This window comes from uncultured Pigmentiphaga sp., assembly GCF_937950555.1.
Taxonomy (GTDB): domain Bacteria; phylum Pseudomonadota; class Gammaproteobacteria; order Burkholderiales; family Burkholderiaceae_B; genus Pigmentiphaga.
The window spans coordinates 1-88,261 of record NZ_CALFCW010000008.1; the positions used below are offsets into that span (position 1 = coordinate 1).

Sequence of the window (88,261 nt, forward strand, 5' to 3'; positions counted from 1 at the left end):
TGCTCTTCCGATCTAACTGCCGCTCCCAACGCGCCGCACGTAGGCGTGCCTTGGAAGCCTCGCAACGAATGCTCGGGCTGGATGGACATACCCACGCGAATGGCGACCTCATAACCCGCCAGCACCGCGGTCAGCAGTTCCCGGCCGCCGGCTTGCGCGACCTCGGCCGCCGCCAGCGCCGCAGGCCAGATGCACACGCCCGGATGGATGATGGCCGCGACATGGGAATCGTCCCAGTCCAGGCTGCCAGCAGCAGTGCCGTTGATGAACGCAGCCCGCGCAGCCTCGACTTTCCGGCCGGCGTACAAGAGGCTTGCCCGCTGTGGGCCTTCGATGCTACCGAAAGCCCCGAGCACGGCCCGGGTCCAGGGCTTGTCGCTCCCCACGGCCGCCGCGCGGAACATATCGATCATCAGTACTGGCATGAGCGCCCGTACATGCGGCGGCACCTGCTCCCAGTCGAGCGAGGCGGCGAACCGCGCGAGTTCGTCGGTTACGGCAATGGCAGCATCTGGGGGCGTCATCGCCGGGCTCCGGGCATGAAAGGGGATGGACGCGAAAAGTAGCCACTCATTCCGGCGCAATGCCGGCGGCCTTGACCACCTTGCCCCAGCGCTCGTAATCCGCGCGCAAATAAGCAGTCAGGTCTTCCGGGGTGCCGGTCAGCAACCCGACCCCTTCGGCATTAAAGCGCTGGACCGTGTCCGGATTGGACAAGATCTTGGTTACCGCGGCGTTGAGCTTGTCCACGATATCCCTGGGCAGCCCTGCCGGCCCCCACATGCCCCACCATTGATTCGCTTCGAACCCAGGCAATGCCGATTCGGCGATCGTCGGAAGCCCCGGCGCCAGCGGCGTCGGCTTCAAGCTCGTGATGGCTAGGCCGCGCAGCTTGCCCGTTTTGACCATCGGCGCCACGCTCGCGACATTGGCGAACAGCACGGAGACCTGCCCCGCGGCCGTATCCGCCACGGCCGGCGCCGCACCTTTGTACGGCACGTGCAGCATTTTCACTCCCGCCTGCTGCATGAACATCTCCCCCATCAGGTGGCTAAGCGTGCCGACGCCATTCGAGCCGAAAGCGATCTTTCCCGGCTCTGCCTTGGCGGCCGCGATCAAGTCCCCCACCGTCTTGTACGGAAGCGTCGCCGTCACCACCAATTCATTGGTGGCATAGCCGACGAGGGAAATTGGGGTAAAGCTCGTGAAAGGATCGTAGGGTCGCTTGGCCGTCAGATGTGGGTTGATCGACATCGTGCTGGAAGAGGTAACCAGCAACGTATAGCCGTCCGGCGTAGCCCGCGCCACGGAGCTGGTGCCAATGGCCCCGCCTGCTCCTGCCCGGTTGTCGACCACGAATGACTGGCCGAATTCCTTGCCCAGTTCCTGCGCCAGCATCCGAATCACGACGTCCGCCGCTCCGCCCGGCGGAAAGGGTGATACCAACGTGACCGCACGACTGGGGTAGGCCTGTGCAAAGGCGCTCGAACCCACGCCCAGCGCCACAGCGGTGAGCAAGGTCTTGACGATGTGAACGGAAGCTTTCAAGTGTGTCTCCTCCATGGCAAAGGGCCTGCAGCGCTCGCAGCCGTGGGTCTGTCGCCCCGGTTCTGTCACTTCTTCGATTCATGATTGCATATTTACGAATATAACTGCAATATTTTTCGGAACATGCGACTGCCGGGATCCCCCTTGGCAGAAGCCAGACCAAAGGAAAACCATGGGCGAGCCCACTGTTGTGCGAATCCCTGAAGACGAATTGCTGGCGCTGGCAACCCAGGCGCTCGTGCGCTGCGGCATGGCACAAGCCGCAGCGCGCGAAGCCGCCCGGATCCTGGTCTTGGCAGATTTGCTCGGGCTCGCCACCCACGGCGTCAGCCGCATCGAGTCGTACGGCGAGCGGCTCAAACTCGGCGGCATCGCAGCCCGTCCCGAAATCTCTCTCGAGCGGGTGGCGCAAACACTGGCGCGGCTGGACGGCGGCAACGGGGTCGGCCCGCTGGTGGGAATGCGGGCGCTGGAAGCCGCCATGCAGATGACGCGTGAAAACGGCGTCGGCATCGTTTTCGCACGCGGCAGCAATCACTTCGGCCCCATCGCGCCGTACGCCTACCTGGCAGCACAGGAAGGCTTCGCCAGCATGATTTGCAGCAACGCCACGCTGACCATCACCCCGTGGGGAGGACGCGAAGCGCGGCTGGGGAACAACCCGATCGGATTCGGCATTCCGAATCCTGCGGGGCAACCCGTCATCCTGGACATGGCCATCAGCGTCGCCGCCCGCGCCAAGATCCGCCAGGCGCTCCAGCGCGGCGAACCGATCCCTCCTACCTGGGCGACCGACGCGGACGGACGGCCCACCAGCGACCCCCGCGCCGCGCTAGCAGGTTTCCTGCTGCCCATGGGCGGACACAAGGGCTATGGACTGGCCCTGATCGTGGACTTGCTGGCGGGACTGCTGTCGGGCGCGGCCTATCTCACCCACGTCAAATCCTGGGTCGATGCTCCCGACTCGCCCCAGAACCTGGGTCACTTCTTCTTGTTATTCGACACTGCCAGGCTGGGCAGCCCGGAATGGCTCGCGCAGCGCATGACAGATTTCCGCGCCATATTGGTCGGTACACCGCCGGTGGATCCCGAACGCCCGGTGCTGCTCCCGGGCGACATCGAAATGGCCAAGCTGATGCACCAGCGCGAGCACGGCATCGAACTGCCTGCCGAAACCTATGAAATGGTGAAGCGGTACGCCGCGTAGCGCCCAAGCTCCGGTGCGGAAAAACGCTAACATCGTGCCTCAGCGACGCCCGAAGCGGCGCGCAGCCGCTTTCTCCGCACGCAGACCCGACCGGAACATGCCGACCGCCAAACGCCCGCGCCGCAAACGTCGCAAAGCCGTCGTTCCCGAATTAGCTGGCCGCATCCTCGTCCACATCAATACGGAAAATTTTCCGCCCGGCTCGCACCTGACTGCGCAGTCGTTGGCGGACCGCTTCGGCGCGTCGCGCTGGACCGTCAGCCAGGCGCTCGAAATCCTCGCCGGCAAAGGCGTGCTGCGTCACGAGGCCAACCGCGGCTATTTCGTTTCCGGCGCCCGTCCGTCCAGGCCCGAGCAGTTGGGGCTGAACGCGCAGCCGGAGCTCACGCGCGTCTATTTCCAGATTGCCGAAGATCGATTGCAAGGCCGGCTCGACGACCACGTCACGGAAACTTACCTGCGCCAGACCTACCATCTCACGCACCGCCAGCTGACCGAACTGCTGAGCAAGATTTCGCGCGAGGGGTGGGCCGAGCGCCGCATTGGCTACGGCTGGACCTTCTCGCCCATTCTGAAGACCCCCGAGTCGCTCACCCAAACCTACAGCGTGCGCGTTGCACTGGAACCCGCCGCGCTGTTGGAGCCGACCTTCCGCCTCGCGCCAGAAGCCGTCGCCAGGTTGCGCGAAATCGAGCACCACATCCTCTCCGGCGGCGCTAGAACCATGACGGCCGATGAACTCTACGAGCGCGCCGTCAACTTCCACGAAACGCTGGCCGAGGCGTCGCAGAACCCGTTTTTCATCGACGTGCTCCGGCGCATCAACAAAGTGCGGCGGCTATTGGTTTACCGTTCCATGGTTGACCGCGAGCGCTATTACCACCAGGCCGAAGAGCACCTGCACATTCTCGATTTGCTCGAAGCCGGCCGCAACCAGGAGGCTGCCGAAGCAATGCGCGGCCACCTGCTGGGAGTGATGGCCAAACTGCGCGCGGGCCCGGGTGCCGAGGACGCGCCTATAATCGGGAATCTGCATGCGGGCAACTAGCCCGTGTCCAATCCTCTTGCTTTCGCGTTGTCCGGCTTGAATTCGTCTCCGCCCTCACCCTCGACGCCCGCCCTGCGCATCTTCAGGGGTTTGCCGCCGCCCGCGCTGCGCCAGCCGTGCGCGCTCGCGATCGGCAACTTCGATGGCGTCCACCGGGGCCACCAGGCCATCCTCGCCCGGGTCAAGCAAGCCGCCGAAGAACGCGGGCTGGTGCCCACCGTCATGACTTTCGAGCCGCACCCGCGCGAATTTTTCGCCGAACTGCACAAGCGGCCGGAACTCGCTCCCACCCGCATTGCGGGGCTGCGCGACCAGCTTTGTGCGCTCGCCCGCTGCGGCATGCGGCACGTCGTGGTGGAAAAATTCAACGAGCGGCTGGCCGCCATGCCGGCGCAGGAATTCATCGACAAGCTGCTGGTGGACGGACTGCACGTGAAATGGCTGCTGGTCGGCGACGACTTCCGCTTCGGCGCCCACCGCACCGGCGACATCGCGCTCTTGCGCGCCAATGCCGCCCGCCATGGATTCGAAGTCGAGTCCATGGACTCGGTCACCGACCATGGCCAGCGCATCTCGAGCTCTGCCATCCGCACCGCGCTGGCGGTCGGCGACCTGGATCGCGCCGCCGGCCTGCTCGGTCACCCCTATACCGTCAGCGGCCACGTCATCCACGGCCAGAAACTGGGGCGCACGCTCGGGTTCCCTACGCTGAACTTGCGGGTCTCGCGGCGCTGCCCTGCCCTCTCGGGCATCTTCGTGGTGCAAGTGCGCGGGCTCGCGCCCCAGCCCCTTCCGGGCGTCGCGAGCCTGGGGGTGCGCCCGACGGTGGACGACAGCGGCCGGGTCCTGCTGGAAGTCCACGTCTTCGATTTCAGCGGCAACGCTTACGGTAAACTCGTGCAGGTGGAATTCCTGAAAAAACTGCGCGATGAAGAAAAATTCGTCGATCTGCCGACCCTGAAGGCGGCGATCGAGAACGACGCGCGCCAAGCTCGAGCCTATTTCGCGTCCAGCCATCTGGCCCAGGCAGACCTTGCCACGTCCGCGACGGATCGAATTTAGCGGGAAGCCCGCCCTCCCGCGGCCAACGGCCGCGCCCGTCGGGGGCGACGCCAGCGGACGATGCAACGGCGTCCGCCGCGTCCCGGGTCGAAAGCCCCCATGCCGAGCGACATTCCCAAGCTTGCCCGCCCCGCGAACGGGGCTGTTGTGCAAAACCGTGTGTTTCCATGGACTACAAGAAAACTCTCAATCTTCCCGACACCCCGTTCCCGATGCGCGGCGATCTCGCCAAGCGCGAGCCCGGCTGGGTCGCAGCCTGGGAAGAGAAGCGCGTCTACCAGGCCATACGCGCCGCGAGCGCGGGGCGCCCCCGCTTCGTGCTGCATGACGGGCCGCCCTATGCCAACGGCGACATCCACCTCGGACACGCGGTCAACAAGATTCTCAAGGACATCATCGTCAAGAGCCGCACGCTGGCTGGATTCGATGCGCCTTACGTGCCGGGCTGGGACTGCCACGGCATGCCCATCGAAATCCAGATCGAGAAGAAATACGGCAAGGGCCTGCCGGTGGAAGAAGTGCAGGCCAAGGCGCGCGCCTACGCCGCCGAGCAGATCGAGCGCCAGAAGAAAGACTTCAAGCGCCTCGGCGTGCTGGGCGACTGGGACAACCCGTACCTGACGATGAACCCGCGCAACGAAGCCGATGAGCTGCGCGCGCTGGGCGCCATCCTGAAAAAGGGGTTCGTCTTCCGGGGCCTCAAGCCCGTCAACTGGTGTTTCGATTGCGGCTCGGCCTTGGCCGAAGCGGAAGTCGAGTACGCGGACCGCACCGACCCGGCCATCGACGTGGCCTTCCCCTTCGCCGACAAACCGGCGCTCGCCAAGGCCTTCGGCCTGCCTTCGATCGAGGAAGACGGCGCCATCGTCATCTGGACCACCACGCCGTGGACCATTCCCTCCAACCAGGCGCTGAACGTCCACCCTGAAATCGAGTACGCGCTGGTGCGCGTCAACACCCCGCAGGCCTGGGGCACGCTGCTCATCATCGCCCGCGAGCGGGTCGAGGCATGCCTGCAGAGCTGGGACCTCGAAGGCGAAGTCGTTGCCACCTGCAAGGGGCAGGCACTCGACCACATTGCCTTCCGCCACCCCTTGGCACGCCAGGACGCGGGCTACGATCGGCTGTCTCCGGTCTACCTCGGCGACTACGTGACCCTGGACACCGGCACGGGCATCGTCCACTCCGCGCCCGCCTACGGGATCGAAGACTTTGTTTCCTGCAAGCAGAACGGCCTGCAGGACGCAGACATCATCAACCCCGTCATGGGCGACGGCCGCTATGCGTCGAGCCTGCCGCTGTTCGGCGGCCTCTCCATCTGGGACGCCAACCCGAAGATCGTGGCCGCGCTGGAAGAGGCTGGCACGCTGCTCAAGGTCGAGAAACTGCGCCACAGCTACATGCATTGCTGGCGCCACAAGACGCCCATCATTTACCGCGCCACTAGTCAATGGTTCGCCGGCATGGACATCGAACCTGCCGAAGGCGGCGGCACGCTGCGCGAGCGCGCCCTGGCAGGCATCGAAGCCACGCGCTTCTACCCCTCCTGGGGCAAGGCGCGGCTGCAGGCCATGATCGCCAACCGTCCTGACTGGACGCTCTCGCGCCAGCGCCAATGGGGCGTACCCATGGCCTTCTTCGTGCACAAAGAAACGGGCGAGCTCCATCCCCGTACGCCCGAGCTCATCGAGCAGGTGGCGCAACGCATCGAGCAAGGCGGCATCGAGGCATGGCAATCGCTGGATCCGCGCGAGCTGCTGGGCGACGAGGCCGACCAATACGAAAAGAACCGCGACACGCTGGACGTCTGGTTCGATTCGGGCACGACCCACCAGACCGTGCTGCGCGGCTCGCACGCGGCCGAGACGGCCTGGCCCGCAGACCTCTACCTGGAGGGCTCGGACCAGCACCGCGGTTGGTTCCACTCCTCGCTGCTGACCAGCTGCATGCTGAACGGCACGCCGCCCTACAAGGCCCTGCTCACTCACGGCTTCACCGTCGATGGCCAGGGCCGCAAGATGAGCAAGTCGCTCGGCAACACGCTGGCCCCGCAAAAGATCGCCGACACGCTGGGCGCCGAGATCCTGCGCCTGTGGATCGCCAGCACCGACTACTCGGGCGAGCTCTCGATCTCGGACGAAATCCTCAAGCGCGTGGTGGAATCGTATCGCCGCATCCGCAATACGCTGCGCTTCCTGCTGGCCAACCTGAGCGACTTCGACATCGCCACCCAGGCCGTTGCCGACGACCGCCTGTTCGAGATCGACCGCTATGCGCTCGCCATGACCGCGCGCATGCAGGAGGAGATCACGGCCTTCTACGACCGCTACGAATTCCACCCTGCAACCGCCCGGCTGCAGACGTTCTGCTCGGAAGACCTTGGCGCGTTCTATCTGGACATCCTGAAAGACCGCCTCTACACCACTGCCCCCGACAGCACGGCCCGCCGGTCGGCGCAGACGGCACTCTGGCACATTACCCAAGCCTTGCTCAAGCTGATGGCGCCCATTCTCTCGTTCACCGCGGAAGAGGCCTGGGCGCTAGTCCGGAAAGACTCCCCGAGCATCTTCACCGAAGTCTTCCACGTCCTCCCGGCGCCGGCCGACGCACAGGAACTGCTGCAAAAATGGAACCGTATCCGGGAGCTGCGCGGCGACGTGACCAAGAAGCTCGAGGAAGTCCGCGCTGCCGGCGGCATCGGCTCCTCGCTCCAAGCCGAGGTCGACATTTATGCGCCGGCGCCCGACTACGCGCTCCTCGCCAGCCTGGGCCAGGACTTGCGCTTCGTGCTGATCGTCTCGCGCGCGGACGTGCACGCGGCAGAAGGCACGCTGCGCATCGAGGTCACGCCGTCCAGCCACCACAAGTGCGAGCGCTGCTGGCACTGGCGCGAGGACGTGGGCGTGGACCCCGAACGGCCCGAGATCTGCGGCCGCTGCGTCGCCAACCTGGACGGCGCCGGCGAACCGCGCGAGTTCGCCTGATGACGGCCGCTTCGTCGCACGCCCGGCTGGGCGGCTGGCTCGCGGTCGCCGCGCTCGTCATCGTCGCCGACCAGGCCACCAAGATCGCGGTCGACCGGCTGTTCAGCTACGGCGAGCGGCTGCCGCTGCTGCCGATGCTCGACCTCACGCTGCTGTACAACCGTGGCGCGGCCTTCAGTTTCCTGGCCGGCGCCGACGGCTGGCAGCGCTGGTTCTTCACCGTCCTGGCGCTCGCCGTATCGGGCTTCATCGTCTGGATGCTGGCGCGCCACGGCAGCCAGCGCCTGTTCTCCTGGGCGCTGGCCCTCATCCTGGGCGGCGCGCTAGGCAACGTCATCGACCGCTTCATTCACGGACACGTCATCGACTTCGTGCTGGTCTATTACGGCGACTGGTTCTTTCCCGCCTTCAACCTGGCTGACTCCGCCATCACCGTCGGCGCGGCACTGCTGATCCTCGACGAAATCAGGAAAAAACCCCGCCGCCCGGCCTGACGGGCGACCGGCTCCCCGGCGCCGGCAAGGCGACCCGCCACCGCGACCCTGCCGGCCACCAATCGCCCGCGAACGCGCACAGGCCGGGCCGTATAATGGGCACATCCCATCCTCTTTGCCCGGCCCATGTCCGACCTCGCCAACAAGCGCATCGTCCTTGGTATGACCGGCGGCATCGCCTGCTACAAGATCTGCGAGCTGGTGCGCCGCATGACCGAGCGCGGCGCAACCGTGGACGTGGTCATGACCGAAGCCGCGACGCACTTCATCACGCCGGTCACGATGCAGGCGCTCTCCGGGCGCCCGGTCTTCGTCGATCAATGGGATCCGCGCGTGCCCAACAACATGGCGCACATCAACTTGACGCGCGGCGCCGATGCCATCCTGGTCGCCCCGGCCAGCACCGACTTCATGGCCAAGCTCGCGCACGGGCTGGCCGATGACCTGCTCGCCACGCTGTGCGTGGCCCGCGCCTGCCCCTTGCTCATCGTTCCGGCCATGAACCGCGAAATGTGGGCCAATCCTGCCACGCAACGCAATGCCGCCCAACTGCGAGCCGACGGCGTCACACTGCTCGGTCCGACCGAAGGCGACCAAGCCTGCGGCGAAGTGGGTTCGGGACGCATGCTCGAGCCGCACGAAATCCTCGAAGACCTCATTGCCTACTTCCAGCCCAAGGCGTTGGCCGGGAAACGCGTGCTGGTCACTGCCGGCCCCACTTCGGAACCCATCGATCCCGTGCGCGTGCTCACTAACGTATCGTCGGGCAAGATGGGCTACGCCATCGCGCGCGCGGCGCGCGAGGCCGGCGCCGAGGTAACGCTGGTCTCCGGCCCAACTGCGCTGGCTGCGCCGCGAGGCGTGCGCCGCATAGACGTCACGACGGCGCACGACATGCTCGATGCCGTCATGGGCCGGGCCGATTCGGCCGACATCTTCATCGCCGTGGCGGCCGTGGCCGACTGGCGGGTGAAAGAGGTCAGCGCGAGCAAGCTCAAGAAAACGGACGGCGGCGCGCCCCCTGTGCTGGAATTCGTGCAGAATCCCGACATCTTGGGCACGGTCGCCGCGCTACCGCGGCCGCCTTACTGCGTGGGCTTTGCGGCCGAAACCGAAGACCTCGCCCGCCATGCTGCGGAAAAGCGCGCGCGCAAGGGCGTGCCGCTCCTGGTCGGCAACCTGGCCCAGGAGGTGCTGGGGCGCGACGACACCACCTTGGTCCTGTACGACGATGCCGGCGAGCATCCGCTGCCGCGTAGCTCCAAGCTCGCGGCGGCCCGGCAGCTCGTCGCGGAAATCGCTCGACGCGTCGCTGCGTAAACGACGAGGAAACCCGCCATGCCTTTCGATTCGGAGCCGCCAGACGGCGATTACGCCGCCTACATCGACAAGCTAGTCAACCGCGGCACCGGAACGCCGGGGGCTCAGCGTCTACTCAAGACCAGCGCCAAAGGGTTCCGGTCCGCGCTGGGCCTGCCGCGAGGGCGACAAGATGCGCTCGGCCCCGGGCAACAATACGCGACCGGCACCGGCCTGCCCTCGGCGCCGACGGCACCCGTCTCGCGGGCCGAGGGCATGCCCGCCGGCATCAGCGAACCCGCCTCGCAGGCCACGCTCGCCCGGCAGGGCCGCGATGCCGTCGGCGGCACGGTGCAGACCCTGCTCGGCTTGTTGTTCGCCGTGCTCACCGCCGGCAGCATCGCCTCGGCACTCATGGACGAAGACCCACTGGAACCGGGCAACATCGTCCGCACCATCATCCTGCTCGTCCTCGCCCGGACTTTCTTCCGGCAGGGCAGCCGGAAGCTCCGCGGCGCCTCCGCGATGCCTCCCTCGCCCCTGCCCCCCTTCGTCCCGCCGGCGCGCTCGACGGGCCGCCCCCCACGCTCCCCCCACCGCAAGGCATGAAATCCGTAGACCTGAAGATTCTCGATGCGCGCATGCGCGACTACCTTCCCTCGTACGCAACCCCGGGCTCGGCGGGGCTGGACCTGCGCGCCTGCCTGGACACGCCGCTGACGGTCTCGCCCGGGCAAACCGTCCTGGTGCCGACCGGCTTGGCCATCCATATCGCAGACCCGGGCTATGCCGCCCTCATCCTGCCCAGGTCGGGCCTGGGGCACAAGCACGGCATCGTGCTGGGCAACCTGGTGGGATTGATCGATTCAGACTACCAGGGGCAACTGATGGTCTCGACCTGGAACCGCGGAAGCGAGCCTTTCGTGCTGCAGCCCATGGACAGGCTCGCCCAGATGGTCATCGTGCCCGTGGCGCAGGTAGGCTTCAACATCGTGGACGAGTTCGAAGAATCCGATCGCGGCGCAGGAGGCTTCGGCAGCACGGGCAAGCACTGACCGTATGGACACGGCCAAGACCAACGGGTTTGCCGCCGATACGCACCATGAGGCGGTGCGCATTTATGAAGCCCTGCGCAAGGGCATATTCCGTGGGGAAATCCTGCCTGGCGACGAGCTGAACCAGGTCCATATTTCCCAGCAGTACGGCGTCAGCCGCACGCCGGTGCGGGAAGCCTTGCGCATGCTCCAGGCGGATGGTCTGGCCGAGGCGCGGTTCAAGTACCGCATGACGGTCACCCAACTCACCGCCGAAGAAGTCGACCAGATCTACGGGCTGTGGATCGCCTGCCAGGCCATCGCCACTCAGGTATCCATGGGCCAGCTCAGCCGCGCGGAACTGGCAGCCTGCAAGAAGATCGTGGACAAAATGGCGCGCCAGTCGAGCGAACACTCGAGTCAATGGCGCGACCTGCACCTCGAGTTCCACCGCCGCCTGAACCGCCCAGCCGGGAAGATGTACATCGACAAAATAGACGAATACTGGCACAGGACGGAGCGCGCGCGCTATTCGCTCGAACAATCCTCGCCTTCGATCTTCGTCGACGACGGCGGCGACCATGCCGGCTTGCTCAAAGCCTACGAACGGGAAGACCTCGAAGCCGCGCAACGCATCCAAACCCTGCAGCTGGTACGTTCGGCCACGGCTTCGATGAAACTGATCGACCCCGACTACACCCCCATCTTCATGCAGAATGCAGTCGCGGTCTTGCGGGTGCGGCTGTAACCCCCGCGGAGGCTCAATCCATGAAGCGTCCGCCGGACATGTTCAGCGTTTCGCCGGTGATGTAGCCGGACATGCGCGACGCCAGGAACAAAGCCGCGCCCGCGGCCTCCTCCGAGCGTCCGACGCGGCCGACCGGAATGCCTTTCAGTACGTGTGCAAGATCCTCCCCGGTCTTGGTCACCTGCACGTCGAACAATGCGGTCGCAATCGCATTGACCGTCACGCCGTTCGCCGCCACTTCGGCCGCCAGCGAACGGGTAAAGGCGATCAGGCCGCCCTTGGCCGCGGCATAAGGACTCACCCCGGGATGAGCGCCGGTCTTGCCGGACATCGAGCAGAACGACAGCAGCCGGCCGAAGCCGCGCTGCGTCATGCGTGCAGCGGCCTCGCGCAGCAACAGCACGGGCAGGACCAGCTCCTCGCGCGCGACCTGCGCATACACCGCCGGGTCGAGCTCCAAGGCCTTGCCCACGGATACCGGCGGCGACACGAAGATCAATGCGTCGAGCGGGCCGTTGGTGGCCTCTGCCCGGTCGACCAATGCGCAGGCGGCGGCTGGATCCGCGCCCGGCGGCACACGTTCGCCAGGCACATCCGTGCCGCCTTCCTGCGTCAGGTAGCCGGCATAGACCTTGGCGCCATGGGCCAAGAAGCCGCGCACCACTGCAGGCCCCACGCCGCCCTCCGCCCCGACCACCAGCACCGACATGTCACGCACGTCGATGACGGCGGGAAATTGCTGCGCTCCAGCCTGCATCACCTCACTCCTCTGCCTTGATGTTGTACTTCGCGATTACTTCGCCGTAGCGCTTGAATTCGTTTTGAATGAATGCGCGCATTTCCTCGGTGGTGGACGGACGCATGGTCAGGCCGAACTTATCGAGCTGGCCGCGCACCGGGTCCTTGCTGACGACGGCGTGGATGTCGCGATAGAGTTTGTCCGCGATGGGAGCCGGCACTCCGGTCGGCAGCATGAAGCCATACCACGCCTCGGTCGAAAACTCCGTCACGCCCAATTCTGCGAACGAAGGAATATCAGGTGCATGCGAGTTGCGCTCTGGCGCCGCCACGCCCAATGCCTTCAGCTGTCCAGACGCCAGGTAGGGCTGGACGGTGTGCGTGGCGATGAAGAACGCCTCGACCTGCCCGCCGATGAGGTCCGTCACTGCGGGCGCCGTGCCCTTGTACGGCACATGCAGGAATTCGGTACCAGTCTTCTGCTGCAACTGGGCGAGGAAAATGTGCGACGGCGAGCCGATGCCGGCGCTCGCGAACGCAACCTTGCCGCGGTTCGCGCGAGCGTAGTCCAGGAACTCCGACAAGCTCTTGAAGCGCGATTTGCCCGACACCACCAGCGTCATGTCGCCATACCCCGCGATGATCAGCGGTTGCAGATCGCGCATGGGCACGAAGGTCTCCGACTTCATCAGATGGGCGGTCACGGAGATGTTGCTGCCCATGACGCCCACGGTGTAGCCGTCCGGCTGCGCTTGGGCAAGAACCTGCGCCCCGACGTGGCCTGACGCGCCCAGGCGGTTCTCCACGACCACGGGCACCTTCCAGACCTTGGACAATTCTTCTCCGGCCAGGCGGGCGATCCGGTCGGGCCCAGTGCCCTGGGAGTACGGCACGATGAACCTGATGGGCTTGGACGGAAAATCATCGGCCGCGGCAAGCGAGGCGGTCAGGGTACAGCACACTGCGAGCAGGCATTTCCAAATAGAACGGCTAAGCATGGCAAGGACCTCTTACAGAAGCACTACACAGCACATCTACCGCCAGGCGCGTCACCCGCGCGGCACTCGAAAACGCCGGCTTTCAAACCAACGTCTTATCCACCAGACTGCGAACGTCGGCGCGTGCGTCGAAATCCGCGATGGCCGAGATCAACGCCTCGGCCTGAGAGGCCCGGGCCGACCCCAGGTTCTCCTTGAATTTCTCGATCAGGATGTCGAACGGCATCGGCGCTCCGGCCGTACCCGGTGCGGCCTCGCGGCCCCCACTCCATCGATTGCCGGCCAGGTCTTCGATGACGACTTCGGACAACAGGTTGGAAGGAGACGCCGATGCAACCGGCACCACTTCGATACGCCCATCCAGCAGCCGGCGAACGTCGGACGAATCGCGCATGGAGGCATCGAAACTGGATGGATCGATGGCGCCTTGCACCAAGGCCGCCGCCACGATGTATGGGAGGGAATGGTCCGCAGCCTCGCGCGTGCGCGGCGCGAAAGGCTCGAGGCGAATTTCATACAGATGGCGGTAGACGCCCGGATCGGCGTGCACGGTCACCTTCTCGATGGATGCCAGAGCGTGTCCGCCCGCGAGCATCGCGGCACGCGCCCGCAAGGCCGATTGAATGGCGCTTTGTCCGCGCGACCCGACGGGCCAGCGCTTGAAGCTCCCGCGCGCAATGCCTTCGAAGCACGTGATGCCCTCCAGGCGCTGCAGGGCCTGCTCGGCCTCTTCGCCGCTCACCTGCAGCTTGGCGAGGAAGCCGAACTTCCCTTCGAACGGGCGTACCACGCCTTCGACGCCGCACTTGGCCAGATAGCATGAATACACCGAATGCCGCACGCCATCGCCGCCGTTGAAGCGCTTCCACATGGTCAGCTCGCCATGCGCATCGAACTCGGAAGACTCGACCTCGAGCGAGGGGTAATTGGCATTCACGGTAATCGAGAAGGCATGCCGGAACTGGGTATGGTCGAGCCCGAGCATGCTGCCGATCGCGGCAGTCGCGCCCATCGCAGTCAGGCACGGATAATCCAGGCCCGCCCGGTCGGGATCAACGTAGTCGCTCATCGCGATGATCAACTCGTAGCCGAGGCAGAGCGCCCGCGCCACCTCCTCGCCGCTCGCTCCCGTGGCTTCCGCCACCGCGATCACGCCGGTCAGTATGTCGCTGGGATGCGCGCCGCCCAGACGCCCCATGTAGAAATCGTTGAAGTCGTACGCGCGCAAGGGCGGACTGTTGAGCAACGAGGCGTGTTCGATGCTGACGCGCTCGCCTGTTCCCCACAGCCTCGCTCCGCCCGACGGCAGGGAAAAACACGCGGCGAACTCGCGAGCCCGGATGGCCGCGCGGTGATCAAGCGCCCCCAGCACCACGCCGAACGAGTCGAGAAGAATCTTCCTGACGGCGTCATAGCACGACGGGCCGATCTCGAAACGGCTCGCCCGAACGCAGAACGCCGCCAGGCGGTCGAGGAACACATCATTGGGAGAAATGGCAGGCATGCGAAGTCCCATGAAGAAAGGGATCGTGAATGATTATTTGGTGATGCGATATTTCTGGGCGCCGAGGCCGGAGATACCGAGCTCGACGAGTTCCCCGCCTTGTAGGAAGCGCGGAGGCTTCATGCCCAGCCCCACGCCTGCGGGCGTGCCCGTGATGACTAGGTCGCCAGGCTCCAAGGTCATGCATTGGCTCAGATAACTGACGATGGTCGGACAGCGGAAGATCATCTGGCCGGTATTGCTGTCCTGCACGCGCTCACCGTCCACGGACAGCCAGATGTCGAGCGCATGGACATCGGGCACTTCGTCCCGGCTGACGAGATAGGGACCGATAGGACAAAAGCGATCGAAACTCTTGCCCTTGTCCCACTGGCCGCCCCGTTCGAGCTGGAAGGCACGGTCGGACAAATCGTTGGCCAACACGTAGCCGAAGATGTTCTGCGCCGCCTCGTCCTCGGACACGTCCCGGCAGCGCTTGCCGATGACGATGCCGAGCTCCACTTCCCAGTCCATCTTCACCGCCTTCTCCGGCTTGGGAACGTCGTCATAGGGTCCCGACAACGTCGACGGCGACTTCATGAACACGACGGGTTCTGTCGGAATCGGCATGTTCGACTCTTTGGCGTGGTCGACGTAGTTCAATCCGATGGCGACGATTTTCCCCGGGCGCGCGAGCGGCGCCCCCAGCCGGGGCGACCCATCCACTTTCGGCAACCGCTGCGGGTCGATGGCGCCCAGGCTGTCCTGCAGGCCACGCGCCAGGGCTTGGGCATCGATGTCGTGCAACAGCCCGGATAGGTCCCGCAGGCCGCCCTGCCCGTCCAATACACCGGGCCGTTCGCTGCCTTCGGCGCCGTACCTGACCAACTTCATGACTCGTGCTCCCTCTGTTCAGTAAATAAAGGCGAGATTGCCTTGCCAGCTGCCTCGATCGAGCAGGTGGACGCGCTTCTCGCGGATCCGGAATCCCTGTTCCCCACGCCGCAGGAGATAGTCGACACGCGCAACGATCGCGCTCTTTTCCCCAAGCCCCACCTGCGTCCAGTCTCCATCGCGGATTTCATGGATCACTTGGTTGCTCGAGACGCGCCAGCCGTCACCGTCCGCATCGGCCACGACGTTGGAGACGATGTGCAGGGTCCGCGAAGGAGGCTGCTGTGCCGGGAACCAGTGATTGAGCATGTGGTAGACGCGCTCTTCCCGTGCGAGCTTGTCGTCATTGACGATGGCGGCCTGCCTGCCCGGTTGCCCGTTCTCGACCAGGGGCACGACATACCTGCCGTCGTCGTCGAACAGGCCGAGCCAGTCTTCGAATGCGCGATCGTCCAGAAAGCGGGCCTCGCGATAAATGAACTGAGTGATGTCTTGCAACATTGCGCTTTCCATACGGTTCCTGCCTTACGCCTGCGTCGATGCCCGCTGCATCATGTGCTTCCATGCGCGCCATAGGGCGCGCTGCGGCGCTTCGCTGGAGGGCAGCCCCCGGTAATCGCCGCTCTCGGTTTTCTCGTCGGTGTCCATGCCACGGTCGAACACCAACCATTCCACGCCGCTTGCCCGCAGCCCTTGCGTCACCCGGGCAAACATCTCTGCATCGTCGGTCATCCCATAGCCGGAAGGACCGTAAAAGCGCTCCTGGCTACGCAGCATGCCGACGTTGAAGGCTTCAGGTGCCCCCTCCAATTCATAGGGATAGATCAGGACTTCCGTCTCATCGACGGATATCGGCCTCCAGACACGGATTTGCTGATGGATCATGCCCATCGTCGGAAACACGGTAGACGTCGCCTTGGAGGTGATGCGCGAGAACGCCTCGTCTCCATGCCGCTCCAGTAGGTCCCGGTACATGTTTCCGAACTCGCCGTCGAACAGATAGCTCGTATCGGCCGCCGGCACGCGTGCGAAACCGTGGCCTTGCCGGCAGGACCACGTTTCGCCGCGAAAGCGCTGCTCGCGCATCTCGCGCGAACTGCGGCCCTTGTGCACGCCAAAATCCCCGGTGCTGTCGCCGTACTTTGCCTGCAACTTCACGAACGCTCCGTGCGTGTGCATGAAGTGATACGCATCGACGATGTTCTCCGTCTGCAGTTTCCAGTTGCCTTTGTATCGGCAGACGTAGGGTTTCGAGGCGATGACGATGCGACCCGTCGGCGCGAGGTCGAGCTTGGCATCAATGACGGACTTGAGCTCGCCGAGATAAGAAACAAGCGGTTCGATGCCGGCGTCGAGCGAGGCGAACAACAAGCCGCGATAGCTTTCCAGGCGCGGCACGGGAACGAGCCCTTCGGGCTCGATGAAATTACTCCCGTAGCCCCCCGGATCATTGCGGTCGGAAATGAGGCGCGTCTTGCCGGAAAGATCGAAGATCCAACCGTGGTAGGGACAGCGCATTTCCTGCAAGACCCCTTGCGCTTCCCGCACCACTGCCGCACCGCGATGCACGCATCGGTTGAGAAAGGCACCGATCTTGCCTTCCTTGTCGCGTACGACGACCACAGGCTGGCGTCCCACATACGCGGTCTTAAAGCTGCCCGCCGACGAGAATTCGCTCTCGTGCCCGACGTAGATCCAGGTGCGCTCGAAGATGTGCTTCATCTCCAGCTCGAAAATCTCTTCGTCCGTGTACGCCTCGGTGCGTACCAAGAACTGCTGGCCTGGTATCTCGCGGACGCAATCCGCAACATCGATCTGGTGTGCCCTGCTCATGCTTGCCCTTGACACTATCTCGGTCGTGAAAAAGTGGATACACTTTTAGTCTGTTGGCGGGCTGGATCTTTGTCAACACTTTTCCATTCAAATCCACGCTCCTGCGTACAAACCCCAATGAGAGGCAGTCATGTCGAGAACGCTGCGTAAGACCATGGCCGAGAAACAAACCGTCTTCGGCGGATGGTGCGCACTACCGAGTGCATTCGGCGCGGAGCTGTTGGCCGCCGAAGGATTGGATTACGTGTGTGTGGATCAGCAGCACGGCCTGATCGACTATGCCGACATCACGCCGATGTTCATGGCCATCGAGCGGGCGGGCAGTATTCCGGTGACGCGCGTACCTGCCCTGAACGATTGGCTGATCGCCAAGGCCCTCGACGCCGGAGCGCAAGCCGTCATCGTGCCCATGTGCGAAACACCGGAGCAGGCGGCTGCCGCCGTTGCGGCTTGCCGCTATCCCCCTACCGGCATACGTTCCTACGGCCCCATCCGTTCGGCATTGGTGCGCCGTGCCCGAGACACGGCCACGCTGGGCGACGACCCCATGTGCTTCGTCATGATCGAAAGCCGTCGCGGCCTTGCCAACCTGGAAGCCATCGTCTCCACGCCGGGACTGGACGGCATCTATGTCGGACCGGCCGACCTCGCGTTGGGATTGGGTCTGGAGCCGGACCTGGACAAGCCGGAAAAGGAGCATGCCGACGCCGTAGCGGCCATACTCGAAACCTGCCGCCGACACGGCCGCGTGGCAGGCATTCAGTGTTCAGGGGGCGCGTCGGGACGCAAATATGCGGACCAGGGGTTCGGGTTCATCACCGTCGCGAAGGACAGCGCGATCCTCCAAGCGGGTGCGCGGCAGGAACTGGCCCGCGCGCGTGGCGATGCGGCCAACCCTGCTGCCACGGGCTACACCTGATAGATCTGGCGCTTCGCGGAGGAGCGAAACACCCCGCCGTGGAAAAAACCGGGATGTCGAAGAAACGGGCCGCACATCGGCGCGGCCGTCACGGGACCTGCTCGCGCTGCAGCGCCTTGCGCCCGCAGCGCGCATCGTGCCGCCGGGCGCCGCGATGCGCCGGCGGCCTGGGCATTATTTGCCCTCGCCTTCGTAGGCGAACTTGCCGTCGCGCACGATGCCCATCACGCGCGAACGCTCGTCGAACCCTTGATGGTCGGTGGCGGAAATGTTGAGCACGCCGTTGGGCACCGTGAGGTTGGACGTCGACTCGATCGCGTCGCGCAGCGCTGCACGGAACTCGGGCGTGCCCGGCTTGGCGCCTTTCTGCAGGGCGCGGCGCACGGCATCGTCGAGCAGCATCCAGGCGCCCCAGGCATCGCCCGCGAACTGTGTCACGGAGCCCGGGCCGAACTTGGCCTCGTAGCGGTCGACGAACTCCACGGCGACTTTCTTGACCGGATGGGAGTCCGGCAGCCCGTGCGCCACCACGCCCGGACCGGTGGGAAACAGGGTGCCCTCGACGGTCTTGCCGCCCAGCCGCAGGAACTCGGGCGTTGCGATGCCGTGTGTCTGGTACATCTTGCCGCGGTAGCCGCGATCGACCAGCGTTTTCTGCGGCAAAAGCGCGGGAGTGGACGACGCCGCCACCAGCACGGCGTCCGGCTTGGCCATCATGATCTTGAGCACTTGGCCGGTCACGGAGGTATCGGTGCGGTTGTAGCGCTCATTGGCGACGACTTTGATGCCGGCCTTGGCAGCGAGCGGGGAAAACTCGTTCCACCAGCTCTCGCCGTAGGAATCGTTGAAGCCGATGAATCCGACGGACTTGACGCCGGCGCGGGCCATGTGGCCGACGATGGCGCTCGCCATCAACGAGTCGTTCTGCGGCATCTTGAAGGCCCATTTCCGCTTGGGGTCGGTATGCGGCTCGATGATGGAAGCATTGGCCGCGAGCGCCACCATGGGCGTCTTGCTTTCGGCGATCACGTCCAGCACGGCGAGTGCAGCCGGCGTGGTGTTGGGCCCGACCAGCACGTCGATCTTTTGCTCGGAGGTGAGCTTGCGCACGTTGGTCACCGTGTTGGTGGGATCCGACCCGTCATCGAGGATGACGTAGTGGGCCTTCTGCCCGCCCAAAGTCTGCGGCCACATCATGACCACGTTCTTGGTAGGTATTCCGATCGCGGCCGCAGGACCGGTCGTGGCGATATCGACACCCACCGTGATGTCCGCCCGCGCGGCGGACGCCAGCACCAAGCCGGCCAGCAGGAACCCGCGCAATGCGCAAGATTTCATTGGTAACCCCCAAATATCCGAATCGGGCCGGCAACAACGCTGTCGTCAGGCGAGACGAAACCGGCCAGGCTGTAGTTTACGCCGGCCGGGCAACCCCAAGGGGCCACTAGTCCGGTAAATCCGCGCCGAGCTCTCCCGACGCCACGCGCAAGTCCACTTCGGCGTGCAGCACGGCTTCGGCCAGGTCGAGATAGGTGTTTTTCTTTTCGGCCACGACCTGTACCGCATCGACTAGATCCAGGATGGAGCCGCGGCCCAAGGTATAGGCATCCTGCGCCATCTGCCGCAGCCGGGGAATCATGGCCAAGCCATCCTGCTCGAAACGATCGGCCAGCCGCTTGCGCCGGTCCAGCTGCTCGGCGGCCCGCCGCAGCTCGCCTTCTGCCGCCAGCACCACGGCACGGCTGCGAAGTCGCATGCCATCGGCTTCGGCCGCCGCCCGGGCGATCTGGCCCTGGTTGCGGTCGAACAGCGGAATGGACACGGCCACGCCGTACTCGATGCTGCGCCCGTCGCCATTCCTGAGCTGGCCGACGGTGAACGTGGGCGTCGGATACGCGTTGCGGCGCTCGGCCTCGAGCTGCTTCTCGGCGACGTCCTGCTGCGCCCGTGCCGCCCGCACCGACGGAAGGCGGTGCTGGGCCTGCGGCCACAACGACTCGAAACTCGCCGCATTCCAGTTCGTGACGATGGCGCCAGCCGCGCGCGGCCGCCACGCGGGAGCTCCCACGCTTGCGGCTACCCGCGCCGACGCCTGGACCGTTTCGGCCTGCGCCCGCGCCAGTTGCGCATCGAGCGACGCACGCTCGATTTCCAGGCGCGTCAAATCGTAGCGGCTGCGCGCCCCCGCCTCCACCTGGCCTTGCACGACACGCAACGCATTCTCCAGGTCCTCTTTCGCCTCGAGCCAGCTTTTCTCGCGCTCCTGCGCCACCAGCAGCGACATGAAGTCCCGCGCCGCCTCCTGCAGCGCCTGCGCATAGGTCAATCTCAGCTGCGCCCGCGCCGCTTCGACGCCGCTCCTCGCGGTCTCGATGCGCGCGCCGCGCTGGCCGAACAGCGGCACTTCTTGGGAAAGCGTGGCCTCCCGCTCGCCGCGCTTGTGGGTATAGGCCAGGCTCGGGTTGGAAAACGTCTGCGCCGTCAGCAGGTCGGCCTCGGCCAAGGCCACCCGGATGCGCTCGGCCTGTAGGGCGGGACTCTGCCGCTTGACCAGTTCCAAGAGCTGCGGCAGGGTGACTTCCGGGGGCAGCGGGCCTTCGGCCCGGGCCTGGGCCAGTCCCAGCGCCAACAGCGCAAGGCACAATAGCTTACGCATGAGCATCTCCCGTCATGGCGGCATCGCGCTCTTCGGCAGACACGAGGCGCCGCGGCCCGAGCCAGGCGTACAGCACGGGTAGCACGAACAACGCCACCAGCGGAAGCACCGCCATGCCCCCCACCACCACCGATGCGAAGGGGCGTTGCGTCTCGCTGCCGACGCCCGTGGACAAGGCCATGGGCAACAGCCCGATCAGCCCTAGCAGCGCCACCATCAGCACGGAGCGCATGCGCTCGGCTGCGCCTTCGACCAGGGCGGGCAGCATGGCCACCCCTTCGCGCCGCAGGCTTTCGACTGCGCTCACCACGAGCAGCCCTGCCAAGGCCACCTGCCCAAGCAACGCGATGAAACCGATGGCCGCGCTGATGGAAAGATCGATGCCGGTCAGGTGCAAGGCGACGATGCCACCCACCATCGCGAACGGCGCCGTGAGCAGGATGATGGTGGCACTGCGGGCGCTGCCCAGCGCACTGAACAGCAGCGCGAATACCACCAGCAAAGAAAGCGGGACGACGATTTTCAAGCGGTCCGCGGCGCGCTGCTGGTTTTCCCACTGCCCGCCCCACTGCGCAATGTAGCCCTCGGGCATCTTCACTTCCTTGTTGAACGCAGCGATGGCCTCCTTCACGACCGAGCCGACGTCCCGTCCGTGGACGTTGAACTTGAGCGCCATGTAACGCGCATTGCCCTCGCGGAAAATGGAGGCATTGCCTACCTTGAAGTCGATGCGCGCCAGGGCATGCAGCGGGACGTACGTGCCGTCTGGGGCCGTGACGGGGATGTCGCGGATCCTGGCTTCGTCCATGCGGTCCACGAAAGGCAGCCGCACCCGCACCGGCACGCTGCGCTCGCCTTCCCATGCCGTCGTGACGACCTTGCCGGCCAGCGCCGTCTCCACCGCCGTGTCCGCGACCTCCATGGAAATTCCGTAACGTGCGAGCGCCTCCCGGTCGAACTCGATGTGCAGCTGCGGCGCCGGCGCATCGCGATATAGGTCCAGATCCACGACGCCTTCGATGTCGCGCACCACTTCCTTGGCCTGCAGGAGGATGCCGCGCATGGCCTCGATCTCGGCACCGTAGACTTTCAGTACCACGTGTCCGCGCGCCCCGGCGGTCGATTCCTCGACGCTGTCGCGGATGGGCTGGGCGAAATTGAACTGCACGCCGGGAAGATCGGCCAGCGACTCGCGCATCTGCGCGACCAGATCGTCCTTGGTCACGCCCTTGCGCCATTGCTTGCGATCCTTGAGCCGCACCAGCACCTTGGCAACGTTGATGGTCTCGTTGTCCGTGCCGTCTTCGGGACGGCCCTGTTCACTGGTCACCGACACCGCCTCGGGCAACTGCTTCAGACGCATGCGTATGATGCGCAACAGCTCCTGACCCTTCTCGAGCGAGATGGAAGGCGGCATCTGTACCACCACGTAGGCATCGCCCTCGTCCAGCTCGGGCAGGAATTCCGTGCCGAGGTGCGATGCGGCGTAGAGCGCCGCGGCCAGGACCGCCACGGCCGCGATCATCAGCTTGCGCCGATTGCGTTCGCTCTCCAGGATGCGCGCTATCCATCCCGAATAAGCGTGGTGCATGCGCAGGAACACCGCCGGCTCTGGCGCCACCACGTCCTTGGGGCGCAGCAGCAGCGCGCACAGGGCCGGGACCAAGGTCAAAGCAAAGGCCAGGGCGCCGAGCAGCGCGAATGTGTAGGTCATCGCCAGCGGGCGGAAGATGCGACCCTCTATGCTCTCCAGCGAAAAAACCGGGATCAGCGCCGCGATGACGATGGCCATGGCAAACAGCGTGGGCTTGGCCACCGACATGGCCGCCTCGATGATCAGGCCGTACATGTCGCGCCGCGACGTCGGCTTGCGCAGCCTCGCCTTGTGGATGATGACTTCGGTCAAGACCACCGCCCCGTCTACGATGATCCCGAAGTCGATCGCCCCCATGGAGATCAGGTTTGCCGGCATACCTAGCATGTATAGCCCGATGAACGCCACGAGCAGCGACAGCGGAATCACCACGGCGACGATCAGCGATCCCCGCAGGCTGCGCAGGAACAGCCACAGCACGCCCACGATCAGGCAGGCGCCGAACAGCAGGTTGTGATAGACCGTCTGCAAGGTGTGATCGACCAGCTTGGAGCGGTCGTAGCTCGGCTCGATGCGCATGCCTGCGGGAAGCAGGTTGGCATTGAGTTCGTCCACTTTCTTGTGGACCTGCTCGAGCACCTTGGTGGGATTCTGGTCGCGCTTGAGCAGCACGATGCCTTCGACGATATCGTCTTCGTCGTCCATGCCGACCGAGCCCTGGCGCGGCGTATAAGACTGCACGACGCGCGCAACGTCCTTGACCCGCACCGGCGTATTGTTGTGCACGTCGAGCACGATGGTCTCGATGTCGCGCGGCGTGCGCAGCAAACCTATGCCGCGAATGATCAACGCCTGCTCACCCCGCTGGAGCAGCCCGCCCCCCACGTTCTGGTTGGACTTGGAGACAGCCTCGACCACGCGATCCAGGGTCAGCCGGTGAGCCATCAGCTTGGCGGGGTCGACCTCGATGTGGAATTCCTTGACGAACCCCCCCATGCTCACCACGTCCGCCACGCCCTCGATCTGCTTGAGCACGCGGGCCACGGTCCATTCCTGCTCCGAACGGAGTTGGTCCAAGGTGTGGCGGTCGCTATTGAGCCGGTAATAAAAGATCTTGCCGAGCGGCGTATTGTCGGGCGCCATTTCCGGCGTCACCCCCTCGGGCAGGTCGGCCGCGGGCAGCCGCTGCGTCACCTCCACGCGCGCGTTGAAGCTCTTGGTGCCGTCGCGGAACACCATGGTGATCATGGACAGCCCGAAATAGCTTTCTGAGCGGAGGGACTGGAGTCCCGGCGTGCCGTTGAGCACGCGCTCGAGCGGCAGCGTCACCTGGCGCTCGACCTCCTCCGGCGCCAGGCCGGGCGCGAGCGAAATAATGCCGACCTGAACGTTGGTGACGTCGGGATAGGCTTCGATCGCGGTATTCAGGAAGGCGTAAACACCGTAGATGGCGACGAGCAGGGTGGCAGTCAGCGCGACGAGGCGGCGATGCACGACCAACGCAATGAGGGAACGCACGTCGTCTCCCTCAGAGCAGCTGGCTGGCGGCGCCGTCGAGCAGCAGCCCACCCTTGACGACGACCTTGTCTCCCGGCTCGATGCCGGAAAGCACCGGTATGTAGCCGTTGGATGGCTGCCCCAGCACGACGGTGCGCGCCTCGAATACGGTTTCCGAGACCTGCACGAAGACGACGGAGCGTTGTCCGTCCTTGATCAGCACGGCGTTCACCGGCACGGATACACCATCGGCGCTGCGGATCTTGATGCCGACCCGCGCCAGCATCCCGGCGCGCAGTTGGGGATTCGATTGATCGAGATCGATATAGACCTGCCCGCGCCGGGTCTGCGCGTTCAGTGCGGAAGCCACGCGCACGACCTTGCCGGCAAGCGGGCGGTCGAGCGAGGCCACGACAACCTGGACCGGCGCGCCCTGCGCGATCGTGCTCAGGTCGCTTTCGAAAACGTCGGCATGGATCCACAAGGCCTGCGGGTCGCCCACGGTGAAAAGCGGCCCGGTATCGGGCGCGACGGTCGCACCGGGCATGGCGTTGCGGTGGATGACGACCCCTGCGCGCGGCGCCTTGAGCACCACCTCATCGCCACCGCCACGGCCCAGGAACCCCGAGGCGCGCGCCGCCACCTCGACATTGTGGCGCGCTTCTTTCAGCCGCGCCTCCGCCGCCAGCAGCTCGGCTTCGATGCCTATGCCCTTTTCCATCATCAGCCGCTGGCGCCGCGCCTCTGCCTCCGCCACGCCCAGTTCGACCTGCGCGTTGGCGTAGCCGGCGCGTATGCGCGAGGCCTCAGGGCTGGATAGCGTGACGAGCGGCGTGCCGGCCTTGACCGCATCGCCGACCTGCGCATGGACGCGCAACACCCTGCCGGGCGCCGGGGCGATGACCTCGCTCACCTGCTCTTCGCGAAACGCCACGCGAGCGGGGGCCCAGACCACGTGCTCGGCCCCTTCCGTGCCGATTTCCTGGATTTCCATGTACTTGAGCGAGGCCGGCCTGATGCGGACCTGGCCCGGGGGAAGCGGTTCTGCGTCTTGCGTTGCTGCAGTCGATGGGGGCTGGGGATCCGAACAGGCTGCCAGGAAAAACAAGAAAACGGCGCAAACGCGCACGAAACGCTGCGGCATGACTATCCTTCGATTGCGCAGGAACGACCGTCGGCGCCGGCCGTCGCGACCAAAAACTGAATCGAGGATATTACCGACGCGGGTAAGCCGCCGTCATGGCCGAAACATTACCGTTTCGTCATGTTTCCCAGGCGCGGCAGCGTGAGGCGCGCCACTAGCCCCGGAGCCGCATCGTCCAGGTGCAGCGTGGCATTGTGCAGGCCGGCGATAGCGGTCACGCTGGCCAACCCGAGGCCATAGCCCGGCACCCGCCGATTGAGCCGGAAAAAACGCGTCCCGACCTTGGCGCGCTCGATGGCCTGTATGCCGGGCCCATTGTCCTGGACGATGATGGAGACCGCATCGCCCTCCCGGCGCGTGCCGATCACCACGCGCGCCGGGCTGCCGGCATACTTGATGGCGTTGTCGACCAAGTTGGCCACCGCACTCGCCAGCAAATCCTTGTCTCCTGCGGCCATGACGTCCTCGTCCATCTGCAGCTGCAGCTCCACGCCCTTTTCTTCGGCCACGGGCTCGTAGAGCTCGGCCACGTCCGCCGCGATCTCGTTGAGCGATACGGGCTGGAAGGACTGCCTGCGCGCTCCCGATTCGGCCTCTGCGATCTGCAACAGCTTATCGAATACGACGGTGAGTTCTTCGATCTGCCGGATCGCGAAAGCCGTGGCCTCCTCCAAGGTAGCCTGGTCCGTGCCCGGGCGGCTCGCCAGCTCCAGCTTGGCACGTATGCGCGACAGCGGTGTGCGCAAATTGTGCGCGATGGTATTCGAGACGTGACGCACGCCGTCCATCAGGATCTCGATGCGATCGAGCATCAAGTTGATGTCATGGCTCAGGCGCGCGAATTCATCATCCTTGCCCGAAACGGGAATGCGCTGGCTCAGGTCACCCGCCTCGATCTGCGCCGCGGTGCGCCGTATCGCGCCGACCCGGCTTTCCAATTGGTCCCGGAACACGATGGCGCCGAGCATGGCCAGCAGCACCGAGACGACGGCAGCGGCCAGTAGCGCGTTGCTGATCAGCTGCTCGAGCTCCCGCTGGTCGTGCATGTCGCGCCCCACGACGAGTATGGACCCGTCTGGCAGCCGGTCGGCGCGGATCCGGCTGATGGACGGCCTGCCGTCGCGCTGCACCTGCCTTTCTATGATGCCGAAAGATGGTTTGAGCAAGTCCCGCGACACGGCAAGATTGCCTGCCAGCCTTCTTCCCGCGGCGGTGACCAGCAAATAGACTTCAGTGTCTGAATTGAGGCCGTCGGAGAGGGTTTCGGTGATGTCCTGCACCACCCGGTCCAGGCCACCGCTCTCGTAATGATTCATCAAGCGGTTGTGGGCCGACATCAGCTGCTTGTCGATGCGATTCTGCAGCACGCCAATGGTCTGCACGTACAGCACCGACAGCAGCACCATCATGAACACCACCACCGAGACGCCGTACCCCAGCGCCAGACGGAACGCGACCGACTGCCACAGGCGCCGCGCGAATGCGAGCGGGCCCGTCTGCCGACCGGGGTAATCGTCGTGCGCAGCGCTCACCGCGGAGACGCCGAAATCATGTAGCCCACTCCGCGCACCGTGTGGATCAGCTGGGGCGAAAAGCCGTTGTCGATCTTGTTGCGCAGCCTGCTGATCTGCACGTCGATGACGTTAGTCTGGGGATCGAACCGGTAATCCCAGACCGCTTCCAGCAGCATGGTCCGGGTAACGACCTGCTCCTGGTTCAGGAGCAGGTAAACCAGCAGCCGGAATTCCCGCGGCTGCAAGGTAATGACCTTGCCGTCGCGTTCGACCGTGCGCTTGGTGAGGTCGGCCTTGAGATTGGCAATGCGCAGTTCGCGCACGTCGTCGCGAGCCTTGGAGCGGCGATACAGGGCTTCCAGCCGTGCGGCCAGTTCGGAGAAGGCGAACGGCTTGGTCAGATAGTCGTCGCACCCGCCGCGCAACCCGCGCACGCGTTCGTCCAGCCCGGCCAAGGCGCTCAGGATGAGTACGGGCGTAGACTTGCCGACGCCACGCAGGGTGCCCAGGATGGACAAGCCGTCTACGTCGTTCGGCAGCATCCTGTCGAGGACGATGACGTCCCAACTCTCCCTCATGGCGAGATTCAAGCCTTCGGCGCTATCCCGGCAGGCGACCACCTCATGGCCGGCTTCCCGAAGGCCATTGCAAATATAGCGGGACGTATCGATTTCGTCTTCTATGACCAGGCAACGCATGGCAGAACGATTTCCTGACGGGTTGACGGTTCACGGCGCCGCGGCAACCGGCCTATAGTCTACCCCGTCCCCCGCTTCCTGCCGCGCCATCTTCAGGCGTCGATGACAGCGTCCAGGAACTGGCGCGTGCGCGGATGCTTCGGATTCGCGAAAACCTCCCTCGACGGCCCGTCTTCCAGTATCTGTCCCGCCTCGAAGAACAACGTGCGGTCAGAGCAGCGCTCGGCAAAGCGCATCTGGTGGGTAACGATGATCATGGTCATCGTCCGGCGCGCAGACAGGTCGCGCATGATTTCCAATATGCCGCCCACCAGTTCCGGATCGAGGGCTGACGTCACCTCGTCGAACAGCATGACCTCGGGCCGCATCGCCAGGGCTCGCGCGATTCCGACCCGCTGCTTCTGCCCCCCCGAAAGATTTCCAGGGTACTGGTCGAGCTTATCGCCCAGCCCCACCATCTCCAGGTACTCGCGGGCACGCTGCTCGGCCTCTTCCCGACCGAGGCCCAAGACGTACCGGGGCGCTTCGGCCACGTTGCGCAACGCCGTCATGTGCGGGAACAGGTTGAAGTGCTGGAACACCATGCCTATCTTGCCCCGCAGCTTGCGGACGTGCGAGTCTCGCGCCGGAACCTCCCCACCGTTGCGGGGCTCCGTCCACATCGACTCGCCGTCGATCAAAATGCGGCCGCCGTCCGGGCGCTCCAGCGTCATCAACAGGCGCAGCAGCGTCGACTTGCCCGACCCTGACGGGCCGATCAGCGCCACCGTCTGCCCCGCCGGTATGTGCAGGCTGAGCCCCTTCAGCACCTCCACGTCGCCGTAGCGCTTTTGGACGTTTTCCAAGGACACACTGGCACTCATGCTTGCTCCCTGCTCATCGTTTTCCCGCACGCAACGCCACGTCGGCCTTCCTGACGAGCCAGGCCGCGCCCAGGCTCAGCACCAGGAAAATCAGGCCGACGAGCGTCAGCGGCTCGGTGTAGCGGAACGTGGCCGACCCGGCGATCTTGCTGGCCTGCAGGACTTCCACCACGGTAATGGCCGACAGCAGCGGCGTGTCCTTGAACATGGCCACGAAATAATTGCCCAGGGCCGGCACGATGGGCGGGATGGCCTGCGGCAGGATGATGTCGCGCATCGTGCGCCAGCGGCCGAGATTAAGCGCCTGCGCCGCTTCCCACTGGCCGCGCGGCACGCTCTCGAGTCCGGCCCGGTACACCTCCGCACAATACGCCGCGTAATGCACGCCCAGCCCCAGCACGCCCGTCGTGAGCGGCGAGAATTGCACGCCCGTGACCGGCAGTACGTAGAACAGGAAAAACAGCTGCACCAGCAATGGCGTACTGCGAATGAACTCGATCAGAAACGCGGCGCTCCACGAAACTGGTTGCAGGCGCGCACGCCTGAGCAGCGCCAGCACCAGGCCGAGCACTGCCGCCAGGGCCATCCCCAGCAAGGTAGCCTGCACGGTCACGGCCAGGCCTTGCATGAGCGTCGGCATGACTTCGCGCGCGAAGTCCCAATCGAAGAGCGGCTTGCCTGCCGGCACCATCAGCCCCTCCCCCGGTACCGGTTGGCCCGGCGCTCGAGCAGCCTCATGCCGCCGTTCAATGCCTGCGCCACGAGGAAGTACATCACCAGCACGATGCAGAACACCTCGACGGTGCGGAAGGTCTCGCTGCGCAGCAGCTGCGCGCTAAAGGTCAGGTCTGTGATGGTGATGAGCGACACCAGCGCAGTGTTCTTGAGCAACTCGATCAACAGATTGCCCGCCGGGGGCAGCATCAGGCTCACCGCCTGCGGCAACACCACGCGCCATAGCGTCGCGCGGGGCGTCATGTTGAGCGCGCGGGCCGCCTCGGTTTGCCCCCGAGGCACGCTGGCAATCGCACCGCGCACGATCTCCGCACCATAAGCCCCCGTGTGCAGGCCAAGGACGAGGATGCCGGCCCACATGGCAGGCAACCGTACCCCCAGTAACGGCAGCACGTAATACACCCAGAAAAGCTGCACCAGCGCCGAGGTGCCTCGGAATACTTCGACATAGCAGGCTGCCGGCCAGGCCACCCAGCGCCGGTGCGACAGCCGGCACAGGCCCGCCACCAATGCGCTCGGCACGGCCAAGGCGGCGGCGCCGCCCGTGATCACCAAGGTCACGCCCAGGCCGCGCAGCAAAGGCGGCAGCAAATCGTAAAGCCCCGTCATGACGGGTTGGCTGCTGCGGCGGGAGCCTCCCCGCAAAGCTGCGCAGCGGTTGCGCCTCCCGGCAGTTCCTGCTCGGTGAATCCGAATGGCTCGACCAAGCGCAGGTGATCGGGCGTGCCGATGAAACCGGCGAGCTCCCGGTCGAAGGCCTCGCGCAGCGCCGTGTCGTCCTGGCGGAATCCGAAGGCGCCGTAGCCGCGGATGGGGACGCCGTTCTCAGTGGGCTGGACGAACTTCGCCACTTTGTCGATCTGCCACTCGGGTACTTTGGTCAACACATAATTGATCGTAAGCGCGGTCGCCGCATAGACGTCAGCCCGGCCGGCCACGACCCCCTCCACCGCGCTCACGACGTCCGGGAAGACCACGACCTGCGAAGGATCGACCCCGGCACGCGCCGCATAGTCGTTCTGCACCGCCCCCACGACCACGCCCACCCGGGCCGCCGGATCGGCCGCCACGTCTTCATAGCTGCGCAGCACGCGCGGATTATCCGTGCGCTGGAGAAAGCCGTCGCCCACGCCGTAGGTGGGATTGGAAAAAGCGATCTGCCGGCACCGCTCCGGAAGAATGTACATGCCGGCCGCGATGATGTCGAAACGGCCTGCCTGCAAACCGGGAATCAGCGCGCCGAATTCGGTCAGCACGCCTTCAATTTCGTTGATGCCCAGGCGCCCCAGCACGACGCGGGCGATCTCGGGTGCCTCGCCCGTCAGGCGTCCGGCGCGGCTGTCCATGTAGGCGAAGGGAGCCTCGTTGGCATAGCCGACCCGGATCCTGCCGGCCTGTCGCGCGCGCTGCAGACTGTCAGCCGGAACTGCCGCGTCTGCCGGCGCTTCAGAGGCTCCGGCGCTCGGGACGACGGCCAACCAAGCCGACGCCCACGCAGCGAGAAGTAAACGAATCATGAGCTGCCCGGGAAAATATCTGGAGAAATCATATCGCCTAATAATATTTCAGTTCAAATCAATTGAATGAGAATGACCGGCCGGTCGTTTCGTGCTGGCGCCATCGACCGTTGCCAACGCACGCAAACAGGGCGGCCGCTCCGCCGTAGCGCCGCAGCACCGCCACCCGTGGCCCCATGTCGAGCGCGCACATCCTCTGGCGCACTGCTCCAATGCGCGGGAAGCCACCCGCCACGCACACGGTGCGCGCAAAAACAAAAACGCGCCCAGCAGGGCGCGTTCGGGAAGGCCGATGCGAAAATGCCCGCTCGGCGCGGGGGCGGCAACGCAGCAAGGCACACGGGCCTTGCTGGCGCTTGCCTGCAGGCGTCAGGCCGCGCGGCGGCGCGAATCGAAACGCCGCACCGGCGCATCGCGATGCGTGCCCTCCGCACGTTCGGCACGGGGCCGCTCGCTCCAGGCAGCCAGCGGCCGCTCGCGGCGCTCCGCCTCGCCTTGCACGGCGCGGGAACGGTCGGCCCAGGCGCGCTGGGCATGCGGACGTTCCGGGCGCTCGCCACCGTATGCGCGTTCGCGCGGGGCACGCTCCTGCTGGGGACGCTCACCGTTGCGGTCGGCGTACTGCCGCTCGCCCCGCGCCCCGCGGTCGCCATAGGCCGGACGGCCGTCCGGTTCGCGCTCGAAGCGTCCGCGGTTGTCGTAGCGATTGCCGCCCTCTCGGCCCTGGTAGCCGCCGCGGCCACCCGGACGCCAGCCCGGCTTGCCGCCAGGGCCGCCGCGCCGCGGCCGGTCCGAACCGGGACGCGGTGCGCGCTGGGGCTCCAGGCCGGGGACGACCTGCACCGGGATGCTCTGGTCGGTATAGCGTTCGATGTTGCGAATCTTGTGGCGTTCGCCATGCACGGCCAGCGTAAACGCCAGACCGTCCCGGCCTGCCCGGCCGGTTCGGCCGATGCGGTGGACGTAGTCCTCAGCCTGCATGGGCAGGTCAAAGTTGACGACGTGGCTGATGCCCTGCACGTCGATGCCGCGGGCGGCGACGTCAGTGGCCACCAGGATCTGGACTTGTCCGCGCTGCATCTGCGCGAGTGTACGGGTGCGCTGCCGCTGGTTCATGTCGCCGTGCAGCGCCGCAGCGGCAAACCCCTGGTCGGCCAGCGTATCGGCCAGGTCGTCTGCCGCACGCTTGGTCGAGGTGAACACGATGGCCTGCTGAATGCTGGCATCGCGCAGCAGATGGTCCAACAGGCGCAGCTTGTGTGCCATGTCATCCGCATAAAGCAGCGACTGGGTGATGTTGACGTGCTTTTCCTTCTGCGTGGCGATCTCGATCCGCTGCGGATCGCGCATCATTTTGGCGGCCATGCGAGCCACCGACCCGTCCAGCGTCGCCGAGAACAGCAGTGTCTGGCGAGTCTGGGGCGTGCGGGCGACGATGGCTTCGATGTCATCGATGAAGCCCATGTCGAGCATGCGGTCCGCCTCGTCCAGCACTAGCACTTCGACTTCAGACAGGTCCACCTTGCGCGATTGCACGTGGTCCAACAGGCGGCCGGGCGTGGCCACCAGCACGTCGACCCGTCGAGACAAAGCCTTGAGCTGCGCGCCATAGGGCATGCCGCCGACCACCGTGGCGGTACGCAGCCAGTTCAGTCCCTTGCCGTAGGTGCGCGTGGCGTCGGCCACCTGCTGGGCGAGTTCCCGAGTCGGGGTCAGTACCAGCACGCGCACGCCGGGCGTGCGCAGCGGCGAGGCCTGGACCTGCCGGTGCAGGGACGGCAGCATGAACGCGGCAGTCTTGCCGCTGCCGGTCTGGGACGAGACCATCAGGTCATGCCCCGCCAGGGCCAAGGGAATCGCGCGGGCCTGTACGGGAGTGGGTTCGACGAGCCCGGCATTGGTCAGGGCGCTGACGAGAGCGGGGGCAAGACCAAGATCAGAAAAAGACATATACCTTCCTTACGTTGCGGAATGCGCAACGCAAGCGTTCCAGCCGAACGCGCCGGATGCACGCATGCATACGGCCGCCTGCCCCGGAGGGGGCCGGTTTCATCAAGCAAGCCTGGAAAGCTGGCGCTGCGCAGCGGAGACGGTTTGTGGACGCTCCGGATGGATCATCGGCGCCGACCGATATCACCGTGCGCGCAAGCGAAGGGAAAAACGAGGTCAGAGACGATGCAGTTTCGGCCAGCCTCGAGGCGACCGATCGTCTGCATGAAGGCCACGTACATGCCTGGCGGCATGCCGGGATTTGTGCAGTACAACAATGATACCCCAGAAACGGCCCTGGGGATACCCCTAATCAAAATTATTGCGGCGGCGTGGCGGGAAGGGGACGGCCCTTCCCGCCACCGAGGATCAGTCGGCCAGTTCCACCTCGGGCTGGGGCGCAGCCTTGGATGAATCGTCGAAGCTGAGCTTGACCTCGTCGTTGACCACGTCCACCGTGACTTTGCCGCCGTTGACGAGCTTGCCGAACAGCAGCTCGTCGGCCAACGCCCGACGGATGGTGTCCTGGATCAGGCGTTGCATCGGACGTGCGCCCATGAGCGGGTCGAAGCCCTTCCTGCCGAGATAGGCGCGCAAGGCATCGGTAAAGATGACCTCCACGCGCTTCTCGTGCAGCTGCTCTTCGAGCTGCATGAGGAACTTGTCGACCACCCGCAGGATGATTTCCTCGTTGAGCGGCTTGAACGAGATGATGGCATCCAGGCGGTTGCGGAACTCGGGCGTGAACATGCGCTTGATTTCCGCCATCTCGTCGCCCGGCTCGCGCGCCCCGGCAAAGCCGATGACGTTCTTTTGCAAGGTCTCGGCGCCCGCGTTCGTCGTCATGATGATGATGACGTTGCGGAAATCCGCCTTCCGGCCGTTGTTGTCGGTCAGCGTGCCATGGTCCATGACCTGCAGCAGGATGTTGAAGACCTCGGGATGGGCCTTCTCGATCTCGTCAAGCAGCAGCACGCAATGCGGCTTCTTCGTGATGGCCTCGGTGAGCAGGCCGCCCTGGTCGAAGCCCACGTACCCCGGAGGCGCGCCGATCAGGCGCGAGACCGCGTGGCGCTCCATGTACTCGGACATGTCGAAGCGCAGCAGCTCGATGCCGAGGATGAACGCCAACTGCTTGGCCACCTCGGTCTTGCCTACGCCGGTAGGCCCGGAGAACAGGAAGGCCCCGATGGGCTTGTCGGGCTTGCCCAGGCCCGAGCGCGCCATCTTGATGGATGCCGACAAGGCATCGATGGCGGCGTCCTGGCCGAACACCACCGCCTTGAGGTCGCGCTCGAGCGTCGCCAGCTTGCTGCGATCGTCGCTGGAGACGGCCTGCGGCGGAATCCTCGCGATCTTGGATACGATGTCCTCGATCTCGGCCTTGCCAATGATCTTCTTCTGGCGCGACTTGGGCAGGATGCGCTGCGCCGCGCCAGCCTCGTCAATGACGTCGATCGCCTTGTCGGGCAGGTGGCGATCGTTGATGAACTTGGCCGAGAGCTCAGCCGCCGCCGAGAGGGCAGCCGCCGAATACTTCACGCTGTGGTGGTCTTCGAAGCGCTGCTTGAGCCCACGCAGGATCTGCACCGTCTGCTCGATGCTCGGCTCGTTGACGTCGATCTTCTGGAAGCGGCGCGAGAGCGCGTGGTCTTTCTCGAAGATGCCACGGTATTCGGTGTAGGTCGTCGCGCCGATGCACTTGAGCTGGCCGGAGGACAGCGCCGGCTTGAGCAGGTTCGAGGCGTCCAGCGTCCCGCCCGACGCCGCGCCGGCGCCGATCAGCGTATGGATCTCGTCGATGAACAGGATGGCCTTGGGGCTTTCCTTCAACTGCTTGAGCACGGCCTTCAGGCGCTGTTCGAAATCACCCCGGTATTTGGTGCCTGCGAGCAGCGCCCCCATGTCGAGCGAATACACGCATGCATCGGCCAGGACGTCGGGCACCGCGCCTTCCGTGATGCGCCACGCCAACCCTTCGGCGATGGCAGTCTTGCCCACGCCGGCCTCGCCCACCAGCAGCGGGTTGTTCTTGCGCCGCCGGCAAAGCACCTGGATGACGCGCTCGACCTCGCTGTCGCGACCGATGAGCGGATCGATCTTGCCCGCCTTGGCCGCCAGGTTGAGGTTCTGCGTGTATTGGTCGAGCGGCGACTGCTTGGCTTCGCCCTCGGCCTCGGCCTCCGACTCCTTGGGGGTGCTGGAAGACTCGAGCTGGGGCTGCTTGGTGATGCCGTGCGACATGTAATTGACCACGTCCAGCCGGGTGACGCCCTGCTGGTGCAGGTAATACACGGCGTGGGAGTCTTTCTCGCCGAAGATCGCGACCAGCACGTTCGAGCCCGAGACTTCCTTCTTGCCGTTCCCGGTCGACTGCACGTGCATGATCGCCCGCTGGATGACGCGCTGGAAACCCAGCGTGGGCTGGGTGTCGGCCTCTTCGTTGCCGGGGATGACGGGCGTGTTGTCGTTGATGAAATTGCGGAGGTTACGTCGCAGATCGTCCAGGTTCGCCGCGCAGGCGCGAAGCACCTCGGCTGCCGACGGGTTGTCGAGCAGCGAGAGCAGCAGGTGCTCTACGGTGATGAATTCATGTCGGGCCTGGCGGGCCTCGACGAAAGCCATGTGAAGGCTTACTTCCAATTCTTGGGAAATCACGCTTCCTCCATGATGCACTGAAGCGGATGCTGGTTCTGCCGAGCAAAACGGCTTACCTGGTCGATCTTGGTCATGGCGATGTCACGCGGGTAGACCCCGCACACCCCACGGCCTTCGTGATGCACCTTGAGCATAATCTGGGTGGCCTGCTCTCGCCCTTTGCCGAAAAATTTCTCCAACACCAGCACAACGAACTCCATCGGCGTGTAATCGTCATTCAACAACACCACCTTGTACATTGGAGGTGGTTTGGTCTTCGACGGTTCCCGCTCAAGCAGCGTTGTCTGATCCGGTTGAGAATCGAACCCGGTGCTCATGCGCCTATTCTATCCACTTGAAAGTACCCCGCAAGCCATCAGCATACTCCTATATGCCCGGGGCATCCCGAGCTTGACGCAGCGGGGCATCTTTTCCATTATTTGCCGTCCGGGGCCTGTTTTTTCAAGCGCCGGAATCGTAATACTAGCGCGTCGCGGCGCGCGTGATCGTCTGCCGTTACGGCACCCGGGGGAACGCGCTTCCGCATGGTTGTAACCGACTACAAGAAGGCATTGCGTCATGTCCAGTGAAATCAGCCAAGGCAAGAGGGGTACGGGCACCGTCAAATGGTTCAACGATGCCAAAGGCTTCGGGTTCATCACGCCGGATGACGGCGGCGACGATCTGTTCGCCCATTTTTCCTCCATCCAGATGACTGGCTTCAAGACCCTGAAAGAAGGCCAAAAGGTCACCTTCGAGGCGGCCCAAGGTCCCAAGGGCAAGCAAGCGCTGAACATCAGCGAAATCGTCTGAGCGCTCTTCGAGCGACTTGTCTTGCTCCCCCGCGTATCACGGGCGGATGCCTGCGTCCGCCCGAGGTACGCGGCAGCCATGAGATGAGGCGGGCCGGGCCATGCTACGCTCGGCGGTGGTGAATCTTTTGACCCAACCTCCGACGTCATGACTCGCTTCTCCCCCCAAGCACAGCGCCTCTCCGCCTGGGCGGGCGCTGCCGTGGCCGCGTTGTCCCTCGCCGGGGCGGTAACCGCGCAAGCCACCCTTCCCCAGCAAACGCTGAGAGCCGGCATGCACCTCATCCGCGCCGAGGTTGCCAGCACGCCTAAGACCCGGGAAACCGGGTTGATGTTCCGCGAACGGCTCGGCCCCAACCAGGGCATGCTGTTCATCTTCGACCGCCCGGGCATCCAATGCATGTGGATGCGAAATACGCTCATCCCGCTCTCCGTCGCCTTCATCGCCGACGACGGCGTAATCGCGAACATCGAAGACATGGAGCCCAAGACCGAAACCAGTCACTGCGCGGTCCAACCCGTGCGCTACGCCCTGGAGATGGAGCAGGGTTGGTTCGCCAAGCGCGGACTGAAAGCCGGCACGCGGATCGACGGCATCCCTGGTGCCCGGTAATCCCGGCGCCTGCGGCCGGGATGCACCGGCAGGGAACGCCCCGCAGGCCCAGTTTCCGGTCGCCCTCACCCGGCCCAATCTTTACATTTCGCAGCCATAAAGGGCGACGCCCCGCCGGCCGCACGCGCAAGTGCGCAACGGGGCCATTGATGAAAAAGAAGCCAGGAGACACCACTTTGCGTAATCTGAACGAAGACACGATCACCCAGGCCGTCCTCGCCCGGCACGCAGACGCCCCGGATCCGCGGCTCAAGGAGATCATGACCAGCCTCGTGCAGCACTTGCACGCGTTCGCGCGCGAGGTGAAGCTGACCGAAGCCGAGTGGGCCGCTGGCATCGAATTCTTGACCGCGGTGGGCCACGCCACCAGCAACAAACGCCAGGAATTCATCCTTTTGTCCGACACCCTGGGCCTGTCCACCCTCGTGACGGCCATGAACCACCGCAAGCCGCCGGCCTGCACCGAGGCCACCGTGTTCGGTCCGTTTTTCGTCGAGGGTGCGCCGGACTACGACTTGGGCGACGACATCGCCAACGGCGCGAAGGGCGACCCCTGTTACGTACGGGGAACGGTCCGGGGCGCCGACGGCACGCCGGTCGGCGGCGCCGTCATGGAGATCTGGCAGGCCGACGCCGACGGCTACTACGACGTGCAATATCCCGGGCAATCCGAACATCGCGGCCGGGGGCGGATCCGCACCGCAGCGGACGGCAGCTTCCTCTTCCGCTCCATCCTCGCGGAGGCCTATCCGATTCCCCACGACGGTCCCGTCGGACGCATGCTCGAGGCGCTCGGCCGCCACCCCTGGCGCCCCGCCCACCTGCATTTCATGATCCGCGCCGAAGGCTACGAAACGCTCGTGACCCACGTATTCCGGGACGGCGACCAATATCTCGATTCGGATGCCGTTTTCGGCGTGCGCTCGTCCCTGGTCGCGCAATGGATCCGCCATGACCCCGGCCCCACGCCCGATGGCGGGAAAAGCGAGCGCCCCTTCTACACCCTGGATTTCGATTTCGTACTGAACCCTGCCCCTTGATCGGTTCCGTACGCTGCCCCAATGTCAGGAGAAACCCCTGTGTACGATCAAGAAAAGCTAGCCATCCGCGAATTATTGGAAAACTGGGTGCTCTGGCGCGACGCCGGCGACTGGGAGCGCTTTGCGACCGTCTGGCACGACGACGGCCGCATGAACGCCACGTGGTGCCAAGCACCTGCCGCCGAATTCATCCGACAAAGCCGGGAGGGCATGGAGCGGGGGGTCAACATCCTCCATTTCCTGGGCGGCATGACCATCGACCGCGAGGGCGACCGGGCGATCGCCCAGACCAAGATGACCATTTCCCAGCGCGCGACCGTGGACGGCGTGCTGTGCGATGTGGTCTGCACCGGCCGCTTCTACGATTTCCTGGAGAAGCGCGCCGGGCGCTGGGGCATCGTCGAACGCCAGCCCATTTATGAAAAAGATCGCCTCGACCCGGTGGATCCGTCGGCCCGGCTTGAACTGGACCGGACCATTCTGGACCGTTTCCCGGAAGGCTACCGGCACCTGGCCTATCTGCAGGTCAAGATAGGCATGAACGTCAAGACCGACATGCCGGGGCTGCGCGGCGCAGGGGTCCAGGCGCTTTATGCGCGCGGCAAGGCCTGGCTGGCAGGGTCGGAACGCCCCTGACGCCGCCGGGCCTGACAGCAGGCGCGCTTACAGCAGCGTTGCCGCTTGTTCGAACGTCAGCCGGGGCTGGCGATCGAACAGCTTGGCCGGATCGCCGTAACCGAGCGAACAGATGAAGTTGGCGGTCAGCCGGCCGTCGGGGAAGAACTCGGCATTGACCTTGGCGGCGTCAAAGCCGCTCATGGGCCCGCAATCCAGGCCGAGCGCGCGCGCGGCGATGATGAAATACGCCCCCTGCAGCGTCCCGTTGCGGGTGGCGGTGGCCGAGGCCAGGGCCGGGTTGCCCTCGAACATTTCCTTGGCGCCTTCGCGGTGCCAGACCTGCGGCATGTATTCGTAGAAGCGCGTGTCGGTCGCGATGATGGCCGTCACGGGCGCAGCCTTGACCTTGTCCACGTTGCCCGGGCTCAAGGCCGGGATCAGTCGCGCCTTCGCTTCGGGCGTGCGCAGGAACACAACCCGCATGGGCTGGCAGTTCATGGACGTGGGGCCCATCTTCGCAATCTCGTAGATTTGCCTGAGCAGATCATCCGACACAGGTTTGTCCAGCCAACCGTTCTGGGTACGGGCGGTCAAGAAGATTTGGTCGAGCGCTTCCTGCGAAATAGCGGGCATAAGGACTCCAGCGAAGGGAGGGTTTAAGAGGCTCGCAATTATAAGATGAGGCGTCGCCAGCAGGCGCACACGTGCGTGGCCGGGACGAACGCCCGCACCGGGGGCCGCCCCAAGCGCCGTTTGCGCCCGCCAGGGCGAACGCCCCGCCCGCACCGCTTGCGGGCTGGGCATATTCCTTGCTGGACCGTGGCGATGTCCAGGACTGGGCAGCACCTGCGCCGCCCCGGGGAGTCCGCATGCTATGGCTCAAGGCTCTGCACTATGTTTCCTTGCTCGTCTGGTGCGCCGCGCTGCTCTACCTGCCCGGCCTGTTCATCATGCACGCCCAGGCCGATACCAGGAGCCGCTATCACCGCGTGCGCATCATGACCCGTTTCACTTTCGCCGTCGTCGCCTCGCCAGCGGCGATCCTGGCCGTCGTTTCGGGCACCGGGCTCGCATACCTGCGCATGGTGCGGGACGAATGGCTGGTAGCCAAGCTCCTCGCCGTCACGCTGATGGTGTTTTTTCACCTGTATTGCGGCAGCCGGGTGGCCGGACTGGGAAATCGCGTCGCGGGACTCTCCCGTGTCCGCCTGGCGTTGCAGATCGCTATCCCCGCATGCCTGATGACGATGGTGTTCTGGCTGGCGCTCGCGAAGCCGGCATGGGGGCTGTTGGGAGGCTGAGTCAGTCCTTCCCGTGGCCGCCGACACCCACCTGATGTTCGAACACCAGTTTTCCGCCCAACCACCCCGCAACCGCCACCAATGAGGCGCCCAGTACAGAGAGGAACATGCCGAAAGGAATCACCGCTTCCTCCACGCCCTGTAGCCGGTGCAGCCAATTGATCGCCTGCACGGCGAGCAGCAGCACGGCCACCACGAAGTGGTTCCAGCTCGCCGCGCGCCTGCGTATGCCTTCCACGGCCAGGAGCTCCACCGTGCCGGCGAGCCCGGCGAGCGTCCCCATCACCAGGCCGGCGCCCACCAGCCAAAGCGCGCACCGGGCCCAAAACCCGTCGGCGGTCCAGAGAAATGCCCCATCGCAAGCGAGCGCCCCCAGGAAAAAGGCGATAGGAAAAGTCACCAGCATGGGGTGGACGGGGTGGCGAGCGACGGAGACGCGCGTAGGCGTATCCAAAGGCAGGGGCAGTCCGAATTTTTCCATGGCGGTTGGCCTCGATGCGACATGGGCGACGGGCGCGGATGCGGGTAGGCGCATCCCACGGGCCCGCCGCGCCGGACCGCCACAACGGCAAGTTTCATGCCTCCTCGCGGTGCTGGCGTGCCTCGCAACGGCCGCGGCGAGTGCCGCCACGCCTTTCTCCACCTTGGATCCGGCCGGGCCCTCCGCGCGCGCCATTGCCTGGCTGTGGTGGATCATGGCCGGGACCAGCATCGCGATCACACTGGGCATGATTGCGCTCGCCTGCCACGGCACGCTCCGCAAGTCCCGCTCTGCCGGGCCGAGTGAGCGGACCTGGCTGTTGGGCGGGGGGATCCTGTTTCCTTCCTTGGTGCTCTCGGGTTTCCTGGGCATGGGGGCGTACGCCGGCTGGAGCATGGCCGATCGATTGGCCGCCCCGCCGTTCACGGTGCAGATCCGGGCGCGCCAGTGGCACTGGGAAGCCCGCTATCCGGAGACGGAGCTGCCGCTGGTGCGGTCGGTCAATGTGGTCCATATACCTGCGGGCGTTCCGGTCAAGTTTCGCGTTTCGTCGCCGGACGTCATTCACAGCTTCTGGGTCCCGCGCTTGGGCGGCAAAGTCGATGCCGTCCCGGGACGCATCAACGAGGTCCGCCTGCAAGCAGACCGCCCGGGCATATACCGCGGGCTGTGCGCGGAATTCTGCGGTGCCGGTCACGCCCAGATGATGCTCGAGGTCCACGCTCACGAAGCTTCCGAGCTTGCGCGCGTGCTGGCCACGTTGCCGCAAGTCGGCACGCCGATAGACGGCGGAGACCCGCAATGACCGGGGCGCCCTCGGCCCTTGCGCGCCACCGGGCATTCGAGCGCATCTGGCGCAACCCGCGGGGCTGGCGAAGCCTCGCGGCCGTCAACCACACGACCGTCGGGCTGCGATTCATCCTGACCGCGCTCGTTTTCTTCCTGGTCGGCGGCGTGCTCGCCATGATGATGCGCGCCCAACTTGCGACGGCCCAGTCCGGCTTCCTCGGCGCCGAAGCCTACAGCCAGATCTTCACCATGCACGGCACGGTGATGATGTTCCTCTTTGCCATCCCCATGCTCGAGGGATGCGCCATCTACCTCCTGCCCAAAATGTTGGGGACGCGGGACCTCGCCTATCCGCGGCTCGGCGCTTTCGCATACTGGTGCTATCTGTTCGGCGGCCTCATCTTGCTCGGCGGCCTGGCCGCAGGACTCGCGCCCCGCAGCGGGTGGTTCATGTACACGCCGCTTTCCAGCAGCACTTACAGCCCCGGCGTCAATGCCGATGTCTGGCTAATTGGCGTCACCTTCTCGGAAATCTCCGCCTTGTGCGGCGGCGTGGAACTGGCGGCATCCATATTGCGCTTGCGGGCTGCCGGCATGCCCCTGTCCCGCATGCCGCTATTTGCCTGGTACATGCTGGTGACCTCGGCCATGATCCTGGTCGGCTTTCCCCCACTGATCCTCGGCAGCATCTTGCTGGAGGCAGAGCGGGCCTTCGATTGGCCTTTCTTTGACGTGGCGCGGGGGGGAGACCCACTGTTGTGGCAACACCTTTTCTGGATGTTCGGCCACCCGGAGGTCTACATCATTTTCCTGCCGGCTGCCGGGCTGGTCTCGACCATGCTCCCCGCTTTCGCGCGGCGTCCGCTGGCGGGCTACCGGTGGATCGTGGCCAGTATCGCAGCCATGGGCATCATCAGCTTCGCCCTGTGGGGCCATCACATGACCACCGCGGGGATTGCGGACCATTCGGCCCTCGTTTTCTCCGTGGCCAGCATGCTGGTTGCCTTGCCTACCGCGGTCCAGTTCTTCTGCTGGTTGGCCACGCTTTACACGGGCCGCCCTGTGTTTCGGCTGCCGATGTTGTACTTGGCGGGCTTCCTGGCCATTTTCGTCTTGGGAGGGATGACCGGGGTGATGCTGGCGCTGCTGCCGTTCAACTGGCAGGCACACGATACGCACTTCGTCGTGGCCCACCTGCACTACGTACTCATCGGCGGCATGATCTTCCCGCTCCTTGCGGCGGCGTATTACTGGATGCCGCACGTCAGCGGGCGCATGCCCTCGCCTGTGCTCGGACGCTGGGCGTTCTGGCTCATCTTCGGCGGCTTCAACCTCACCTTCCTGCCCATGCACCTGACGGGCATGCTGGGCATGCCGCGACGCATGCATGCCTATCCCGCAGACAGCGGCTGGGAAAGCCTGAACGTCACCTCCTCCATCGGTGGATTCCTCCAGGCAGCGGGGTTCGCGCTATTCCTGCTCGACCTGTTTCTTCACGTACGCGTTGGCCGGCGTGCAGGCCGCAACCCCTGGGGATCGGGTAGCCTGGAATGGGCCATGGCACTGCCCGCGCCGAGCTACAACTTCGGCGCCATTCCCGATCTCACCGCGCAGCCGGAAGCGCACGGCGGGCACCCGCTCTGGCATCGGCCAGGACTGGGCGCCGACCTGGCGAGCGGCAAAGGTTATCTCGCCGATCCCGGCCGAAATCAACGCGAAACCCTGGCGGTAGAAGTACGCACAGGACGTCCCGCCTACCTGCTCGTGCTGCCCGGCTCGAGCTGGCTCCCCCTCGCGTCAGCCGGGGCGCTCATGGTGTTTTTCCTGGCGCTGCTCTTCAAGGCATACATCGTGGTTCCTGCTGCGGCAACACTGGCGGCAGGGCTGTTGGCATGCTGGGGATGGCGCACCGGACTGCGGACGGACCCATCTGCCGTGGACGTCGGCAACGGACTCCGCTTGCTGCCGCACACGGTGGCGCGCCACCCGCCGGGATGGACTGGCGTCCAGCTGATGTTGGTTGCCGACGCCGCAATATTCGCGTCCTTGTCGTTCGGCTATGCGTACTTGTGGGTGGTCTCCCCGCTTTGGCCGCCCCCGGCCTGCGTGGCCGCGGACGCCCCCGCCCCGCTGTCGGCGGCGGGAGCGCTCATTGCCGCCACGGCCGCTGCATGGATGGCCCGGCGACGCAGGAGCTTACGTGCCCGCAAAGCGTGTGTGGCTTGGCAAACCGGCGCCGCGATCGGGGGCGCGGCGGCCGTGTGGGCGCTGGGCCGAATCGTGCTGGACGCCGTTCCCGACCCCGCCGGCCATGCCTATGCCGCGGTCACGGCCGCGATGCTTTGCTACGTCGGCATCCATGCGGCCGCGGGGACAGTGCTTTCGGGCTACGGCGCCCTGCGCACCTGGGCAGGTTATGTCTCGCCCGTACGCTGCCTGGACGTGCGCATTCCCCTGCTGTGGTGGCTCTATTCGATGGCGACCGGCCTTGCCGTCCTCGCGCTGCTTTACGGGACGGCGCATGCGTTGCGCTGACGGCGCCCGCGCCGCCAGCGCCCTGCGTCACACGCGTTCGAGGATGACCGCGATGCCCTGCCCCACGCCGATGCACATCGTGCACAGGGCATAACGGCCGCCGATGCGGTGCAGTTGGTTGACCGCCGTCGTGGCCAGGCGGGCGCCGCTGGCGCCCAGGGGGTGGCCCAACGCGATCGCGCCGCCATTGGGGTTCACGCGGGGATCGTCGTCGGCCAGGCCCAAATCGCGCAGCACGGCCAGGCCCTGGGCCGCGAAGGCTTCATTGAGCTCGATCACGTCCATCTGGTCCAGCGTGAGCCCGGTCTGGGCCAGCACCTTGCGCGTCGCCGGCGCGGGGCCCATCCCCATGATGCGCGGCGGCACGCCGGCGGTCGCCATGCCGACCACGCGCGCACGGGGCGTCAGGCCGTGCCGGGCGGCTTCGGCTTCGCTCGCCAGCAACAGCGCGCACGCGCCGTCGTTCACGCCGGACGCATTGCCGGCCGTGACCGTACCGTCAGGACGCACCACGCCCTTCAGGCGCGCCAGCGCCTCCATGCTGGTCTCGCGAGGATGCTCGTCCTTGGCGACCACGATGGGATCGCCCTTTTTCTGCGGAATGGTCACCGGCGTGATCTCCGCGTCGAAGAACCCGGATTTCTGCGCAGCGGCCGCCTTGGCCTGGCTGGCCAAGGCCATGCGGTCTTGCGACTCGCGGTCGATGTTGAATTCGGTTGCCACGTTTTCCGCGGTTTCGGGCATCGAGTCGACGCCGTATTGCTCCTTCATCAGCTTGTTGACGAAACGCCAGCCGATGGTGGTGTCGTAGATCTGGGCGTTGCGGGAGAAAGCCGTTTCCGCCTTGCCCATCACGAAGGGCGCGCGGCTCATGCTCTCGACGCCGCCGGCGATCATGAGTCCGGCCTCGCCGGACTTGATCGCCCGCGCCGCCGTGCCCACGGCATCCAGGCCGGAGCCGCACAGGCGGTTGATGGTCGCACCGGGCACTTCCAGCGGCAGGCCCGCCAGCAACAGCGCCATGCGGGCCACGTTGCGGTTGTCTTCGCCGGCCTGGTTGGCACACCCGAAAATGACGTCGGTGACCGCTCCCCAGTCGAGGTTGCGATTGCGCTCCACGAGGGCCTTGAGCGGGATGGCGGCGAGATCGTCGGCGCGCACCGAGGCCAAGGCGCCGCCGTAGCGGCCGAAGGGGGTACGGATCGCGTCGCAGATGAAGGCATGTGTAGTCATGGTCTGTCTCGAATGGGGAAAAACTGTTCTAGGGGTTTGCGACTGACATCAATAATCTCCCGGGCGCACGCCCGCCCAGGCATTCTGAAGCAAGGCACGGATGGCCGTGCGCTCGATGGGCCGCGGATTCCAATAGGGATTGGATGCCGCGAGGTCGGCGGCGCGATCGAGATCGGCCTCCGCCATGCCCAGATCCCGCAGCGCGACGGGAGCCCCGTGGTCGCGCGCAAGATCATATAAGCCGCCGGCCGCATCTCTCGCGCCGATGGCGCGCGCGATGCGGGCCATGGCGTCCGGTGCTGCGACGGCGTTGTAAGCCATGGCATGCGGCAGCACGATGGTGTGGCATTCCGCATGCGGCAGGTTGAAACTTCCACCCAGCGTGTGGCAGAGCTTGTGGTGCAACGCCATGCCGACGTTGCCGAGCACCGTCCCGCACAGCCAGGCGCCGTACAGCGCCCGTGAGCGGGCGGCGACGTCCCGCGGCGAGCGGACGATCTCAGGTATCGCGCGCGCCAAGGCGGCAAGCCCTTCTTCGGCCACCAGCGACATGACCGGGTTGCGGTCTTGCGCGTACAAGCCCTCGGCTGCGTGCGCCATCGCGTTCATCGCGCTGGTGACCGACAAACCGACGGGCAGGCCGCAGGACAACTCCGGATCGTAGATGACGGTGCGCGGCAACACCTTCGCATCCTTGCCGGTTTTCTTGACGCCGTTTTCCGTGATGCCGTAGATGGGCGTCATTTCCGAACCGGCATACGTGGTCGGAATCGCCACGATCGGCAAGCCCGATTCAAGCGCGATGGCCTTGCCCAAGCCCACCGTGGAGCCGCCGCCTAGGGCCACGGCGCAATCGGCGCCTCGCCTGCGCGCCTCATCGCGGGCCCGGCGCGCGGCCTCCGCGGGCACGTGCATCACCGCGCCGTCGAACACGCCGGCGGCTTTTGCCGCGAGGCGCGCGGCGAGGTCTTCCGCATGCCTGCGCTGGCCCGGCGTGCACAAAATCAGCGCCCGGCGACAGCCCAGCAAATCGACCTCCCGCTCCAAATCCCGCAAGCTGCCTGCGCCGAACACCACCCGGGCGGCATGGGCGGTATAGACAAACGCGTCCGGGGCTTGGAGCTCGCCCAAGCCTTGGGAACGCGACTGCCCTGCCAGGCCGGGGGCCGTCATGGCATCAGCCCCGGCGCAGGGAAACGCCGCACAGGCGCTGCAACTCGTCGAAAGAGAGGCCGTCGACCAGGTCGGTCACGTAGACACCGTCCTTCTTGATGTCGAACACCGCCATATCGGTATAGACGCGGCTCACGCAGCCCACGCCGGTCAGCGGATACGTGCAGGTTTCCACCAGTTTGCTGGAACCGGTCTTGGTGAGCAGCTCCATCATGACGAACACCTGCTTGGCGCCGATGGCGAGGTCCATCGCTCCCCCGACCGCGGGGATGGCATCGGGCGCGCCGGTGTGCCAGTTCGCGAGATCGCCCTTGACCGACACCTGGAACGCGCCGAGCACGCAGATATCCAAATGGCCGCCGCGCATCATCGCGAACGAGTCGGCATGGTGGAAAAACGATGCGCCCGGCAGCGTCGTGACGGGCTGCTTGCCGGCGTTGATCAAGTCCCAGTCCTCCTCGCCCTTGGCGGGAGCCGGGCCCATGCCCAGCAGGCCGTTCTCGGTATGGAGCACGACCTCGCGGTCGGCCGGCAAGTGGTTGGCGACCAGGGTAGGCAGCCCGATCCCCAGGTTCACATAGGCGCCCTCGGGAATGTCGCGCGCCACGCGCTGGGCCATTTGGTCTCGATTCATCTTGTTCATTGCGGATTCCTCAAGCTGCGGGTCAGGCGGCGTTGGCAGGCGCGCTGCCCTGGGGACCGACGGCCACGACGCGCTTGACGAAAATGCCGGGGGTGACGACGGCTTCGGGATCGAGCTCCCCCAGCTCCACGGTTTCATGCACCTGGGCGATGGTCATCTTGGCGGCGGTCGCCATGATGGGGCCGAAATTGCGCGCGGTCTTGCGATAGACCAAATTGCCCCAGCGGTCTCCCTTATAAGCGGAGATCAGCGCCACGTCGCCGTAAATCGGATACTCGAGCACGTAATCGCGGCCATTGATGTTGCGGGTTTCCTTGCCTTCGGCCAACTGCGTGCCAAAGCCGGTGGGGGTGAAGAACGCGCCCACGCCGGCGCCCGCGGCACGGATGCGCTCGGCCAGGTTGCCCTGCGGCACGAGCTCGAGCTCGATCTTCTTGGCGCGGTAGAGCTCGTCGAACACATAGGAGTCGGTTTGGCGCGGGAAAGAGCAGATGATCTTGCGCACCCGCCCGGTCTGCAGCAGCGCTGCCAGCCCCGTATAACCATTGCCCGCGTTGTTGTTGACCACGACGAGGTCTTTCGCGCCTTGCTCGATCAGACCGTCGATGAGCGCGTTGGGCAGCCCGGCCGTGCCGAAACCGCCAATCAATATGGTCGAGCCGTCTTTGACGTCGGCCAGCGCTTCGGCAACCGAAGCCACGATTTTGTTGATCATGTATGTCTCCGCGCGATGCCTGCTTCTGTTGGAAAGAGAGCAGGTGGCGTACCTGTTGCGAAATCAAAAAGTTCTAACTGCGAACTATTGTTCGAATATTAAACATCCAATCCACAGCCGGAGCAAGTCCGGGTCCATCATAAGTCCGGAACAGTGCGCTGGGCCCCAAAGCCTCTGTCAGTGGTGTGCCGCCTGGGAAAGGCCCCGCACAGAAAAATGCACGCTGTCGTAGCGACCGGCTTCGTCCATCACCGTCACGGTATGGTGGCCATCCTCGGTGAAGCCCAGGGATAACGGACGCCCGCCATCGGTCCGGAGTGCCGGGCGGCCATCCACCATCCACCATAATGCTCCCTCAGCGCCCAACGCGCGCACTGCAACGTCGATGCGTTCGCGGCCCGGCACCGGCCTGAGCGTCGCGCCCGACTCCAAGCCCTCGAGCTTGATGCCAGCCCTGGCCTCGCCCCCCCTCTCCTTGCACGCGGGATGCCAACGCGGGCGCGCCCCGCGGGGCAGCCGGCCGGCCTCGACCCAAGGCTGCAAGGCGAGCGGCCAACGCGCCGCTAGCACAGGCTCGCCGGGGACGCTGCAGCCCGGCGCGGTGCGCAGTCCCGAACGCGGATCGATCCAGATCGTCTCAAGGCTGCCGCCCTGCGCCAGCCGGTCGGGCGGCGTAGGCGGAGCCGTATCGTCGAGCACCCAGGCCTCGCGCCGTTGCAGGCATAGTCCGTCGGGCGTGCGATCCGCGCGCATGCCCAAGGGCCAGCAGATCGCCGCTGCGCCCACGGACGGCGGCGGTACGCGGGGGCCCGGAGGGGAGCCGGGCAACGCCGCAACGAGGTCGTGCAGCAAGGGTGCCGCGACGTTGGCGCCGAAAAAGCCAGGATTGGGCGTACCGTCGGGGCGGCCGACCCAGACGCCCAATGTCCACGCATCGGTCACTCCCACCGCCCACGCATCGCGGAAGCCGAAGCTGGTGCCCGTCTTCCAGGCCAGGCCCCGGCCCCCGTCGTGGAATGGCCTGCCGGGCCGGCCGCCAGCCTCGAGGATATCGCGCACGATGAAGGCGGCGCCTTCGCTCATGATGCGGGATTCGATCCGCGGTTCGTCCGGTGACAGCCTCACGCGGCCGGCCACCCCACCCCGCGCCAGGGCCCGGTACGCACCCACCAACTCCTCGAGCGTGGTGCCCGCACCGCCGAGGATCAGGCTCAGGTTAGGGTCGGCGCCCGCGGGGATCCTCAGGCGCAGGCCTCCCGCGCGCAAGGTCGAGGCGAACCGCGCCGGGCCGATGCGATCCAACAGGTCGACGGCGGGAACATTGAGCGAGCGCTGCAAGGCCTCCGATGCGCTCACGGCGCCCGAGAACGCCGCCTGGAAATTCCCGGGACGATAGCCGGCGAACGTCTGCGGCGCATCCACGAGCAAACTTTCGGAATGAATCAACCCCTCGTCCAGCGCCATCGCGTAGAGAAATGGCTTGAGCGTAGACCCGGGCGACCGCACGCCCCGCACCATGTCCACGTGCGCAGCGCGCCGCGGGTCGGAAAAATCCGCGGAGCCCGCATACACCCGGGCCTCCAACGTATCGTTGTCCATCAACAAGACGGCCATCGATACGCGCGGCGGCAACGTATGCACGCGATCGAGCAGCATGTTTTCGACGATGCTCTGCCACTCGGCATTCAGCGTGGAGCGCACCGCGCGCTCCGGCGCACCGGCAGACGCGCGCAACCAGCGCTGCCGCAGCCGCTCCGCCGCCAGCGGCGCCAACCACTGGCCCCGCGGCGCTTGTACGATCACCCGTTCCATGCGTGCATCCGCGACCGCCTCTGCGGTCCATTTCCCGCGCGCGGCCACCCGGGCAAGCACTTTGTCGCGCGCGGCTTGGGCGGCCTGCGGCGAACGATCCGGCCGCAGGCGGGAGGGTGCCTGGGGCAAGGCAGTCAAGAGCGCGGCTTCGGCGTGGCTGAGCGCCTTGGCGGGCTTGCCCAGGTAGGCACGGCTGGCCATCTCCACGCCTTCCACGATGCCGCCCATGGGCGCGCGGTTCAGGTACAGCGCGAGAATCTCCCGCTTGGAGAGGTGCCACTCCAATTGCAGCGCCCGGGCCATTTGGCGCAGCTTGGTCCCGATGCTGCGCGGCGCGGAATGCAACGCGGGATCCACCATGCGCGCGACCTGCATGGTCAGGGTGGAGCCTCCGGAGACGATGCGCCCCGAAGTCGCCCATTGCCATGCCGCACGCAGCATGGCATAGGGGTTGACGCCCGGATGCCAGGCGAACCAGCGATCCTCGTAGGTCAGCAGGGCCTCGATGTACAGCGGCGAAACGTCTTCTGGCGAAACCGGGTAGCGCCACACCCCGTCCCGGCTCGGATAGGCACGCAGCGGGCTGCCGTCGGCCGCCGTCACCACGGTCGCGCCATCCGCGGCCCGGAAGGCCTGCTCCGGCAGCGGATATAGGCAGTCGGCCAGCCACAGCGCCCCGAGCGCCGCCGCCAGGACGACCGCCGTCTTACCCAGCCGATTCATCGCGAGCCCATCTCAGCTGCGGACGCACATCCATCGGCACCAACACCGGCAGGCGCCACGCCTAGCGCGCTCCCGCGCGCAGGTCGTGGATCACCAAGGGCCCGGAGGACGCGCCAACCGCGCGTATCTGCGGCCGATACATATCTTCGACCACGGGCGCCGGCACGACGAAGCGGCCAGGCGTCACGACGCGCGCGCGATAGAACACCGTCACGGGGCCCCGCACGCTCACCGCGGCCACGTAACGGTCGTCGCGGTATTCGCGATGCTTGATGCGTGAGTCGCGAAGCGCCTCCGCGACCTTCGCCCCGCCGATCGTCCAATCCTCGAAATCAGCCCCCTGGCCGAGGTTCAGGTTTTCCACCTCCAGCCCGGCAGGCACACGGTCCACGATGAGCGCATCTTCGATCCGGTGATCAGAAGTGACGTCCAGCTTGACGATCAACACCTCGCCGGTGCGCAGCGGCCGGCCGTTCCAGGGACTGCCGTCCGCCTCGAACCACGAACGCTCGATGGTGAGGCCTGCCGCTTGCGGCGCCTCGCGCCCACGCGGGTAGCCTTGCACGTCGATTTCCAGGAACAGCGGTTCGGTCCGGCTGTTCGCGACCTCGACGCCGGCCACGACCTGGGCCGCCGTAAAGCTTCGCATCTCGGTATCGCGCCCCTCCAGCCGTTGACTGCCGTCCGCCGTGCGCAGGCTAGCCGCCCACGGCTCCCCGCTGCCTCCGCCGGCCGCGCGCGCGGCGAGGAACAGTGCCAGCTGCTCCTGGGTGGACAGATAGGCGCGCGAGCCCAGCCTTCCCGCTACGTCATTCAACAAGGCTTCGCGCCGGGGATGCGCAATGCCATGCCGCATCATGAGCGCATAAGACAACGCGTAATCGCGCACCGCCGAGCCATAGTCTCCCAGCCACTCGCCGTAGCCGCCGTGGCGATTGGCATCAATGCCGTAGCCCCGCAGCATCGCCTCGTCGAACGCGACCTGCGCGCGCGACTCGTCGCCCATCAGCTTGAGCGCAATGCCCAGGTGGACGAGCGGCAGCGGAGAGTGCGCCCGGTCGCGGTAATTGTCGTGCAGCACGCGCAGCGTCGAGAGCGGCGCCCGCTGTTCGCGCGCGAGCACGTACGCGGCGTGGGCCAGCTCCGCGAATCGGCGATGGCTATCCCGCAGCAGGTTGTAGTCCCCATCCCGCAGCCGCTTGCCTTCGCCCGTTTCCTGTTGCGTGCGCAGGCTTTGCGGCAGCGCCGGGAAGTTGGCGGGCCCCTGCTGCACCTGCCCGAGCAGCCAGTCCATGGCGCGGCGGGCCAGGACATCGGGCACATTGAAGCCGGCCGATCGCGCGTCCTGTAGAAACCCGGCCGCATAAGCGGAAATCCAGATTTCCGGCGCGCCGTCTCCCCACAGCGCGAAGCCGCCCGCGGCCCGCTGCATGCCTGCCATGCGGCTGACGGCCTGCTCGATCGCGCGCTCGCGTTCGGCGCGCGATAGCGGCGTCAGGCCGAGGGCCCGCGCCTGCGCCTCATCGATGAACACGTGGGGATAGGCCGCGCTTGCCGTCTGCTCGAGGCAACCGTAGGGATAGTCGAGCAGGTCCTGCACGACGCGCTTGAGGTTGAACGGCGGCTGGTTGGATATCGCGACCCCCACGGAGACCGAGTCCGGATAAAGGCCGGCGATCCAGGCCGGGTCCAGCGCGATGCTCTCGCCTTGCCCCAGCCGGATGCGCCGCACGTCCCGGCGAGCCGCCGCCGGCGGCTGGACCTGCAGCAACGATTCGCGCACGATGCGCAAAGGGGTCGAGCCGCCTTCCCCAGTCACGGTCAGCCGCAACCGGCCCAGGCCATGTGCGCCGGTCGCCTCGGCACTGAAACGCAAGGTCGTCCGCTGCTGGTTCTCGAGCCGTACCTGGTGCGCGCCGCCGCGTATCCGGACCGGGTCCTCCCCCTCCAGGTCCACGGTCAGCGTTTGCGGCGCGCCGCTTAGATTCGTGATGTCGAGCGCGATGGCGGCATCGTCGCCGGGACTGATGAAGCGGGGCGTGGATAATTCGGCGACGACCGGCGCCGCGACCACCATATCCACCTGGGCGCTGCCGAACCGGTCCGCGGTAAAAGCCGTTGCCATTAGCTTCAGCGTGCCGTTGAAATCCGGCACGTCGAGCGGCACTTCCGCCTCGCCCCGCTCGTCGAGCCGCACCGGCCCGCTGAACAAATCCACCAGCCTGACTTTGGCCGGCATGCTGCGGCTATCGCGCATCGCCGCATCGCCGCCCCACTTCAGCCTGCCTGGCGTGCCGTCCATCTTCTCGATCAGCTTGCCGTAGATGTCCAGCAACTCCGGCGCATAGCGATGCTTGCCGAAGAAAAAATCAAAGGGGTCAGGCGCGGCATAGCGCGTAATGTTGAGAATGCCGACGTCGACGGCCGATAGCGTCACATAGGCCTGCCGCCCCGGTTCGCCGTTGTCGACCTTGATTTTCACCGTGCTCCGTTTTTCGGGCAGCACTTTGGGTGGCGCAGTGAGCGTGACGCCCAGCTTGCGATCGTCCCGGGCCAACGGCAGATAGATCAGCCCCAGGGCGCGTGCTGGCGTAACCCGGTCTCCCTGGCTGCCCGGCCGAAACACGGTCACCGAGACGTATAAATCGTGCCGACTCCAATCCTTGCCCACCGGGATCTCCACGATGGAACCCGAGGCCTTGACGCCGGTGCGCCGGCTCCAGAGCAGCCGGCTGCCTTCCACGGTGACCAGCGCCTCCCCGTCGTGCGGGGGCGTGATCGACAGCCGGACGGTCTCCCCTTCCCGCACGGGCGCGTGCTCAAGCTTGAGCTGCACCCTGTCGGGCCGGTTGCCGATCTCCTCTGCGTCCTGCGCGCCCCATCCCGCGTAAAAGCGATAACGCAAGGTTTGCCCGGACTCCGGATCCCGCAGTTCGAGGCGATAGCGTCCCCACTTGACGGGCAAGCCAAACCGCGCGCGGTCGACCAGGGGCAGCAGCCGCGATTCGACCAGTTCGTCCGTTTCCGTGAATCCGCTGTTCCAACCTCGCTGGTCATCGTAGCGCCAGTAATAGACGCGCTCTTCGCGATAAAGCCGCAGCTGCGCCGCTTGCAGGGGTACCACCTTGCCACTTGGATCGACGCGGACCGCCTCGAATTCGGCCAGCGCACCCTCGCGCGCCACGTCGCGATCGAACAGCGGGCGCACCGCGATCAGCGCCGGCGCCGGCCACACCGTGCGCTCGATCGACCGCACGACGGGACGGCCGCCTGACTCCAGCAGGCTAAAGCTCGCCTTGACCTTCATCGGCGAAGCCGTGCCGGTCACGTCGACCGGCACGGCAACGGCGGCATCGCCTTGGTCGTCGAGTTCGGACGCGTCGAGATCGCGTCGCTGCCTGCGATCGTCGTCGGCGAAATCGCCGAACAGGAAGCCCGGCCACTGCGCGGGCAGCGCGTAGCGCTCCCGAGTAATGGACACCACGCCGAGCAGGCGGTTGCCCGCGGCCGGGGCCCCGTAGAGATAATCGCCGTGAATCCGCACGTTCAGCGGACGGCCGGGTGCGAGCACGCCTTCGTCCGCATTCAGGTCCAGCTTCATGCGTTCCGGCAGGAACTCTTCTACCTGGAACTTCCAAGATGCATCCGCGAGGCGCGCAGCCGGATCAAGCCGGGCCTCGAGCAGCCACGTGCCGGTTTGAGCGTCGGCCGGCAACTCGATGTGGTACTGGAAGTAGCCAGGCGCCGAACCGTCCGGCTGCGCCGTGGCGGTGCGCACCGTGCGGCCGTCCGGGCGCTTGAGCACCATCGACACCGGCGCGGGCGGCACGGCATGTCCGTCTGCGTCGCGTACCAGCAGGGACACGTCGAAGCGCTCGCCCGGGCGGTATAAGTCTCGTCCCGCATACACCAGGATCTTGTTGTCTCGCGACGGGTAACCGCCCACGTCGAATTCGGACAAATCCAGCGCCGGCTCGCCCAGCGCGAGCATGGACACTTCAGCGCCGCGCCGCGCGACCAGCACGCGGGCCGCATCGATGTTGCCCACGAATGACGCCCGGCCCTGGCCGTCCGCCTTGGCCCGGCCCAACGACTTGGCGTTTCCGTCCAGCAATTCGAACTCGACGTCCTCAATAGCCTTGCCGCTCTTGAGCGAGGTGGCGAAGGCTTCGATTTGCTTCGCGTACACCCGGGCGTGCAAGCCGATGTCGCTGACGTAGAAATACGTGACCTGGTATTCGTCGCGGAACCGTCCGGGCTGGCTCATGACCGCGACGTAAATGCCGGGATCCTTGAGCTCCTTGATGTCCTCCACCGGCAGGAAGGTGACGTGGCGTCGATCGGGCTTGTCATCCGTCAGGAACCGCCCCGCATAGACGCTCCGCGTCAGGTCCTTCAGCCTGTCCAGGTCCCAGCTTCCGACGGTGCCCTTCAAGCTGCGGTTACTGCTGTAGCGCCAGTCGTCATCGTCATCCCGGTCGCCATCCTCTTCGGCGCGCACGGCCGCGGCTCTGCGCAAGCCCAGCACCTGCTCGAAGAAACGCGGGAAATGCGCCGGATCGATGCGCAGGAACTGCACGTCCACTTCCGGCACGTTGACCGTCACCACCGGCAGCCCGCCGTTCTGGCCGGCTGGCAGCACGACGCCCCGGCTCGCGAAATAGAACGAAGGCGGCATGGCATCGCTCGCGACCTCGCAGCGATACCCCTCGGGCAGCGTCTTGCCACCGGCGTCTTTCACCTCGGCCGAAACGCCGACCGTGTACCGGCGATTGGGTCGGATGTATGGAAAGTATGCGACCCGGGGATTGTCCCCTATCGTCCAATCGCCCTTTACCACCGCGCCTTCGGGCATCGCGCCCGCAGGCTGCGGCTGGCGTGCCGTGCGGCCGCGCACCGCATCGCTACCCTCGCCCTCATCCGCGGAAGGCGCCGGGCCGGAATCCACCACGCGCAGCAGCCTGCCCAAAGACTGCCGCCTGTCGAGCGGCTGTGAAAAAGTCACGGCCAGCGCCAACGACTCATCGAACACCCGCGTCGTGCAAGACAGCAATGCAAAGGGATCGGCAGCCCCCGCCGGCTCGACGGCGGGGGGCACATCATCTTGCCTGCCCGCCTGCTTGCCCGCCCACCATGCACCCATGCCTACGGCGGCCAGCACCATGGCGCCCACGACCGACCAAGCGGCCACTCTTTTCTTGTCCAACATCGGTTCCCCCGTACGGCACGCGTGCGCCGCAGGCGCTATTAAAGGGGCAGACGACCGACGTTGTGAAGCACAAGCGTCGAAAAATTACATTTGCGAGCCGCGCCGGCTTCCAGCCGATGGCGTGGCATCTTGATAGAAACGCAATGCCATCGCGTGATAGAACGGCCGCGGACAGAATTGCCGCGACACCCACGACGCCACCAACGTGGCCATCAACAAGTGGAAGGTCAGGTCCTGGCTGCGTGTCATTTCCATGACGACGACGCTGGCCGTGATGGGTGCCTGCGTGGCCGCAGCGAGGAAAGCGGCCATCGAGACCAGCGCCAGGGTGCGGCCATCCGCGTTCGGTCCGGCCAATTGCACGATGTGGTCGCCTATGCCGGCGCCAATGGCCAGCGACGGCGTGAATATGCCGCCCGGAATGCCGCATACGTACGACACGACGCTGGCCAGCCACTTGGCGATGCCGAACCAGGCACTCTCGATGGGCTGGCCGTTCAGCAAGGCGGCGGTCTGCGCATAGCCCGTTCCGTACGTGGCGCCGCCCGTCAGCAAGCCCAAGACCGCCACGACCACACCGGCGATGGCCGCCACGCGTATCGGGTGGCCGTCGATCCAGTCGCGCCAGCGCGCCGGGGCCAAGCCGCGCGCCCCGCGCAACAGCATGGTGGCGAACAAACCGCCCAGCGCGCCGTTCAGTATGCCGCTGGCAAGCGTCCACCCCCAGCTCCCTTGCGCAAAGCTCGCCTTGGCTGCGACGTGGAAGTACGGATTGTCGCCCGCGATGGCCAAGGCGATGAAACCGGAAGCGAGGACGCCCGAGAGCGCCAGGCGGTTCCACCTCACCTCGGCGCTCCGGCCCAGCTCCTCGATGGCGAATACCACGCCTGCAAGCGGCGTATTGAACGCAGCCGCCAACCCGCCGGCGGCGCCAGCGGCGATCAGCTCGCTCGTGCGAAAGCGAAGCCGGACCCCGAAACGCTCCTGCCACCAGCGTCCCCAGCCCAGCATGGCCGCCGCCCCAACCTGCACCGACGGACCTTCGCGGCCCACCGACGCGCCCGCCAGCAGTGCGAGGGCCGTGAGCGGGATTTTCCATAGCGCCTGCATCAGCGAGACGAGACCGCTCGCCGCGAGCGGCGCCGGCAACGAAGTCGCGGCAATGACCTGGGGGATGCCGCTACCGCGCGCGAGCGGGGCCACCTTCATGGTCAGCCAGCGCAGCCCCGCCATGGCAGCGGGAATGACGAACAGCGCCGCCCATGGAGCGGCCTGCGTCCATCGTGCATTCCACTCGAGCGCCATCTCGGCCAGCCGGGCGAACGCTAGCGACAGCAGGGCCACGCCCGCCGCGCCGCACAACACGAGCGCGTAGCGGAACGTCTTGCGCGACACGCGCAGGACCTGGCGGCCTTTGCGCCGGACGGTAATGGAAGCCTGGTCTCGCCAGGTGACGGGGCGTCGGTTCTTCAAGGATGCCGGGACAATAAAAAAGCGCGCCATTCGTCAAGGCCTGCCTTGCGAAAAGCGCGCATGATGCGGCCGCTAGGGCCTAGGGGCCGCATGCTGGCGCCGCAATGCGGCGCATCGGAAATCAGCCGAAGTTCTTGGCTACGAATTCCCAGTTGACGATGCCCCAGAAGTTTTCGAGGTACTTCACGCGGGCGTTGCGGTAGTCGATGTAGTAGGCGTGTTCCCACACGTCACAGGTCAACAGGGGCGTGTCGCCGGTGGTCAGCGGGTTGCCGGCGGCGCCGGTGTTGACGATGTCGAGCGAGCCGTCGGCCTTCTTGACCAGCCAGGTCCAGCCCGAACCGAAGTTGGCCGCGGCGAGCTTGTTGAAGGCGTCCTTAAAGGCGTCAAAGCTGCCCCACTTGGCATTGATGGCGTCGGCCAGCTTGCCCGAGGGAGGCGTGCTCTTGGGCGTCAGGCAGTTCCAGTAGAAGGAGTGGTTCCAGTGCTGGGCCGCGTTGTTGTAGATGCCGCCAGAGGATTTCTTGACGATGTCCTCGAGCGAGGCATTCTCGAACTCGGTGCCCTTGATGAGGTTGTTCAGGTTGGTGACGTAGGTCTGGTGATGCTTGCCGTGGTGGTATTCCAGGGTTTCCTTGGAAATGGTCGGGGCCAAGGCATCCAGGGCATACGGCAATTGCGGAAGGGTGTGTTCCATCTGAGCTCCTGATTCTGGTTGGGAGGGTTGCGTATGCATTTTATCGACAAGAATACACGTTGGTAGGGAAGCCCCCGCGTGACGAAAGGTTAACCCGCCCCGCCGACGGTCCGTCGCGCCGGCTCACAAAGTGCCGCGGTCCGGTTCCACGGCCGTCACCGACGCCTCTGCGGCCCCTTCGGCAAAACTCAGCGCGAGCGGCTCGCCGACTTCCAGCGTATGGGCCTGCCGGACGATGTGGCCGCGGGCATCGCGCACGATGGTATAGCCTCGCGCCAGGGTCTGCTCCGGCCCGAGCGCCCGCAGATGCGCCGCATGCGAAGCCAGGCGCTGCTGCAGGCTGGCCAACTGATAAGCCTGGCGTTGGCGCAGGCGGCGGGCGATATCGTCCACGCGCGATGCCATGCGCGCGGGGTCGGGAAGCTGCGCGATCAGGCGCTGCCGCAGAAGCCCCACCTCCGAAGCGCGGTCGCGCTGGGCCGCGGACCAGGCCGCGCTCAAGCCGCGGGCGAGGCTGGCGAGGCGATCTCGCTGGCGCGCCAGCCGCTCGCGCGGAGGAATGAGCTGCGCGGCCGCGCGATCCAATCGCTGCTCCAGCTGCTCCATGCGCCTGCGTTGCGCCCGCCGCAGGCCCTGGGCAGCCTGTTCGACCCGGGTCAACCATTGTGCGCGCGGCAGGCTCGCCAGCTCGGCCGCCGCCGTCGGTGTCGGCGCCCGCACGTCCGCCGCGAAATCCGCAATGGTGAAATCCGTCTCGTGGCCTACCCCGCTGATGACGGGAATCCGGCTGGCGGACACGGCCCGGGCCAAGCCTTCGTGATTAAACGCCCAGAGATCCTCGATGCTGCCGCCCCCCCGCACCAGCAACAAGGTATCGACCTCGGCCCGGCGGTTCGCCAGTTCGACGGCCTGGGCGAGCCGCTCGCCGGCATCCTCCCCTTGCACCGGAGCCGGATATACCACCACCCCGACGTGGGGCGCGCGGCGCGCGAGCGCGGTCAGGACATCGCGCAACGCCGCGGCTTGCAACGAAGTAACGATGCCCACGGTACGCGGGATGGGCGAGGGCGCGCGCTTGCGCCCCGGATCGAACAGCCCTTCTGCGGCCAGCTTTTCCTTGAGCCGCAGGAACGCCTCGAACAGGTCGCCCTGGCCCGCGCGGCGCATGGACTCGACTTGCAGCTGGTAGTCGCCGCGCGGCTCATACAGCGACACGCGCGCCCGGACTTCGATGCGGTCGCCTTCCCGTGGCGTGAAGCCGACGAGCATGGCCCGCCCGCGAAACATGACGCCCCGCGCCGCCGCGCTCCCGTCCTTGAGGGTGAAGTACCAGTGGCCCGAGGCAGCGGCCGTGAAATTGGACACCTCCCCGCGGACCCACACCAACGGGATGTTGCGCTCCAACAAAGTGGCTACGGCGCGGTTCAACTGGGAGATTGTCAGTATCCCCCGCGAAAAATCGTCATGTGCAGATGCAAATCCACTATTCATCAGGCTTTCCGAGCAAGAACCTTTCCACAGCCTCGTAAACTGTACATGTCAAGTATTTTTTTCGTCACGACACTCGAAATCAATTCGTAAGAGATTGATTTCATTGAATTTTTGACTATTTCGCGGGCTGAACAAAAACCGGGCATCCTACCGGAAAAGGCATCACGCGTAGGATCAAGCCAAGTTACCCACACAATTATCCACAGATTCTGTGGATACCTCCGGCGGCCCGACTTGCCCAGACCCGGCCGCGCTCGTACATTCTCGCCTTCATCGAAAAGGAGAGGTTTCTTGCTCGCCATCGTCCGCGAGGCCGGCTGGCCCATCTGGCCCCTGATCGCCACCTCGTTCATCGCACTGACGCTCATCGTCGAACGCCTGCTCGCCCTGCGCAAGCGCCGCATCGCCCCGCCCCGCCTGCTGGAAGACGTCCTCGTGCTGGTGCAGAAGCGCCGCGTCACGCCCGACATCATAGCCAGGCTGGAGGCCGACTCCCCGCTGGGGAGGGTGCTGGCCGCCGGCCTGCGCAACATGCATCGCTCCCGGCCCGCGCTCAAGGACGCCCTCGAACAGGCCGGGGAAAACGTCGCCCACAGCCTGGGCCGGTACGTGGGCGCCATCGGCACCATCGCGGCCGTCGCCCCCTTGATGGGCCTGTTCGGCACCGTCGTCGGCATGATCGAGATTTTCGGCTCCTACTCGCCCGCCGGCAGCGATCCCGCCCAGTTGGCCCACGGCATCTCCATCGCCCTCTATAACACGGGCCTAGGCATTTTCATCGCCATCCCGGCCATGATCTTCTATCGTTATTTCCGCGCGCGCATCAACGACAGCCTGCACGAACTGGAGCGTGCGGCCGCGCGGCTGATGGATGCTTTGCATGAACCTGCCTGAGCCGCCCTGGAAACAGGCCGGCCGCGGCCGGCGGTGCATCACGGCAATGGAGCGCTGGACATGAATTTCCGTCGGCATCTCGGGCACGACGAACCCGACATCAATCTGATCCCGCTGATCGACGTCCTACTGGTGATCCTGATTTTCCTCGCCGCCAGTACGTCTTTCTCGCGCTTCAGCCAATTGTCCGTGCGGCTGCCCGACGCCTCCGCCCAGGAACAGGAGCCCGGGCCGCAAATCACGATGACCGTCGCCGCGGACGGCCGCTACGCCCTGAATGGCCGCGCCCTGCCGGTATCCGAGGCCGGGCCGCTTGCCGAAGCGATACGCAAGGCGGCGGCCGGGCGTGAAGACCCGACGCTGGTGATCGACGCCGACGCGTCAGCCACGCACCAAGCCGTGGTACGGGCCATGGAAGCCGCAGGCCGCGCGGGGATTTCCCGCGTGGGATTCACGACACAATCCACCGCAGCGCCTGCCTCCCGATGAAATCCTCGGCCCTGCGCGCGACACTACAGCACCAGTGGCAAGAAGGCGGCTGGCTCTCGCGCCTGCTGCGCCCGCTCGCCTGCCTGACGGCAGCCGCTGTCGCCGCCAAGCGCTGGGCCTATCGCACAGGGTGGCGCCGGGCCGAGCGCCTGCGCGTGCCGGTCGTGGTCGTGGGCAACCTCTACGTCGGCGGCACGGGCAAGACACCATTCATCGTGGCTGCCGCGCAAGCGCTGCGCGAGCGCGGCCGCCATCCGGGAATCGTCAGCCGCGGCTATGGCGCATCGATCGGCCCGGCCCCGCGCGTAGGGTGCGGCAGCATCGATCCGGCCGCGTTCGGGGACGAGCCCGCCCTCATCGCGCGCCAGGCCGGGGTTCCCGTCGCCGTGCATCCGCGCCGCGCCGCCGCCGCCCGGGCATTGCTCGAGCAGCACCCGGAGGTGGACGTCATCCTCTCCGACGACGGCCTGCAGCACCTGGGCCTGGCCCGGGACGTCGAAATCGTCGTGCAGGACGAGCGGGGCATCGGCAATGGACTGCTCCTGCCCGCCGGCCCCTTGCGCGAGCCGGCCTCCAAGTTGGGGGACGTCGATGCCATCGTCACCAACCGCAGCGGCGCCCGCGGCGGGCGGCCACCGGCTACGCCGCCCGGGGTGCGGGCGGTAGATATGGACCTCGTCATCGACGGCGTCCGGCGGCTGGCCGACGGCGAATGGCGAGCGCTGCAGGCGCTGCCGCCCGCGCGCCGCATCGCAGCCGTGGCAGGCATTGGCAATCCCTCGCGCTTTTTCGAGACCCTACGCCGGGCGGGCATCCACCTGGACGCAGCCCTCGGGTTGCCCGACCACTACGACTACGCGGATTCTCCGTTCGCCGCCATCGACGCGGACCTCATACTCATCACCGATAAGGACGCCGTAAAATGTTCTTTTTTGGACGACCCGCGCGTATGGGTCGTCAGCGTATCGGCGCACTTGTCCGACCCCACCTTCTTCGACTGGCTGGAAACCCGACTCCATGGACGTACGCCTGCTTGACATCCTGGTCTGCCCGCTTTGCAAGGGGCCCTTGCGCCACGACCGCTCGGCCAAGCTGCTGACTTGCCGCGCCGATCGGCTGAGCTTCCCCATCCGCGACGGCATACCGGTCATGCTCGAGTCCGAGGCACTGCCCTGGCAGGAAGAGGCCGAAGCGCAAGCCGGCGAGGCCGCCCGTGGCTGACCTGCCCGCGTTCATCGCCATCATTCCGGCCCGTGCCGCCTCCACCCGGCTGCCGGGCAAGATGCTTGCCGACATCGGCGGCGAACCCATGGTGGTGCGCGTCGCCCGGCAGGCACAGGCGAGTGGCGCCGCCCGCGTGCTGGTCGCCACCGACGACGCCGCGATCCGGGATGCGGTGCGCGCGCATGGGTTCGAGAGCCTGCTGACGCGCGCCGACCATCCCACGGGCACGGACCGCCTGGCCGAAGCGTGCGATGCGCTCGAGCTCGACGACACCCAGCTCGTGGTCAACGTCCAGGGCGACGAACCTTTGATCGACCCGGCGCTCATCGCGCAGGTCGCGCACACCCTCGACCGCCACGCCGCGGCCGCCATTGCCACGGCGGCGCACCCCATCGACACGGCCGAGGAGCTGTTCAACCCGAACTTCGTCAAGGTCGTGTGCGGCGCCGACGGACATGCGCTGTACTTCTCGCGTGCCCCCATTCCCTGGGCGCGCGACGCGCTAGCCGCAGGCGAACGCGTTTGCGCACCGGGCCTGCCCGCCATGCGCCACATCGGCCTATACGCGTACCGGGTCGGTTTCCTGCGTCGCTTTCCCTCGCTGCCGCAAGGCAGGCTGGAGAAGTGGGAATCGCTCGAGCAACTCAGGGCGCTGGAACACGGCTATGCGATCCAGGTGCACGTCACGCCGCAGGCCCCTGCGCCCGGGGTCGACACCCAGGCCGATTTGGAACTCGTACGCCGGTTAGTCGCCGAAAGAAGCTAATTTGACCGCTCTGGCGCGCTTGAGGTAATTTTGGGCAATCGCGCCTGGAACACGCGGCCACAAGGGGGGCGGCACCACACCGACGACCGCATGCCGCAACGCATCGGCCTTCTCTTCACACTGGCGATACCGCAACGCCGCCCCGGCGGGGCCTGGACTGCCGTGTTTGCGCCGATCGTGCCACAGGACTAGAACACCAACTCAATCAGGAATCATCAATGCGTCTAATCTTGCTTGGAGCGCCCGGCGCCGGCAAAGGCACTCAGGCTGCGTTCCTCAAGGAACGCTACGGCATCCCGCAAATCTCCACCGGCGACATGCTCCGTGCCGCCGTCAAGGCCGGCACCCCGCTCGGGATCGAAGCGAAAAAAGTCATGGATGCCGGCGGCCTTGTGTCCGACGACATCATCATCGGCCTGGTCAAGGATCGCCTCAAGGATCCCGACTGCGCGAACGGCTACCTGTTTGACGGTTTCCCGCGCACCATTCCGCAAGCCGAAGCCCTGCGCGCGGCAGGCGTGCCGCTCGACTTCGTCGTCGAAGTGGACGTGCCGGAAGAGGAAATCATCGAACGCATGAGCGGTCGGCGCGTGCACCTGCCCAGCGGACGCACCTACCACCTGCGGTTCAACCCGCCCAAGAACGAAGGCGTCGACGACATCACGGGCGAACCCCTGGTGCAGCGCGACGACGACAAGGAAGAGACCGTGCGCAAGCGCCTCGAGGTCTACCGCCAGCAGACGCGCCCGCTGGTGGATTATTACTCGCAATGGGCTGCGTCGGGCGACCCGCAGGCGCCGCGCTACCGGAAGATTTCCGGCGTCGGCACCGTCGAGGAAATCAAGGCCCGGCTCTTCGACGCGGTCAAGTAACCGCGCGCGGCGGCGCCCCCCGCCGCCCCCGCAGACGAACGCTTCGCCTGCGCTCAATCGTTTTTGTTTGCTTCGTAGTCGTCAAGGTTTCGCAGTAGAACAAAAAAGGAGGAGTTGCATGGCCACCGGTCTGTTGTTTGCGCTCGTATGCGGCCTTTTGGCCGTCGCATTCGGCGCGTTTTCCACTTTCTGGATCCTCAAGCAGGAGAGCGGGAACACCCGCATGGTGGAAATCGCGTCGGCGGTCCAGCAGGGGGCGCAAGCCTATCTCGCCCGACAATATTCCACCATCGCGATCGTCGGCGTCATCCTGTTCATCGTCATCGGCCTCGTTCCCGGCCTCGGCTGGGCGTGTGCGGTGGGCTTCGCGGTCGGCGCCATCCTGTCCGGCGCAGCGGGCTTCATAGGCATGAACGTATCGGTGCGCGCCAACGTGCGCACGGCGCAAGCCGCGACACTCGGGCTCAACCAGGCCTTGACCGTCGCCTTCCGCGGCGGCGCCATCACCGGCATGCTGGTAGTCGGCCTCGGGCTGACCGGCATCACCGTGCTGCTCTGGATCCTGCTCGCCACCAATCTTTCCGGGGCCGAGGGGCTGCATGACAGGCTGCTTCCGCTCATCGGCCTCGCCTTCGGTTCGTCCCTGATCTCCATCTTTGCCCGCCTCGGCGGCGGCATCTTCACCAAGGGAGCGGACGTCGGCGCCGACCTCGTGGGCAAGGTCGAAGCCGGCATCCCCGAAGACGATCCGCGCAACCCGGCCGTGATCGCCGACAACGTAGGCGACAACGTGGGCGACTGCGCAGGCATGGCAGCCGACCTCTTCGAGACCTATGCCGTCACCATCATCGCCACCATGCTGCTGGGCTCGCTCATGATCGAGGTCGCCCCGCTCGAGGCGGTGATTTATCCGCTCGTGCTCGGCGGGTTCTCCATCATCGCGTCCATCCTGGGTTGCATGGCGGTCAAGGCGAGCCCTGGCAAGCGCATCATGAGCGCCCTGTACCGCGGCCTCATCGTCGCCGGCGTCCTGGCGCTCGTCGTGTTCTACCCGCTCACGGCATGGGTGTTCGGCGGAACGCCCCTCGACGACGGCGGCAGCCTTGGCAGGCTGTACGGTTGCACCGTGGTCGGACTGGTGCTGACCGGCCTCATCGTCTGGATCACCGAGTACTACACCGGCACCGAATACAAGCCGGTGCGCTCGGTCGCCCAAGCCTCCACCACGGGCCACGGGACCAACATCATCGCCGGCCTGGCCGTATCGATGAAGTCGACCGCCGCGCCGGTCATCCTGGTATGCCTGGCCATCTACGCCGCTTATACCCTGGCCGGCCTGTACGGCATCGCCGTCGCCGCTACCTCCATGCTGTCGATGGCCGGCATCATCGTCGCGCTGGATGCCTACGGCCCCATCACCGACAATGCGGGCGGCATCGCCGAAATGGCACAAATGCCCGAATCGGTGCGAAATATCACCGACCCGCTCGACGCCGTGGGTAACACCACGAAAGCCGTCACCAAGGGCTATGCCATCGGCTCTGCGGGCCTGGCGGCGCTGGTGCTGTTTGCCGACTTCACCCACGCGCTGGACCACCTCGGCAAGAGCGTGGGCTTCTCGCTGGCGGAGCCGGCCGTCATCATCGGCCTGTTCATCGGCGGCCTCATCCCCTATCTCTTCGCCGCCATGGCAATGGAGGCCGTCGGGCGTGCGGCAGGCTCGGTGGTGGTCGAGGTTCGCCGCCAGTTCAAGGAGATCCCAGGCATCATGGAAGGCACCGGCAAGCCTGAATACGGCAAGGCGGTAGACATGCTCACCAAGGCCGCGATCAAGGAAATGATGATTCCTTCGGCCCTGCCCGTCGTGGTGCCCATCGTGCTGGCCATCGTCATCGGCCTGCTGATGGGCGGCGAGGCGGCCCGGATGGCCGTGGGCGGCATGCTGATGGGGGCCATCGTCACGGGCCTGTTCGTCGCCATCTCGATGTGCACGGGCGGCGGCGCCTGGGACAACGCCAAGAAATACATCGAGGAAGGCAATCACGGCGGCAAGGGATCGGAAGCCCACAAGGCTGCCGTGACCGGCGACACGGTCGGCGACCCCTACAAGGATACGGCCGGCCCCGCGGTGAACCCGCTCATCAAGATCGTCAACATCGTGGCACTGCTGCTAGTGCCGCTGCTCTGAACGCGTTGCCGCCCGGGCGGACGCCCCGGCCCTGCCCGGGCGGCACGCGCTAATCGCTCACTACCCGGCGACGGAAATCGCGCGGCCTGAATCCGAGCGCGAACAGGGCTCCGAAATACACAACGGCCGACCCGGCTACCACGGCCAGCAACAAGGCAGCCCGCATCCAGGCGCGGGCCTGCAGGCCCAGCCAGTCGATCTGCTGTTCAATGAACCACAGCGCCGCTCCCATCGCGGCCAACGCCACGACGAGCCGCACCAGGAACCCCGCCCAGCCGCCGGCAGGACGGTACGCTCCGCGCCGGCGCAGCCCTACGAGCAAGGCCAGCGCGTTGATGCAAGCACCCGTGCCGATGGAAAGCGCCAGGCCGGCATGCTGCAGCCAGGGCACGAATACCAGGTTCAGGCATTGCGTCGCCACCAGCACGACCAGCGCGATCTTGACCGGCGTGCGGATGTCCTGCCGCGCGTAAAACCCGGGCGCGAGAATCTTCACCGACAACAGCCCGATCAGCCCCACCGCATAGGCGATGACCGCAGTCCGGGTCTGGGCCACGTCGACAGCCGTGAACGCGCCGTAATGGAACAAAGTGCTGACGAGCCCCTCGGACATCAGCGCAAGCCCCAGGCAAGCCGGCAGCCCCAGCAGCAGCGTGAGCCGCAGGCCCCAGTCGAGCAGCGCGCTGTACTCCTCGGGTCGCCCCGCCGCATGGGCCTGGGAGAGGCTGGGCAACAGCACGGTGCTCAGCGCGATGCCCAACAGCGCGGTCGGGAATTCCATCAGCCGGTCGGCGAACGATAGCCAGGTCACGCTGCCCGGCGCCAGCCAGGTCGCGATGTTGGTATTGATGAGCAGCGAAAGCTGCGCGACCGACACCCCCACGATGGCCGGCAGCATCTGCCGCACGATGCGCCGTACATAGGGATCGGCCCAGGCGGTACGCAATCCCAGGCCTATGCGCGGAAATAAGCCGATGCGCGCCAAGGCCGCGAACTGGACCGCCAGTTGCGCCACACCGCCCACCATGACGCCGACTGCCAAGGCATGGATGGGCACGGAAAAACGCGGGGCGAGCCACAGGCTGGCGGCGATCATGGAAAGATTCAGCAGCACCGGCGTGAAAGCCGGCACGCCGAAACGCCGCCACGTATTGAGGACGCCCGAGGCGAACGCGACCAACGACATGCACAGGATGTACGGGAACATGACCCGGGTCATCCAGACCGCAGAGTGGAAGTCGGCAGCGCGGTCGGCCCCGCGCAAGCCGCTGCCGACGGCGCTCACCACCCACGGCGCTGCCACGACGCCTAGCGCCGTGACCACCATCAGGGTAAAGGTCAGCAAGGACGCGACCCGGTCCAGCAGCAGCCGGGTGTCTTCGGGAGCATGCCGGGCGCGGGCTTCGCCCAGGATGGGCACGAAAGCCTGGGAAAACGCGCCCTCTGCGAACAGGCGCCGCAGCAGGTTGGGAATGCGGAACGCCACCCAGAAAGCGTCCGTGAGGCTGCCGGCGCCAAAGGCCCGGGCGATGAGGATGTCGCGTACCAGGCCGGTAATCCGGGACAATAAGGTATAACTGCTGACAGTGGCCGCGGCGCGCAGCAAATTCATGGATGACCTTCTACGCGGCGCACCGCGCGGATGTGTTGCAGATGCACGTGTTGAGCAATGGACGAATCACGTCGCATTTGATTTTACGGGCATTTAAGGCTATAGTCTTTGGCTTTGCGAAGCTCCTTCCCCGCGCGAACGACGTATAGCGCGAACGTGTGCAAGACGTGTCTTCGCCTTACTCGATACGGAATTTTCCATGGCTAATACCGCCCAAGCACGCAAGCGCGCCCGCCAAGCAGTGGCCCGCAACAAGCACAATTCCAGCCTGCGCTCGATGCTGCGCACCTCGATCAAGCGTGTGCGCCAAGCCATCGAGGCCGGCGACAAAGCCGCCGCCACGGAAGTGCTGCAAAAGGCCACCAGCGTGATCGACCGCGTCGCCGACAAGAAAATCATCCACAAGAACAAGGCCGCTCGCCACAAGAGCCGCCTGGCCGCCGCCGTCAAGGCGCTGGCCTAATCCGGATCGGCGCCGCGGCCTTCGGGCCGCGCAAATGAAAGCAAAGCCTGCCCGTCGGGATACTGACGGGCAGGCTTTCGTTCGCCCCTTCCAAGGCAATCAGCCAGCCCCTCGCCATGAAGAAGGCAAAAAAAGAGCGGGGTCAGCCCCGCTCGGGATCGGAAGGCTTGTCTGCCGCGTCGGGAATCAGGCAGGCCTCCATGGTCCGCAAGTCGTTGTCCCGCGCGAAGTCGACCACGAATTGCCAGGCCAGGGGCTCGAGCGCACGCAGCCGCTCGTCCACCACCACGCACTTGACGCCGTCGATGAAGGTCGGCACGACATAGGGCGAATAGGTATAGGGGCTCGCCACGCTGCCCTTGGGTCGAAAAGGCGACATGACGCCAGCCAGGCGCTCGGCCCAGTCGCTGGGACGAAACTTGCTGCCGCTGTGGGTGATGCCCTGGATAATGAACTGCCTGACGCTTTCAGCCATCGTCGATGTGTGGGCGGAAAATCCGCGGTGAAGAGGTCTCGTGAACCCGGTAGATCTCCGGCCGGATCGGTTGCATGCCTGATCGGGCCGCCCGTACGTCAGCGATGGCAGGCGCACGAGGGGCGGTTTACGCCGCAAATGAGAGCTGAGCATTGTAACTGATCGCCCCAGGCCTCCTCCACTTTCCTTGCAAGCCAAGGACGCGGCGCGCAGGACGCGACGGCGCGTCACCGGCGACCGGCGCCCTTCCCTCGGGTATCATTGATCCTTTCCGCGAAACGAGCCGATGAGTCGATAGCCGCGCGGTGCCGGCCACTGCACGCTGATTCGGCGATTCCCTGTCAGAGGCGTCGTATGAACGCACAACCCGAACAAACCTCCAAGAAATCCCCTCCCCCGTTGCGGCACTTCCTGCAGTTCAACGACTTCACGCGTGAGGAAATCGAGTATCTGTTCGACCGCGCCGCGCTCATCAAGCGCAAGTTCAAGAACTACGAACCGCACTTCACCCTGAGCGACCGCACGCTCGCCATGGTGTTCGAGAAAGCCAGCACGCGTACCCGTGTCTCGTTCGAGGCAGGCATGTACCAAATGGGGGGCTCGGTCATCCACCTGACCACGGGCGATTCCCAGCTGGGCCGCGCCGAGCCGATCGAAGACGCGGCCCAGGTCATCTCCCGCATGGTGGACCTGGTGATGATCCGCACTTTCGAACAAACCAAGATCGAACGGTTTGCGGCACACTCGCGCGTGCCAGTCATCAACGGCCTGACCAACGAATTCCACCCCTGCCAGATCCTGGCCGACATCTTTACCTACATCGAGCACCGTGGCCCCATCCAGGGCAAGACGGTTGCCTGGGTGGGCGATTCCAACAACATGTGCAACACGTGGCTGCAGGCCGCCGAGCTGCTGGATTTCAATCTGCACGTCTCCACGCCTCCCGGCTATGAGCTCGAGCCGGAGCGCGCGGGAGTCGTCAGCCCCGAGCGCCTCAAGCAGTTCGCCGACCCGATGCAAGCCTGCGCAGGCGCCCACCTCGTCACCACCGACGTGTGGACGAGCATGGGCTTCGAGGCGGAAAACGAAGAACGCCGGGCCGCCTTCGCCGACTGGTGCGTCGATAGCGAAATGATGGCCGTGGCCGATCCCAGCGCGATCTTCATGCACTGCCTGCCCGCGCACCGGGGCGAGGAAGTCACGGCCGAAGTGATCGACGGCCCGCAAAGCGTGGTTTGGGACGAAGCGGAAAACCGCCTGCACGTCCAAAAGGCCTTGATGGAATTCCTGCTGCTCGGACGCCTTTAGACCCAGGCGTGGGAAATGGTGGCGCGCCGGCAACGGTGGCCCGGCCATTTCCCGCGCACGGCCCCCGGCAAATGGTGCCGGCCGCCATCCTTGCTACAATAGCCGATCGCCCTTGTTAGGCCGGGGGGCGGTTGCACGATCCCGCGTTATGGCGCGGCGCCTTGCGGCGCCTCCATAGCCGGTGACCTAGACCGGCCAATAGCCGCACCGCCACACGCGGGCCGTCCATGTCCTGGGAACATCAATGAGCGAAGTAAAGAAGGTCGTACTAGCCTACTCGGGCGGCCTTGACACATCCGTCATCCTGAAATGGCTGCAGGATACGTACCAGTGCGAAGTCGTCACCTTCACCGCCGACATCGGCCAGGGTGAGGAACTCGAACCGGCTCGCACCAAGGCACTGAAGTTTGGCATCAAGCCGGAACACATCTATATCGAAGATCTGCGCGAAGAGTTCGTGCGCGACTTCGTCTTCCCGATGTTCCGCGCGAACACCATCTACGAAGGCGAATACCTGCTCGGCACGTCCATCGCGCGGCCACTGATCGCCAAGCGCCAGATCGAGATCGCCCGCGAGGTGAAGGCCGACGCCGTCTCGCACGGCGCCACCGGCAAGGGCAACGACCAGGTCCGGTTCGAACTCGGCTACTACGCGCTCGAGCCGGGCATCAAAGTCATCGCCCCGTGGCGCGAATGGGACCTGCTCTCTCGCGAGAAGCTGCTCGCCTACGCCGAGAAGGCCGGCATTCCCATCGAGATGAAGCACAAGCAAGGCGGCGCGCCCTACTCCATGGACGCCAACCTGCTCCACATCAGCTACGAAGGCCGGCACCTGGAAGACCCGAAGGCCGAGGCGGAAGAGTCGATGTGGCGCTGGACGGTGTCCCCGGAGGCCGCGCCCGACGCCCCGGAATACGTGGAGCTCGAATTCGAGCGCGGCGACATCGTCGCCGTGAATGGCAAGCGCATGACGCCCGCCCAAGTGCTCACCGAACTGAACAAGCTCGGCGGCAAGCACGGCATCGGCCGCCTCGACCTGGTGGAAAACCGCTACGTCGGCATGAAGTCCCGCGGCTGCTACGAAACCCCGGGAGGCACGATCATGCTGCGCGCGCACCGGGCGATCGAATCCATCACGCTTGACCGCGAAGTCGCCCACCTCAAGGACGACCTCATGCCGCGCTACGCCAGCCTGATCTACAACGGCTACTGGTGGAGCCCGGAACGCAAGGCGCTGCAGGTGCTGATCGACCACACCCAGCAGTCGGTCAACGGGTGGGTGCGCCTGAAGCTGTACAAGGGCAACGTCTATACGGTGGCGCGCGACTCCAAGGACACCCTGTTCGACCAGACCATCGCAACCTTCGACGACGACGGCGGCGCCTACGACCAAGCCGATGCCGGCGGTTTCATCAAGCTGAACGCGCTGCGCATGCGGATTGCCGAAAACGCTCGCCGCAAGCGCGGATGAGTTCGGTGGCAATGCTTGCCTCATCCGCCCCCTGACGGGCGCCCACACGGACGATCGGCGACCACGGGTCGCCGATCTCGTTTTTGCCCCTGCCGCCCCAACATTCATTCTTGCCATGACCGAGCAAGCCGCACCGCCCGTAGCCATTATCGAAACCGGCGTGCCTCCCGCACCGGTTGCCGGCCGGCACGGCAGTTTCAGCCACATGATCTGCCGGGCGGCGGGGCTGCGGCCGGACGAAGCGGAAATCATCGCTGTCTACCGAGGCGAAGCCCTGCGCCCGCCTTCGAGCTACCGCGCAGCCATCATCACGGGCTCGCCCGCCATGGTGACCGAACGCGCGCCTTGGAGCGAACGGGCCGCCGCCTGGGTGCGACAGGCGGTCGACGAGAAGCTGCCCATCTACGGCATTTGCTACGGCCACCAATTGTTGGCCCACGCGCTGGGCGGGCGGGTCGACTACCATCCGCGCGGACGCGAAGTCGGCACTCGGGACATCGAATTGCTGGAGCCGGCCTGCAACGCCCCGCTGACGGCTGGATTACCCAGCCACTTTCCCGCCCAGCTCATCCACCAGCAGACCGTGGTCGAATTGCCGCCCGGCGCCACCGTGCTCGCCCGCTCGGACCACGACGCCCACCAGATCGTGCAGTATGGCGACGGCGTGCTGTCCACGCAGTTCCATCCGGAGTTCTGCACCGAGATCATGGCCACCTATCTTGCGCATTACGCCGACCGGCTGAAAGAAGAAGGCTTCGACCTGGACACCTTGAAAGCACACATGCGCCCCACGCCCGAAGCCCAGGCGCTGCTGCTGCGATTCATTGAACGGTACGTGCGCACGCGCAAGGCCGCCTAGCGCGGCGCTACGTGCGCTCCGAGGCGCCCGGCACGACGACCGGTTCCGGCTCCAGGACCACGCCGTACCGGTTTTCCACATCACGGCGGATGGCCTCGGCCAGGGCCAGCACGTCGGCGGCCCGCGCCCCGCCATGGTTCACCAGCACCAGCGCCTGCCGTTCGTGGACCCCCACCGGGCCCAGACGCCGCCCTTTCCAGCCGCACTGGTCGATTAGCCAGCCGGCGGCGAGCTTGTAGCCGCCATTGGCCTGGGGGTACCCCACCAGCCCGGGGAAGCGCGCGCGCAAGGCCTCGTACTGTGCAGCCGGCACCACCGGATTCTTGAAGAAACTGCCGGCATTGCCCAGTACCGCTGGATCGGGCAGCTTGGCGCGCCGGATCTCGCACACGGCTTCGAAAACGTCGCGCGGCGACGGCGCGCCCACCAGGCGGGGATGGCGCTGCAGGTCCGGATACTCGAGCACGGGCCGCCACGGCTTGGGCAGCGTCACCCGCACGGAGGCGATGACCCAACGGCCGGGCTCGCGCTTGAACACGCTGTCGCGGTAGCCGAATCCACACTGGGAGGCATCCATGTCCACCCATTCCTCCCGCAGCAAGTCGTACGCGCGCAACCCGGCGAAGCGCTCGCACAACTCCACGCCATAGGCGCCGATGTTCTGCACAGGCGCTGCGCCCACCGTGCCCGGGATCAAGGCCAGGTTCTCCAACCCTCCCCAGCCTTGCTCGACGCAATGCGCCACGAGCCCGTGCCAGGACTCGCCGGCCGCGGCCTCGACGATGCGCATCCGCGCGTCTTCGCCTGCCAGGCGCACGCCCCGCAGCGCCACCCGGGCGACCAGCCCGCGGACTTTGGGCGGCAGCACGACGTTGCTCCCCCCCCCCAACACCAGGAGCGCGTCGTAGCGCTTGGCCAGCGTCGCCAACCGCGGCAGGTCGGCCTCGTCGTGCAATGAGACGCAGGCAGGAGCGAGGCTTTCGAGCGCGAAGGTATTGAGCGAGGACAGATCGCAGGCGCCGGGGGCGGGCAAAGAAGAACGGGTATCGGAATCAGCCAATCGAATCACCGGAAAACCTATCGGGGCGGGACGGGTTCCCGCAGCCCCGCCATCTTACTTGACTACAATTCTTCCTATCCCATCGACCGGCCTGCGGGCCGCCTCCCACGGAGCCATATCCATGCCTACATTCGATGTCGTCTGCAAACCCAACCAGGTGGAACTGCGCAATGCGGTAGAACAGACCAACAAAGAAATCGGCACCCGCTTCGACTTCAAAGGTTCGGACGCCAGGGTAGAGCAAAGCGAAAAAGAATTGGTCGCGTATGCCGATAGTGAGTTCCAACTCAACCAGGTGCGCGACGTCCTGCTGAACAAGATGGCCAAGCGCAATGTAGACGTGCGCTTCCTCGACCACGGCAAGATAGAGAAGATCGGCGGCGACAAGGTCAAGCAGGTGCTGACGGTGCGCAACGGCGTACCGCAGGACGCCGCGAAGAAAATCGTTGCGTTGGTCAAGAACAGCAAATTAAAGGTCCAGGCAAGCATCCAGGGCGACACCGTCCGCGTGCAAGGCGCCAAGCGCGACGACTTGCAGGCGACGATCGCCATGCTAAGAAAGGAAGTGACGGATTTGCCTCTCGGATTCGAGAACTTCCGGGACTAAGCCCTCTACGCGCGTATGCACGTCCCGCCCTCGAAGGCACGGCCCGGACGGCCGTGCCGCATCCGTTCAAAGCGTGGGCCGCTTGAACAAAAGAGCGGGATCGAGATCCAGCGCCTTGGCCAGCTTTTCGATGTTGTCCACCGAAATATTGACGCGCGCCCGCTCGACCTGACTGACGAACGTCCGGTCGAGATGGGCGGCGAACCCGAGTTGCTCCTGCGACATCTTCTGGGCGACCCGAAACGCGCGGACGTTGTAGCCTAGGATCTCGCGCAGGGTGGCCAACGGCGCCGATGGATTGGGGGATCTCAGTGGTGCGGGCATTGACGCATACTCCCCACGACAGCAGGTTATATCTACCGGTTTTACATCAAGTATTCCCAAGCTCGCTGCAACGCTTCGCAAAGCGCTTCAGCAAAAGTAATTTTGCGCTTGTCGGACAGATGGAAATACCGGGCTAACCCTGGTCGAGCTCATTTTGCCCATTCGGGAAAACGCGTGCGTATCGATTCCTCGATGCCGGCGGCGTCCAATCCCAGCCCGGCCAGCAGCGCCGCCTGATCGCCATGGTCGATGAAGCGGTCGGGCAAGCCGAGCTGTAGCACGGGGAGGCATACGCCGGCCTCGTTCAGCGTCTCGCAGACGGCGCTGCCTGCGCCGCCCATGATGCAGCCCTCTTCCACCGTGACCAGCGCCGCATGCCGGCTTGCCAGGTCCAGGATGAGCTCGCGGTCGATGGGCTTGACAAAGCGCATGTCGGCCACGGTGGCATCCAAGGCTTCGCCCGCCTTCAAGGCGGGAACGGCCAGGGTGCCGAATGCGAGGATGGCGATGCCCGGCTTTCCTGCTCCAAGGCGTCCGCTTTCCCGACGCACGACCCCCTTGCCCAGCGGCACGGTGTCCAGCCCGGGCGCCGGGACGACGCCCCTTCCCGCGCCGCGCGGATAGCGGACGGTGGCCGGGCCCGGATAGGCATAACACGTCGAAAGCAGTAGCCTGCACTCCGCTTCATCCGAAGGCGTGGCCACGACCATATTGGGGATGCAGCGCACGAAGGCAATATCGTAATTGCCGGCATGCGTGGCGCCGTCCGCCCCAACCAGGCCCGCGCGATCGAGCGCGAACGTCACGTCCAGGTTCTGCAGCGCCACGTCGTGGATCATCTGGTCATAGCCGCGCTGCAGAAAAGTCGAATAGATCGCGACCACCGGCTTGAGCCCCTCGCACGCCAGCCCGGCGGCGAATGTCACCGCATGCTGCTCGGCGATGCCGACGTCGAAATAGCGATCGGGGTAACGTTGCTCGAACTCCACCAAACCGCTACCTTCGCGCATGGCCGGGGTAATGCCGATCAATCGTGAGTCGGCGGCCGCCTGGTCACACAGCCATTCTCCGAACACCTGCGTGAACGTCTTGCGGGGCGGCGTAGCGGGTGCGGCGATGCCGACCGCCGGGTCGAACTTACCCGGGCCGTGGTAGAGCACCGGATCCGCTTCGGCCAGCTTGTAGCCTCGCCCCTTGCGGGTGACTACGTGCAGAAAGCGCGGCCCCGTCAGCTTGCGCATGTTCTGCAGCGTCGGGATCAGCGAATCGAGATCGTGGCCGTCGATGGGGCCCACGTAGTTGAAGCCCAGCTCTTCGAACATGGTGGCCGGCGTCACCATGCCCTTGGCATGTTCCTCGATCCGGCGCGCGAACTCGAGCACGGGTGGCACATGCGACAGGACCGCCTTGCCCACGTTGCGCGCGGCGGCATAAAACTTCCCGGACATCAGGCGCGCCAGGTAGCGGTTCAGCGCCCCGACCGGCGGCGAGATCGACATGTCGTTGTCGTTCAGGATGACCAACAGGTCGATGTCCGGCATGACGCCGCCGTTGTTGAGCGCCTCGAAGGCCATGCCGGCGGACATCGCGCCGTCGCCGATGACCGCGATGTGTTTGCGTTGGATGCCGGCGTTGCGCGCCGCCACCGCCATGCCGAGCGCGGCAGAGATGGAGGTCGAGGAATGCGCCGTGCCGAAGGCGTCATACTCGGACTCGCTGCGGCGCGGAAAGCCCGACATGCCGCCCATCTGGCGCAGCGTGGCCATGCCCGCGCGGCGGCCCGTCAGAATCTTGTGGGCGTAGGTCTGGTGTCCGACATCCCAGACGATGCGGTCATGCGGCGTATCGAACACGTAATGCAGGGCCAGCGTCAACTCCACCGTGCCGAGATTGGACGAAAGGTGGCCGCCCGTGCGGGAGACGGACTCGAGCACGAAGGCCCGCAACTCGTCCGCCAGGGCCGGAAGCTGGCATCGGTCCAGTTTCTTCAGGTCGGCCGGAGAGTCGATGCGGTCCAGCAATTTCGTTGGCATGTGCGGAATCTCCGTTCAGCGATCGCGCAAGACGATGAAGTCGGCCAGCGCCGCCAAGCGTGCGGCCCCCGGCCCAAGTGGCGCGATCGCCTCGTGCGCGGCCAGGCGCAGGCGCTCCGCCAGCGCCCGGGCCTCTTCCAGGCCCAGGATGGATACATAGGTGGGCTTGTCGGCGGCCGCATCCTTGCCGGCCGTCTTGCCCAGGCGCGCCGAATCGGCAGTGACATCGAGAATATCGTCGACCACCTGGAAGGCCAGCCCCACGGCCTGCGCATAGCCGTCGAGGGCTGCGCGCTGGGCAGAGCTCGCCCCCACGACAATGCCGCCCAGCGCCGCGCTGGCACGCAGCAACGCGCCCGTCTTCATGCGATGCATGGCCTCGAGTTCGTCGCGGTTCAAGCTCTTGCCCACGCTTGCCAGATCGATGGCTTGCCCGCCCGCCATGCCGCGGCTGCCGGCAGCCGCAGCCAACGCCTGTACGGCCTGCACCGTCAAGCCGGGCGCCACCGGCATGGCTGCCAGCACGTCGAATGCCAGCGCCTGCAGCGCGTCGCCCACCAGCAGGGCGGTCGCCTCGCCGAATTCGACGTGCACGGACGGCCTGCCCCGGCGCATGGCATCGTCATCCATGCAGGGCATGTCGTCATGGACGAGGGAATAGGCGTGTATCAATTCCACCGCCGCGGCCGCCGCATCGAGTGCGGCCTCGCCCGCCGGCCCGCTTGCGCCACAGGCCTCGCCCGCCGCGTAGGTCAGCATGGGGCGCACGCGCTTGCCGCCGCCCAGCACGGCGTACCGCATGGCCCGGTGGAGGGTGTTGGGCGCGACGCTCTCGTCGGGCAAGCAGCGCGCGAGCGCCTGTTCCGCGCGCTCGCCGCAAGCCGCCATCCACGCGGGAAATCCGTCATCGCAGGCGGTCATCGACTCAATCCCCGGCCTCGTCGAGCGGGCGGAGCAATTCGCCCTCGAGCACTTTCACCTGCTGCTCGGCGCGCGCCAGGCGGTCTTGGCAAACCCGCACCAGCTCGACGCCCCGCCGATACGCCGCTAGGGATTGTTCGAGAGGCATGGCGCCGTCTTCCATCTTCGCCACCAAAGCCTCGAGTTCGCTGAGCGCGGTTTCGAAATCCTGAGGCAAGGCCTCCGCCGCGGCGCCCTTGTCCGCTTCCGGCACATTCACTTGCTTCTCGGCCAATCACGCCTCCTTCTCAACACACGGCACCGAACCTGGCATTGTACGGGATCGCGGCGACTGGCCCCGCACTGCCCCCAGTGCCCGCGGGGACTTATCCCCCCGTCCGGGGTACAATAGCCGGCTTTGATCGGGCAGATCATTTTCTTCGCGCCAGTACCAGCTTGTGACGTTCCCGTGCCGCTCCAGGTCGCGTAAGGGGCGGTGTCGCACTGTGGGGTATTGGCTTCACAACTCTCGCGGAGGGAAGTCATGACCGATATCGGTCGCGTGGCGCATGTGACGGCGAGCCGAGCGCAGCTCCCAGTCAGTGCCTATTTCGATAAAGCGCGCTACGAGCGCGAACTGCAAGTGATTTTTGGCCAGTCTCCCCTTTACGTCGGGCACGAGAAAAGCGTTCCCGAGATTGGAGACTACCGTACCCTGATCCAGGAAAACGACGGCCGCGTGCTGGTGCGCAACCAGGGCGGCATCGAGCTGTTGTCCAACGTCTGCCGTCACAGGCAGGCGCTCATGCTGGGCAAGCATGCCCCCGGCGAAACGAAGGAAGCGGCGCATTGCGCCGGCAACCTCGGGCGCCCGGGCCACATCGTATGCCCGCTGCATCGCTGGACCTACGACGCCCACGGCAAGCTCATCGGCGCGCCGCTGTTCAGCGAAACGCCGGGGCTGGACCTGCAACGCTTCCCGCTCCAGGAATGGAACGGCTCGCTGTTCGAAGCCCCGCGCCACGGCAACCGCAATGTCGCCACCGAACTCGCGCCCCTGCTCGGGCGTCCCGAGTTCGACTTCAGCGATTACGTGCTCGACCGCGTGGAAGTCCACCAGTGCAACTACAACTGGAAAACTTTCATTGAGGTCTATCTCGAGGACTACCACGTCGGCCCCTTCCATCCCGGACTGGGCCGCTTCGTCACCTGCGACGACCTGACCTGGGAGTTCGGCGAGTACTACAGCCTGCAGCGCGTCGGCGTGCACAATGCGCTGGCCCATCCCGGGTCACCCGTGTACCAGCGCTGGCACGACGCCCTGCTTGCCTATCGCAACGGCAGCACGCCGGAATTCGGCGCGATCTGGGTCACGCATTTCCCGACCCACATGATCGAGATCTACCCGCACACCCTGGTTTTGTCGACGCTGTATCCAAAAGGGCCGCAGGAAACCGTCAATATCGTCGAGTTTTATTATCCCGAGGAAATCGTCCATTTCGAACGCGAATTCGTGGAAGCGCAGCAGGCCGCCTACATGGAAACCGCCGTCGAAGACGACGAAATCGCCGAACGCATGGACAAAGGCCGCCGTGCGCTAATGGAACGCGGTGCCGACGAAGCCGGGCCTTATCAATCGCCCATGGAAGACGGCATGCAGCATTTCCATGAGTGGTATCGGAAAGTGATGAACGAGCCCGAAAGTATTTAAAACGTAACTTGCTGCCCATCTCATTTTTAAAGCGCCCCTTGCGGGCGCTTTTTGTTTGCCTGCGGACGAAGCAATAAGTACACACGCCTGGGCCTGGGGCGAGAAATTACAAATCCATACACCGGTGCCTTGTGGCAGGCGCGCCCGGCGGTTAGCTTGACCATAAGCCCCGGGTCCTTTTTTTGCTGACCCGGACCTCGCCAACGGCAAGAAACGACGGGAGGGCAATCATGCTGCATTACGCAGTCGTATTTTTCATCATCGCCATCATCGCGGCGGTATTGGGTTTCGGCGGCATCGCGGCCGGTGCAGCCTCTATCGCCAAGATCTTGTTCTTCATTTTCATTGTGCTTGCCGTCCTGTCGCTCTTGAGCGGCGTTTTTAGAAGATAACCAACACGCAAGGAGAAAAACCATGATCATCCGTACCCTGCTTATCGCCGGCATTATCGGTTCCACCGCTGTCATGGGCGCCTGCACGTCGACCCGCACCCAGCAATCTGCGGGTGAATATACGAGCGACGCCGCGATTACCGCGAAAGTGAAAGCCGCGCTGCTTGCGGCGAAGGACGTCAGCGCCGCCGACGTCAACGTGGAAACTTTCCGCGGGACCGTGCAGTTGTCCGGCTTCGTCGATTCCCAGGCCCAAGCTGCCCGCGCGGTGGAAGTCGCGCGCGGCGTGGAAGGCGTGCAAAACGTCAGGAACGACCTGCGCCTGAAGACGGGGCGCTAAGGACGGGGCGCTTAGCCCCGCCGGGAAAGAAGCTGTAATGAGCGGATTTTCCCAACGTGCAAACGAAAATGGCCTCGCCGTACGGCGAGGCCATTTCGTATTTTCACAGGCGGCGCCAGGCGCCGCGTCCTCGATTTTCCGGCGGGGGAATTACCGCTTCCCGCCTGCCGCCATTAGGGCGCGAATCCGGTCCTCGATGGGGGGATGGGTCGCGAAGAGCGCGCGCAGCCCCTGGCCGCCGCCGATAATGCCGGCCGATTCGAACGTCTTCGGAAGGTTTCCGGGCTGCATTCCGGCCAGCCTGGTGAGGGCGTGGATCATGGGCGTGCGCGAACCGAGCAGATACGCCGACCCGGCGTCCGCGCGATATTCGCGCTGGCGCGAGAACCAAGCCACGATCATGGAGGCAAGGATGCCGAACACGAGCTCGCACACGATGACCGTGGCGAAATAACCGATGCCCCCGCCGCGCTCGTTCTTCAACACGATGCGGTCGACGACGTATCCCACCACGCGCGCGAAGAAAACGACGAAGGTATTCACCACCCCCTGGATCAGCGAAAGCGTCACCATGTCGCCATTGGCGATGTGGGCGACCTCGTGCCCCAACACGGCGCTGACTTCCTCTTCGGTCATGCTCCGGAGCAGCCCGGTGGATACGGCCACCAACGCATCGTTCTTGAACGCGCCCGTTGCAAAGGCATTGGGTTCGCCCTCGTAAATCGCCACGTCGGGGCGGCCGATGCCCGCGCGATCGGCAAGCTGGTGGACGGTGTCTACTAGCCACTGTTCCTCCGCGGTGCGCGGTGCGTTCGGATCAATGACCCGGGCGCCCGTGCTCCATATGGCCATCGGCTTGCTCATGAGCAGCGAAATGGTGGACCCGGTAAAGCCGACGATCAGCGAGAAAATCGCCAGCATCTGGATATCGAGGCCGTTGGCAGTCAGGAACCGGTTGACACCGAGAATGCTGAGAGTCGCGGTCAATACCAGCATGACCGCGATGTTGGTCGCCAAAAAGAGCACGATGCGTTTCATGAGGGCTGGAAACTCCGAATACCTTGGTTTGATTGTGTTGTGGGCCAGGAGACGATGAGCCTCCTCGGCTGACCGGGAACCGCCCCGCGCGGCGCCGACTGAGACGGCAACGGGCGTCGGAAGTTCCCCCCGCCCGCCGCAGCGCAGGTGGGGAGTCGGCAATACCCGTTTCCCGGCAAGGGCTATATGGTAGCCGGGACAGCGGTTTCAAGGCCAATCCCGACGCACCCTCGCTACAATCGGGCCTCCCTAGCCCACTCTGCCCTGTCCATGCAAGCCCTCTGGATGCTGTTCGCCTCGCTGATGTTCGCGATCATGGCCATGTTCGTGAAATTCGCATCCGAGCAAGCCTCCCTGGGCCAGATCATTCTTTTCCGCGGCATCCCGACGGCGGTCGGCATCCTGGCCTGGGCGCTGGCCACCCGGCGCCCCATCATTTCTCCCACGTGGCGGCTGCACGTCATGCGCAATATCGCGGGCTCCGGGTCCATCTGGCTGTCTTTCTTCGCCATGGGGCACCTCCCGCTGGCGACGGCCGTCACGCTGAACTACACCTCACCGCTCTTCATCGCGGGGTGGATGAACGTCCGCGAACGCGACATGACCGACCGGCTACGCACCGTGGCAGTCGTCGTCGGCTTCATCGGGGTCATCGCCATCCTGCGGCCCACCGTCGACCAGTCCCAATGGCTTGCCGCGTTTGCGGGGCTGGCCGCGGGCAGCCTGACCGCCATCGCCGTCATGCAGGTGCGCTCGCTGGGCCGGGCCGGCGAACCGGAATGGCGCATCGTGTTGTTCTTCGCCCTCTCGTCCTGCCTGACGGGCGGACTCGCAACCATGCTGACCGGCTGGAAAAGCCTGACGCCTTATGGCTGGCTCACGCTCCTCGGAGTGGGGCTGTGCGGCCTTTTCGGCCAGTTCGCCATGACCCGCGCCTTCAGCCGTGGTTCCGCCGCGCTGTCTTCCGTGCTCCAATACAGCACCATTCCATTCTCCATCCTGCTCGGCTATCTCTTCTGGAATGACCAGCCGGATGCGCTCGCGTGGCTGGGCATGCTGTTGATTGCCGCGGCCGGCCTGACCTCCACGTGGCGCACGCTACGGGAAGCGCAGCGCAAGGCCTGAGCCGCCCGCCGCGGCACGCGTGGCGCAGCGCCCCAGGGCGCATCGAGGAGGCCGGCTTGCAGCAAAGCGCAGCCGGGTTCACACTTGAGGCATCCCATTTGCCGTTTCCGCCATGCCCCTGAAGCTGTCCGTTCTCGACCTGAGCCCCATCCCCTCGGGCTTTACCCCCAGCGACGCCCTTGCGAACAGTGTCGACCTGGCGCGCCATGCCGAAGCCGCCGGCTACCATCGATATTGGCTTGCGGAGCACCACAACACCGGCATGCTGGCCTGCTCGACGCCGGAACTGCTGATCGCCCGCGTCGCGGGAGCGACCTCCCGGCTGCGGGTGGGTTCAGGCGGAGTCATGCTGCCGAACCACAGCCCCCTCAAGGTCGCCGAGACCTTCCGCGTGCTCGAGGCAATGTTTCCCGGCCGCATCGACCTCGGGCTCGGCCGGGCGCCGGGCACGGACCCCGTCACCGCAAGCGCGCTGCGGCGCGGCCACGCCGATGCCGACAACTTCCCTGCCCAACTATCCGACCTGATCGGCTACCTCAAGGACGCCATGCCGGCGGATCACCCGCACTCGCGGGTCCGGGCAACGCCGGTAGGGGTGCCGTGCCCGCCCATCTGGATCCTCGGTTCCAGCCTTTACGGCGCCCGCGTCGCCGCTGCCAACGGCTTCGGTTTCGCCTACGCGCACCACATCGTGCCGGAGAACGTCTACACCGCCATGCGGCTTTACCGAGAGGAGTTCCGCGCTTCCCCCTTCGGCCACGAACCCCGGGCCATACTGGCCGTATCGGCCATCTGCGCGCCGACCGCCGAGGAGGCCGAAAGGCTGGCCGCCACTGCCGACCTCAGCATGATGCGCACGCGCACGGGGCGCACGCGCTACCCGCTGCCCAGCGTGGAAGAAGCCCTGGCCTATCGGTACGAGCCCGACGAAGAGGCGCTGCGGCAATACAACCGCACGCGCATCCACATCGGCACGCCCGAAGCGCTTGCCGAATCGATCGGCGCGCTGGCGCGCGCCACCTCGGCCGACGAGGTCATGGTCAACACGATGATCCACAACCACCAGGACCGGATCCGAAGCTACCAGCTCCTGGCTTCGGCGCTCATGTCCTGAGCGCTCCCTCCAACCCCCTGCAAGGACTCCACATGCAGCTTCACGGAAAAGTCGCCCTCGTCACCGGTGCCGCAAGCGGCATCGGCAAGGAAATCGCCAGCACCCTAGCCGCGTCCGGCGCCGCCGTCGCCATCGCGGACATCAATCTCCAAGCGGCCCAGGCGGCCGCCGAGGAGCTCAAGATCAAGGGTTGCCAGGCGATGGCCCTGGACTTCGACGTGACCGACGAAGCTGCCGTGGAGCAAGGCACCCAGCTCGTCGTGAACACCCTGGGCAGCGTGGACATCCTCGTATCCAATGCCGGCATCCAAATCGTCAGCCCCATTGACCAGTTCGCCTACGCCGACTGGAGGAAGGTCCTATCCATCCATCTGGACGGCGCGTTCCTGACCACCAAGGCCGCGCTCAGGCACATGTACCGGAACGATCGGGGCGGCATCGTGATCTATACCGGGTCCGTGCATTCGCATGAGGCATCTCCGCTCAAGTCAGCCTATGTTGCCGCCAAGCACGGGCTGCTCGGCCTGGCGAAGGTCTTGGCCAAGGAAGGGGCGCCCCACAATGTGCGCTCGCACGTCGTCTGCCCGGGGTTCGTGCGCACGCCGCTGGTCGAAAAACAAATTCCCGAGCAAGCGCGGGAATTGGGCATTAGCGAGGAAGAAGTGATCAAGAAGGTCATGCTCGGCCAGACCGTGGATGGCGAGTTCACGACGCTGCAGGACGTCGCGCAAACCGTGCTCTTCCTCGCCACATTCCCGACGGCCGCCTTCACCGGGCAATCTTTCGTCGTCAGCCACGGCTGGCACATGCAATAGCGCGGCGTGCCGCACGCCGGCATCCGCCTGCGGATCGCCGCACGCGGCGACGAGGCGAAGCGGCTTCCCGCGGGACGGCATGGCAATGAACCCTTATCTCACTCTATTCGACATCGCAGGTTACGTAGCGCTGCTCCTTTGGGGCATCTACCTGGTGCAGACAGGCATCCAGCGTGCGTTCGGCCCGCGCCTGCGCATGATGCTCGGGGTCGCCCTGGGCAACCGCATCTCCGCATTCTTCGCCGGCCTCGGCGTCACCGCCATTCTCCAGAGCAGCACGGCCACCGGACTCATCGTCGCAGGCTTTGCGGCGAACGGCCTGGTGAAACTGGTGCCGGCGCTCGCCGCCATGCTAGGCGCCAATGTGGGCACGACACTCATCGTCCAGGTGCTTTCGTTCGACATCGCCCGGATCGCTCCCGTCCTCGTGCTCGTCGGGGTCGTCATGTTCCGCCGCGACAATGCCACCCACATACGCGATTCCGGGCGCGTGCTCATTGGCCTGGGCCTGCTGCTGCTCGCGCTGCACCTGCTGCTCGCCGAGCTCGCACCGTACCGGGAGCTACCTGAACTATGGACAGCACTCGGGGCCCTGTCCGGCCACCCCGGCCTCGCCATCCTGCTGGCCGCAGTCCTAGCCTGGGCGGCACACTCGAGCGTCGCCGTGCTGCTGCTCATCATGTCGTTCGCGGCGCAAGAACTGCTTCCCATGGACAGCGCGCTCGCGATGGTGCTGGGCGCCAATCTCGGCACGGCGATCAATCCCCTGCTCGAAGGATCGGCCCGGGACGATGCGCCGGCGCGTCGGCTTCCGCTGGGCAATTTCCTCAACCGCGTCGTCGGCGTCCTGGTCGGGTTGGCACTGCTACACCACATCCACCCTTGGATGGTGGCATTCACTGGCGACAACGCACGCGCCGTCGCCAACTTCCACACCATATTCAACCTCGCGCTCGCCGCGGCCTTCCTGCCACTGCTCACGCCCTACGCCGCCTTGCTGCAGCGCTGGCTGCCGTCCGACCCTTCCAAGACGGATCCCGGCCGCCCCATGTACCTGGACAGCGCCGCACGCGCCCTGCCCGTCGTCGCGCTGGGCAACGCGGCGCGGGAAGCCCTGCGCATGGCCGATACGCTGCAGACCATGCTGCACCACGCGCGCGAAGCGCTGGCCACGGCCGACCGCAAGCGCATCGCCGAAGCCCGGCGGCTGGATGACGTCCTCGACCGCCTGAACGGGGCCATCAAGACCTACGTCGCCAACCTGGACCAAGAAGAACTCACCGCCGAGGACCGCCAGCGCGCGAACGAAATCCTTACCTTCATCACGAACCTGGAGCACGCCGGGGACGTCCTCGACAAGAATCTGCTGAATGAGATCGGCAAGCTCAACCAGCGCGGCCTCAGCTTCTCGCCGGAAGGCCGGAGGGAGTTGGACGAGATGCACGGCCGCCTGGAGACCAACCTGCGCTTGGCGGCGTCGCTGTTCGTGACTGCCGACCCGCGCGCCGCACGCGTCCTGGCGGCCGAAGAAGACGCCTTCCGCGACCTAGAGGCGAAGGCCACGCGCGCCCATTTCGAGCGCCTGCGTAGCAGGCGCATCGATACCACCGAAACCAGTGCACTGCACCTGGATGCGTTGCGCGACCTGCGCCGCATCAACAGCCACTTGGTGGCGGCCGCGGCCTACATCGTCGAGGGCCGCGGCGAACCGGCACCCGGCTCGGAACCACCTTCTTCCGACTCGACGGCGCAGTCTGCGCCCGAATAAAGCCGCCAATCAGCGTGGAGCGCGCTGCGCCTCCTGCGCATGCACCGGCGACAAGTCATGGGCGTGTCCGTTCCCCGGAACGTGGTGGAACGCTGAGTACAGCAAGTGGACGATCACCACGCCCGCCGCGATCAATGCAAATTGGGGCAGGCTTTCGCGCAGCGTCGTGCGCCGCTGCATCTGCGGCATCAGGTCTGCCACGGCGATATAGACGAAGCTGCTCGCGGCTAGGGTCAGCACATACGGCAGCCAGGGCTTGGAGTCGGCGAGCAGGTAGTAGCCGACCACGCCCCCCGCGATGGCCATGAGACTCGACAGGGCGTTGAAAGCCAATGCCCGCTGGCGGGAAAAGCCGGCATTGACGAGGACGATAAAGTCGCCAAGCTCCTGCGGAATTTCGTGCACGGCGATGGTCAGGGTCGTCAATAGCCCCAGCATGGGGTCGGCCAGGAAGGCCGCGGCGATCACGATGCCGTCGCAAAAGTTGTGCAGGCCGTCGCCCAAGAGCACCGCCAGCCCGCCCCGCCCCGCTTCATGGGCGTCATGGCCCGGCGGATGCCCGTGTCCGTCGTGTTCGTGATGGTGGTTGTGGCGCAGGACGGCCAGTTTCTCGAGCACGAAAAACCCGAGCAGGCCGATCAGCAACAGCGCGAACAACACGCGCGTGTCGGCGTCCGAATCGAAGGCCTCGGGCAAGGTGTGGAGCAACGCGACCGAGAGCATGATCCCCACCGAAAAACTGATCATCTGGTGGAGAAAGCGCGCGAAATAGCGAAAGGCCAGCCAGCCGGCGACGATCACCGACAGGACTCCGCTCGCTACCGTGGCGAGCAGAATATAGGTTAAGGTCACGGCAAGCTCGTGAAACTCAGTTGCAGAAACGCAAGTATACGTAACTTCCCGGTTTTTAGTTTTCCATCCCGAGCTCGCCGGCGAGGAGCCTGCCCGTACGGAACAGGCGTTCGCGCTTCAACGTGACGCGCACCGGCTCTTCGCGCCCCAGCGCCCGCGCATGGCGGGGCACCGTGGCCAGCGAGGCGAGCAGGCGCAGGCGGTCCTCGCTCGCCCAGGCCGCGAACTGTCGGTCCGGATCCCAGACGGTAAGGCCTTGTCGCCGCAGTTCCGAACGATTGAAGTCCTTGAGGTTCCAAGTCAGCACCCGTACTTCGGGCGCGACCTGGAGCCCGGAGCGGGCGCGGCTGGCAAGGCCGGCGGCGACGACGTGCCGGTCTTTGGGATCGCTATACCGAAGGCCGGCCTCATAGGCTGACACGTCGCCGGGATCCGCCTCGGGAAACCGGCGGCACATGGCCAGCCATTCGGCCTCGAGCGCCTCCGGCGGAACACCCCAGATGCGCGACGCGTTGCGACGCCATTCGAGGCCGATGCGCTCGCTCCAGACTGGGCGAAACCACCCCGCTTCGGCCATCTCCAACAAAAGCGGCCGCAGTATGCTCGACATCAGCACGCATGCGTCGAGCACCAGCCATAGCGGCCGCGAAGCCGCCGCGGGCGGCGCCGCGGCCATCGACGTCGGGCTCACAGGTGCCGCGCGAACCAGTCTTGCGCCAGGCTCCACCCTTCCTTGGCCTCTGCCTCGCGGTAGCTGGGGCGGTAATCGGCATGGAAAGCGTGCGGCGCATTACGAAACAGCACGAAGGTCGACTCGCGCGCAGCCGGGCCGCCCTTGGACAAAGCCTCTTTCATGGCATTGATGGTGGGGACGGGAATGCCGGCATCCTCGCCGCCGTACAAGCCGAGTACCGGCGCCTTCAATTGCGCCGCCACGTCGACCGGGTTGCGCGGCTGCAGCGGCGTGGGCTGCCCGACCAGGCGCCCGTACCACGCCACCCCGGCCTTGACCGCAGGGTTGTGCGCGGCATACAGCCAGACGATGCGCCCACCCCAACAGAAGCCGGTAATGCCCAGGCGCGTGCGACTGCCGCCATGGGCGCCCGCCCACCGGGCCGTCGCATCGAGGTCGGCCAGCACCTGCTCGTCCGGTACCTTGCTAACGAGTTCGGCCTGGAGCTTCGCGATCTCCGTGTACTTGGAGGGATCGCCCTGCCGGGCGTACAGCTCTGGCGCCACCGCCATGTAGCCAGCCTTGGCCCAGCGCCGGCAGACATCCTTGATGTATTCGTGCACCCCGAAGATTTCCTGCACTACCAGGATGACCGGGACGTTCTTCTTGCCGGCCGGCGCCGCGCGATAGGCGGGGATCCCTCCGTCCCGCACCGGGATCTTCACCTCGCCCGCGACCAGCCCTGCGGTGTCGGTGCGTATCGCCGTCTGGGCCATCACGGGACCGGCCGCCAACGCAAAGCCGCCGGCCAGCGACGTGGTGAGGAACCCCCGCCTGTTCAAGCTCAAGGGGGGGAGCAGACTGTCGAACTCGGTACTCAGGCCATCCATGCAGCACTCCTTCGGCACGACGTTGAAAAACGCTCAGGCCGGCGGGGGCTCCACGGTGTTCCGTCCGCGTTCCTTGGCGCGATCCAATGCCGCCTGCGCCTTGGCGAGCGTCGCATCGAGACTCCCCTGGGCCTGAGCCACCCCGATCGACAAAGTGATCTGCGTCCCCATGTTCCCGCGCAGCGGGAACTGGCGTCCGCCGACATGCGCGCGGAGTCGCTCGCACAGCGAGACCGCATCGGCAAGCGAGGCGGGAACCCACAGAGCGAAGCGGTCTGCCGACACGCGCGCCAGCATGTCCAGGGAAGGCAGCAGATTTCTTGTCAAATCGGCCAACTGGCGCAGGATAGCATCGCCAGCGGCGCGCCCCAACGCCTGGTTCAGCCGGTCGAAGCCATCGACGTCGATGAGCGCGACGCACGAGGGTTCGCCTGCCTGGCTGCAGCGCGCGATCTCGGCGGCGAACGCCGATTCCATCCAGCGCCGGTTGTGGACGCCCGTGACGGCATCCCGGCTCGCCATGAAATCGATGTTCGCCGCTTCCCGCGGATCATGCCGGAGATTGGCTGCTCGCAACCTTGCGCCCAGCATATCGAGGGCATTGAGGGCAATGCGCGGAGCCACCTCCATGATCTCCCGCAATGGCCCTGCATCGAGCGCCACCAGCCTCGACGGCCACTGGGCGACGACGTAGGTCGTGCCGCCGTCCGGCCCGACCAGCGCATGCTCGCCCAAGGCATCTCCCGGAACGAAGCGCGCCACGCGCTTGGCCAGGCCGGGATCGAGGAATGCCGCCAATTGCCCTTCGACCAGCACGTAAACGTAGCGGTTGGATTCGCCGGGCTGGAGCAAGATGGCCCCGTGCGGCAGGTGCGTGACGAATGCGAAGCGCCCGACGCGATCGAGCACTTCAGCCGGGCAGCCCCGAAACAGTAGCGACCGCCCGAGCGCCTCGAGGTCGCCCTGGGTCAGGTCGCCGGGCGCCCCGTCTCGCGGCAGGTGAGTGGGAATATGGCCGGTCATGCGGCAAATATCGGCACGGCGCGACATAAGTTGAGCTCGCCCTTCAGTTCTGCCCGAAAGCATCCGATAAACGGACCATGAGCTCCAGACACTTTTTCCCCGCTTCCGCCTTCGCCCCCGCCAGCCGACAACTGCGTGCATGGCGCTGCATCTTGGCTACAGGCGCCCTGCTGGCCCTCGCCGGCTGCGACTACCTCGGCCTGCAGCCCGTCTCCCAAATCGAGGCCAGAAAAGAAGCCGAAGGCCGCGCGATCGGAGGGGCATGCCGGCAGGCCGGACGGGCCTTGGAAGACTGCTACACCTTCAATCCGCACATGTCCAAGGCGGCCATCTTCAACGGCTGGCGCGAAATGAACGACTACATGCTGCAGAACAAGCTGACGGAAGTCAGGCCGGAAGTGGCACCGGTCTTGCCCGCTGGGCGGGCACGGGCCGACTTCAACGCGCCTGCCGGTACGGCGGGGATGTCGGCTCCCGGCGAACC

General features: G+C 65.8%; 81 protein-coding genes. 37 read left to right on the forward strand and 44 right to left on the reverse strand.

Features of this window, described 5'->3' with window-relative positions:
* Both Q0319_RS00600 and Q0319_RS00605 read right to left on the reverse strand, forming a co-directional pair.
* On the reverse strand, positions 1-524 hold a 524-nt coding region (locus tag Q0319_RS00600), incomplete at its 3' end, for an MmgE/PrpD family protein (protein ID WP_299450198.1).
* A 46-nt stretch (positions 525-570) separates the two neighbouring features.
* On the reverse strand, positions 571-1,548 hold the full coding sequence (locus tag Q0319_RS00605) for a tripartite tricarboxylate transporter substrate binding protein (protein WP_299450200.1): 978 nt from the start codon (positions 1,546-1,548) through the stop codon (positions 571-573).
* A 172-nt stretch (positions 1,549-1,720) separates the two neighbouring features.
* Here Q0319_RS00605 and Q0319_RS00610 point away from each other — a divergent pair, with 172 nt between their 5' ends.
* The 9 genes from Q0319_RS00610 (at position 1,721) to Q0319_RS00650 (ending at position 11,424) form a co-directional block, all read left to right on the forward strand.
* The gene (locus tag Q0319_RS00610) at positions 1,721-2,755 is read left to right on the forward strand and encodes an Ldh family oxidoreductase (RefSeq protein WP_299450202.1); all 1,035 of its coding nucleotides are present in this window, start codon (positions 1,721-1,723) and stop codon (positions 2,753-2,755) included.
* A 97-nt stretch (positions 2,756-2,852) separates the two neighbouring features.
* Positions 2,853-3,803, forward strand: a complete 951-nt coding sequence (locus Q0319_RS00615; protein WP_299450204.1) for a GntR family transcriptional regulator — start codon at positions 2,853-2,855, stop codon at positions 3,801-3,803.
* Positions 3,804-3,875: 72 nt separating this feature from the next.
* On the forward strand, positions 3,876-4,865 hold the full coding sequence (locus Q0319_RS00620; RefSeq protein ID WP_296467709.1) for a bifunctional riboflavin kinase/FAD synthetase: 990 nt from the start codon (positions 3,876-3,878) through the stop codon (positions 4,863-4,865).
* 167 nt (positions 4,866-5,032) lie between these two features.
* A complete protein-coding gene (gene ileS / locus Q0319_RS00625) occupies positions 5,033-7,849 on the forward strand; it encodes an isoleucine--tRNA ligase (protein WP_299450206.1) in 2,817 nt (938 codons plus the stop codon).
* Positions 7,849-8,343, forward strand: coding sequence for a signal peptidase II (gene lspA / locus Q0319_RS00630; RefSeq protein WP_296467696.1), 495 nt, complete (start codon positions 7,849-7,851; stop codon positions 8,341-8,343). The genes ileS and lspA overlap by 1 nt, the downstream gene beginning before the upstream one ends.
* Before the next feature lie 126 nt (positions 8,344-8,469).
* Complete coding sequence (gene coaBC, locus Q0319_RS00635) at positions 8,470-9,663, forward strand: bifunctional phosphopantothenoylcysteine decarboxylase/phosphopantothenate--cysteine ligase CoaBC (protein WP_296467694.1); 1,194 nt, start codon at positions 8,470-8,472, stop codon at positions 9,661-9,663.
* Between the two features lie 18 nt (positions 9,664-9,681).
* Positions 9,682-10,251: a hypothetical protein gene (locus tag Q0319_RS00640; protein ID WP_299450209.1), complete on the forward strand. Its 570-nt coding sequence runs from the start codon at positions 9,682-9,684 to the stop codon at positions 10,249-10,251.
* Complete coding sequence (dut, locus tag Q0319_RS00645; protein WP_299450211.1) at positions 10,248-10,697, forward strand: dUTP diphosphatase; 450 nt, start codon at positions 10,248-10,250, stop codon at positions 10,695-10,697. Before Q0319_RS00640 ends, dut begins: the two co-directional genes overlap by 4 nt.
* A gap of 4 nt (positions 10,698-10,701) precedes the next feature.
* Entirely contained in the window at positions 10,702-11,424 is a 723-nt protein-coding gene (locus Q0319_RS00650; RefSeq protein ID WP_299450214.1) for a GntR family transcriptional regulator, read from the forward strand.
* 13 nt (positions 11,425-11,437) lie between these two features.
* Here Q0319_RS00650 and Q0319_RS00655 read toward each other — a convergent pair whose 3' ends face one another.
* The 6 genes from Q0319_RS00655 to Q0319_RS00680 all read right to left on the reverse strand — a co-directional run bounded on the left by Q0319_RS00655 (position 11,438) and on the right by Q0319_RS00680 (position 17,370).
* A complete protein-coding gene (locus Q0319_RS00655; protein ID WP_299450217.1) occupies positions 11,438-12,181 on the reverse strand; it encodes an SDR family oxidoreductase in 744 nt (247 codons plus the stop codon).
* 4 nt (positions 12,182-12,185) lie between these two features.
* Positions 12,186-13,160 carry a tripartite tricarboxylate transporter substrate binding protein gene (locus Q0319_RS00660; protein WP_299450220.1) on the reverse strand — a complete coding sequence of 325 codons (975 nt, stop codon included), beginning with the start codon at positions 13,158-13,160 and terminating at the stop codon, positions 12,186-12,188.
* Positions 13,161-13,242: 82 nt separating this feature from the next.
* On the reverse strand, positions 13,243-14,664 hold the full coding sequence (locus Q0319_RS00665; RefSeq protein ID WP_299450223.1) for an MmgE/PrpD family protein: 1,422 nt from the start codon (positions 14,662-14,664) through the stop codon (positions 13,243-13,245).
* A gap of 33 nt (positions 14,665-14,697) precedes the next feature.
* The gene (locus Q0319_RS00670) at positions 14,698-15,537 is read right to left on the reverse strand and encodes a fumarylacetoacetate hydrolase family protein (RefSeq protein WP_299450225.1); all 840 of its coding nucleotides are present in this window, start codon (positions 15,535-15,537) and stop codon (positions 14,698-14,700) included.
* 18 nt (positions 15,538-15,555) lie between these two features.
* The gene (locus Q0319_RS00675) at positions 15,556-16,038 is read right to left on the reverse strand and encodes an aromatic-ring-hydroxylating dioxygenase subunit beta (protein ID WP_299450227.1); all 483 of its coding nucleotides are present in this window, start codon (positions 16,036-16,038) and stop codon (positions 15,556-15,558) included.
* 24 nt (positions 16,039-16,062) lie between these two features.
* On the reverse strand, positions 16,063-17,370 hold the full coding sequence (locus Q0319_RS00680; protein ID WP_299450229.1) for an aromatic ring-hydroxylating dioxygenase subunit alpha: 1,308 nt from the start codon (positions 17,368-17,370) through the stop codon (positions 16,063-16,065).
* 130 nt (positions 17,371-17,500) lie between these two features.
* Between Q0319_RS00680 and Q0319_RS00685 the strand changes: the two genes are divergently transcribed.
* Positions 17,501-18,289: an aldolase/citrate lyase family protein gene (locus Q0319_RS00685; protein ID WP_299450231.1), complete on the forward strand. Its 789-nt coding sequence runs from the start codon at positions 17,501-17,503 to the stop codon at positions 18,287-18,289.
* 174 nt (positions 18,290-18,463) lie between these two features.
* Here Q0319_RS00685 and Q0319_RS00690 read toward each other — a convergent pair whose 3' ends face one another.
* From Q0319_RS00690 to clpS, 13 genes are all read right to left on the reverse strand, one after another.
* On the reverse strand, positions 18,464-19,627 hold the full coding sequence (locus tag Q0319_RS00690; RefSeq protein ID WP_299450233.1) for an ABC transporter substrate-binding protein: 1,164 nt from the start codon (positions 19,625-19,627) through the stop codon (positions 18,464-18,466).
* Positions 19,628-19,733: 106 nt separating this feature from the next.
* Complete coding sequence (locus tag Q0319_RS00695; RefSeq protein ID WP_299450235.1) at positions 19,734-20,945, reverse strand: TolC family protein; 1,212 nt, start codon at positions 20,943-20,945, stop codon at positions 19,734-19,736.
* On the reverse strand, positions 20,938-24,057 hold the full coding sequence (locus tag Q0319_RS00700) for a CusA/CzcA family heavy metal efflux RND transporter (protein ID WP_299450237.1): 3,120 nt from the start codon (positions 24,055-24,057) through the stop codon (positions 20,938-20,940). Before Q0319_RS00700 ends, Q0319_RS00695 begins: the two co-directional genes overlap by 8 nt.
* A gap of 10 nt (positions 24,058-24,067) precedes the next feature.
* The gene (locus Q0319_RS00705) at positions 24,068-25,180 is read right to left on the reverse strand and encodes an efflux RND transporter periplasmic adaptor subunit (RefSeq protein ID WP_299450239.1); all 1,113 of its coding nucleotides are present in this window, start codon (positions 25,178-25,180) and stop codon (positions 24,068-24,070) included.
* 107 nt (positions 25,181-25,287) lie between these two features.
* Positions 25,288-26,712: a HAMP domain-containing sensor histidine kinase gene (locus tag Q0319_RS00710; RefSeq protein ID WP_299450241.1), complete on the reverse strand. Its 1,425-nt coding sequence runs from the start codon at positions 26,710-26,712 to the stop codon at positions 25,288-25,290.
* On the reverse strand, positions 26,709-27,392 hold the full coding sequence (locus Q0319_RS00715; RefSeq protein ID WP_296469631.1) for a response regulator transcription factor: 684 nt from the start codon (positions 27,390-27,392) through the stop codon (positions 26,709-26,711). Before Q0319_RS00715 ends, Q0319_RS00710 begins: the two co-directional genes overlap by 4 nt.
* 92 nt (positions 27,393-27,484) lie before the next feature.
* A complete protein-coding gene (gene ehuA / locus Q0319_RS00720) occupies positions 27,485-28,255 on the reverse strand; it encodes an ectoine/hydroxyectoine ABC transporter ATP-binding protein EhuA (RefSeq protein ID WP_296469628.1) in 771 nt (256 codons plus the stop codon).
* A gap of 13 nt (positions 28,256-28,268) precedes the next feature.
* Positions 28,269-28,946 (reverse strand): ectoine/hydroxyectoine ABC transporter permease subunit EhuD, encoded by a 678-nt coding sequence (gene ehuD, locus Q0319_RS00725; RefSeq protein WP_296469625.1) that lies wholly within the window; start codon positions 28,944-28,946, stop codon positions 28,269-28,271.
* Entirely contained in the window at positions 28,946-29,599 is a 654-nt protein-coding gene (gene ehuC, locus Q0319_RS00730; protein ID WP_296469623.1) for an ectoine/hydroxyectoine ABC transporter permease subunit EhuC, read from the reverse strand. Before ehuC ends, ehuD begins: the two co-directional genes overlap by 1 nt.
* Positions 29,596-30,507, reverse strand: a complete 912-nt coding sequence (gene ehuB, locus Q0319_RS00735) for an ectoine/hydroxyectoine ABC transporter substrate-binding protein EhuB (protein ID WP_299450245.1) — start codon at positions 30,505-30,507, stop codon at positions 29,596-29,598. The genes ehuC and ehuB overlap by 4 nt, the downstream gene beginning before the upstream one ends.
* A 369-nt stretch (positions 30,508-30,876) precedes the next feature.
* Entirely contained in the window at positions 30,877-32,457 is a 1,581-nt protein-coding gene (locus Q0319_RS00740) for a DEAD/DEAH box helicase (protein ID WP_296469487.1), read from the reverse strand.
* 408 nt (positions 32,458-32,865) lie between these two features.
* The gene (gene clpA / locus Q0319_RS00745) at positions 32,866-35,154 is read right to left on the reverse strand and encodes an ATP-dependent Clp protease ATP-binding subunit ClpA (protein ID WP_299450247.1); all 2,289 of its coding nucleotides are present in this window, start codon (positions 35,152-35,154) and stop codon (positions 32,866-32,868) included.
* Positions 35,151-35,471, reverse strand: a complete 321-nt coding sequence (gene clpS, locus Q0319_RS00750; protein ID WP_296469491.1) for an ATP-dependent Clp protease adapter ClpS — start codon at positions 35,469-35,471, stop codon at positions 35,151-35,153. Before clpS ends, clpA begins: the two co-directional genes overlap by 4 nt.
* Before the next feature lie 241 nt (positions 35,472-35,712).
* Here clpS and Q0319_RS00755 point away from each other — a divergent pair, with 241 nt between their 5' ends.
* The 4 genes from Q0319_RS00755 (at position 35,713) to Q0319_RS00770 (ending at position 38,234) form a co-directional block, all read left to right on the forward strand.
* Complete coding sequence (locus Q0319_RS00755) at positions 35,713-35,946, forward strand: cold-shock protein (RefSeq protein WP_296469493.1); 234 nt, start codon at positions 35,713-35,715, stop codon at positions 35,944-35,946.
* A 147-nt stretch (positions 35,947-36,093) separates the two neighbouring features.
* Entirely contained in the window at positions 36,094-36,558 is a 465-nt protein-coding gene (locus Q0319_RS00760) for a DUF192 domain-containing protein (protein ID WP_299450249.1), read from the forward strand.
* Between the two features lie 176 nt (positions 36,559-36,734).
* A complete protein-coding gene (locus Q0319_RS00765) occupies positions 36,735-37,598 on the forward strand; it encodes an intradiol ring-cleavage dioxygenase (protein ID WP_299450282.1) in 864 nt (287 codons plus the stop codon).
* Between the two features lie 39 nt (positions 37,599-37,637).
* Positions 37,638-38,234, forward strand: a complete 597-nt coding sequence (locus Q0319_RS00770; protein ID WP_363322224.1) for a nuclear transport factor 2 family protein — start codon at positions 37,638-37,640, stop codon at positions 38,232-38,234.
* A 27-nt stretch (positions 38,235-38,261) separates the two neighbouring features.
* Here the strand turns inward: Q0319_RS00770 and Q0319_RS00775 are convergent, their stop codons facing one another.
* On the reverse strand, positions 38,262-38,849 hold the full coding sequence (locus Q0319_RS00775; protein WP_296463971.1) for a malonic semialdehyde reductase: 588 nt from the start codon (positions 38,847-38,849) through the stop codon (positions 38,262-38,264).
* 236 nt (positions 38,850-39,085) lie between these two features.
* On the opposite strand from Q0319_RS00775, the gene Q0319_RS00780 reads away from it, so the two are divergent.
* A complete protein-coding gene (locus Q0319_RS00780; RefSeq protein ID WP_296463973.1) occupies positions 39,086-39,517 on the forward strand; it encodes a CopD family protein in 432 nt (143 codons plus the stop codon).
* A gap of 1 nt (position 39,518) precedes the next feature.
* Here Q0319_RS00780 and Q0319_RS00785 read toward each other — a convergent pair whose 3' ends face one another.
* Positions 39,519-39,998, reverse strand: coding sequence for a DUF2231 domain-containing protein (locus Q0319_RS00785; RefSeq protein WP_296463975.1), 480 nt, complete (start codon positions 39,996-39,998; stop codon positions 39,519-39,521).
* Between Q0319_RS00785 and coxB the strand changes: the two genes are divergently transcribed.
* Positions 39,997-40,803, forward strand: a complete 807-nt coding sequence (coxB, locus tag Q0319_RS00790) for a cytochrome c oxidase subunit II (protein ID WP_299450251.1) — start codon at positions 39,997-39,999, stop codon at positions 40,801-40,803. The genes Q0319_RS00785 and coxB overlap by 2 nt on opposite strands.
* Complete coding sequence (gene ctaD, locus Q0319_RS00795; RefSeq protein WP_299450252.1) at positions 40,800-43,322, forward strand: cytochrome c oxidase subunit I; 2,523 nt, start codon at positions 40,800-40,802, stop codon at positions 43,320-43,322. Before coxB ends, ctaD begins: the two co-directional genes overlap by 4 nt.
* Before the next feature lie 27 nt (positions 43,323-43,349).
* Here ctaD and pcaF read toward each other — a convergent pair whose 3' ends face one another.
* The 9 genes from pcaF to xseA all read right to left on the reverse strand — a co-directional run bounded on the left by pcaF (position 43,350) and on the right by xseA (position 58,491).
* Positions 43,350-44,555: a 3-oxoadipyl-CoA thiolase gene (gene pcaF, locus Q0319_RS00800; protein WP_296463979.1), complete on the reverse strand. Its 1,206-nt coding sequence runs from the start codon at positions 44,553-44,555 to the stop codon at positions 43,350-43,352.
* Positions 44,556-44,603: 48 nt separating this feature from the next.
* Positions 44,604-45,728 carry a maleylacetate reductase gene (locus tag Q0319_RS00805; RefSeq protein WP_299450255.1) on the reverse strand — a complete coding sequence of 375 codons (1,125 nt, stop codon included), beginning with the start codon at positions 45,726-45,728 and terminating at the stop codon, positions 44,604-44,606.
* 4 nt (positions 45,729-45,732) lie between these two features.
* Positions 45,733-46,371, reverse strand: coding sequence for a 3-oxoacid CoA-transferase subunit B (locus Q0319_RS00810; protein WP_296463982.1), 639 nt, complete (start codon positions 46,369-46,371; stop codon positions 45,733-45,735).
* Between the two features lie 22 nt (positions 46,372-46,393).
* Entirely contained in the window at positions 46,394-47,086 is a 693-nt protein-coding gene (locus Q0319_RS00815; protein WP_296463984.1) for a 3-oxoacid CoA-transferase subunit A, read from the reverse strand.
* Positions 47,087-47,263: 177 nt separating this feature from the next.
* Positions 47,264-49,621, reverse strand: a complete 2,358-nt coding sequence (gene pbpC / locus Q0319_RS00820) for a penicillin-binding protein 1C (protein WP_296463986.1) — start codon at positions 49,619-49,621, stop codon at positions 47,264-47,266.
* Between the two features lie 61 nt (positions 49,622-49,682).
* Positions 49,683-54,830 (reverse strand): alpha-2-macroglobulin, encoded by a 5,148-nt coding sequence (locus Q0319_RS00825; protein WP_299450258.1) that lies wholly within the window; start codon positions 54,828-54,830, stop codon positions 49,683-49,685.
* Positions 54,831-54,914: 84 nt separating this feature from the next.
* Positions 54,915-56,303: a chloride channel protein gene (locus Q0319_RS00830; protein ID WP_299450260.1), complete on the reverse strand. Its 1,389-nt coding sequence runs from the start codon at positions 56,301-56,303 to the stop codon at positions 54,915-54,917.
* A 121-nt stretch (positions 56,304-56,424) separates the two neighbouring features.
* Entirely contained in the window at positions 56,425-57,000 is a 576-nt protein-coding gene (gene sodB, locus Q0319_RS00835; protein ID WP_296463993.1) for a superoxide dismutase [Fe], read from the reverse strand.
* Positions 57,001-57,123: 123 nt separating this feature from the next.
* The gene (gene xseA, locus Q0319_RS00840; protein ID WP_299450263.1) at positions 57,124-58,491 is read right to left on the reverse strand and encodes an exodeoxyribonuclease VII large subunit; all 1,368 of its coding nucleotides are present in this window, start codon (positions 58,489-58,491) and stop codon (positions 57,124-57,126) included.
* 291 nt (positions 58,492-58,782) lie between these two features.
* On the opposite strand from xseA, the gene Q0319_RS00845 reads away from it, so the two are divergent.
* From Q0319_RS00845 to Q0319_RS00875, 7 genes are all read left to right on the forward strand, one after another.
* Complete coding sequence (locus tag Q0319_RS00845) at positions 58,783-59,385, forward strand: MotA/TolQ/ExbB proton channel family protein (RefSeq protein WP_296463997.1); 603 nt, start codon at positions 58,783-58,785, stop codon at positions 59,383-59,385.
* 60 nt (positions 59,386-59,445) lie between these two features.
* Positions 59,446-59,874, forward strand: a complete 429-nt coding sequence (locus Q0319_RS00850; RefSeq protein WP_296463999.1) for a biopolymer transporter ExbD — start codon at positions 59,446-59,448, stop codon at positions 59,872-59,874.
* Positions 59,871-60,911, forward strand: a complete 1,041-nt coding sequence (gene lpxK, locus Q0319_RS00855; protein ID WP_296464001.1) for a tetraacyldisaccharide 4'-kinase — start codon at positions 59,871-59,873, stop codon at positions 60,909-60,911. Before Q0319_RS00850 ends, lpxK begins: the two co-directional genes overlap by 4 nt.
* Positions 60,892-61,095: a Trm112 family protein gene (locus tag Q0319_RS00860; RefSeq protein WP_296464003.1), complete on the forward strand. Its 204-nt coding sequence runs from the start codon at positions 60,892-60,894 to the stop codon at positions 61,093-61,095. Before lpxK ends, Q0319_RS00860 begins: the two co-directional genes overlap by 20 nt.
* Position 61,096: 1 nt before the next feature.
* The gene (gene kdsB, locus Q0319_RS00865) at positions 61,097-61,864 is read left to right on the forward strand and encodes a 3-deoxy-manno-octulosonate cytidylyltransferase (RefSeq protein ID WP_296464008.1); all 768 of its coding nucleotides are present in this window, start codon (positions 61,097-61,099) and stop codon (positions 61,862-61,864) included.
* A 218-nt stretch (positions 61,865-62,082) separates the two neighbouring features.
* The gene (gene adk, locus Q0319_RS00870; RefSeq protein ID WP_296464005.1) at positions 62,083-62,736 is read left to right on the forward strand and encodes an adenylate kinase; all 654 of its coding nucleotides are present in this window, start codon (positions 62,083-62,085) and stop codon (positions 62,734-62,736) included.
* A gap of 118 nt (positions 62,737-62,854) precedes the next feature.
* A complete protein-coding gene (locus tag Q0319_RS00875) occupies positions 62,855-64,924 on the forward strand; it encodes a sodium-translocating pyrophosphatase (protein WP_299450267.1) in 2,070 nt (689 codons plus the stop codon).
* Positions 64,925-64,973: 49 nt separating this feature from the next.
* Here the strand turns inward: Q0319_RS00875 and murJ are convergent, their stop codons facing one another.
* Complete coding sequence (gene murJ / locus Q0319_RS00880; RefSeq protein ID WP_296470131.1) at positions 64,974-66,536, reverse strand: murein biosynthesis integral membrane protein MurJ; 1,563 nt, start codon at positions 66,534-66,536, stop codon at positions 64,974-64,976.
* 199 nt (positions 66,537-66,735) lie between these two features.
* Between murJ and rpsT the strand changes: the two genes are divergently transcribed.
* Positions 66,736-66,999, forward strand: coding sequence for a 30S ribosomal protein S20 (rpsT, locus tag Q0319_RS00885; RefSeq protein ID WP_296470132.1), 264 nt, complete (start codon positions 66,736-66,738; stop codon positions 66,997-66,999).
* 142 nt (positions 67,000-67,141) lie between these two features.
* Here the strand turns inward: rpsT and Q0319_RS00890 are convergent, their stop codons facing one another.
* Positions 67,142-67,474, reverse strand: coding sequence for a DUF3579 domain-containing protein (locus Q0319_RS00890; protein WP_296470134.1), 333 nt, complete (start codon positions 67,472-67,474; stop codon positions 67,142-67,144).
* A gap of 354 nt (positions 67,475-67,828) precedes the next feature.
* On the opposite strand from Q0319_RS00890, the gene argF reads away from it, so the two are divergent.
* From argF to Q0319_RS00905, 3 genes are all read left to right on the forward strand, one after another.
* On the forward strand, positions 67,829-68,782 hold the full coding sequence (gene argF, locus Q0319_RS00895; protein ID WP_296470136.1) for an ornithine carbamoyltransferase: 954 nt from the start codon (positions 67,829-67,831) through the stop codon (positions 68,780-68,782).
* A gap of 244 nt (positions 68,783-69,026) precedes the next feature.
* Positions 69,027-70,253, forward strand: a complete 1,227-nt coding sequence (locus Q0319_RS00900; RefSeq protein WP_299450268.1) for an argininosuccinate synthase — start codon at positions 69,027-69,029, stop codon at positions 70,251-70,253.
* A 115-nt stretch (positions 70,254-70,368) separates the two neighbouring features.
* Positions 70,369-71,112 (forward strand): glutamine amidotransferase, encoded by a 744-nt coding sequence (locus Q0319_RS00905; RefSeq protein ID WP_296466066.1) that lies wholly within the window; start codon positions 70,369-70,371, stop codon positions 71,110-71,112.
* Positions 71,113-71,119: 7 nt separating this feature from the next.
* On the opposite strand, the gene murB is transcribed toward Q0319_RS00905, so the two are convergent.
* Complete coding sequence (gene murB / locus Q0319_RS00910; RefSeq protein WP_296466063.1) at positions 71,120-72,172, reverse strand: UDP-N-acetylmuramate dehydrogenase; 1,053 nt, start codon at positions 72,170-72,172, stop codon at positions 71,120-71,122.
* Between the two features lie 121 nt (positions 72,173-72,293).
* Here murB and Q0319_RS00915 point away from each other — a divergent pair, with 121 nt between their 5' ends.
* The gene (locus Q0319_RS00915) at positions 72,294-72,779 is read left to right on the forward strand and encodes a YajQ family cyclic di-GMP-binding protein (RefSeq protein WP_296466060.1); all 486 of its coding nucleotides are present in this window, start codon (positions 72,294-72,296) and stop codon (positions 72,777-72,779) included.
* A 66-nt stretch (positions 72,780-72,845) separates the two neighbouring features.
* On the opposite strand, the gene Q0319_RS00920 is transcribed toward Q0319_RS00915, so the two are convergent.
* The 4 genes from Q0319_RS00920 to Q0319_RS00935 form a co-directional block, all read right to left on the reverse strand.
* A complete protein-coding gene (locus Q0319_RS00920) occupies positions 72,846-73,103 on the reverse strand; it encodes a helix-turn-helix transcriptional regulator (RefSeq protein ID WP_296466057.1) in 258 nt (85 codons plus the stop codon).
* A 149-nt stretch (positions 73,104-73,252) separates the two neighbouring features.
* The gene (dxs, locus tag Q0319_RS00925; protein WP_296466054.1) at positions 73,253-75,136 is read right to left on the reverse strand and encodes a 1-deoxy-D-xylulose-5-phosphate synthase; all 1,884 of its coding nucleotides are present in this window, start codon (positions 75,134-75,136) and stop codon (positions 73,253-73,255) included.
* 15 nt (positions 75,137-75,151) lie between these two features.
* The gene (locus Q0319_RS00930) at positions 75,152-76,057 is read right to left on the reverse strand and encodes a polyprenyl synthetase family protein (RefSeq protein WP_296466052.1); all 906 of its coding nucleotides are present in this window, start codon (positions 76,055-76,057) and stop codon (positions 75,152-75,154) included.
* A gap of 4 nt (positions 76,058-76,061) precedes the next feature.
* Positions 76,062-76,316: an exodeoxyribonuclease VII small subunit gene (locus Q0319_RS00935; RefSeq protein WP_296466078.1), complete on the reverse strand. Its 255-nt coding sequence runs from the start codon at positions 76,314-76,316 to the stop codon at positions 76,062-76,064.
* Positions 76,317-76,580: 264 nt separating this feature from the next.
* Here Q0319_RS00935 and Q0319_RS00940 point away from each other — a divergent pair, with 264 nt between their 5' ends.
* The 3 genes from Q0319_RS00940 to Q0319_RS00950 all read left to right on the forward strand — a co-directional run bounded on the left by Q0319_RS00940 (position 76,581) and on the right by Q0319_RS00950 (position 78,479).
* Positions 76,581-77,747: an aromatic ring-hydroxylating dioxygenase subunit alpha gene (locus Q0319_RS00940; protein WP_296466049.1), complete on the forward strand. Its 1,167-nt coding sequence runs from the start codon at positions 76,581-76,583 to the stop codon at positions 77,745-77,747.
* Between the two features lie 230 nt (positions 77,748-77,977).
* Positions 77,978-78,139 carry a DUF1328 domain-containing protein gene (locus Q0319_RS00945; protein WP_296466046.1) on the forward strand — a complete coding sequence of 54 codons (162 nt, stop codon included), beginning with the start codon at positions 77,978-77,980 and terminating at the stop codon, positions 78,137-78,139.
* 73 nt (positions 78,140-78,212) lie between these two features.
* Positions 78,213-78,479, forward strand: coding sequence for a BON domain-containing protein (locus tag Q0319_RS00950; protein ID WP_296466075.1), 267 nt, complete (start codon positions 78,213-78,215; stop codon positions 78,477-78,479).
* Positions 78,480-78,629: 150 nt separating this feature from the next.
* On the opposite strand, the gene htpX is transcribed toward Q0319_RS00950, so the two are convergent.
* Positions 78,630-79,517 (reverse strand): protease HtpX, encoded by an 888-nt coding sequence (gene htpX, locus Q0319_RS00955; protein ID WP_296466040.1) that lies wholly within the window; start codon positions 79,515-79,517, stop codon positions 78,630-78,632.
* A gap of 270 nt (positions 79,518-79,787) precedes the next feature.
* Between htpX and Q0319_RS00960 the strand changes: the two genes are divergently transcribed.
* The 4 genes from Q0319_RS00960 to Q0319_RS00975 all read left to right on the forward strand — a co-directional run bounded on the left by Q0319_RS00960 (position 79,788) and on the right by Q0319_RS00975 (position 84,339).
* Complete coding sequence (locus Q0319_RS00960) at positions 79,788-80,642, forward strand: DMT family transporter (RefSeq protein WP_296466071.1); 855 nt, start codon at positions 79,788-79,790, stop codon at positions 80,640-80,642.
* Positions 80,643-80,754: 112 nt separating this feature from the next.
* The gene (locus Q0319_RS00965) at positions 80,755-81,756 is read left to right on the forward strand and encodes an LLM class flavin-dependent oxidoreductase (protein ID WP_296466037.1); all 1,002 of its coding nucleotides are present in this window, start codon (positions 80,755-80,757) and stop codon (positions 81,754-81,756) included.
* Positions 81,757-81,788: 32 nt separating this feature from the next.
* Complete coding sequence (locus Q0319_RS00970) at positions 81,789-82,571, forward strand: 3-hydroxybutyrate dehydrogenase (protein WP_296466034.1); 783 nt, start codon at positions 81,789-81,791, stop codon at positions 82,569-82,571.
* Between the two features lie 85 nt (positions 82,572-82,656).
* A complete protein-coding gene (locus tag Q0319_RS00975; protein WP_299450275.1) occupies positions 82,657-84,339 on the forward strand; it encodes a Na/Pi cotransporter family protein in 1,683 nt (560 codons plus the stop codon).
* A gap of 9 nt (positions 84,340-84,348) precedes the next feature.
* Here Q0319_RS00975 and Q0319_RS00980 read toward each other — a convergent pair whose 3' ends face one another.
* From Q0319_RS00980 to Q0319_RS00995, 4 genes are read right to left on the reverse strand one after another with little or no spacing between them, the layout of a single operon-like run.
* Positions 84,349-85,191 carry a ZIP family metal transporter gene (locus Q0319_RS00980; protein ID WP_296466028.1) on the reverse strand — a complete coding sequence of 281 codons (843 nt, stop codon included), beginning with the start codon at positions 85,189-85,191 and terminating at the stop codon, positions 84,349-84,351.
* 55 nt (positions 85,192-85,246) lie between these two features.
* Complete coding sequence (locus Q0319_RS00985) at positions 85,247-85,867, reverse strand: PIN domain-containing protein (RefSeq protein ID WP_296466069.1); 621 nt, start codon at positions 85,865-85,867, stop codon at positions 85,247-85,249.
* A gap of 11 nt (positions 85,868-85,878) precedes the next feature.
* Complete coding sequence (locus Q0319_RS00990) at positions 85,879-86,754, reverse strand: dienelactone hydrolase family protein (RefSeq protein WP_296466024.1); 876 nt, start codon at positions 86,752-86,754, stop codon at positions 85,879-85,881.
* Positions 86,755-86,787: 33 nt separating this feature from the next.
* Positions 86,788-87,804 (reverse strand): GGDEF domain-containing protein, encoded by a 1,017-nt coding sequence (locus Q0319_RS00995; protein WP_299450278.1) that lies wholly within the window; start codon positions 87,802-87,804, stop codon positions 86,788-86,790.
* 125 nt (positions 87,805-87,929) lie between these two features.
* On the opposite strand from Q0319_RS00995, the gene Q0319_RS01000 reads away from it, so the two are divergent.
* On the forward strand, positions 87,930-88,261 hold a 332-nt coding region (locus tag Q0319_RS01000), incomplete at its 3' end, for a hypothetical protein (protein ID WP_299450280.1).

Excerpts from the sequence above, each read along its gene's own strand:
- Q0319_RS00610 (WP_299450202.1), top strand. The coding sequence starts at position 1,721 with ATGGGCGAGCCCACTGTTGTGCGAATCCCTGAAGACGAATTGCTGGCG.
- Q0319_RS00615 (WP_299450204.1), top strand. The coding sequence starts at position 2,853 with ATGCCGACCGCCAAACGCCCGCGCCGCAAACGTCGCAAAGCCGTCGTT.
- ileS (WP_299450206.1), top strand. The coding sequence starts at position 5,033 with ATGGACTACAAGAAAACTCTCAATCTTCCCGACACCCCGTTCCCGATG.
- lspA (WP_296467696.1), top strand. The coding sequence starts at position 7,849 with ATGACGGCCGCTTCGTCGCACGCCCGGCTGGGCGGCTGGCTCGCGGTC.
- coaBC (WP_296467694.1), top strand. The coding sequence starts at position 8,470 with ATGTCCGACCTCGCCAACAAGCGCATCGTCCTTGGTATGACCGGCGGC.
- Q0319_RS00640 (WP_299450209.1), top strand. The coding sequence starts at position 9,682 with ATGCCTTTCGATTCGGAGCCGCCAGACGGCGATTACGCCGCCTACATC.
- dut (WP_299450211.1), top strand. The coding sequence starts at position 10,248 with ATGAAATCCGTAGACCTGAAGATTCTCGATGCGCGCATGCGCGACTAC.
- Q0319_RS00650 (WP_299450214.1), top strand. The coding sequence starts at position 10,702 with ATGGACACGGCCAAGACCAACGGGTTTGCCGCCGATACGCACCATGAG.
- Q0319_RS00655 (WP_299450217.1), bottom strand. The coding sequence starts at position 12,181 with ATGCAGGCTGGAGCGCAGCAATTTCCCGCCGTCATCGACGTGCGTGAC.
- Q0319_RS00660 (WP_299450220.1), bottom strand. The coding sequence starts at position 13,160 with ATGCTTAGCCGTTCTATTTGGAAATGCCTGCTCGCAGTGTGCTGTACC.
- Q0319_RS00665 (WP_299450223.1), bottom strand. The coding sequence starts at position 14,664 with ATGCCTGCCATTTCTCCCAATGATGTGTTCCTCGACCGCCTGGCGGCG.
- Q0319_RS00670 (WP_299450225.1), bottom strand. The coding sequence starts at position 15,537 with ATGAAGTTGGTCAGGTACGGCGCCGAAGGCAGCGAACGGCCCGGTGTA.
- Q0319_RS00675 (WP_299450227.1), bottom strand. The coding sequence starts at position 16,038 with ATGTTGCAAGACATCACTCAGTTCATTTATCGCGAGGCCCGCTTTCTG.
- Q0319_RS00680 (WP_299450229.1), bottom strand. The coding sequence starts at position 17,370 with ATGAGCAGGGCACACCAGATCGATGTTGCGGATTGCGTCCGCGAGATA.
- Q0319_RS00685 (WP_299450231.1), top strand. The coding sequence starts at position 17,501 with ATGTCGAGAACGCTGCGTAAGACCATGGCCGAGAAACAAACCGTCTTC.
- Q0319_RS00690 (WP_299450233.1), bottom strand. The coding sequence starts at position 19,627 with ATGAAATCTTGCGCATTGCGCGGGTTCCTGCTGGCCGGCTTGGTGCTG.
- Q0319_RS00695 (WP_299450235.1), bottom strand. The coding sequence starts at position 20,945 with ATGCGTAAGCTATTGTGCCTTGCGCTGTTGGCGCTGGGACTGGCCCAG.
- Q0319_RS00705 (WP_299450239.1), bottom strand. The coding sequence starts at position 25,180 with ATGCCGCAGCGTTTCGTGCGCGTTTGCGCCGTTTTCTTGTTTTTCCTG.
- Q0319_RS00715 (WP_296469631.1), bottom strand. The coding sequence starts at position 27,392 with ATGCGTTGCCTGGTCATAGAAGACGAAATCGATACGTCCCGCTATATT.
- ehuA (WP_296469628.1), bottom strand. The coding sequence starts at position 28,255 with ATGAGTGCCAGTGTGTCCTTGGAAAACGTCCAAAAGCGCTACGGCGAC.
- ehuD (WP_296469625.1), bottom strand. The coding sequence starts at position 28,946 with ATGGTGCCGGCAGGCAAGCCGCTCTTCGATTGGGACTTCGCGCGCGAA.
- ehuC (WP_296469623.1), bottom strand. The coding sequence starts at position 29,599 with ATGACGGGGCTTTACGATTTGCTGCCGCCTTTGCTGCGCGGCCTGGGC.
- ehuB (WP_299450245.1), bottom strand. The coding sequence starts at position 30,507 with ATGATTCGTTTACTTCTCGCTGCGTGGGCGTCGGCTTGGTTGGCCGTC.
- Q0319_RS00740 (WP_296469487.1), bottom strand. The coding sequence starts at position 32,457 with ATGTCTTTTTCTGATCTTGGTCTTGCCCCCGCTCTCGTCAGCGCCCTG.
- clpS (WP_296469491.1), bottom strand. The coding sequence starts at position 35,471 with ATGAGCACCGGGTTCGATTCTCAACCGGATCAGACAACGCTGCTTGAG.
- Q0319_RS00755 (WP_296469493.1), top strand. The coding sequence starts at position 35,713 with ATGTCCAGTGAAATCAGCCAAGGCAAGAGGGGTACGGGCACCGTCAAA.
- Q0319_RS00760 (WP_299450249.1), top strand. The coding sequence starts at position 36,094 with ATGACTCGCTTCTCCCCCCAAGCACAGCGCCTCTCCGCCTGGGCGGGC.
- Q0319_RS00775 (WP_296463971.1), bottom strand. The coding sequence starts at position 38,849 with ATGCCCGCTATTTCGCAGGAAGCGCTCGACCAAATCTTCTTGACCGCC.
- Q0319_RS00780 (WP_296463973.1), top strand. The coding sequence starts at position 39,086 with ATGCTATGGCTCAAGGCTCTGCACTATGTTTCCTTGCTCGTCTGGTGC.
- coxB (WP_299450251.1), top strand. The coding sequence starts at position 39,997 with ATGGCGGTTGGCCTCGATGCGACATGGGCGACGGGCGCGGATGCGGGT.
- Q0319_RS00785 (WP_296463975.1), bottom strand. The coding sequence starts at position 39,998 with ATGGAAAAATTCGGACTGCCCCTGCCTTTGGATACGCCTACGCGCGTC.
- ctaD (WP_299450252.1), top strand. The coding sequence starts at position 40,800 with ATGACCGGGGCGCCCTCGGCCCTTGCGCGCCACCGGGCATTCGAGCGC.
- pcaF (WP_296463979.1), bottom strand. The coding sequence starts at position 44,555 with ATGACTACACATGCCTTCATCTGCGACGCGATCCGTACCCCCTTCGGC.
- Q0319_RS00805 (WP_299450255.1), bottom strand. The coding sequence starts at position 45,728 with ATGACGGCCCCCGGCCTGGCAGGGCAGTCGCGTTCCCAAGGCTTGGGC.
- Q0319_RS00810 (WP_296463982.1), bottom strand. The coding sequence starts at position 46,371 with ATGAACAAGATGAATCGAGACCAAATGGCCCAGCGCGTGGCGCGCGAC.
- Q0319_RS00815 (WP_296463984.1), bottom strand. The coding sequence starts at position 47,086 with ATGATCAACAAAATCGTGGCTTCGGTTGCCGAAGCGCTGGCCGACGTC.
- pbpC (WP_296463986.1), bottom strand. The coding sequence starts at position 49,621 with ATGAATCGGCTGGGTAAGACGGCGGTCGTCCTGGCGGCGGCGCTCGGG.
- Q0319_RS00825 (WP_299450258.1), bottom strand. The coding sequence starts at position 54,830 with ATGTTGGACAAGAAAAGAGTGGCCGCTTGGTCGGTCGTGGGCGCCATG.
- sodB (WP_296463993.1), bottom strand. The coding sequence starts at position 57,000 with ATGGAACACACCCTTCCGCAATTGCCGTATGCCCTGGATGCCTTGGCC.
- xseA (WP_299450263.1), bottom strand. The coding sequence starts at position 58,491 with ATGAATAGTGGATTTGCATCTGCACATGACGATTTTTCGCGGGGGATA.
- Q0319_RS00850 (WP_296463999.1), top strand. The coding sequence starts at position 59,446 with ATGAATTTCCGTCGGCATCTCGGGCACGACGAACCCGACATCAATCTG.
- lpxK (WP_296464001.1), top strand. The coding sequence starts at position 59,871 with ATGAAATCCTCGGCCCTGCGCGCGACACTACAGCACCAGTGGCAAGAA.
- Q0319_RS00860 (WP_296464003.1), top strand. The coding sequence starts at position 60,892 with ATGGACGTACGCCTGCTTGACATCCTGGTCTGCCCGCTTTGCAAGGGG.
- adk (WP_296464005.1), top strand. The coding sequence starts at position 62,083 with ATGCGTCTAATCTTGCTTGGAGCGCCCGGCGCCGGCAAAGGCACTCAG.
- Q0319_RS00875 (WP_299450267.1), top strand. The coding sequence starts at position 62,855 with ATGGCCACCGGTCTGTTGTTTGCGCTCGTATGCGGCCTTTTGGCCGTC.
- murJ (WP_296470131.1), bottom strand. The coding sequence starts at position 66,536 with ATGAATTTGCTGCGCGCCGCGGCCACTGTCAGCAGTTATACCTTATTG.
- rpsT (WP_296470132.1), top strand. The coding sequence starts at position 66,736 with ATGGCTAATACCGCCCAAGCACGCAAGCGCGCCCGCCAAGCAGTGGCC.
- Q0319_RS00890 (WP_296470134.1), bottom strand. The coding sequence starts at position 67,474 with ATGGCTGAAAGCGTCAGGCAGTTCATTATCCAGGGCATCACCCACAGC.
- argF (WP_296470136.1), top strand. The coding sequence starts at position 67,829 with ATGAACGCACAACCCGAACAAACCTCCAAGAAATCCCCTCCCCCGTTG.
- Q0319_RS00900 (WP_299450268.1), top strand. The coding sequence starts at position 69,027 with ATGAGCGAAGTAAAGAAGGTCGTACTAGCCTACTCGGGCGGCCTTGAC.
- Q0319_RS00905 (WP_296466066.1), top strand. The coding sequence starts at position 70,369 with ATGACCGAGCAAGCCGCACCGCCCGTAGCCATTATCGAAACCGGCGTG.
- Q0319_RS00915 (WP_296466060.1), top strand. The coding sequence starts at position 72,294 with ATGCCTACATTCGATGTCGTCTGCAAACCCAACCAGGTGGAACTGCGC.
- Q0319_RS00920 (WP_296466057.1), bottom strand. The coding sequence starts at position 73,103 with ATGCCCGCACCACTGAGATCCCCCAATCCATCGGCGCCGTTGGCCACC.
- dxs (WP_296466054.1), bottom strand. The coding sequence starts at position 75,136 with ATGCCAACGAAATTGCTGGACCGCATCGACTCTCCGGCCGACCTGAAG.
- Q0319_RS00930 (WP_296466052.1), bottom strand. The coding sequence starts at position 76,057 with ATGACCGCCTGCGATGACGGATTTCCCGCGTGGATGGCGGCTTGCGGC.
- Q0319_RS00940 (WP_296466049.1), top strand. The coding sequence starts at position 76,581 with ATGACCGATATCGGTCGCGTGGCGCATGTGACGGCGAGCCGAGCGCAG.
- Q0319_RS00945 (WP_296466046.1), top strand. The coding sequence starts at position 77,978 with ATGCTGCATTACGCAGTCGTATTTTTCATCATCGCCATCATCGCGGCG.
- Q0319_RS00950 (WP_296466075.1), top strand. The coding sequence starts at position 78,213 with ATGGGCGCCTGCACGTCGACCCGCACCCAGCAATCTGCGGGTGAATAT.
- htpX (WP_296466040.1), bottom strand. The coding sequence starts at position 79,517 with ATGAAACGCATCGTGCTCTTTTTGGCGACCAACATCGCGGTCATGCTG.
- Q0319_RS00960 (WP_296466071.1), top strand. The coding sequence starts at position 79,788 with ATGCAAGCCCTCTGGATGCTGTTCGCCTCGCTGATGTTCGCGATCATG.
- Q0319_RS00965 (WP_296466037.1), top strand. The coding sequence starts at position 80,755 with ATGCCCCTGAAGCTGTCCGTTCTCGACCTGAGCCCCATCCCCTCGGGC.
- Q0319_RS00970 (WP_296466034.1), top strand. The coding sequence starts at position 81,789 with ATGCAGCTTCACGGAAAAGTCGCCCTCGTCACCGGTGCCGCAAGCGGC.
- Q0319_RS00975 (WP_299450275.1), top strand. The coding sequence starts at position 82,657 with ATGAACCCTTATCTCACTCTATTCGACATCGCAGGTTACGTAGCGCTG.
- Q0319_RS00985 (WP_296466069.1), bottom strand. The coding sequence starts at position 85,867 with ATGGCCGCGGCGCCGCCCGCGGCGGCTTCGCGGCCGCTATGGCTGGTG.
- Q0319_RS00990 (WP_296466024.1), bottom strand. The coding sequence starts at position 86,754 with ATGGATGGCCTGAGTACCGAGTTCGACAGTCTGCTCCCCCCCTTGAGC.
- Q0319_RS00995 (WP_299450278.1), bottom strand. The coding sequence starts at position 87,804 with ATGTCGCGCCGTGCCGATATTTGCCGCATGACCGGCCATATTCCCACT.